Raw genomic sequence first — 112,833 nt, 5'->3', positions numbered from 1 at the left:
AGCTGGTCGGCGGCCAAATCGTCCGCGTCGCGACCTCGCCCGTATCGGTCTTCGACCGGGTCGCCTGGTACAAGTCCGCATCCTGGCTCTTGCCCGCTTTCTATGCCAGCCTTGCCATATTCCTGCTCGCGATCCTGCTCTGGCCCCTCCGTGCCTTGGTTCGCCGACATTATGGGGCAAGCCTGACGTTGGACCGGAAGGCGCTGATCGCCCATCGCCTCACCGGAATCGCGGCAATCCTGTATCTTGCCGTAGTCGGGTCCTGGGCCTCGATCATCGGCCTCAAACTCTACGACCTGAACGAAAGCCTGGATGCGCGGCTTCTATTCACCCAAGTCCTCACCATCATCGTCCTGTTCGGTGGATTCGCTGTCATGACGTGGAATCTCTGGCTCGTCTGGCGCGGCGATCGCAAATGGACGGCAAAGCTGTGGAGCGTGGCGCTGCTCCTGGCCGGGCTGGTCATGTTGTGGATCGGTATCGTTTTCCACCTGCTGGAGGTGGGCACCAGTTTCTGATCGCCGGTGCTGGCCGGCAGGCAGCAGGATTCAAACAAATCGTGAGCGGAGTTGCATGACCATATCGAATAACAGTTTCGACTTCATCGTCATCGGCGGCGGGATTGCGGGCCTTTCAATTGCCTCGGCCCTGGCCGCGACCCACCGGGTTGCCCTGGTGGATCAGGAAGACCAGCCGGGTTTCCATGCGACGGGCCGATCCGCCGCCTTGTTCCTTCCCTTTTATGGGGATTTCACCGTCCGCGCGCTGACGCGGCTCAGCAAGTCCTTTTTCGACCGGCCGCCGGAGGGATTTTCGGCAACTCCTCTACTGTCACCGCGTCAGGTCCTTCTCGTCGCTTCCGAGGCCCAAAAGGAGATGCTGGAGGCTTTCTGGTCGGATCCCGAGACGCGGCTTCATGCCCGACGCCTGTCCGGCGAGGATGCGCGTGCACTCGTTCCGATCCTGCGCCCGGAATATTCGGCCGATGCGGTTCTCGACACCACCACTTCGGATATCGACGTCCATGCACTGCAGGAAGGTTTCATGCGGCGTCTGCGCGCCGCCGAAGCCACGCTGCTGTTCGGCGCCCCGGTGACCGCGCTGGACCGGACCGGACAGGGCTGGCGGGTAACGGCTGGCCAGGCCGTCCTGTCGGGCTCCGTGCTCGTCAATGCCGCCGGCGCCTGGGCCGATGAGATCGCCGCAATGGCCGGTCTCAGCCGGCTCGGGCTCGTTCCCTGCCGCCGCACCGCCATTCTGGTGCCAGCACCGGAGGGCCATAGAATCGGGGGGTGGCCGCTCGTCGGCGATGTCAGCGAAACATTCTATTTCAAGCCCGATGCGGGCGCCCTGATGGTGTCTCCCTCGGACGAGAGTGCGTGCCAGCCTTACGACGCCCAAGCGGAAGAGATCGATGTCGCGATGGCCGTCCACAAATTCGAGCTCGCGACGACAGCGAAAATCGGCCGGGTGACGCATCGCTGGGCCGGCCTCCGCAGCTTCTTTCCCGATCGCCTGCCGACGATCGGCTATGACACCAGTGACACCGGCTTCTTCTGGCTGGCGGGACAAGGCGGCTTCGGCATCCAGACAGCGCCCGCCATGGGTGAATGGGCGGCCTCTCTGGCCAGGGGCGACGGAACGCCGTCCGCTTTCTCGGACGTCGGCCTGACGGCCGATGCCGTCTCGCCGGTCCGGCTGGACGGCATCCCCGCGCATCCGGTTTCCAGCAACCTGGTGCCCGGCATGACCAAGCTCGTCGAAGAAGAGCTTGCGTAAGACGCAGATCCGCAGCTCCCGATCGACCGGCGGGATGGCAGGGCTGGATGTAGCCCCTGATCATTTCTGAGGTGGAAGCGCTTGGCGCTTCCACCTCTGACGTGACTCAGGCCTATCCAAATATTGAGACCATGAGTCAGCGGGCCGGATCGACGAACTGCCCCCGGATCGGCTCTCCGGGCTTGGCGTCGCGCCCGTCCACCTGGATATCGCGGAACAGGGGCGGAATCCCGACGGCATCTCCTCCGAACGTACCCGTCGTCTGCAGGTGGAAATGGACATGAGGTTCGGAGGATCGGCCGCTATTACCGCAGGATCCGACTCTCTGGCCAGCCTTCACCTCGTCGCCCTTTTGCACCAGCACGGACCCGGACTGGAGATGGGCAATGAGGGAATGGACCGATCGCGCATGCTGTATCACGACGTGATTCCCGGCGGCTACCGAAACCGGTTCGATCTTGCCGGGGACATTGTCCTGAATTCCGCTGACGACGGAGGTAACGACGCCGTCGGCCGGCGCGAGCGCAGGCTCGTCCCAGCAATAATAAGACGAATTCCGGTCGGCCGGCCCATCATAAGATCTGCCGTCCTTCACGACGACGAAATCGTAGGCGTAGGTCTGGTCTTTCGCGACGATGTGATAATTGCGGGCTTCGTTGGGTCCGCCCCAAAAGGTGAACCATTGCCCGCGGTTCGGGGTTGAGAAGGGAAGACCGACCTCGAAGCGCTCGCCGGGCGTCGGCGATGGGGCGGCGGCGCGCACGGTCGCGGCCTGGACGATACCTTGACTATCCCACACGAGCGACGTGAGGCCCGCCGGAACCTTGGCGAAATTCGACAGCCGCTGATAGAAAACCAGACCGTTCAGGGTTATGGAAAACTCGTCCAGCACCTTGGTCTCCATACCGAAATGGTCCGTGAGAGCCGGACCCATAGCGGCTGCTCCGCCCCCTTTTTCCATCACCTCCCGCAATTGAGGCGCAGCCGCATCGATCAGCGACTTCATGCTCTGGACGGAAGACCAGGTAGAAAGCGACCGGCCCTTTTCGATCATGGATTGTGAGGAATCCGACGCGGCCGTCGCAATCATGGCGGTGGCGTAAAGTGCCGTTGAAAACATTCGATACTCCTTTCATGGGTTATGGAGACTGCACGCCTCGCCTGATCCGGCAGCGCCCGAGTTGACCGCTTCCGCTCTGTTTTTATCCTTGGGAGCCATCGAGCAGGTCGATTTCGGCCTGCAGCCGCGCTGCTGCCTTGCGATTGAGACGGGCAATGGCCTGGAAGATCACGCCGATGATGACGAGAACTCCGATGGTCGTCGGCACGCCGACCGGCGCGGGTAACCCTTCTCCAATACCGACCGTGAAGACGATCAGACCGGGCACCAGCGGTCCAAGATACCAGGACCATATGCTTCTGAGCGCGTCTCGCTGCCGAACGAGCATGGCGCGATGGAAATCGATCCAGCGGTCAGCGACATGTTCATATTCCTCACGGGAGGCGGAGCGCGCTTGCCGGTGCAATTGCCACATCACCACAAACCCACCCAGCGCACACATGATGGCGCCAAGCCGGACGATAGGGCTTTCGGAAAGAAAACCGATGGCGACATAGGCCGCGGCTGCCGCCCCGCCGGCAATATATTCGATGCGATTGCGCCGCGCGACACGGGCGTCGATACGATTGGCACGATCACGTATTTCAGCGAGCGTCATCCTTTCCTCCTCGTTACCGGAAGGGGCCAGCCACATTGCCTGGAGCTCGTCAGGGGCGTTGGACATCGGCAGGTTCCTGAAACTTCTGGGTGAGTGCGGCCTTGAAGCGGTGGATACGCGTGGCGACGGCGCCGCTTTGAAGATTCACCTCCTCGGCAATGAGGCGTGCATCGGCACCTTCGAGATACATCAGCATGATCTGGCGATCAGGCGGCTCGAGTTGTCGAACGATCTCATAGAGCCGTTCCAACCCGTCACTGACTTCGATCGCCGCCGCTACAGATGCCGCAGGCAAATTCTCGTCCAATGCGATACCCGGCTGGATACGGCGCTCGCGCGCGGCATGGGACGCCGCGACATTGTATCCGACGCGATAGACCCAGGTGGAAAGCGCGCATCGATGGTCGAAGCGCGCCAGGCTTCTCCAGAGAGCGACATGCATATCCTGCAGAAGATCGCGCCTAAGATCGGGATTTGCTTCGAAAACACGCGCAAGCCGAGCCAGGATCGCACCATGATCCTTGGTGGCTTCGAGATAATGATCGTCCTGTTCGACCGTCATATACGGTTAGTGTGCGGCGGGCGAGATTTCTTACAGGCCGGATCCGGCCAGGCCTTCAAAACCCTCATGATTTTCGGCCGCAGCCCGTTCGGCTTGGCCCGCCACCGTCCAAATCTGTCTCAAGTCTTCGCTTCTCTCTAACCGATATCCACTTCGGTTCCGAGGTCCAGAGCCCGTGCGCGCTCCACGGCGAAGGCGGCGATGGCCAAATCCTGAACGCCGATGCCCGAACTGTCGAAAATCGTGATCTGGTCGGCGCTGGTGCGGCCGGTCTGGCTGCCGTTGAGGACGGCGCCGATCGGCGTCACCGCATCCTGGCCGATCAGACCAAGGGCGGCGGCATGCTGGAATTCTCCAAGGACGACGGATTGTTCGGGGAGCTCAGCGAAAAGCGCTGCGCCCAGCGCCAATTGCGGGTCCAGTTCCTGCTTGCCGCGCGCATCAGCGCCCATGGCTGAGATATGCGTTCCCGGCGAGACCCATTCCTTCTGTACGAGCGGCTCCTGCGATGCGGTTGCCGTCACGATAATATCGGCCCCACGAACGGCCTGTTCCAGATCGACGGCCTGGGCATCGAATCCTTGGTCCGACGCGCGCCTTGCGAAAGCAGCTGCCTTGTCCGGCGAGCGGTTCCATACCGAAACGCGCTTCACGTCGCGCACCTCGGCAATCGCCTTGAGATCGTACCAGGCCTGATGGCCGGCACCGATGATCGCCACATGTGAGGCATCCGGCCGCGCAAGCGCGCGTACGCCCACCGCATCCGCGCCTGCCGTGCGCAGGCCATTGATGTGACCCGCCGAAACCAAGGCGACGGGAAAGCCCGTTTCGTCGTCGAGCAGTATGGTGGTCGATCCATGGGCTTCAATTCCGCGCATACTGTTGTCCGGCCAATAGGATCCTATCTTGAGACCCGGCAGCGCTGCCTTCCTGTTGAGTGCCGCTTTGACGCCGAAGCGCGTATTTGACTGGGTACCGTGACACATCAGCACGGGGAAGGCGACGGCATCACCTTCGACCACGGCGCGGAACGCTTCGTCCATCAGAGAAATGGCGTCGGCCAGGGTGACGCTCCGGCGCGCGACGGTTTCGCTGACGATGTACATAAGCTTTCCTTCTTGGATCGATCGCGTGGGCGAAGGGCATCGGGTCGCCCGCTCGTCCACCGCTTATGTCATCGGCGAGTTCGGCCTCAAGAGCTAATCATGGGTGGCGACATTCGAACCGAGCCGGAAGTTGGACCGATAGAATGGCATGGACCCGTGGAAATGGCTAAGGCGTCCGCCCGACGAGGCATTCTTCGGGGCTATATGACGAAGTATCGGGAAGTTGAGCTCAAGCTCGAAGTCGGTGATGCCGGCGCCCTGAAGACCCACCCTTTGCTCCGTGATCGAACCTGCAAGGTGCAAGCCCAAAGCACGATTTATTATGATACGGGCAAAGGCGCACTCGGGAGGGCGGGCTTCTCCCTCCGCGTGCGTTCGTCGGAGGGCAAGTTCATCCAGACGATCAAATATTCCAGGGGAAATGCCGCCGGCATCTTCGACCGTCCGGAATGGGAGACGAAGATAGCGGGCCCCGACGTGGATTTCGACGCCATCGCCCAGACACCGCTCTCCGGGGTCCTGACCAAACGAATTCGAGGCGATCTGCGCCCGCTGGTTACGTGCGATGTCGAACGAACGATCTGGATCCTTTCGGTCGACGGCAGCGAAATCGAAGCCAGTCTCGACGAAGGCAAGGTTCGTGGCGGAGACAAAGAGCAGAGGCTGTGCGAGCTCGAGCTCGAATTGCGGACGGGAGAAGCCGGCGCCCTGATGCAAATCGCACGGCAGCTGGGGCAGGATGTGCCGCTGAAGATCGGAGTCATGACGAAGGCGGAACGCGGCTTCGCTCTGGCCGACGGCACGATCGATTCAGTCCGAAAGGGTGGCACGATCCGGATTGCCCCCGCCATGGACGTGGCCGAGAGCTTCGTCGTGATCGCTCACGCGTGCCTGAAGCATTTCCGGATGAACGAATCCTTGGTTGCCGAGCGTCGGGACGCGGCAGCCCTCCACCAGGCACGGGTCGCCATGCGCCGTCTCAGGTCGGCATTCTCCTTGTTCGGGCCTGTCGTGCAGGACGATGAATCGGTCCGCATTCGCGAAGAGCTTCGATGGTTCACCGGCCAATTGGGCGCTGCGAGGAATCTGGACGTCCTTCTGAAGCGCTGCGAAGGCGGCGGCAAAGCGGAATTGGAGCGGCGTCTGCGCGCGGCGCGGGAAGACGCATATGACTCGGTGCTGGCAACGCTGAAGTCGCAGCGCTTTCGGAACCTGATGCTCGATCTCCTCGGCTGGCTTGAGTTCGGCCGCTGGCGAAGCGATGAAGATGCTGGGGCGCCGATAGAGGAATTTGCCCGCAAGCGGCTCGATCGCCGGTGGCGCAAGATCAGGAAGGCAGGTCGCGACCTTGCCGCGCTTGGGGAGGAACGGCGCCACCGCACACGGATCAACATCAAGAAGTTGCGTTATGCGGTGGAATTCCTTGACGGCCTCTACGAGAAGAGAAAAAGAAAAGTGGACGCCTTTCTGGACGCTCTGGCACAGATGCAGGAGGAGCTCGGCTTCTTGAATGACATTGCCACGGCGCGCGTCTTGTTGGCGGACATCGCCGGTACCGACCAGGATCTGATACCGGCCCCCGAGCCGGAAGAAATAAGTCGCCACCTGGCGGCGGCCCAGAAGGCCTATGCCGAACTCGACAAATCAGGCCCCGTCTGGCGGCAATGAGCAGCGAGCCCGGCTCGTATCGCTGCTTCTTGGTATCGGCCGCCTTAATCCCTATATCTATGGGATCACCTGATCCTCCCGCAAGCATCCTGTGACAGAGAGACACGTCCGTGCTCCCGCTTGCCTGACAGGAGATCGCCATGAGCAATCGAGACGCGTCCGTTCAAATTCGCGTGTCCCCGGCCGCCGTCCCATCCTCCGGCCATCTCGCCACGCCCCGGCGAAAGCAGTCGCAGGATACGGTCGCAGGATGCGAAGAACGGGCAGCCGCCAATCTTGCCGAAGCTGCGACCAACCTCACGGCAAACGGGCGCCGGCGCCTGGAGATGAGCGCCGCGGCATGGACGGAGCGCGCAAGTCTCCTGCAGAGAATCCACAACAGCTTCGAAAAGCGTAAGGCGCTGGACGCCGCGGAATGGGAACGCGCGGACGCCGACGAGATCCGAGCCGAAAATGGGCGAACGGAGTTTCACGATGTCCTGGCATAAGGCGGCCGCAACGGATCGCAACGCCGGGTCGGAAGGATTGGCAGGGTGAGCCTGCACGAATGGTTCGGGCGACATCAACCCAATTTGAAGACCAGCCATTGGGACAGGGGCTATTTCGTGAGCCGCTGCACGATATGTGACGACGAAATGATCAAGCTACCCGGGCTTCCCTGGCGACTCCTTCGGCGCGAATTGCCGCCGGCCGCGCCGGGAGCAGGAGGCTGATCCCGGTCGCTTCTTCGCTATCGAAACCGAACCAGTTGTCGCCCATCACGGCACAAGGACGCGCAAGTGCAACTCTACGCAATAATTCATGATGCCTCACTGAAGCCGCTCCGGTGCCAGACCGCGAAGGGCACATTGGCAATCGCAAGGGGATGGTCCATTCAGGGCAAGCGAAACATCCAGATCTCCGTGCAGGACGGTGAGACCCTTTCGCTTCTTGAATTTGAGGAACTGAGCGCCAGCGCCGGATCGGACGTCGCCACGTCAGTCTGATCGGCGTTTTGTCGGGCGGCGGCCGCCGCGCTGCGCTGTTCCCCACCGGCGGGGCAATTCCGAAATATCCGCACCGCGCATAATCTTGACCTCGCGGCGGCGCGACGTGACAAATTGCGCACTTCAAGCCGGAAGGGACAAGGAAGCGATATATGGCGATCGAGCATGAAGCCGTCCCCGACCAGGCCACCCTCTGGAACGGTCATGCCGGCCATGTCTGGGTGGAGGCACAGGAGATGATCGGCCGGCTCTTCAAGCCCATCGAGGAACCGCTCGTCGAGGCGATCATTGAAAACAGGGGCCGAGAGGTGCTCGATATCGGCTGCGGCACCGGCGGTACCACGCGTGCGATGGCGCGTCACTTGGGCAGTGACGGTCATTGCACGGGGGTCGATATCTCCGCCCCCATGATCGATGCAGCCCGGGCCCGGACCCGGGAACAAGGCCTTTCCGCGACCTTCCTGCTCGCCGACGCGCAAAGGCATGACTTCGGACGCGCGGTCTTCGATACCATCCTGTCGCGCTTCGGAGTGATGTTCTTCGACGATCCCGTTCAGGCATTTGCCAATCTCAGGCGCGCCGCAAAGGCTGGCGCCCTGCTCCGCTTCGTCGCATGGCGAGATCCGGCCGAAAATCCGTTCATGACGACCGCCGAGCGGGCTGCGGCACCTTTCCTTCCGGACATGCCGAAGCGCGCGCCCGACGCGCCGGGACAATTCGCTTTCGCGGATCGGGATCGTGTCCGCCGACTCATCAGTCAAAGTGGTTGGGAGCGGATCGAGATTCAGCCGGCGGATTTCAGCTGCAGCTTGCCCGAAAGCGAACTCGATCATTATTTCACCCGTTTCGGGCCGCTCGGCATCCTGCTGGGCGAGGCGGATGAGGCCACGCGCAATCGCATCGTCGCGGCCGTCCGGCCCGCTTTCAGTCCCTTCGTGCACGGTGACGAGGTCCGCTTCACGGCCGCTTGCTGGATGATCAGCGCCCGATCGCCATCGATCGCGGAGGATTGAGGATCGGTCCGAACGCTTTCAGAGAATGCGATCCAGTCGTTCCGTCAAGGCGACCGTGCGATTGAGAATGCCGAGGCCGCTTCGCAGGATGTCGTCGCGCCATTGCGGAGACGACGGGTAGAAGAGCTCCCGATATTGCGCCGATGTCCGACGCCCGAAATCGCTCGAAGGATTTCCATAGGTATGGATGAAGCTGTTGGCACGGAACAGCTGGAACGCCTCACCGACATCGGCCGTGCCGAATTCGAGCCCCACGAACAATATCTTCGGCCCCTCGCCGTCTTCCCAGATCTGGTACGGCGGCTTGGGGTGCGATGGAATGAGCGGATCGGAGCCCGGAATGAGCAGAATGTCGGGATAATGTTCCCGGATGAAATCGGCCTTCGGACCATGCTCGTCATAAGGCACGACCGATGCCTGTCCGGAGGCGCCATAGCCGGTATGGATATCCACCACGAGCGCCCGCTCGACACCGGCAAGATGGTCGCGCCCGATTTGCTGGACGACATTGCGGGACCAGGTCGCGCCCGCGCCGTGGTAGGTGACTCCGCGCGGATAGGAATGCTGCCCTTTGCGGATCACGCCGATCGCACCGTCCATGCCGCACTCGTCGATCAGTTCCTGAAAGATCCGATCCGACTTTTCGCGTTCCGGCCCGGTCCACTCCCGAGGGTTGATGCCTTGTTCGTAGCGTTCGTAGAGCGCGTTCCGGACGAAGGGCTGCTTGTCGTAGACGAGGTTACGGAATACATCCGCATTATCCTCATTCTCGCGCCGGTTCCAGGCGCAGCCCCAGGGATTGACGAGGTGGACGAACAGGATTCCCAGCCCGGGTGCGAGCGGGTCGAAATCCCTGCCCGCCAGAGCGGCGATCTGGATCGCCGATCCCGCATAACCCTCGATCCCGTGCGTGCCCGAGACCACAACCAGCATGGTCTCGGGATCTTCCGGACCCAGAAGCGCTACCGAAGTGGACAGCGCCTCGCCATTGGGACCAGGCGACGGATGATCGTAGCGCGAGAGGACGGCGCCGGCTTGTCGCGCCGCCTGCGCGAATTTCTCGGTGGCGGATTCCACATCCTCTGCAAAAAACGCCTCGCTTGTCACGAATGTCTCCCACCCCGGCTCCCACGTTCTTTCCGTATGTGTGATCATAAATCAAGAAGGCTTTTTTCTTGATCCAACCGCGATTAAATGAGCCGGTCGGCACCCCCGAGGAAGAGATGGTTTTCGTGCTGGATCGGCATGGGCGAAGCGGGACTTCCGGCTGCGGCGGAAAGGGAGACGGATGAACAGGGAGGTCTTCCGACTGCAGCCGATCGATACCAGCACGCTGCACGAACGGGCATATCTTCAGCTCAGGAACGGGCTGATGGCCGGGCTCTTCCGGCCGGGCGAATCCGTGACGCTGAGAGGCGTGGCCGATGCCCTTGGGACGAGCGTGATGCCCATCCGCGAAGCGGTCCGGAGGCTGGTATCCGAAAGGGCTCTCGAAATGCCCAACAGCAGGAGCATCCGGGTGCCCTCGATGTCCCTGGCCCATTTCGACGAACTTTGCGCCTGCCGTCTCCTGCTGGAAGGTGAGGCCGCATTCCAGGCTGCGGCGCGTTGCAGCCCGGCATTGACTGCCCGGCTGGCGGACCTCGACCGACAATATGGCACCTTCGCCGCTGCTGGAGACACGGCCGCGATGCTGGCGGCCAACCAGGCCTTTCATTTCACCCTTTATCGAGCCGGCGGCAGCGAGTTGTTATTCTCGATGATCGAAACGCTCTGGCTGCAGAGCGGACCTTATCTCAACCTGTTCATCGCATCGGAAGACACGGCCCGCGAGTTGGGCGAAACGGTTGCTCCATCACCGCATAAGGACCTTCTCACCGCTCTACGCCGCAAGCGAGGAGAGGCGGCCCGCGCCGCCATCGTCGCCGACATCAGCGACGCCGCCATCATGTATCGGGCAAGGATCGAAGCCCTTTCGTGATCGGACCAGCGTTTGAAGATTGACCGCTTCTGCTTTCCCTCCTGCTGGTGTGGATCGAAAGACGAACGTCAACGACGTGCCGGCTGTGCCTTAGTGGAGTCGATGGCCTCCCCGGACATTCGCATGACCCGCTCGTAACGGCGATCGGCCAGAACGAGGCAGCAGAAGGCGACACCCAGCAACAGGGCCGACACCGAAGCTAGCGAAAGGTAGAGCTTGCCAGGGTCACGGAACACATGGTCCGTCGCCAAGGCGAAAACCGTCATCCCGAAGCCGCTGCCGACCAGGTTCGCGATCAGCAGATAGACGGCCGATACGCGGGCGCGCATCGACACCGGCGCGCTGTTCACGATCGCCGCAGGGGCAGCAACGGCAGCAAAGGAAGTCAGGGTCAGCGCGACGAAAATGCCGGCGAAGGCCAGGCCGCCGGCCGGCGCCAGCGGGCTGAGCGCGGCGAAGGGCAACATGCCGGCTACCGCCAGCACCAGCACAGTCACCGCCGCGTCGCGGTGACGCCTTTTGCCGATCACCCCCATCGCCCATGCGGCCAGCGGCGCGCCAGCCACGCCCGCCGCCAGCGAGGCGATGCCGATCGCGGAGCCGATCTGCGGCAGGCTCCAGCCATAGCTCCTCGAAAAGAGCGGGGCGAGCCAGCCGACATAGCCGTTCACGAAAAGATTGCAGAGCGTTACGGCCACGACCAATGGTACCAGGAAGGATGCCGCCTTGCCGACAAAGGCCAGGAAGGCGCGCGTGTCCGCGGCAGGTTCGGCCTTCTCGCCCTCGGCACGCGATCGGGCGCCATGCCGACGCGGCTCGGGCAATAGCAGCATGAGCGCGGCCACCGCGAAGCCGGCCGCACCGACGCAGACGAACACCGCGCGCCAGGGATCGAGACCGCCGATCCAGGCCGGTGCCGAGTCCCGGAAATAATCGTGCAATGCAGCGCCGCCCAGGAAAGCCGTGGCCGAGCCGATCGACATACCGAGGACGAAGATCATCAGCGCCCGCGGGCGGTCTTCGCGTGAGAACCGGTCGGAGATAAGCGAATAAGCGGCCGGCAACAGCACCGCCTCGCCGAGGCCTACACCCATGCGCGCCACGAACAAGGTCTCGAAATCGGGTGCGAAGCCACAAGCGATCGTCAGCGCGCTCCAGACGATGATCCCGATCATGATCAGCTTCGCCCTATCCCAGCGATCGGCGATCCAACTGAACGGAACCGCCAGGGTGGCGTGGCACAAGGCGAAGGCGAAGCCGGTCAGCAAGGCAAGCTGGACATCCGACGCATCCAGGCTTGCCTTCATGGGCTCGATCAGGATCGCCGGCAGGGTCCGATCCGTCCACGACAGGGCATATGCGACCATCAACAGAAAGGCCGCCGCCCAGGGCGGGCGCTTGCTGCCCTGTACCAGGCCCGCGCTCATGCGGCGCGCGCAATGCCGGTTGTGGCGCGGAAGCGGCCGGCGCGGGACTCCGCCGGCCCGTTCCGGTCAGGCAAAACCGCCCGTCCGGGTCCGAGGCCAAAAGTTGCGGGATATGTCGGAGGCATCAGCGCGGGAGGCCGGAGGCATCCAGCGCACCGACCGGAGAATCGGGCCGCCGGACCATCTTCCCCTCCATCGGCCCCTCGACGCCGCCCAGGCTTCCGGTGCAGCGGAAGCCGAGCATGATCCTGACTTTGTCGTCCAACGTCTCGAACACCTCCGGCAGGATCGACAAAGCATAATTTTCCTGCGTCCGCATATAGGACCGGACGAAGAAGCTGGCGAGGACATGCCTTGGATTGTCGGTGACATTGTTCCCCACCGAGTGCCAGACGCGGCTGTCCAGCAGCAAGGCGGTTCCGGCTTTTCCCTCGGCCGCGATCGTTCCTTCGGTTGCGAAGGGATCGTCCGGCGCCATATCGGCACGATGGCTGCCGGGTACGATCCGCGTTCCGCCATTCGCTTCACTGACTTCGTCGAGAAACCAGAGGATGTTCAGGCCCATCGGAAACGGGACCTTCGGCTGCACGCAGATCTGGTCATAATGCAGGATGCTGGGAACATTGCCCGGCAATGCGATTTGCGCGACATATCCATAGAGAAGCGCGTGGCTGCCCAGGCGCTCGGGGACGACGGCATCGATCAGCGGATTGAGCAGCAGATCGTGGAAGGCCCGCCCCTTGTTGATCAGGTTCCAGATCCGTTGGGACGATTCCCCGATCGAAGCCTTCCCCGCGGCGCGCTCGCCCGCCGCCTGCTCGAGCACCCGTGTTCGGAGCCTTGAAAGCTCCTCCTGCGACAGCGCACCGTCGATCAGGGCATAGCCGAATTCATCCAAATCCCAGCCGGCCCGATCCCGATCGCGCGTCGCGACCGGCAATGTCCCGACCACTTTCACGGCTTGGACAAGCGGCTTGCCGGTCAGAAAATCGCCAAAGCGCATCGCCATGGAAACGGAACCCCGCCGGACGCTCAGCCCGCCAAAGACGAGCGCTTGCCTGGGATCCAATTCTCCCTTGATCATCAGCCTCAGGCTTTCCTCCCGGACGAGAATTTCGCTGTCCACCCCCGGACCGAGCGGCCCGGTTCGCCTCGCAGATCCATCGGCGATGAAGCCGAGATCGTCGTCGAGCAGCACGCCGATCCGGCCTTCGAATCCGCTTCGCTTTCCAAAGAGGGCATCAATCAGGTTCCTGAAGTCATCGACGACCTCCGGCGTCACATCCTTCGGCTTCTCCTCGAGCCGATCGAGCGTCGATCGCGTCGCTCTGGATTTGCCGCTTTCCATGCTTTCGCCTCTCATGGTTCGACCTTGGCTTCCATGTCCTGAACAGACGGATCATCTGACGGTCCAGGACGTATCACCTTCTCCACCCGCAAGGGAAAAATGGCGGACGACAAGGTCCGGCGGTCTTCGCATATCGGCGCGAACTTCGCCATCTGCGCCCGCGAGCATTCTGGGCCTTCGTCTTCGCCATCCTCCTTTTCGCCCCAATCGCTGGAGCCCTATCCGCCCGCAAGAACGAGGCGGTGCGACCATCTTCTGAACCGTGCTGGACTGAATCCGCACGGCTTGCTCTAATGGGTCGGACAGCTATCGCGGCAGCCGCGAACCGGAGGATATGAATCGATGACGATCCAGGTGATCCTGTCAGCGGTCGGAAGCGACCGACCCGGCCTGACCCAGTCGCTGGCGGACGCCGTCCTGTCTGCGGGCGGCAATTGGCTCGGCAGCCACCTCAGCCGGTTGGGCGGCAAATATGTCGGGTCGGTCCTCGTCGAGCTCGACGAATCCGATCTTTCGCGCCTGCAGCGCGCCATCGAGAATGTGGATGCCGGCGGACTCCACGTTTCGATCGTCCCTGCCGGCGAAGAGCCTGCCGCCCCCGGGACGGCCCTTGCCATCGAACTTGTCGGCCAGGATCGTCCCGGCATCGTTCGTGAGGTCGCCGCCGTGCTGGCCGGACTCGGCGTCAACATCGAGGATTTCGCCTCGCGGGCCGAAAACAGCGCCTGGTCTGGCGAACGTCTGTTCCGGGCCGTCGCGCGCCTGAGCATTCCGGCCGGAACCTCCTTCGATCAGGTCCAGTCCGCGCTGGAATCGATTTCCGGCGAGATCATGGTCGATCTTACCATCGCGCGCACCGAGGCGAAGAGCTGATCGGCGGGGCCCCTGACGGCGCTACTGGCACCCCAGGCCGATTTCCCATAGCCTCCCCATCCTGACACTCTTTCGGGGAACAAGAATGAAGACCAAGTTGCTTTCGTGCCTCCTCGCTTCGGCGCTGCTATCCTCTCCGCTGCAGGCGGCGGACATGGACAAGGTGAGGCAGGCGATCGCCGATCCCAAGGGCATGGCGGCACCCGGGTGCGTCGCCGGCGCCTTCCGCAACGGCACGACATTGTTCGTGACGTCGAGCGGCGCCGCCGACATCGCAGCTGGCAAACCCCTGGACGGAGATACCCTCTTCTACGCCGCCTCGGTCTCCAAACAGTTCACCGCCTTGGCGGTCGCCATCCTGGCCACCCGGAACAAGATCGACCTGGACGCCGACGTCCGCAAATATCTGCCGGATCTGCCTGCCTATGAAGTCCCCGTCACGGTCCGGATGCTGCTGAACATGACAAGCGGGATCCGCGATTCCCTGGAAGTGCTTCGGCTGGCGGGCGTGACCGACTGGTCGGGAACCAAGAAGGACACGGCCGTAAAGCTGCTCTACCGGCAGAAGGAAACCAACTTCCGGCCGGGCACGGACTATAGATATTCCAATGGCGCCTATCTGCTGCTTGCCGAGCTTGTGGAGCGTGTCAGCGGCATGCCCTTCGCGGACTTTGCCAAACTATCGATCCTGAAACCGCTCGGCATGGAGCGCAGCCATTTCCTCAACGATCACCGGCCGAGCGTAGCCAATGTGGCGCACGGCTATGTGCTGAAGGACGACATTTACGAGATACGCGACACCTATCCGAGCTTCAGCGGCTCCGGCGGGCTGATGCTGTCGGTGAACGACCTTGCCCGTTTCGATCATGACATAGCCGTCGGACATAAGGTCTGGACACCCGCGGTGCGCAAGATCCTGCTGGAACCCGGCAAGTTCGCCGATGGCAAACCGGTTATGATAGGCGACTCCGGCCTCGCTTATGCGGCCGGCCTGATGGTCGGCCAGCGCCGCGGCCAATATTATGTCGGCCATGGCGGCGGCGCCGAGGCCTTTCGCCATATGTATGCGCGGCTGCCCGAACGCGGGCTCGGCGTCGCGGTCTTCTGCAACCGCGCCGACAAGGATCCGCAGCAGCAGTCCGATGCCGTGATGAACGCCGTCGAAGCGAACATCCTCGCCGCCCCGGAAGCAGCCGGGCCCACGTCCGCAAAGCCCGACGGCCGCTACGCATCCGAAGAATTGATGGCCACCTACGATATCGTGACGGCCGGCGATCAGCTCACCGCCAACGTCTCCTCGCCCTTCGTCACCGAGGCCACTAAATTCGAGTTCACCCGCAAGGGCGACAAATGGGAGGGCGCCTATGGCTCCGCCCTCGCTTTCGATTCGGATGGCCAGGGCTTCACCATTTCCAGCGAACGCGCCAAGGCCATCCGCTTTCGGCGGATGGACTGATCGGGACCATGGATGATATCCACTTTGGCAGGCGATTGAAGACCGTTCTCGCCTGCGCCTTTCTCGTCGCGGCGATAGGCGCCGCACCAGCCGCGAACGGGCAGGAAAGCAGCGACGTCGTCATTCGCGGTGGCGCCATCTTCGACGGCACTTCCACGGCGCCCGTGGTGGGCGACGTTGCGATTGCGGGCGACAAGATCGTCTATGTCGGGCCCACTGCCGCCAATCCCTACCGGGCGAAGCGGATCATCGATGCCCGCGGCAAGATCGTCGCGCCTGGTTTCATCGATCCCCACACCCATGCCGAGGAATTTCTTACCGGCACCGACACTGCGAAACGCCTGAATCTTCCATGGCTGATGCAAGGCGTGACGACTGTGTTCGCAGGCGTGGACGGCTACGGCCAGCCTGACGGCAGGAACGAAGTGGGCGCCTTCCTGGACGCCGTCGACCGCAACCCGGTCGGCACCAACGTGGCGGCTTATGTCGGCTTCGGCGCAGTTCGCCAGAGCGTGCTCGGCGAGAGCGACCAGGCTCCCGCGCCGGCGCAACTCGAACGGATGAAGGCGATGGTGGCCAACGGCATGTGCGAAGGCGCCCTCGGTCTGTCGGCCGGGCTTTTCTACGCGCCGCAGAGTTTCGCGAATAGGGAGGAGGTCATTGCCCTCGCCCGGGAGGCGGGCCGGCGCGGCGGCGTCTACGACACGCACCAGCGCGACGAATCCTCCTACGGGATCGGCCTGATGGGATCGATCGCCGAAGCGATCGAGATCGGCCGGGCGGCGGGGATCCCGGTCCATTTCGCCCATCTCAAGGCCCTCGGCGTAGACGTTCATGGCATGGCGCCGCAGATCGTCGCCGCGATCGATGCCGCGCGGAAAGCCGGGCTCGACGTGACCGCCGATCAATATCCCTGGGAGGCTTCGGGCAGCGCGCTCGAGCCGGCCTTGTTGCCCCGCTGGGCGCTGGCCGATGGACGCGAAGCCATGCTGGCACGGTTCGACGATGCGGCGGCGCTGGCAAGAATAAAGACGGAGATGCGCGAAAATCTCCGCCGCCGGGGTGGCGCGCAGTCGGTCCTGCTGACCGAGCCGGGCCAGCCCTGGACGGCCAGGCGCCTCGCCGAAATGGCGGAGGCATGGCAGACGGATGCCATCGATGCCGCGCTGCGGATCATCCGGCAAAGCGCGAATGGCAGCCCCGTCGTGTCCTTCAACATGGTGGAGGCCGATATCGAGCTGCTGATGAAGCAACCCTGGGTGATGACCGGATCCGATGGATCGGACGGTCATCCGCGCATGTATGCCACCTACCCCCAGAAATATGCCAAATATGTCCTGGACCGGAAGACGATCGACCTCGCCACCTTCATCAACGGCAGCACCAGCCGGGCGGCGGACAGTTTCGGGCTGGACCGGCGCGGCCGGCTCCGGGCGGGCCATTTCGCCGATATTCTGGTCTTCGATCCGGACAGCTACCGGCCGCGCGCCGATTATGTTCATCCGGCGGTGTTGAGCGAGGGCGTCGATACGCTGCTCGTGAACGGCGCCGTCACGGTCAGCGACGGCAAGCCGACCGGCATCGCCGCCGGACGGGGGCTGAAGCAGGTGCCTCCCGCCGGCACCTGCGCTTCGTGACGAGCGCCGCGCGCTACACCGGCACCGCCAGGCCGGTCTTGACGCGGTCCATCGTGATGAAGGTCTTGAAACGGCGGACATTGTCGTCGGCGAAGAACAAGCGGCGCGTCAGGGCCTCATATTCGCCCATCGACGACACCGTCACGACCAGCACGAAGTCGGCGTCCCCGGTCACATAATAACATTGCTGGACCTCCGGCGCATCAGCGAAGCGGCGCTTCATCCCGTCGATCCGATCGGTCCGTTCGCTTTCCACCTCCACCTCGACGAAGATGGTCAGCGGCCGCCCGACCAGATCCGGATTCACGACCGCCATGTTCGCGACGATGAAACCGGACGCTTCCATGCGCCTGATCCGGCGCTGGACGGCCGGAGCGGACAAGCCGATCGCCTCCCCTATCCTTCTTTGGGTGGTCATATTGTCCTGCTGCAGGATGGCGAGAATGTCCCGATCGAAACGATCCAGATCATGAGAAGCGGGAGGGCTGGTCATCGGCTATCCTGACGAAACAAACTTGCATCTTCATGGGCAAATCAGAGCATATTTATCGGAAAAGAAGAACTAGAATTGCTGCAAAGGGAGGAATCATGTTTCTCGTCAACAGCCACCGCAGCCATCGCCAGCCGCTCGATCCCCGCGACGCGTCGATATTCGAAAATGCCGACGATCATGTCGCCGCCTATCTGTCCTGCCGGCCCGACCACCGGCCGACAGCGCTCCTTTCGCTCGAAGCCCTGGCACGCGAAGCGGGCGTCGCGTCCGTCCATATGAAGGATGAGGGCACGCGCTTCGGCCTCGGCAGCTTCAAGGCGCTCGGCGGGGCTTATGCCGTCGCCACCCTCCTGCTGGAACAGGCAAGCCGCACGCTGGGCCGCAGGATCGGCTTCGACGAAATGACCTCCGCGCCGGTGCGAGAGGTGGCCGAGGGGCTGACCATGGCCTGCGCGACCGACGGCAATCATGGCCGGTCGGTGGCGCAGGGGGCGCAAATGCTCGGCGCCCGCTGCGCGATCTTCGTCCATTCCGGCGTGAGCGCCGAACGCATCGCTGCCATCGCGCGCTTCGGCGCGGAGATGATCCGGGTCGAGGGGACCTATGATGATTCCGTCGCGGAGGCGACGCGGGTCAGCCGTGAAAGAGGATGGATGATCGTCTCCGACACGTCCTGGCCCGGCTATGAGGAAATTCCCGGCCTCGTCATGCAAGGCTATACGGCGCTGATTCGCGAAGCGATGCATGCGCTGTCCGATCGGCCCACCCATGTGTTCGTCCAGGCCGGCGTGGGCGGGCTCGCCGCGGCGGTGGCCGGCTATCTGGAGCATCTCCATGGCGGCGACCGGCCGGCCGTGGTCGTGGTCGAACCCGGTCGGGCGGCCTGCCTTTTCGAAACGGCCCGGGCCGGGCAAGTCGTCAAGATCCCCCACGGCGAAGCGACCGTGATGGCGATGCTCGAATGCTACGAAGCCTCACCGACCGCGTGGCGCATTCTCTCACGCACCGCCGATGCCTTCATGACCGTCGATGAGGAGGATGCCGTCGCGATCATGAACCGCCTCGCCCGCCCGCGCGGCGGCGACCCCGCGATCGTTTCCGGGGAAAGCGGCGGCGTCGGTCTCGCCGGCTTCGTCCGCGCCGTTGCCGACGCGCATATTCGGGAGGCGTTGCGGCTTGGGCCGGATTCCCGCATCTTCGTGATCAACACCGAGGGTGCGACCGATCCCGTGCGTTACCGCGAATTGGTCGGGATCGCGCCCGAGCAGGTCGGCGAAGCGGCGGTTCCGGCATGAGCGCCCGCTCGATCGATGCCGAACGCCTGCTGGCCCGGCTCGTCCGGCTGGGCGAGGTCGGCCGCGACGATGATGGCCGGCTCATTCGCCTCGCCGCCAGCGATGCAGACAAGATGGCGCGCGACCTGGTCTCGTCGTGGATGGAGGAAGCGGGGCTGGACATCATCGTCGATCGGATCGGCAACGTCTTCGGAAAATGGTCTGTCGGAGATGCCGACGCGGCACCAATCATGCTCGGTTCCCATATCGACACGGTCGTCAATGCGGGCATTTACGATGGCCCCTATGGAATCCTCGCCGCTTTGGAGGTGGTCACCGCGCTCCGGCCGGTCCGGCACGACCTCAAGCGGCCGATCATCGTTGGGGCCTTCACCAACGAGGAAGGCGCCCGCTACGCGCCCGACATGATGGGCTCGCTCGTCTATGCGGGCGGCCTGGACCTCGACCGGGCGCTGGCGACGATCGGCACGGACGGGACCGTCCTCGGCGAGGAGCTTGCGCGGATCGGCTATGCCGGCACCGCCGCCCCGGGCTTCGTCACACCACATGCCTATATCGAGCTTCATATCGAGCAGGGGCCGGTCCTGGAGAGCGAGGGAATTGCGATCGGATCGGTCGAGAACCTCCAGGGCATTTCCTGGCAGAAGGTGAAGATAGAAGGCACCGCCAACCATGCCGGCACCACCCCCATCGCGCTGCGCCGCGATGCCGGCCATGCGGCCGCGCGGGTTATCACCTTCCTGCGCGACCTGATGGACTCGAACTCACCGGGCGGCGTCGCGACGGTCGGCTCGATCGCCTTCGAACCCGACATCATCAACGTCGTACCGGGCCGTGCGACCTTCACGGTGGACTTGCGGGACCCGGTCGAAAGCCGGCTGCGGGACCATGAAAGGGCCCTTGCCGCCTTTCTGGACGATCTCGCGAGCCAGGGCTTCGCCGTCACCGTCGAAACGCTGACCCGGTTCGAGCCCGTCATCTTCGACCAGGGACTTTGCGCACTGATCGACGAAGCCGCGCGGGAGCGCGGGCTTTCGGTCCGCCGCATGACCTCGGGCGCCGGCCACGACGCCCAGATGATGGCGCGCATCTGCCCGTCGGCGATGATCTTCATTCCCAGCCGCGACGGCATCAGCCACAATCCGCGCGAACATAGCGATCCCGACCAGATCGCCGCAGGCGCCGACGTGCTTCTCGACGTGGTGGCGAAGCTGGCGACGCAGTAGCAGGCCACAAGCCTTGATCGGACGGGCCCGCCACGCCATTTAGAGGCCGGATGCTGCTTCTTCTCCTTTCCTATCTGGGCGGCGTGCTGACGATCATCAGTCCGTGCATCCTTCCCGTTCTGCCTTTCGTCTTCGCCCGCGCCGGCCAGCCCTTCCTGCGCAGCGGCCTGCCGATGCTTGCCGGCATGGCTTTGATGTTCATGGCGGTCGCGACCCTCGCCGCAGTGGGCGGTGGCTGGGCGGTCCAGGCCAATCAATATGGCCGCTGGGCGGCGATCCTTTTGCTCGGTTTCTTCGGCCTGGCCTTGCTCTTCCCGGCGCTCGCCGACCGCGCGATGCGGCCGCTGGTCGCCTGGGGATCCCGCCTCTCGCAATCGGCCGACAAAGGCGGACCCGGCGACCGGCCGAGCATCGGTTCCTCCTTCCTGCTCGGCATCGCCACCGGGTTGCTCTGGGCGCCCTGCGCCGGCCCGATCCTCGGGCTGATCCTGACCGGCGCCGCGCTCCAGGGCGCGAGCATCGGCACGTCGCTCCTGCTGCTCGCTTATGCGCTCGGCGCGGCCACCTCGCTTGCGCTCGCCTTGCTGATCGGCGGACCGCTGTTCAAGTCCATGAAGCACTCGCTCGGAGCCGGCGAATGGATTCGCCGCGGGCTTGGCGCGCTGGTGCTGATCGGCGTCGCCGCCATCGCGCTCGGTCTCGATACCAACTATCTCGCCAAGATCTCGACCGCACAGACCAACGCCATCGAGCAAAGTCTGGCCCGCACGCTGGGGATGAAGGACGAGATGGACACCACTGCGGTCAAGGAGAAAGGCGGCAAGCTCGATCTCCCTGTCGAAGGCGTCCTGCCGCCGCTGGACGGCATCACGCATTGGATCAATTCGCCGCCGCTCACCCGCGAGCAGTTGCGCGGCAAGGTGGTGCTGATCGACTTCTGGACCTATTCCTGCATCAATTGCCTGCGCAGCCTGCCTTATGTCCGGGCCTGGGCGGAACGGTACAAGGATGACGGCCTGGTCGTGATCGGCGTCCACGCCCCCGAATTCGCATTCGAGAAGGATCTCGACAATGTCGCCACGGCGGTCCGCGACCTGGACGTGACCTATCCGGTCGCCGTCGACAATGATTATGCGGTCTGGCGCGCCTTCAAGAACCGCTACTGGCCCGCCCATTATTTCATCGATGCCCAGGGACGTGTCCGCTACCATCATTTCGGCGAGGGCAATTACGCCCGGTCGGAACAGGTGATCCGGCAATTGCTCGCCGAGGCGGGCCGCGATCCCGGCACGGCCGCCGCCCGCGTCGCCCTGGAAGGCGTCGCAGCGGCCGCCGCCATCCGCTCGCTGCGCTCGCCCGAAACCTATATCGGCTATGCCAGGGCGGCCAATTTCATGTCGCCGGGCGGTATCGTTCGAGACCGGATCAAAACCTATGCCCCTGCCCCGCTCACGCTCAACCAATGGGCGCTGGACGGCCGCTGGACGGTGGAACGGCAGCAGGCCCGGCTGGAACGCGCCGGCGGCGGCATCACCTACCGCTTCCACGCCCGCGATCTCCATCTCGTGCTCGGCAACGCCCCCGGCAAGCCCGTCCGCTTCAGGATCCGGATCGACGGCAAGCCTCCCGGCGACGACCATGGCGTAGACGTCGACGCGGCCGGCAACGGCACGATCGACGGCCAGCGCCTCTACCAGCTCGTCCGCCAGAAGGGCCCAGTCACGGAGCGATTGTTCGAAATCGAGTTCCTCGACCCGGGCGTCGAAGCCTTCGCCTTCACCTTCGGCTGAACCCGCCTCCTACCAGATTCGCCCGCGTCGATCGGGTGCCAGATAGAGAACCTGCCCCTGCTCTTCGTCATAGGCGCCCGGGCCGCTTTGGGCGCAAGTCATTGCCGCAAAACCGGTTCTCGCAGCTTTTCCTCGGCGCGTGCACGGCGGGCGGGGTTCGGACCTAGATGCCGCTCACCGGCTTCGCCTCCGGAAAGAGAATGTCCGGGTCGCCCGCCCGCCAGGGTTGAAGCCGTAGCCGCCAGGCCGCTTCGAACAAGGCCGAATCCCGATGCCTTGCCAGCCACGCTTGCAGGAACGGCAGGGGCTGCGCGTCGAACCAGTCGCGATCCGTGTCCGCGAACTGCCGCACGAACGGCATGATCGCCACGTCGGCGAGGGATCGGGAACCGCCGCAAAGCTCCCACGACCGGCCGAGCCGCGCCTCGAGCTCCGCCAGGATCGCCAGCGCCGCGATACGATGCGCCTCTTTGTCGCTGCCGTGGCGGCTATGATATTTGTAGCGGTCGAGATGGAATTTGAACGGACCGTCATTGGCGGCGATCAGCGGCGCGGCCTCATCCTCATGGTCCAGCCAATGTTCCGGATCGTTCCGCCCGAGCGCCCAGCGCATGATCCCCAGACTTTCGTCGATTACGTCGCCCTGCTCGGTCACCAGCACCGGCACCGTTGCCTTGGGCGAGGCCGCGACCATCTCCGGCGGCTTGGCCGACAAGGCGACCTCGCGGAGCACGCAGACCGTGCTGCTGGCCGCGATCGCCATCCGCGCCCGCAACGCATAAGGGCAGCGCCGAAAGGAATAGAGGATCGGCCGTTCAGTCATCGGAGGACGGACCGTCCTCTCCGCCGCCGCGCCAGGCCGCGCCGACATGCTTTACGCCGCGCCTTTCGGCCAATCCGGTCTGGAAATGCCGCTCGGCATAGCGCGCGCGTTGCGCGTCGTCCCTCTCGTCATGGCAGGCCGGACAGCGCACCCCCTCCTGGTACAAGGCGGATGCGCGGTCCGCCTCGCTCACCGGTCGCCGGCAGGCCCGGCACAATCGGTGCGTCCCCGGTGCCAGGCCGTGACCGACCGCGACCCTTTCGTCGAACACGAAACACTCCCCCTGCCAGAGGCTCTCCGCGGCCGGCACCGTCTCGAGATATTTGAGGATCCCGCCCTCGAGATGATAGACCGCGTCCACCCCTTCGGCCTTCAGGAATGCCGTCGCCTTTTCGCAGCGTATGCCGCCGGTGCAGAACATCGCAACCCGCGGCGGCGCCGCGCCCTCGCTTCCCTGCCCGTTGCCGCCATCGAGCAGCGCGGCCCGCTTTGCCCGGAACCAGGCCGGAAAATCCCGAAAGCTCTTCGTCTTGGGATCGATCGCCCCGGCAAAGGAGCCGATCGCCACCTCATAATCGTTGCGCGTGTCGATCAGGATCGTCCCCGGCGCCGATACGAAATCGTTCCAATCCGCTGGCGCCACATAATGGCCGGCCCCGGCCAGGGGATCGATGTCCGGCTCGCCCATCGTCACGATCTCGCGCTTCACCCGCACCTTCATCCGGTGGAACGGCATTTCGGCGGCGCGACTGAGCTTCGCGGACAGATCGGCGCAGCCCGGCAGCGAGCGGATCAGGTCGAGCACGGCCTCCACGCTCGCGGGGGTGCCGGCGATCGTCCCGTTAATCCCTTCCGGCGCGACCAGCAGCGTTCCATGAAGATGGAAGTCGGCGCAGGCCCGCTCCAGCCTGGCTTTCAGCGCCGCGCAATCGGCGACCGCAGTGAAGCGATAAAGGGCGGCGACCTGGATCGGCAATTCCTGCCCGGTCGTCATGACGCAATCAACATCGTGGCGGCGTTACGGCGGGGGGCGTTCCAGCGCCAGCTTACAATATGCACGCAATCTTCCGTCGGTTTCGTCCGGCGCGCGTACGTGCGGCCGGCGCTCGGGCACGCCATAGCCGCGCTACGGCCGCAATCCTATCGCGCGTCAGTCCTCGTTCGATATCGTGCGCGGCTTCAGCAGCTTGTCGGGGCCCTGGGAGTTGATCGAGAAGACGACCGCCTCGCCCTCCCCGGCATTGATATATCCATGCCCCTGCTGGCTATCGAGATAGACGCCTTCGCCGGCCTCCAGGATTTCGGGTTCGTAAAATTCCGTATGCAGTTCGATCCGGCCCTGGACCACGACGATGAACTCTTCGCCTTCATGGCGCAGAAGCGGGCCGAGTTCCTCCAGGGTGCGCGCGCGCGAATAGGTCCTGATCGGCACCATCTGCTTGTGGCGCAGATTGTTGCACACATAATAGGATTCATAGCCGGGCGTATCGACCCGTTCCCCGGATCCGGCGCGGGCGAAGCTCATCCGCGCCAGCCCCTGGCTGCTATTGTTGGACGCATCGCTCGGGATCGCCAGGAATTCCGACAGGCTGAGCCCGAAGCCCTGCGCGACCATCAGCAGGCGATCGTATGTGAGGGAAAGGGTTCCGTTCTCGACCTTCGAAAGCGTCGATGCGGCAATGCCGCATTTGCCGCCCAACGTGCTCAGGCTCCAGCCGCGTTCGCGGCGCAGGTGGCGCACATGCTTGCCCAGGTTAGTCGGCGCATCACAGCGCAAGTTCCGCTTCGGAGACACAGGCGCCGCCGCCTTCGCCGTCCGGCGGGACGGATGCGCCGCGGCAGGCTTCGACTTCTTCACTGCATTCGTAGCCATATCCACTCCAACAGGCCGTCTCTACTCCAAGGACCACCCCAACTCCGATAGGCCGTCCCTGCTCCAATAGGCCATCTCTACTCCGATAAGATTGCCTCTATATCTAGTTGGAAACAATCGGGCCATATGGAAACGAACGTTATTCGAAATCCCTATCCGGTTCAAACCCCGGCCGGAAATGCCCGCTCTTAACCAGGCAGGCCCCTTCCCCCGCTTTCGGGTCTGCGGCCGGCGGCCTAACGATCATGCATCCTCGCCACTCTCCTCCTGCGTCACGCGCTCGACCACGGTGCTCGCCGAGAGGCCGTGGATCACGGTCGACGTCGCGACGGTGAAAGCGATGGTGGCCCACAGCTGGCCCTCGTTCACGAATTCGAGATGGCTGGTGGCATAAGCGAGATAGTAGATCGAGCCGATGCCGCGGACGCCGTAGGCGCCGACGACGAAGCGTTCCCGCGGCCTGAGCGGGGTGCCGCGCAAGCCCCACCAGCCGGCCAGCGGGCGGATGACGAGGATCAGCGCCAGCCCGATCGCGATGTGCCGCCAATCCAGTTCCGGCCACAGCACGGGAAGCACGCCGCCGATCATGATCAGCAGGATCGCCGTCAGCGCATGTTCGATCGCTTCGTTGAAGCCGTGCAGCGTCCCGTGGAATTCGTGACCCGCCTCGGCCCTGCGAAGAGCCAGGCCGGCGACGAACGCGGCGATGAAGCCATAGCCCTCGATCAGTTCGGTCGCTCCATAGCAAAGGAGGACCCCGGCCAGCGCCAGCACGCCCGATCCCGTATCGGCCAGGACGTTCCGCGCCGGGATCGCGAAGAGGATCCGGCCAAGCAGCCAGCCGATCGCGGCGCCCGAGGCCGCGCCGATTCCGATGCGGTAGACGACGTCGCGCGCCAGCCATTCGATGGCCCAGGAGCCGGGTGCGAAGCCCTCCGCGGCGACGATCAGCCCGAGATAGACGAACGGGAAGGCCAGCCCGTCATTGAGGCCGGCCTCGGTGGTGAGCGAAAAGCGTACCGGATGCTCGCCGCCTTCCGTCGGAGGCCCGACCTGGACGTCGCCGGCCAGCACCGGATCCGTCGGCGCCAGCACCGCGCCCAGCAGGAGCGCGCCGGCCAGCGTCATCCCCGCCAGGGCCCAGCCGAGCAGGGCAACGGCCAGGATCGTCAGCGGCATCACCACCGCCAGCAGGCGCACCGTCGGTTGCCAGCGCCGGTAATTCCGCAGATTGTCGATGCGAAGGCCCGTGCCGAACAGAGCGACGATGACGGCGAGTTCGCTGGTATATTCCCAGATCTTCGGCGCCGTCCGCGGATCGAGGGCGGCAGGCATGCCGGGCAGGAACGAGAAGGCGATGAGGCCGAAGAGGATGAGCAAGGCGGACGCCGCCGGCTCGCGCCCCGACACGAAGCGCGGGATCCAGAAGGACAGGATGATGCCCGCGCCGATGGCGGTTATCGCGACATGATAGCTTGCCAGTCCGAAAAAATGGCTATCGGCCAAAGCAGGTCTTCAATGTGAAAGGCTCCCCGTCATTCGCAGGGTAGCGCCCCAGCGACGCATGGGTTCCGCCCCTCTCCCCTCCAGATGCCAATGCCGGCGGATTCTTTCCTGCCTGCAGCCCGTTCGGTTACTCTTGAGACGCTCACATCCGGACGGCGCGATCGCCGAAATGCGGGTTCGGCGATCGGCTGGGGCGGACGGCCCACCATGGGGATATGCGCCCGCCCCGGCCGCGGCGCCGCGATGCACGGCAGCCAGAAATTGCAACAATGAGAAAGAGCCCTGCCGAGGGAAAGGTTCAGAAGGTTCGGCTTCCCAAGGGACGAAAAAAACCATTCTGCAATCGCCAGGCAAACCCATGCCTCGATGCGCGGACCGCTGATCCGCCCAAAGCCATGCCGACGCGCGAAAATCCTGGATTGACTGCACAGGATCGCATAGCAGACAAATTGGAACATTACAAGAACATGGCGCGGTCGCGAGCGCCGGAATATTGCGGTGCCAGTCACTTTTCTTAGATTTCGGCCACCGCTTCTGCGGCGTCAGCGTGCGACCGGTCCGCCCCTCGAGATCGGCGATCCAGCTGGAGCTGCCGAGTGGGCGTCCGCTCTAAATTGTCGCATCTGTAGAAGCTCACGTTGCACAAGTGCGACGATCTTCGAGCTGTCACCAAATGCTCAAAGTGACCCCTGTAACGATTTGTTCGGAACGTTGCTGTCGTCCTGGAGTTGGGCCGTGTCATGAGCGACGACCCACTGGATCACATGCGGGAGCGGATCGAGCGATGCCGCCGCCTCGCGCAATACATCAATGACCCTCGCACCACCGCGGCGCTTCTGGAGATGGCCGAAGACGGCGAAAAGGATCTTCAGCGGCTAAAGGCGGAAAGAGCCCAACGGTCCGAGAAAAGCTGACAGAGCAGGGGCGATTGCCCGCGGGTCTCCGCCAAGCAACTTACATGAACATTTTGGATGCGGGGCCATCGCAACCTTTTTGTTGCGCCATAGACTGGGACGGGAATGGGGTGGCTTGCGAGCCGTGGGGCTACTGATCGTCGCCTTCCCCCGCTAAGGGTGGAAAGGGGTCATTGCCGGTTGGGGTGCATACCCCAACCCAGGCCTTTAGATTCTTAGGGGGGGACTTCTGCCTCGATACAAATTTTTCGGGGTACATGCGGACAATCCCGTGACCTAGAGTTCCTGGATAATGAACATACCGGTGCAGGAAAATTGTTGGACGCTCACCGAGAAGGAGAAGCAGACCCTTCGCTTGATCGTCCGCGGTCATGACGCAAAGTCGATTGCGCGCCGCCTCGGCCTTTCGGTCCACACGATCAACGAACGGCTTCGCGACGCCCGACGCAAAATGGCGGTATCGAGCAGCCGCGAGGCGGCACGCCTTCTGTTGGAAGTCGAAAGCGTCAGTTCGCGTTCACTGGACCCCCATTTCCTTGGGGACGCAGAAATCGGGGGAGACGCAGGTCCCACCTGGATGAATGACGCATCGGTGCCGGCCAGCGGCGTGAAGCGCCTGCACCGCCATCCTTGGATCATTATCGGAGTTCTCATCATGACGCTTGCTCTCGGGCTATTGGCCCTCACCGCATTGCCCGACGTCGCTCCTACCGCTCAGCCGACGTCGATCGCCCCAAGCGAGGCGCCAAGTTCGGAGGTGGTGGATTCGGCCCGCCAATGGCTGACCCTGGTCGATCAGGGACGTTGGCAGGAAAGTTATCGGGCGACCGGTGCGGCCTTCCGAAAACTGAACACTGCTCCGGTCTGGGCCGAGGTGAACGAAAAGGGGCGAGTGCCTCTCGGCGCTGTAATCTCGCGCGTGTTCGCCAGCCAGCAGAGCTTGCCCGCGCCCCCTATGGGCTATCAGGTCGTGAAGTTCCGTACCCATTTTGCCAACAAACCCGAGGCGTTGGAGACGGTCACGTTGGAGCAGGAGAACGGCCGCTGGCATGTGGTCGGCGTGACGATCGAGTGAGAGGCGGATCGGAAGTGCAATCGAATAGTGACGGTGCCAATGTGCTGAATCACTATCTCGCCTCACCCCGATTTTTGTGCGTCACGTAGATATTCAACTCCGTTCATCAATCGCGCATCGTGCCCGTTCCAGGAGAGCCAGTCCCGGAGAGAAGAGCGCAAATGCCCTCACGGGAGCTTAGGGCGTTTGGCGACAATGGCTAGGGGCAGCCCTCGCTCCTCCTCGCCTTCGCTTCCGAAAGCACTGGTAAGATAATAAAATCCGCTCTCCCCTCCTCCCATCCGCTTGACAGCCTGGCGATGCGCCTGACATGAAAATCCCAACCTGAGATGAAACCGCACATAGGGGATGATGGATGAAGCGCGTGGCGACGATGATTGCCCTGGCGGCGATGGTGGCGAGCGTACCGGCGCGCGCGCAGGATTATTCCAAATATAGCGAGGAGGCTTTGGCCAGGGAGCTGGCGACGCTCGCCGATTCCGAAACCGCTTTGCTGGTGCCGATGCGCGACGGCGTCGGCCTTTCGACCAATATCTACCGGCCCAAGGGCAAGAAGGGCCCGTTCCCCACCATCCTGTGGAAGACCCCCTATAACGAGCATGTGCCCCAGGGCGGCACGCTCCAGTCGCTGCTGAAGGCCGTGAAGCGCGGCTATGTCTTCATCGTCCAGAACGAACGCGGCCGCTATTTCTCCGAGGGCAAGTTCCAGATCCTCGGCTATCCGCAGACCGACGGCTATGACGCCCTGACGTGGATTGCCAAGCAGCCATGGTCGAACGGCAAGGTCGGCACATTGGGCTGCTCCTCCTCCGCCGAATGGCAATTGGCTTTGGCCGCGCAGAACCATCCCGCCCATGCGGCGATGGTGCCGATGGCCGCCGGTGCCGGCATCGGCAAGGTCGGCCGGTTCCAGGAACAGGGCAATTGGTACAGGGGCGGCGTCCCGCGGACTTTGTTCTTCGCCTGGCTCTACGGCGTCGACAATCCGCTGCGGGCGCAGCTGCCGTCGGGGCTCGATCCGAAGACGCGGGCCTATATCACCCAATATAACGATCTCACCGCCAAGAAGCCGAAGGTGGAATGGAGCAAGCGGATCAAGTCGCTGCCCGTCGATCAGATGCTGTCGGGACTGGGCGAGCCGCGCCAGACCTTCGACGAGCTGATCGAGCGCACACCGGCCGATCCGGCCTGGCGTGAAGGCGGCCTCTATCATGACGATATGGGCTGGGGCGTCCCCGCTTTGTGGTTCAACAGCTGGTACGACGTGTCGATCGGGCCGAACATGGAATTGTTCAACCATGCCCGCGCCGCCGGCACCGACAAGGAAGCGAGCGCCAACCAATATGTCGTCGTCGCCCCTTCCACCCATTGCGGCTATAGCCGCCTCGGCCCCGACACGGTGATCGGCGAGCGTGAGATGGGCGATACCAGCTTCGACGTCGACGGCGCCATATTCGGCTGGTTCGACCGCTGGCTGAAGGGCGACGTCCGCGCCTTTCCGGATTCGACGCCCCATGTCCGCTATTTCACGATGGGCGAGAATGAATGGAACGCGGCCGCACAATGGCCGCCGCGCGACGCCAAGACGGTGCGCATGTACCTGCGCAGCTCCGGGCGCGCCAACAGCATCTATGGCGACGGCAAATTGTCGCTGCAGGCGCCGCCGGCCGGCGAGGCGGCGGACCGCTACATCTACGATCCTATGAACCCGGTGCAGACGATCGGCGGCGGCGATTGCTGCAATGGCGGCATGGTCATTCCCGGCGCCTATGATCAAAGGGTGATCGAGGCCCGGGACGACGTGCTCGTCTACACCAGCGATCCGCTGGAAAGCGACATGGAGGTGACCGGCTTCGTCGACGCGGTGCTGAAGGTGCAGTCCAGCGCCAGGGACACGGACTTTGCGGTCAAGCTGGTCGACGTGGCGCCCGACGGCACCGCCTATATCCTGGGCGACACGATCCTTCGCGCACGCTACCGCAACGGCTTCGATCGGCCGGAAATGATGCAGTCGGGCCAGGTCTATACGATCAAGCCGACGCCGATGACGACCAGCAACACGTTCAAGAAAGGCCATCGCATCCGCGTCGAGGTGACCTCGTCCAATTTTCCCAAATTCGTGCGCAACCTCAATACGGGCGGGGCCAACGAGACGGAAACGGTCGGCGTGGCGGCGAACAACGCCATTCTCCACGACGGCGACAATGCATCCTATATCGAGCTGCCGGTGGTGCGCTGAAGGGCGCCATAGTTGCTGAAGTGTCGGCGATCTAGGGTCCGGACCCTAATCGGACCGAAGCTCCACAGGCCCCATCCATGCAGCGGAGCCAAGGACTGTCTGGGAGACAGTCCAGACGCTGCGTCCTCCCCTGAAGAGGAGAGGCTAGATTCACGTCATCTGTGGAAGCGCAAAGCGCTCCCACCTCAAACGAACAGGCTATAGAGATTTGAATAAAGCCTGATTCACGTCATCGGCGGAAGCACGAAGCGCTTCCCCCTCAAACGATCAGGCTCTGGGGCCTCCTTATTTCCCGTCCAGTTTCTCTTCGAAGAAACGCTGCTGCTCCTGCCACAAGCGGCGATAGGTCTGGTTGCGGGCGAAGCCGTGGCCCTCGCCGGGGATCAGGACGGTGCGGACGTCGACATTGCGGGCCTTGAGCTTCTGGGCGAGGTCGACGGTTTCGCGGACGTCGACATTCATATCCTCGTCGCCGCTGAAGAGCAGGACCGGCGAGCGCCAGCCGTCGATCGCGCCGATCGGGGAGGATTTGCGCGCCAGCGCCCTGTCGTCCTCGCTCACGCCGAAGAAGACGCTCGGATTGAGATGGCCCGGCCGATCCGAAGGCCAGCTCCAGTCGAACACGCCATGGACGGCAACGCCGGCGCTGAACAGGTCGGAATCGCGGGCCAGCGCCTGGCCGGTCAGCAGGCCGCCATAGGAGCCGCCCCAGATGCCGATCCTCTTCCTGTCGACATCGTCGCGGGCGGCCAGCCAGCGGCCGGCGCCCAGCACGTCCTGATATTCCGAAGCGCCGCGCCAACCGCGCTTGGGCGCCTCGCGGAAGGCGCGGCCATAACCGATGCCGGACCGGTAATTGACGCTGAGCACGACATAGCCAAGCTCCGCCAGCCGCCGGTTCATCGCGTAATCGGCGGCATAATAATCGGAATAATGGAAGGCCGGATACATTTGCCGGGGCGGCCCGCCATGGACGTAGACGAGCGCCGGATGCGGCCCGGGCGTTGCGGGCAGGAAAAGCTGCCCCGGAACGGTGCCGCCGTCGGCTGCCTTGAACCGCACCGCCTTCGGCGCCAGGCCGGTATAGCTGTAGCGATAGCCGTAATCCGCCGCTTTCTCCGCCAGGGCCAGCTGGCCGGTGCGGGTGTCGAGCACGCGCAGCAAGGGCGCCTCTTCGGCATTGCCGCCGACGAAGGCGATATAGGGGCTGCCCGCGATCGCCATCGCGTTCGCCATGACTATGTCCTTGCTCGCCAGCGGCTTTTCCTGGCCGGTGCGAACGTTGACGAGCGACAGCTGCCGCGTGTCGATGTCGCGGCAATTATGCACGACCAGCAGCATGTCCGGCCCGGCCGGCTCGCTTTCCGCGGCTTCGCACCTGGCGGGCGTCAGCGCGCTGATCTCCCCGCCCGTCCGCGGCACGGCATAGAGCCGACCGAAGCCGTCATGTTCGGAATAGAAGACGATCCGGTCATTGCCGACCCAGCGCAGCGCATTGTCGCCATCTTCCAGGCCGGACAGGACCGCGCGCTCGCGCGTCTCCCACAAATTGCGCACAGTGCCGCTGGCCAGATCGACGGTGTCGACCGCGAACGGCTCGCTCTCCGTATAATCATAGGTGACGTCGTTCTGGCGCCCCGGAAAGCGCAGGAAGGCGATCGTCTTTTCGTCCGGCGACAGGACCGGGCTCGCCAGCCGGTCCGGGCCCGTCACCAGCCATTCGACCTGCGGCGCGCCCAGGCGGTAATGGCCGAGGAAGGCATAGCCGCCCCGATCCTGGACGAAGTAGAAACCCTTGCCGTCCCTGGTCCAGACCGCCCCACCGAAGGCGCCGGCGCCCTTGGCGAGCAGCTTCGGTTCACCGGGCGCGGCGCCGAGGTCGATCGCCCACAGATCGCGCTGCTGCCTGTAGAGCAGCTTCTTGCCGTCGGGAGAGAAAGTCGGGCTGCCGCTGATATCCAGCTGCGCCGGCTTTGCCCCGGCCCTCGTCTCCAGGATCCACCAAATGGGCTGCGGCGGTTCGACCAGGCCGGCGGGATTATAGGCCTTGCCGCCCGCATAAGGCAGAGCGGTCCGGAACAGGACGAAGCTGCCGTCGGGAGACAGCCGGACATCGGAAATCGGCTGGCCGTCGACATCGGTGCGGGTGAACAGCCTGACCGGCTTGAAGGCAGGGCCGCGTGCGAACATGATGATCCTGTCGTCGCCCTGCTGCACCAGCCAGGCGAAGGCGGGAACCTCGGCCGCGCTGACGTTCGTCGCCAGCGGGAATTTCAGGAAATCGGCATCCTGGGGCGAAGCGGCGAGGGCGGGCGAAAGCGCCAGAGCGGCGCCGGCGGCCGCGAGCAGGTAAGCGAAACGTGAAGCCACTTTTGAATATCCTCATCCCAGGCTGAACAAATGGCGGCGAGACCACCTTCGGGAAACATGTTGCCGAATTCGTCGGCCTTGCCAAGCGGCCCTGCCAAGTTTTCGTTGCGGCAGTTCCATCCGCTCCCACTTCCCCCACAGCCTTACTGACATTAGAGAAGGTCGCGAGACGAACCGTGCCATGAAGGGGACGGATCGGATGTCGGCACGCAGATGAGGCGGAGATGGATCGCTACGAAATGAATACGCCTTCCGTTGCCGGCGAGGTGATCGATGGCGAAGCGATCATCATGCATCTGGGAAGCGGCCATTATTTCAGCACCGACGGCAGCGGCGCACTGCTCTGGGCCGGCATCGAACAGAAGCAGGACATGGCCGCCCTGGCCGATGCTCTGGTCGCGGCCTATGCGATCGGCCGGGACGAGGCGGAAGCGGCGGCCGGCGCGTTCGTCACCGATCTCAAGGCGAACGACCTGATCCGCGAGGCGGCCGGCGCCGGCGGCGAATTTTCCCCGCCCGCGATCGGCGGCGCCTATGCCCCTCCCCGGCTCCAGCGTTACACGGACATGCAGGACCTGCTGTTGCTGGATCCCATCCACGACGTGGACGAAGTGGGCTGGCCGGTCCCGGCGCCGGTCGGCGCCTAGGCTGCCATGGCGCCCCGGCAGTCCGGATCGGCAAGGGTCAGCCTTGTCATACCCTGTTTCAACGGCGGACCGTATCTGTCGGAGGCGCTTGCCTCGGCACGCGGCCAGCTGCGCCCTGCCGACGAGATCGTGCTGGTCGACGACGGATCGACCGACGGCAGCGCCGCGGCGGCGGCGGCCGACGGCGGCATCCATTATCATCGCCAGAATCGCGAAGGCATGTCGGCCGCCCGCAACCGCGGCGTGGCGCTGGCCCGCGGCGACGTCATCGCCTTCCTCGACGCCGACGATCTGTGGACCGCCGGCAGCCTCGCGCTCCGCCTCGCCCTGCTGAACGACGTCGCGGAGCCCGATTACGTCTTCGGCGCGGTGGACCAGTTCTACAGTCCCGATCTGCCGGCGGCTAAGCGAGCCGCATTGTCGGCCTCTTCGCAGATCGCCGGCCGCCTGGCCGGTGCGATGCTGATCCGACGCGCCGCCTGGGAGCGGGTCGGGCCGCTGGACCCGAGCCTGAAGGCGGGCGAGATGGTCGATTGGGTGGCGCGGGCCGCCGCCCGCAAGCTGGTGTCGCGCGCCACCAACGAGATCGTCCTGCAAAGGCGGATCCACGCCGCCAACAGCGTGCACCAGCATGACGATTATCGTGCCGACCATCTGCGGGCGCTGCGCAATGCCGTCCGGCTGAAGCAGGCCAGCTCATGCTGAAGACCGGATCGCATGGCCGCCTGTGGCCCAACCGGGACCAGGAGCTTCTCCTCAAGGCCGCGATCGGAACAGGCGACGATGCCGTCGCCGCCTATCGGGCCTGGCGCGACCGGACGGACTTCGCCGGACATGTGGATGAAGGCACGTTCAACCTGATCCCGCTGCTCTATGCGAACATGGCCCGGCTGGGCGTGCAGGACCGGGTCATGCCGCGGCTGAAGGGCGTTTATCGCAACAGCTGGGTGCGATCGGCGCAGCGCGCATCGGTCGCCGCCGAATTGCTCGGCCTGCTCCACCAGGCCGGGATAAAGGTGATGGTCAGCAAGGGACTGCCGCTGGCACTGGCATTTTACGACGGCCCGGCAGCGCGTCCGATGAACGATTTCGACCTGGTCGTGCCCAAGAGCAAGGCGGCGGAGGCAAGCCGGCTGCTCCAGGGACGCGGCTTCCGCGCGGCCCGCCATGCGTGGAATCAGGAACTGGCGATCCGCCACGCCGTGTCCCACATCCACCCGTCGCGAGGCGAAGTGGACCTGCATTGGCACATTTTGTTCGAATGCCTGAGCGAGGAGGCGGATCGTCATTTCTGGGACCATGCGGTGCCGCTCGACGTCAGCGGGGTGCCGGTCCTCCGCCCCTCGGCCACCGACCTGCTGCTGCACGTGCTCATCCACGGCATGCGCTGGAACATGGCGCCGCCGATGCGCTGGGTCGCGGACGCGGCGATGATCCTGCGCGGCAGCGAAGCGGTGGACTGGGACAGGATGATCGCCTTCGCCGCCCGCTACCGCCTCACCCAGCGGCTCAGCCTCGCGCTCACCTATCTCAAGGAACGGTTCGAAATCCCCGTTCCCGATCCGGTCGTCGCCGCGATCGCCGGCGGATCGAGCCTGGTCGAGAAGTTCGAGATCTTCGCCATGCAGGGCGAGGACGAACGCAGCGGCTTCCGTCACTTGCGCCGCGCCGCGCACCTGCTTCGCCTGGCCACGTCCGAGGAACGGGCCGGGCTTTCCCGCGCGCTCGGTCACGAAATTCTGAAGCGTTACGGACCGACCGGTTTCGCCGCGCGACGTGCGCGCAACGCCCGTCTCGCCGTCACAGACTAAGCGCCGAAAACCCGACATGCCGCATGCAAGTCCTTCGGATCTGCCCGACAAGCCGGAGGCCGAACAGCGCGCATTCTTCGATGCCGTTCGCGGCCAGGCCATTCGGGCCGAGGCCGCGACCGGAGTGTGGGAACAGGATCTGGCGGTGGCGGGCGCCGTCGTCCGCCTGGTCTTTGCGGGCGCGCGACTGCGCGAGGCGCTCCTGCCCGCTCTGGCCCATCTTTGCGTTCCCCGGCACAACGCGCCCGACATCGTCTTTCGCATCTGGGAAAGCGAGGAAAGCGGGCTGGCGCTGCCGCCCTGCCCCTGCCCCACCATGTGCTTCACCGACCGGGCCGACATCTGGACGATGCTCAGCGCCCGCGTCAGGAGCGCCTTCAACTGGGGCGAACATTCGCTCAGCCTGTTCGATGTCGAGGGAAAGGAGGGCATCTTCTGGGTCCGGTCGGCCCGCCAGATGCCGTTCTGGACGATCGCCTCGCCCCTCCGCACCCTGTTCAGCTGGTGGATCGAGACGCGCGGGGGCCAGTTGCTCCACGCCGCGGCCATCGGCAACGAGGTTGGCGGCCTGCTCGTCACCGGCAAGGGCGGCGTCGGCAAATCCACCACCGCGCTCGCCGCGCTGAAGGCAGGCCTGCGCTATGTCGCCGACGATTATCTGATCGTCACGCTGGACCCGGAACCGACCGCGCACAACCTCTATTGCACGGCCAAAGTGGAGGCGGCCGATGCCGGACGCTTCGCGGATCTCGCCCCGCAATTCCTGCCGAGCCTGGCCGGGGTCGATCCCAAGGGCGTGATATTCCTCCACGACCGGATGCCCGAGGCGCTGGCGCCGGCGCTGCCCCTGGCCGCGATCCTGACGCCGGCGTTCGCGGCCAGCCAGGATACTTCCGTCGAACGGGCGCCCCCGCATCTGCTCAAGGATGCGGCCGCCTTCACCACCATGTGCCAATTGCCGCATGCGGGAGACTATACACTCCGCTTCGTCGATCGGCTGGTGGCGGCGCTTCCGGGCTATCGGCTGCTGCTCGGCAAGGATGTCGAACGGGTTCCGCTGACATTGCGCGCGCTGCTCCAGGCGCCGCATGCGCCGGCGCCGCCGGCGACCGCGGTCGAAACGCCCGACCATCCGCTCGTCAGCGTCGTCATTCCGGTCCACAACGGCGCCCACTTCGTTGCCGAGGCCGTCGGATCGATCCTGGCGCAGGGCCATCCGCAGCTGGAGATCATCATCGTCGACGACGGGTCGACGGACGCCATCGTCGAGGCCGTCGCCGCCCTTCCTATCCCTGTGGAGCTGATCCGGCAGCCGGCCAAGGGCCCCGCGGCGGCGCGGAACCGCGGCATCGCAGCCGCCTCGGGCGATTTCATCGCCTTCCTCGACGTCGACGATCTCTGGCCGGCCGACAAGATCGCCGCATCGCTCTACGCATTCCGCGCCGATCCCGCACTCGACGTGGTGACGGGCCATGGCCAGCTGCTGAGATTTTGCGCGGACCCGGATCGCTGGGAATATGTCGACAATCCGGAAAAGAATTTCCCTTATTATATCGGCGCCGCCATCTTCCGGCGCAGCGCCTTTGCGCGGATCGGCCTTTTCGACGACAAGCTGCGCTTCGCGGAGGATACGGACTGGTTCGCCCGGGCGTCGGAGGCCGGGATAGCGGTGAAGAAGCTCGACCGGGTGAGCCTGCTCGTCCGCCGGCATGGCGGCAACATGACCGCCGGCAGGCTCAGCACGGAAATGGTGCCGCTCCGTTTCGTCAAGAATATCCTCGACCGCCAGCGGGCTGCCGCGTCCGACGGAAGCGGGGAGGTCGCGATCAGCCGGATATTGCCGTGAAACCGCTTCCTAACGGCCAGAAATCCGTACTCAGCGGCGCTTCAGGCGCACCAATGCATCGTCCAGGGCGGAAAGGAAGCGGGAGCGATCGGTCCTGGAAAAGGGCGCCGGGCCGCCCACCCCTTCGCCGAGGCCGGCGCGCAGATCGGCCATGATCGCCCGCGTCGCTACCGCGCTTCCGATCGAGCTCGGCGTGAACGGCTTCCCGCTCGGGGCGATGACCGTCGCGCCGCGCTTGAGGCAGCGGTCGGCCAGCAGAATGTCGCCGGTCACCACCAGCGTCTCGGCGGCGGCGGCTTCGGCGATCCAATCGTCCGCAGCGTCGAAGCCGGCATCGACGATCACCCGCCGCACGAGAGGATGGTCCGGAATGCGAAACGGGCTGTTGCTGACGATCGTCACCGGCACCTCGTGGCGCCAGGCGACCTTGTAGATTTCCTCCTTGACCGGGCAGGCATCGGCATCGACCAGGATGCGGGGCGCGGCCAAGTCAGCGCGCCCGGTGCGGCTTCGGCTTGTAGGCAGGCTTGGCCTTGTGACGCGGCGGCGCGCCACCCGGCGGCCGCTTGTGCGGCTTCAGCACCTCCCGCGCATGGCCCTGGACGGGTTCGATGCGGACACCGCCCTCGCCCTCCGCATCTCCGCCTTCGGTCCGTTTGAGCGCGGCGGAGAATTTTCCGGCCACCGTGCGCGGCAGCTCGAACAAGGTTTCGCTGGCACCGATGCGGATCGCGCCAATGTCCCTCTTCGTCACATGGCCGCGGCGGCAGAGCAAAGGCAGGATCCAGCGCGGATCGGCATTGTCACGGCGGCCGATGTCCATCCGGAACCAGACGGTGTCCTCGAAGCCCGGCCTGGGGCCCTGGTCGTTGCCCGATCGTTCGGGCCCCCGTCCCTGACCGCTATCCTGCCCGCGATCCTGCCCGCGATCCTGCCCCTTGGCGGGTGACCGATCGTGGCGGTCGTTCTGGCCATGATCGACCATCTCCTCCGCCATCGGCAGCTTCGCCCGGTGCACGCGGACGAGCGCCGCGGCGAGATCCTCCGGCGAACGCTCCTGCAGCAGCTTCTGCGCGAGCGCGCGATCCTCGTCGTCGACCTCGATCGGTTCGAGCAAGGCCGCCAGCAGCCGCTCGCGATCCTTTTCGCGAATATCCTCCGGCGTCGGCACCTTGATCCATTCGAAGGCGATCCTGGCGCCGCGCATCATCATGTCGACGCGCTTGCGGCGTGGATAAGGCGTCACCAGGATGGCGATGCCTTTCTTGCCGGCGCGGCCGGTGCGGCCGGACCGATGCTGGAGCGTCTCCGCGTCGCGCGGCAGCTCGACATGAACCACCAGCGACAGGGTCGGCAGGTCGATGCCCCGGGCGGCGACGTCGGTGGCGACGCACACCCGCGCGCGCCGGTCGCGAAGCGCCTGCAAAGCGGCATTGCGCTCGTTCTGGCTATGCTCGCCGGACAAGGCGACCGCATCGAAGCCGCGTTCGACCAAGCTGGCATGGAGGTGACGGACATTGTCGCGGGTCGCGCAGAACAGCATCGCCGTCTCGGCATCGTGCAGGCGGAGAAGGTTGACGACCGCATGTTCGATATCGGCCGGCGCCACCGCCATCGCCTGATAGGCAATGTCGCCATGGCCGCGGTCGGCGCCCACCGTGGAGATGCGGAGCGCATCCTTCTGGTAACGCCTGGCGAGCGCGACGATCGGCTTCGGGATGGTGGCGGAGAAAAGCAGGGTCCGCCGCTCCTGCGGCGTCGCATCCAATATCTCCTCGAGATCCTCGCGGAAGCCCATGTCGAGCATCTCGTCCGCTTCGTCGAGCACCGCCACCTTGAGCTGACTGAGGTCGAGCGCGCCGCGTTCCAGATGGTCGCGCAGCCGGCCCGGCGTGCCGACGACGATATGCGCGCCCTGGCCGAGCGCCCGCCTTTCCTTGGATGCGTCCATGCCGCCGACGCAAGTCGCAACCCGCGCGCCCGCTTTGCCATAGAGCCAGACCAGCTCGCGGCTGACCTGGAGCGCCAGCTCGCGCGTCGGCGCGATCACCAGCGCCAGCGGCTCGCGGATAAACGGAAGCGCACCCTTCGCGTCCAGCAGCTGCGGCGCCATCGCCAGCCCGAACGCCACGGTCTTGCCGGATCCGGTCTGAGCGGAGACGACAAGGTCCCGCCCCTCCGCTTCGGGCTCGAGCACGGCCGCCTGGACCGGAGTAGGCTCGGCATAGCCGCGCGCGGCAAGCGCCTCGCCAAGGAGCGAGGGAAGTTTTTCGAATGTCATATATCTCTCAAATGGACACCGCTGGGCCGTGCGGCAAGGGGGAATAGGCCATTGGCCACGGATCAAAGCATCTGGCCGGCCGCCCAACCGCTGGCCCAGGCCCATTGGAAATTATAACCGCCGAGCCAACCGGTGACGTCGACCGCCTCGCCTATAGCATAAAGGCCGGGAACCGTCCTGGCCTCCATCGTTCGGGACGAAAGGCCATCGGTGGAGATCCCGCCGGCGGTCACCTCCGCTTTGGCAAAGCCTTCGGTGCCGTCCGGTCTGAACATCCAGTCGGCCAATTGCCGCTCCGCCTTTTCCAGCGTCCGATCCGGCATGTTGGCCAATTCGCCCCACAGGCCCAGCCGCTTGGTCAGGGCTTCGGCAAGCCGGCCGGGCAGCAATTCGCCAAGCAGGGTATGGAAATGCGTCTTCGGCCGGGCCCGCTTGGCGTCTCTCAGCCAATTTTCGGCGGCGGAGGGAAGGAAATCGATCCCGATCTCGCGTCCCGGCCGCCAGTAAGAGGATATTTGCAGGATGGCGGGGCCCGACAGGCCCTTGTGCGTGAACAGGGCCGCTTCGCGAAACGCGCTCTTCCCGCACCGCGCAACCACGTCCGCCGCCACGCCCGACAGCGACTGGAACAGACTATCCCCATCGCCCAGCGTCAACGGCACCAGGGCCGGCCGCGGCTCCACGATCTCCAGCCCGAATTTGCGCGCGAGATCGTAAGCGAAGCCGCTCGCTCCCATTTTCGGGATGGAGGGCCCGCCGGTGGCGATCACCAAAGCGGGCGCGACCATCTCTTCACCGCCGCAGCGCACCCGGAACTGCCCGTCCGCATGATCGACCTCGCCGATCGGCTTGCCGAGCGATATCCTGACCTGGCCCCGGGCGCATTCCTCCATCAGCATCGCCACGATCTGCCGCGCCGATCCGTCGCAGAAGAGCTGGCCCAAAGTCTTTTCGTGCCAGGCGATGCGGTGGCGATCGACCAGGGCGATGAAATCGTCCGGCGCGTAGCGGCCCAGCGCCGATTTCGCGAAATGCATATTGTTCGAAAGATAGCGGTCAGGCGCAGTGTGGATGTTGGTGAAATTGCAGCGGCCACCGCCCGAGATGAGGATCTTCTTTCCCGGCTGGTCGGCATGGTCGATCAGCAGCACCTTACGGCCGCGCTGGCCCGCCTGGGCGGCGCACATGAGCCCCGCGCCCCCGGCGCCGAGGACGATCGCGTCGAATGTCCGCCGCATGTCGGGCCCTGCCGTCAGGTTCAGGTCCGTTCCTTGGTCGCGGTGAAGCGGATGGCGGGATTGCGGCCTTCGTGGAAGTTCAGTTCCCAAAGATCCTTGGCAAGGAAGACCGGCGCGCCGTCGCGATCGGTGGCGATCGCGCCGCGATGCGTCTCGACGAAGGCCTTGAGATCGGCCGGATCGTCGGCGGCGATCCACCGCGCCGTATCCCAGGGCGAAGGTTCGAAACGCGCATCGACCTTATATTCGACTTCCAGGCGGGAAATCAGAACCTCCAGCTGCAGCTGCCCGACCACGCCGACGATCCATTGCGCGCCGATCGAGGGATAGAAGACCTGCGTCACTCCTTCCTCGGCCATGTCGTCCAGCGCCTTGCGCAGTTGCTTGGTCTTGGTCGGATCGACCAGGGCGACCCGGCGCAGGATCTCCGGGGCGAAATTGGGAAGCCCGGTGAAACGGACATTTTCGTCCTCGGTCAGCGTATCGCCGACCCGCAGCGTGCCGTGATTGGGAATGCCGATAATATCGCCCGGAAAGGCCTCGTCCGCCAGTTCGCGGTTCTGCGCGAAGAACAGGATCGGGCTGTGAACGGCGATCGACTTGCCGGTCGACGGCTGCAGCAATTTCATGCCGCGCTTGAAGCGCCCCGAACAGAGCCGCATGAACGCCACCCTGTCGCGATGCTGCGGGTTCATATTGGCCTGCACCTTGAAGATGAATCCGGTCACCGCGTCATGATCCGGATCGACCGGCCCGGCCGTGGTCGGCTGGGGCAGCGGCGACGGCGCGTGCGCGCTCAGCGCAGCGATCAGTTCCGCCACCCCGAACTCCTTCAGCGCCGATCCGAAATAGACCGGCGTCAGATCCCCCGCGAGATAGGCCGCGCCGTCGAAGGCCGGATAAGCCGCGACCGCCAGCGACGCTTCCTCGGCCAGTCTTGCAAGGCCATCGGCGGACAGGCTTTCCGCGAGCCGGGGATCGTCCATGCCGTCAAATTGCAGCGTCTCCCCTTCGAAATGACCGCTGTCGTTCCTGGCCGGCAGATGCAGGCGATCGTGGACGAGATCGTAGATGCCCTCGAACGTGCCGCCCATGCCGACGGGCCAGCTCATCGGCGCGACGTCGAGCGCAAGCACGTCGGCGATTTCGTCCAGCAGGGCGAACGGCTCCTTCCCCTCGCGGTCCACCTTGTTGACGAAAGTGATGATCGGCACGTTGCGGAGCCGGCAAACCTCGAACAATTTGCGGGTCTGCGCTTCGATGCCGCGCGCGGCGTCGATCACCATGACGGCGGAATCGACCGCGGTCAGGGTGCGGTACGTATCTTCCGAAAAGTCCTCGTGGCCCGGCGTGTCGAGCAGGTTGAAGGTCACCCCGCCATGTTCGAACGTCATCACCGAACTGGTGACGGAGATGCCGCGCTGTTGCTCGATCTTCATCCAGTCCGATCGCGCACGGCGATTCTGCCCGCGCGCCTTGACCTCGCCGGCAAGGTGGATGGCGCCGCCGAACAGCAGCAGTTTCTCGGTCAGCGTGGTCTTGCCGGCATCCGGATGGGAAATGATGGCAAAGGTTCGCCGGTCCGGGCGGCCGGTGGGTCGGTTCAGCATGTCGGGGTCCGATGGAATCGCGTCGGCCGCGCCCATAACAGAGTCAGCCGCCGATTGCGACCGGCCGCTGTTTCTGCAAGACGGCACCCGCCCGGACGAAGCGGGCCACGGAAGGAGTCCTAATCTTGGCGAAATATGAGCTGACGTCCGGCATCGAGGTGGATGGCGACCTCAAATCATTCATCGAGCGGGACGTGCTCCCGGGCACCGGCATCGATGCGGCCGCCTTCTGGCCCGGCTTTTCCAAGCTGATGCGAGAGCTGACTCCGGAGAATAAGCGGCTGCTGCGCAAGCGCGAGGATCTCCAGGTCCTGATCGACGAGCGCAATGCCGAGCTTGCGGGACAGCCGCCTTCGCCGGCCGAGGAGGAGGCGTTCCTGCGCGAGATTTCCTATCTGGTCGACGCCCCCGCCCCGTTCACCATCGGCACCACCGACGTCGACCCGGAAATCGCCCTGATCGCCGGTCCGCAGCTGGTCGTGCCGGTGAACAATGCCCGCTATGCGCTGAACGCGCTCAATGCCCGCTGGGGTAGCCTGTACGACGCGCTCTACGGCACCGACATGCTCGGCGCACCGCCCGCCGCCGCCGGCTATGATCGCGATCGCGGCGCCCGGGTGATCGCCTGGGGCCGCGCCTTCCTCGACGAGATCGCACCGCTGGACGGCGGCAGCCACGCCAACGTCACCGCCTATCGCATCGAGGACGGCCGCCTCGTCACCGATCGCGGCGGCCTGGCCGATCCCGTCTTGCTGGCCGGCTGGCGCGGCGAATCGATCCTGCTCCGCCACAACGACCTTCATGTCGAGATCGTGATCGACCGCAACCATATGATCGGCCGCGACGACAAGGCCGGCGTCGCCGATATCCTCCTCGAAAGCGCGATCACCGCGATCATGGATTGCGAGGACAGCGTCGCCGCCGTCGATGCCGAGGAGAAGATCCAGGTCTATCGCAACTGGCTCGGCCTGATGAAGGGCGATCTTGCCGCCCGCTTCGACAAAGGCGGCCGCCCGGTCGAGCGGCGTGCCGAGCCGGATCGCAGCTTCGAATGTCCCGACGGCACGCTGACGCTCAAGGGACGGTCCCTGCTGTTCGTGCGCAATGTCGGCCATCTGATGACCAATCCGATGCTGCGGATCGATGGCGAGGAAGCCCATGAGGGCCTTGCCGATGCCGTCTTCACCTCGCTGATCGCGCTCCACGACATCAAGGGCGACCGCGCCAACAGCGCGACCGGCTCCATCTATATCGTCAAGCCCAAGATGCACGGCCCCGAGGAAGCGGCCTTTGCCGGACGCCTGTTCGACCGCACCGAGGATCTGCTCGGCCTTCCCCGGCACACGATCAAGATCGGCGTGATGGACGAGGAAAGGCGGACCAGCGTCAACCTCGCAGCGGTGATTGCCGAGGTCCGCGACCGCATCGTCTTCATCAACACCGGCTTCCTCGACCGCACCGGCGACGAAATTCACACGTCGATGAAACTGGGCCCGATGATCCGCAAGGGCGAGATGAAGAATGCGGCCTGGCTCAAGGCCTATGAGGACAACAATGTCGATGTCGGGCTCGCCTGCGGCTTTGCCGGCCGCGCCCAGATCGGCAAGGGCATGTGGGCGATGCCGGACCTGATGGCCGACATGGTCGAACAGAAGATCGTCCATCCCCGGTCCGGCGCCGACACGGCCTGGGTACCCTCGCCCACCGCCGCGACGCTCCACGCCATCCACTATCATCGGGTCGACGTGACGGCGCGCCAGCAGGCGCTGGCCGCGCGCGAGCCAGCGAGGCTGCACGACATATTGACCATCCCGGTCGCCGCCGGCCGCAACTGGAATGCCGACGAGGTGCGCCAGGAGCTCGAGAATAACGTCCAGTCGATCCTGGGCTATGTCGTCCGCTGGATCGATCAGGGCATCGGCTGTTCGAAAGTGCCCGATATCCACGATGTCGGCCTGATGGAGGATCGCGCCACCTGCCGCATTTCCAGCCAACATGTCGCCAATTGGCTGCTCCACGGGATCATCACGAAGGACGAGGTCGAGGCCGCGCTGAAGCGGATGGCCGCGATAGTCGACCGCCAGAACGAGGCCGATCCGGGCTACCGGGCGATGGGGGCGGATTTCGCGGGAAGCACCGCCTTCAAGGCGGCGTCGGCGCTGATCTTGGAAGGCGGGACGCAGCCGTCCGGCTATACCGAGCCCCTGCTCCACGCCCACCGCCTCGCCCTGAAAGCCGAGGCCTGAAGGGCGCCCGCGGGATCAGGCGACCTTCTGATCGCCCTCCGGCGCCCGCTCGTCTCGTTCACGGTTATATTGAACCGAAAACGAGCCTGATTTTTCTTTGTTTTCCGTTATTTCCGAGTCGTCAGATGATTCCATCTGCCTTGAAACAACTCTCGATCCAACCGCGGCCTTTGGCGACCTTGTCGGCCTCGCGCTTCGCCATCGCGCTGACGAACGGACTGCCGCGGGCCGCCGCCTGCTCGTAGACCGCCAGCCGCTGGTCGAGCGTCCCGGCCGCCGAAGCCTGTGCCTTGACCGCGGCGAAGCGGATGCGGTCGCTCGGATGACCCCTGGAGAAATTCTCGAGCAGATCCGCCCCTTCCTCACCGCCGAAATAAGCCGAAAGGGCGAGCAGAGGCTCGATCGGCGAGCGGGTCAGCATGCCGCTCACCTCCGATTTCTCGATATCGAAGCGATATTGGTCGCGCAGCTCCTGATTCTGCTCGGCGCCGAGGACGTTCAGCGAAATCGACATGGAATCCGCGGCGAGCTGAAGGTGGACGTCGCGGTGGGCGCGGTAGAGCATGACCTTGCCGGGATCGAGCTTCGCCTTTTCGACGAAGCGCAGGTCGACCTTCTCGCCGGTGAAGCCGATCACCTTGTCATAATCATATTCATAATATTCGCTCCAATAGCCGGGCCCGAGATAGCCGACGGTGAGGAACGAGAAATTATGGTCGTGCGCCATTCCATAGAAAAAGGGATCGGTGCCGCTGTTGCGGACGATGCTGTCGTTGAGCCCGGGCCAGAAATTGGCGCGGATCAGGAATTTGTCCGATCCGGTATGGAGCATGATCACCTGGGCGCCATATTGGTTCTGGGTGAGCTGGCCGGAACAGCGCTGCTTCAATTCGTCGATCGCGAAATCGGCCAGGAAGGCCCGGTTGTTGCCCAGCTTCCTGAGCGCCGGCCCCCAGGACGCGAAATTGTCCTCATCCGCCGGATCGAAGGGCCCCGTTTCCAGCATCTCGATCAGGTCGCCGAGCTCGATCCGTTCCTCGGCTTCGGTCTCGATTATGCGGGGCATGCGACTATTTCCTGATCCTCGTCCACGTCGTCGGGGAAGAAGCGCGCCAGCGTCTGCTGCGCCGCCTGGCGTATTTCCGGATGCGGATCCTCGCGCGCCATATCCCGCAGCACCGGCAGCGCCGCCTCGGCATCCAAAGCGAGGAATTCGCGCATGATCTGCCAGCGCGTGTAGAAATGCTGGTCCTTCAGCGCGTCCCGCACAACCGGCACCGCATCCTTGCGGTCCATCATTCGCAGCAAGGTGACCATCATATGGCTTCGGCAGGCCTGCTCGTCGGTACTGCTCGCGCCAGCGAATTCCAGCGATTTCCAGTCGTAGGACAGCGCCAGCGGCGCCGATTCCGCACCGATCAGGGCCTGGGCGCAGATGATGTCCGAAGTGGCATGTTCGATGACATAGCTTTGGGAGCGACCGTCGGTGACGAGGATCTCGCCATCCTCGATCGTCCGGCGCTCGACGAAACGACAGCTCCCGCCCTTTTCCGCCACGAAATCGCCGTCGATTGCAGGCGCTTCCCAGAAGGACAAGGTCGCCCCGCCGGCTTTCAGGAACTTGATGACGGTCCATTGGCCGGTGAAGCTGATCGCCGAGCCGCCGTCCTCGCTCAGCTTCTTGTGGGCCAGCGCGTCCAATCCGATCACGCCGAGGCTGATGGAGAGCGCCGGATCGTCGAACAGCAGCAATCCGCTGTGGATGTCGTTGGAAACGAGTCGGAAGGGCGCGCGGAAGAACGGGTCCGCCTTGGAATTGGCGATGATGTCGCGCAGCAGGGATTCGAACTCCGCTTCCTCGCCCATGAACCGACCGGCCGCGGCGACCAGCGCTGCGGCGGTCTTGACCGGAAGCGCGTCGATCTCCTGCTTCAGGCTTCGGACCAGCGGATGATCCTGCCACTTCCTGGCAAAGGCTATGACGGATTTTCCCGTCGCCAACTGCCGCGCGGGGTCGAAAAGCCAGGCAGCGAGCGTCTCGCTTGCGATCATCTCAACCTCGAATTCATGACCTGAAGGCTCGGCCCTCAGCAAACGGGCGGAGCGCTCAAGGAGCGCCCCGCCCTCACGATGCTATAATTCAACAGGTTCGGCAATCGCCGAACCCCGTCAAATCACTTCTTCATCATGAAGTAACCGACCACGATGCCGAAGCAAACCGGACCAGCAACGTCCTTCTGCTTGGCAGAGCCGTGGATGCCGACGCTGGTGGTCAGCTCCGGAATCTCTGCGATATCGACTTTTTTCATATTAGGGTTCCCTCACTCTGTTTAAGGCGGAGGGAACGTCTCCTGCGGCTCGGCCAAGCCGCTGTTCGAATACGCCTTCCAGGTGGCCGCCAGACACGCTTGCGCGCGGACGGACGCCAGGCCGGCGTGCCCGATCAGATCGGAGTCACTCCTTCCCCCGCTCGACCTAGTCGCCAGCCGGAGGGAAACATGTCGCAAAATTAACGAAAAATTTACTCCATTTCGGAGCAAAAAAGGCCCAAAACCGTGGGATCTATGGTTAACATCCTGTAAGCATAGATGAAATTCGGCGCGATCTGCGACTTACGAATTCGAAAAAAATTAGATGCGCACCGGAAAGAAACGACCGGGATCGGCCTCGACTGACAGGCGGCCGACACTTTCCTGGTCGAGGCCGACCGGCGCTCGATCGGCCGCGCTGATCCGTTCCGCTTCCTCGAGTTGCGCCAGCCGGTCCAGCAGTCGCCCTCGGACCTTTTCCTCGTCCTTTCCCCAAGCCGTCAGCGGAAGAGCAGGACCGGCAAGGCAATGCCTCGCAGGATGGCGGTAGTGGTGCTCCCCACGATCAATGTCCTGATCGGCGAGTGCCCGTAGGCACCCGTGATGACGAGATCCGCCCGACATTGCCCGGCAGCTGCGACCAGCACGCCGTCGGCATCGCCGGGCACGATCTCCGCCCGGACGCACCTCTCCCCCAGCACTTCCTGGGCCCAGCGAAGGGAATCACGGTTTCGATCGGTTTCGGCGCCGGCAATGGTCAGGTGCAGCTCGACCTTGTCCAGCAACGGCGAGGTCGCGGCAAAACCCACCGCTTTCTTCGAAGTCGGCCCACCATCGAAGGCGATCAGCGCCCGGTGAATATCCCGGAATGTGCGGGATGCGACGAGCACCGGCTTGGCGCTCTGTCGCACCACCCGTTCGATCTTGCTGCCGAGATGACCCTTGGCGAAATCGGCCGAGGCCCCGCGCTTGCCTATCACCACCAGGTCGGCATCGGCTTCCCGCTCGATCACCGTCTCCACGATCCCGCCATGGCGATGGCAAAGCTCCGATCGCACGCCCGCCTCGTTCAGTCGCTCGCCGGCGGCCCGAAGCAGGATATTGCCTTGCTCGCGCGCCAGTTTCGCATCGGCCTCGTCGATAAGGGTCAGCTCCTCCATCAGGCCGCTTTTCGCGCCCAGCCCGACCGCGCCGCTGAGATCATGACGGGCAGCGACCGCATCCTTTCGCTGGATGACGTGCAACACTTCCACGGTCGCATGGAGGCGGGCCGCGACCCAGGCGGCATGATCGACGACGCTGGTCGCATATTGCGAGGCATCGATGCAGGCGATGATCTTCATGTCCCTCTCCTCAATGCGCTTCGAGCAGCCGATCGGCGCCCGGCTTGCCGTGGACCCCAAAGCGATCGATCATCGTCGCGCTCGCTTCGTTTAGCCCTATGATTTCAACGCCGGTGCCCTCCCGTCGGAACTTCGACACGGCCTTGTCGAGCGCTGCAATCGCGGAGATGTCCCAGAAATGCGCCCGACTGACATCGATCCTCACGGTCTCGATCACCTCCCGAAAGTCGAAAGCGGCGAGAAACGGCTCGACCGACGCGAAGAATATCTCCCCTCTGAAAATATAGGTTCGGCTGGCGCCGTCTTCCGACAGGTCCGAGCGCACCGCGAGCAGCCGGCGCACCTTGCTCGCGAAGAATATTCCGCTCAGCAGGACTCCCGCCAGCACGCCCTGCGCCAGATCGTGGGTCCAGACCACGACCACGACCGTCGCCGCCATCACGACCGAGCTATGCCAGGGATGGGATTTCAGGTTCCGGATCGAAGTCCAGCTGAACGTTCCGATCGACACCATGATCATGACGGCGACGAGGGCAGGCATCGGGATCTGCGCGACCCACGGCCCCAGCACGACGATCAGGAACAGGAGGAAGAGGCCCGCCACCATCGTCGACAGCCGCGTGTGGCCGCCAGACTTTACGTTGATGACCGACTGGCCGATCATCGCGCATCCCCCCATGCCGCCGATGAAGCCAGTGACGATATTGGCGACGCCTTGGCCCTTCACCTCGCGCTCCTTGTCGCTGGGCGTGTCGGTCAGGTCATCGACGATCTGGGCCGTGAGCAGCGATTCGAGCAGGCCAACCGCGGCCATGGTAAGCGAATAAGGCAGGATGATGAGCAGCGTCTCCAGCGACAGCGGCACATCCGGAAGGAGGAAGTAGGGCAACGACGAAGGCAGCTCTCCCATGTCGCCCACTCTGTTGACCGGAAGCGCGAGCCATATTGAAAGCACCGACAGGATTATGATCGCGACCAGCGGCGACGGGATGGCCTTGGTGAGGTATGGGAACAGGTAGATTATCGCCAGGCCGCCGGCGACCATTGCATAGGTTTCCCAGCCGACGCCGGTAAGCTGCGGCAGTTGCGCGAGGAATATCAGGATGGCGAGCGCATTGACGAACCCGGTAATGACCGACCGCGAGACGAACTGCATCAGCAAGTCGACGCGCACGAAACCCGCAACGCCCTGAACGATCCCCATGAGGATTGTCGCCGCGAAAAGATATTCGACGCCGTGGTCGCGGACGAGCGGGACCACAAGGACCGCGATCGCTGCCGTCGCCGCGGAGATCATGCCCGGACGCCCGCCGATCAGAGCGATGATCACGGCGATCGAAAAGGACGCGTAGAGGCCGACGCGGGGATCGACTCCCGCAATCACCGAAAAGCCGATCGCCTCGGGAATGAGCGCCAGTGCGACGACGAGCCCGGCGAGAATGTCGCCGCGCGGATTCGAAAGCCACTCACGCCTCAGCGTTGTGGATGAAAACATGCAGATACCTGAAAACGAAGGAGCTCCGCGCCCGTACGGCCGACCGTTCGCGCCTGGCTGCTCGCTGGTTGTCCGGGGGATAGGCGCCCGGCTGAGCCACCCGGACAAGCCGGGTCCGACGAATGACCCCGCGATAGAGCGGCTTCACGCCGCCCGCAAGTTCACCTTTCCTGGTCTGCTTCGGAAAAATGCGGGCCGCTGCCGCGTCGGGGTCGGAGCGGATCGATCTCCGGATCCCGCACGCTCTTATGCCTGCGACACCTTCGGGACAGGGTCCATCAACGCCTTCAGCGATTGTTTCGCGCGCTGGCACCGGAGCATGGCGGCATTGGTGGAGATGCCGAGCACCTCCCCGACCTCGCCATAGCTGAACCCCTCGAAGCAAAGCACGATGGCTTCCCGCTGGGGATCCGGCAATTTCTTGATCGTTTCCGCCAGCTTTTCCTTGAAGTCGTTGCCGATCGCGACTTCGTCCGGAAGCTGGGCCGCCGAGATGAGATCGGGCGGCAGCTCGACCTGGCGGGGCTCGCGCGCGCGCCGGGCGACATGGGTCACGCACCGTTTCTGGGCGATGGAGGCGACGAACGTGCGCAGCGACGCATCGCCGCGAAACGAGGGTAAGGCGACCCAGACGGCCAGCAATATATCCTGGACGAGCTCGAGCCGAAGCGCGGGATCGGCTTCGTGGGACATGGCGATACGGGAAATGAGTCCGGTGCAGCCGGAAGTGACCTCGGCGAACAATTGATCCTTGTCGGGAGGACCTGGATCAGGAACCATCAAATGCGCCCCGGCCCCGGCATGCGCTTGCGCCGTGGCCCCGGAAGTGGCTTCTATGGTCCGCTCGCTTCAAATCATTTCGCCCCAGGAAAGATCATCAGGATGCATCAGGGTTCGGAGAATAGCGGCACGACAAGCGTACGGGAAGCGCATCGTTTCGACGTAGATCGGCTCGAACGGTGGATGCACGAGGAAGTCGAATCTTTCCAAGGACCTGTCCGGGTCGAACAATTCAAGGGCGGTCAGTCTAATCCGACCTACAAGCTGGTAACGCCGGGAAAAACCTATGTTTTGAGACGAAAGCCGCCGGGTAAGCTGCTGCCCGGCGCCCATGCCGTCGATCGTGAATATCGCGTCATCTCGGCCTTGGCCCGCCAGGATTTCCCTGTCGCAAAACCTTACGCCCTTTGCCTCGACGCGGATGTGATAGGCACACCCTTTTACGTGATGGACATGGTCGAAGGCCGCATCTTCTGGGATCCGGCCTTCGGCGAGGTCGGGCGCGGCGAGCGCCCCGCATTTTTCGACGCGATGAACGCAACGATCGCGAAATTGCACATCATCGATCCCGGCCGGGCAGGGCTGTCCGATTATGGCAGACCGGGCAATTATTTCGAACGACAGATCGGCCGCTGGTCGAAACAATATCTGGGCGATGCGGAGGCCGGGCGCGTGACGGCCATGGATCAGCTGGTGGAATGGCTGCCGCGGAACATTCCGATGGACGAGGGCGAAGCCCGCATCATCCATGGCGACTTCCGCTGCGATAATATGATCTTCCATCCCCGCGAGCCGAAAGTGATCGCGGTCCTCGACTGGGAATTGTCGACCCTCGGCCATCCCTTGGCCGACTTCGCCTACCATCTGATGATGTATCGCATGCCGGTCGGCCTCAGCGCCGGTCTGGCGGGCCTTGACCTGGCTGCGCTGAACATCCCCTCCGAAGCGGATTATGTCGCCGCCTATTGCCGCCGGACCGGTCGGGAGGGAATAGCCGATCTCGATTTCTACCTCGCCTTCAACCTGTTCAGGTTGGCGGCGATCGTCCATGGCATCAAGGGCCGGCTCGCCCGGGGAACGGCAGCCTCCGCCCATGCCGGCAAGATGGTGGCCGGGCTGGAACCGCTCGCCAATCTCGCCTGGCAACAGGCGCAACGCGCCGGCGACCGCTAGAATAGGGCTGTCGGCAGGATGCGCCAAAAAGCTGTTCTCCTGGCCGCCGACCCCTTATCCCGATGTCGGAGGGGCATTTCCATGGCTGACAGCGTTCAAGGCGCCGCGTGAGGGACAGGTTCGTTCGCTCCCTGAAAAAGGTCGGGCCGGGGCGCCTGGCCCTCACCATGTTGTTTCTGGTCCTGGGCCTGCTCGCCGCGCGTTACAGCTGGGGGGCGCCTTTCCAGGTCGACCAGCCACTGCCTTTCGGACTGCCCCATGTCCAATATGCCGGCGGCACCGGCTTCGTCGGCGATGCCGAACGCGCCCTCTACGACATAAGGGCGGGCAGCTCCACGCCCAGGGTAGATCAGGACCCGCGCATCACGCTGGTCGTCTATGACGATCAGACCCTGGAATTGCTCGGCAAGCGGACGCCCCTCGATCGCAAGATGCTCGCCGGAGCGCTACGCGCCATCGACGCGATGAATCCGAAGGCAATCGGCATAGATATATTGATCGATCAGGAGCAGCCCGAGGATCCGCTGCTGATCGACGCCCTCAAGGCGATGAAGGCGCCGGTCTATCTGGCCTTCACCACCAGCACGGCAAATCCCGACTATATGAATTATGAGCAGGAGCAGTTCCTTCGGGCTTTCCTGCCGAAAGTGGCATCCGGGCCGGTCCGTCCCGCCAGCATCCAATTGGTCTCCGACCAGGAGGACGGCGTCATGCGGCATTGGCCGGACCGGTCGGCGGAGCTGCCGCCGCTGCTCGCCAATGCGATGATGCCGGCACATACGGAATTCCGGAATTATTCCGGGGCCATCGCCTATCGCCAGCCCAGGGATCCGGATCCGAAGGCAAGCGTCTTCCCCAAATTGTCCATCCAGAATTTCCTCGAAGACTGGGCGGCCGAAGGCTTGAAGCCGATGGTCGAGGGCCGTTACGTCCTGATCGGCGGCGATATTAGCGACGTCGATGATTTCGAAACGCCGATGACGCGACGGACAGGCAGGCTCACCAAGGGGCTGGAGGTCCACGCCCATCTTCTCGCCCAGCAGATCGACGGACGTAAGCCGGCGCCCGTACCGAACGGCCTGTTATGGGGTATGGCCTTGCTCGTCGTCCTCGCCGGCGCGGTGACCGGCATGTTCGAGATGCGGCGGTGGAAGCTTGCCTTCGTCCTGCTGGGCCAGGCGGCCATGCTCATCTCCCTCCCCTTCCTGCTGCAGAGCTGGGATTTCGACACGTTGGGCGTCCCTGCTTTCGGATGGGGCCTGGGCTGGGCCTTGGCCTTCATTGCCGTCGGCACCGCAGCAAAGGGGCTGGGTTCCGAGCAGCGCCGTTTCGCCCAATCGACGCTCGGCAAATATCTGCCGGCCGACGTCGCCGCCGAAATTCTGGAGGATCCGGACAAGCTGACGTTGAGCGGCGAGAAGCGCGAGATCTTCGCCATGTTCACCGATCTCGAGGATTTCACCAAGCTCAGCCACGCGATCACGCCCGAGCAGCTTTCATTGCTCCTCAACCGCTATCTCGACATCCTGAGCGAGACGGTGCTGCGGCATGGCGGCACGATCGACAAGTTCGTCGGCGACGCCATCATCGCATTCTGGGGCGCACCGATCGCGCGAGACGGTGACGGCGATCGCGCGCTCAAGGCCGCCATGGCCATGTACCAGGTCGGCGAGGAATTCCGGCACCGCGCCGAGCCGGGCCTCCCCGCCATCGGCTGCACCCGGGTCGGGCTTCATTGGGGCGAGGCGGTGGTCGGCAATTTCGGCGGCAAGGGGCGCATCCAATATACGGCACTTGGCGACGGGATGAACACGGCGGCGCGGCTCGAATCCGCAAACAAGTCGCTCAAGACCACCATCCTGGTCAGCAAGGAGGCGATGGAGCGCTCCTCGCTCGACTGCTGCCGACCTATGGGACGGATCGTGTTGAGCGGCCGTGCCAAGCCGGTCGAGGTGTGGGAACCCGTTCCCTCCACTCCTGCCGAAGACCGGGAACGGCTGACGCGTCTGTGGCTTCGCTTCGACGGCGGCGACCTCTCGGCCTTGGAGGAATTGCGGGAATTGGCCGCGAACGGGGAAGATGCGGCGCTCGCCAATTTGGTGTATCGACTCGAAAAAGCAGGTCCGGGAGGCCATTTTGTCTTGGATTCGAAATAGCAAGCCGGCGCGCGCACTTATTGCCGCTTCCCTTCTTCTTGCGGCGGGCACCGCGGCCGCCGACGTGCTGATCGTCCGGTCGACCGGCCCGTCGGCGAAGACCTACCCGCCCGGCAAGAAATTGGCCGATCGGCAGGCGATCGCCCTGAAGGCAGGGGATCAATTGGTGGTCCTCGACGCGCGGGGAACACGAACACTTCGCGGACCCGGCAATGTCGTACCCGGTGCGAGCACAATGGCCTCCCGCGATCCGGCCGCCGGCGCCCGACCCCAGGGCCGCTCCAGGATTGCAGCGGTCCGCGGACCGGAAAAGCCGTCCATCTGGGACGTCGATGTGAACAAGGCATCCACCTATTGCGTGGTCCGGCCGGAAAGCATCAGATTGTGGCGCGAAGACATTTCGAGCAATGCGCCGCTCACCATCACCCGCGTGCAGGACAATAAGACGATCGAGGTGGATTGGGCCGCGGGAGGATCCAAATTGGATTGGCCGAGCCAATGGCCTGCTTCCGACGGGGGCGAGTTCCGGCTTTCCACCCCCGGCGCCAAACCGGTGGCGGTGCGCTTCAAGACATTGTCCGAAGAGCCGCGCGGCTGGGAGAATACGGCGTCGACATTCATCGACAACGGCTGCACGGCCCAATTGGACCTCCTGATCGGAACCATCGAACTCGCCGGCGAAAATCCGGCGGGCTGATCGACCCGAATCTGCCCCAAATCGAGCCGCGGCTCGCGAGGGGCGCTGCAATGCTTGATCTCGACCCTCGCCTCTGTACAACGACCGAGGGCGGGAGATAGCAGACGGGGCGATTCTCGTCCCAGTGCAGGAAGTCCATGGCCAAAGCCTCGTCAAAAATCCCCCTCGACGAGCAGCGCTTCCAGCTGCTGATCAACTCCGTCACCGATTATGCGATCTACATGCTGGATCTCGAAGGCCACGTGATCAGCTGGAACTCGGGCGCCAAGCGCTTCAAGGGCTATGAGGCCGAAGAGATTATCGGCCAGCATTACTCGCGCTTCTTCACCGAAGAGGATCGGTTGGGCGGCTTGGCCCAGCGCGCGCTGCAGACCGCGGCGCAGCAAGGCCGCTTCGAAGCCGAAGGCTGGCGCATCCGCAAGGACGGCAGCCGCTTCTGGGCGAATGCCATCATCGATCCGATCCGCGACGGGACGGGACAGCTGATCGGCTATGCGAAGATCACGCGCGACATCACCGAGAAGAAAGCCGCCGAACAACGGCTCTTCGAAAGCGAACAGAGGTTTCGCATGCTCGTTCAGGGGGTGCGGGATTATGCCCTCTACATGCTGGACCCCGGCGGCCTCATCACCAACTGGAATAATGGTGCGGAGGCGATCAAGGGCTATTCGGCCGCGGAGATTGTCGGCCAGCATTTCTCCCGTTTCTACACGCTGGAAGATCGCGAAAGCGGCTTGCCCGCACGCGCCCTCGCAACGGCCCTGCGCGAAGGCAGATATGAAGCGGAAGGCTGGCGGCTGCGCAAGGATGGCAGCCGCTTTTGTGCGCATGTCGTGATCGATCCGATCCGGGCCGACACGGGAGAGCATATCGGTTTCGCGAAGATCACGCGCGACATCACCGAGAACCGCCGCGCGCAACGGGAATTGGAGGATGCACGCGCCGCCTTGTTCCAGTCGCAAAAGCTGCAGGCGCTCGGCGAGCTGACCGGCGGCATCGCCCATGATTTCAACAATCTCATGACGGTGATCCGCGGTTCCGCTGATCTGCTCCGCCGGCCCGATCTCGGCCCGGAGAAGACCGAGCGCTATCTGTCCGCAATCATCGAGACGGCGGATCGCGCCGCCACGTTGACCAGCCACCTTCTCGCCTTCGGCCGCCGGCAGCCGCTAAAGCCGGAGGTCATCGATCTCAACATACGGCTGGACGCCCTGGCGGAGGTGCTGACGAGAACGCTCGGCGGGCGCGTCGAAGTCAAGCTGGATCTGGCGCCTTCCCTATGGCTGGTCGAGGCGGATTCCACGCAATTGGAAACGGCGCTCCTGAATGCGGCGATCAACGCCCGCGATGCCATGCCCGATGGGGGCGAGCTCACCATTGCCACGCGCAACGTGCCGGGGGAGCAAGGGGATCTGATCTGCATTGCCCTGCACGACACCGGCCATGGCATGCCGGCCGAAATCGCCGAGCGCGCCTTCGAGCCTTTCTTCACCACCAAGCCGGTCGGCAAGGGAACGGGCCTGGGCCTTTCACAGATCCACGGCTTTGCCGCGCAATCGGGTGGAAAAGCGGAGATAGATTCGAAAGCGGGGCGCGGCACGACGATCAGGATCTATCTCCCCCGCTCGTCCAAGGCGGAGACAAAGTCAGCCAAGCAGCAGGATCTCACCATCTGCGGGAACGGCAAGACCGTTCTTGTCGTCGAGGACAATGATCACGTCCGGGAATTTGCCCAGAATCTGCTGGCCGATCTGCAATATGAAGTCATCGGCGCAGGATCGGCGGAAGAAGCTCTGGAACTGCTGGACCGACGGCCGGTCGATGCCGTCTTTTCGGATATCGTCATGCCGGGTCTGGGCGGCCTGGAGCTGGCGCGTAATCTCCATGAGCGCATGCCTCATCTGCCCGTATTGCTCGCCACCGGATATAGCGAGGAAGTCACCAGCGGCGCCGCTGACGCGTTCCAAATGATTCACAAACCCTATGGGGCGGACTCTTTGGGTGCCGCCTTGGCCAATGTCATCAAGCGGGGCGAATTAGGGTCCGGACCCTAATTGGCGCTCGACTGCCGAAGAAGGATAGCATCGGAATTGCTGCCGACTTGACGTGACCATGATCGTTCCAGATTGAATCGGCCTGAAACATGAATGAAGGCCTAAACATTTGAATAGAGCCTGGGCGGCGCAAGCATCCGACCATCTTTGATTTCTTGTTACAATCTCTCGATTGACGCCCAGGCGGCGCCGAAATGCGGCTCTTGAACGCATAATCCATTCGTTTCGGCGCAGGATCGGAATCGTTCGGCGCAAATTTTCCCTTCAGGGCATGGCGTTGCCCGAATTTTTGAGCAAGCATCCGTTCAGTCGGGGTGACGGGGATTGAAGCAGATGTTGAATATTCTGATCGTCGAAGACGAACCCTTACTGGCGACGACGCTCAAACATCTTGTCGAACTCAATCCAATGTATAAGGTGACCGCCATCGCCGACGATCCCGACAGCGCGATGCAGGCGGTGGAAGAAAAGCGGCCCGATCTCGCGCTGGTGGATCTTCAACTCGCCAATGCCACCAGCGGCTACAGCGTCGCCGCCAAGCTGCACGAAATCGGCGTGCCCTGCCTATTCACCACAGGCAAGGCCCCAGCCTTCCCGGTACCCGATCTTGCCATCGGCTGCCTGCACAAGCCGTTCCAGGAGGAAGACCTGGTGCGTGCGCTGCGTGCCGCCGAAGATATCGTGCGCGGCCGCGAGACGATGATCCTCAGGCCGAAACTGCCTGAACAGCTCCAGCTTTATTCGACCGAGCCAGCCGAGCCGGAGAGCCATGAGGAGAGCTGGGTACCGGCCTTGAACCGTGAACGAGGTTCACTCCGGACGAGACTGTCGCACTGGTTCGCCGTCCACTGAGGTCCTTTTCGCGTTTCCATTCAGGAACTGCGTCCGGGCCCATTCCTTTCCCTTGCCAGCATCTTGAGGAATGGCTGCATCTCCGGGCCGAAGCGCGCCAGCACCGGCAGTTCGCGGGCGATGTCGAAGTGCGAGAACAGGCTTCGCCCATCCCATGCGTGAAGCGCAAAATAAGGGCCGTCATCGACGATCATCGGCCGCTCGTCGGGCCGATCGAGATCGATGGGGCCGAGATCGAGCGCCACCAGGGGCGCCGTCGCCGGGCAGATGACAAGCATCGTCCCGGCCCAGCGCGTTACCACCGGTCGATGAAGATGGCCGCATAAAAGGCCGGCGATATTGTCACGCGGTTCGACCACGGAACGGAGCAAGGCGATCCAATCGGCCCCTGGATCCTCCTTCATCCAGCTCAGTCCGGTCCCGACCGGCGGATGGTGGAAGGCGATCAAAGTCGGGCGTTCGGGCTGCGCGTCGAGTTGGCTCCGGAGCCAGGCGGCACGCCTCTCGCAATAGGCGCCGGCATGCCGCCCCTCTTCCACCGTATCCAGGATCAGGATGCGGAGATCATAATCCTCGATCGCATATTGGACGAAGCCGTTCTCCGCGGCCAGATCCGGGAAATGCTCGAGAAAGCCGGAACGCTGATCATGGTTGCCGATCAGGGGGTGAACCGGGAAAGGAAGGTCGGCCACAGCCTCGCGGAACGCGCCATAAAGGCCGGCATCGCCCTTGGAATCGAGAATGTCGCCCGTCACCAGCAGCAGGTCGGGACGCGCCTGCATGCATCGGAGCGCCTCGATTGCCTTGTCGAAGCGTCGGCGGTTCGGTTCCTCGCACCCACCGGGCCGGAAGCCCAAATGAATGTCGGTGATCTGAGCAATCAGCACAGGCTGTGCCCGCCCATCGTCACCATCGCTTTTTCCGACACGCCCCCTCCCCCGTACGCACCGCATCGCCGTCCGGCCGCTGTCCGAAGCAATGTAGCATCGATGCATCGTCGCGCCACCCCCGCGCCCCGATCAGGGCATGCGAGCATGCGTCAGGCCTTCATGCGCTTGAGCCGGTCGATCAGCCGGTCGCGGGCGGCCAACACGTCCGATTGCCTTTCGATTAATATGTCGCGGGACAGGAAATGGCCCGTGATGCGCAGGCCGGCATGAACGTCCTGCCAGCTGCCATTGCCGCCAGCCGTGAGGAACGGCGGCAAAGGGAATAATTTGTCACGATAATCACCCGCGGCCTCGCGGCTGACGGCGCGCCCGCTTCTTGGACTTACATAAGCAAGATCCTCCGTCCGGCCCGTGGCTGCGCACTCGCCGAGGTCGAGACCGAAGCCGAGTTCGTTCAGCACCAGAAGCTCGTAGCGGACCAGTGCCGATGCCCATCCGCTGGCGCTGGGCGCCGCTTCCACCGCGGACAGAAGTCCGTCCAGGGCTTCATAGAGGCGCGGATAGGCCTGGCCTTCCGGAAGGGTCGTGGCGGCTAGGGCGGTGGCCCAATCGATCGCCGCGGCCGCGAGCGGCTCCGCAAGCAGGGGGCCGCGGCTGGCGATGAGCTCGACGCTGAGCTGCGCCAGCTGCTCCTCCGTGCGCGCGCGATAATCGGCCTGAACGATGTTGCCGGGCAGCAGGATCGGTCGCAGGCGCCGGGAGCGGCCGCCGCGAACGTAACCGGGCTGTACGCCGTCGGCGGGAGTCAGCAGCCGCGCGATCGCGCCATGCTCGCCATGGGTCCGCACGGCGAGGACGATGGCCTGCGTCTCGATCCTCATCCTTCTCCCTGCTGCCGATCACATGGTAACAGATTGGCTACGTCTTTCCCGTACAGACCTTATCCTCTTGGGGACATTCTGGACGCGACGCTATGAACTTCTTCGCACCCGACGACATGGATCGGTTTGCGGCTCTCTACCCGAATGTGCCGGGCAAGCTGTCGCATCGACTGCTGGATCACGAACTGCTCGCCCTGGAGGCCCTCGTCGGACTCGCCGGGCGGCTCGACCCCGGCAATGTCGAATATAATGCAGGAGACCTTCCGATCGGGGTCGACCCGCAGGACGTCCCGCATACCGGGCTTTCACCCCAGGAAACCATTCGCCGGATCGAGGAGTGCGGCAGCTGGATGGTCCTCAAGAACGTGAACGAGGATCCCGCCTACGGCGCATTGCTGGAGCAAATCCTCGCCGAACTTGCGGCGGCGGTGGAACCCGTTTCGGGGAAGATGCTCACCAAATTGGGCTTCATCTTCATCTCCTCGCCTGGCGCCGTGACGCCCTTTCATATGGATCCCGAGCATAATGTGCTGCTGCAGATCCGGGGTTCCAAGAAAATGACCATCTTCCCAGGCGATGAGACGATCGTCCCCGCAGAAAAACATGAAGCCTATCATGTCGGCGGCCATCGAAATCTGGACTGGCGCGACGAATTCATGGGCCATGGCGAAATATTCGACCTCCAGCCCGGGGATGCGGTGCACGTCCCGGTCAAACGCCCCCATTGGGTCAAGAATGGCGACGCGCCGTCAATCAGCTTCTCGATCACATGGCGCTCGCAGTGGAGCTATGAAGAAGCGGATGCGCGGGGATTGAACCATCTTCTGCGCAGCGCCGGCCTGGAGCCGGCCTCGCCCGCTCAATTCCCGGAGAGAAATGTCGGCAAGTCGCTCGCCTTCCGCGCCATCCGTCGCGCGAGGGCTTTAGGCAAATAAGGGCGTCTCTATTCCAATGTCAGGCCTCGCCCGCCGAACGTCATCCGCGCGGGTGGAAATGGTCGTGGATGCTCCGCGCCATCGCCTTGGAGATGCCGGGGGCTTTTTCCAGGTCTTCCAATGCCGCGCCCCGAACGGCCCGTGCGGTTCCGAAATGCATGAGCAGGGCGCGTTTTCGGCTGGGACCAATACCCGGAATATCATCCAGCGGATTGGCCGCGAAGCTCTTCGCCCTTTTCTGCCGGTGGGCGCCGATCGCGAAGCGGTGGGCTTCGTCCCGCAAACGCTGCAGATAGAATAAGAGCGGCGAATTTGGCGGCAGCATGATCTCATTTCCACCCGGCAGATGGAAGACTTCACGCCCGGCATTGCGGTCCGGCCCCTTCGAGATTGCGACCACCGGCACGTCGTGAATCCCGGCATTCTCCAGCGTCTCGCACACGGCGCTCAATTGCCCCTTGCCCCCATCGATCAGCAGCAGATCGGGCCAGTCTCCCTGGGTCCGATCCGGATCCTCCTTCTCGAGCCGGGCGAAGCGGCGGCTCAGCACTTCACGCATCATTGCGAAATCGTCGCCCGGCACTGTTTCGGCACGCTTGATGTTGAACTTGCGGTAGCTGTTCTTGCGCAAGCCCTCGGGACCGGCGACGATCATCGCGCCTATGGCGTTGGTGCCCATGATGTGACTGTTGTCATAGACTTCGATCCGGCTGGGCGGCCCTTCGAGTCCGAACGTCTCCGCCAGATCCCGGAGATTGCGATTCTGGGTGCTGGTTTCGGCCAGGTGCCTGTCGAGCGCTTCTTCGGCATTGCGCTGGGCCTGCCGGATCATCTTCGCCTGGTCGCCCCGCTGCGGGACCTTCAACGCCACCTTGCGGCCCGCGCGCGCGCCCAAAGCCTCGCAAAGCAAATCGGCTTCGGGCAGCACCCGATCCAGAAGGATCAGACGCGGCGGCGGCACCTCTTCGTAAAATTGAACGAGAAAGCTCGATAAAACCTCATCTTCCGGCACGTCGCTCGTATGGGCCGGGAAGAAACTGCGGTGACCCCAATTGTTGCCGCCGCGGATGAAGAAGGCCTGGATGCACATGATGCCGCCTTTGCAGGCGAGCGCGAAGATGTCGGCATCGCCCAGGCCCTCGGCGTGGATCGTCTGCGTCCCCTGAATGAAGGTCAGCGCGCGCAGGCGGTCGCGATAAACGGCCGCCAGCTCGAAATCCATCGCCTCGGCCGCCTGGCTCATGAGCTTGCCGAGCTTGGCCTGGACCTGGGTCGATTTGCCGCCCAGGAAGGCCTTCGCATCGCCCACCAACTCGCCATAGCCCGCCTCGTCGATCCGACCGACACATGGCGCCGAGCATCGGCGGATCTGGTAGAGCAGGCAGGGCCGCGACCGATTGGCGAAAAAGCTGTCCGAGCAGCTCCTCAGCAGGAACAGTTTCTGGAGCGCATTCAACGTCCGCGTCACCGATCCGGCACTGGCGAACGGCCCATAATATTGGCCCTTGGCGCGCCGGGCGCCGCGATGCTTCTGCACCCTGGGAAAGGCATGATCCTCGCGGAGCAGGATGAAGGGGAAGCTTTTGTCGTCGCGCAGCAGCACATTGTAAGGCGGGCGGTAGCGCTTGATCAGCTGCGCTTCGAGCAACAGAGCCTCGGCCTCTGTATTGGTGGTAACGATCGTCATCGCCCTCGTCTGGGCGACCATGCGCTGCAACCGTTTGGTCAGCCGCGGAACCTGGGTATAGTTGGTGACCCGGTTCCTGAGCGCCCGAGCCTTGCCGACATAGAGAACCTCGCCACGCGCATCGAGCATCCTGTAGACGCCCGGTCGCGCCGGCAGCGTCTTCACCACGTTGCGGATCGCGGCAATCCCCGCCTCGATATCGGGTTTGTCTGTACCCCGAACGGTATAAGCGGATTTTTCTTCGCTGAAGCGATCGGTCGGCGGCTGGGTCACGCCGTTGATCTAGAGCCTGACCGTTTGAAGTGGAAGCGCTTCGCGCTTTCGCTCATGACGTGAATCAGGCTCTATTCAAATGTTTAGAGCACGATCCACGTTCAGATCGATTCAATCTGAAACGATCAAGGTCTGGGAAGTGAATCGCAACGCCACCACCCCGAGCGTCTCGCCGGGATGGTGGCTGGCAAGATCAGTGGGCGCGGCCCAGACCGGAAATGGTCTGGTCGACCATCTTGCGGTCGGCAGCACCGCCCAGATCCTCGGCGATGATCCGAGCGGCCGCGGCGACGGCGGCATCGGCCGCCTTGGCGCGTACCTCGTCGACCGCCGCGCGTTCCGCGGCGGCAATCTTGTCCTCGGCGATCCGGGTCCGGCGCTCGATCAGACCGGCGGTGTCGGTGCGCGCCTGCTCGACGATTGCCTGGGCTTCGTTCCGCGCCCGCTCGATCATGACGGCCGCTTCCGCGTCGGCGGCGGCCGCCTTGGCCAGATATTCTGCCTTCAGCGCCTCGGCCTCGGTCCGAAGCTGCTCGGCTTCCGCGAGCTGGTCGCGGATCCCGGCGATCTTCTTGTCGAGCGCAGCGCCGATGGCGCCGGGCACCTTTTTCCAGATCAGGATCAGGAACACCGCGACCATCGCTGCCGAGACGAACCAGGCCGGGCCGAGTCCCAGGAATTCAGGTTCGGGAGCGTGGCCGGCGCCATGCACCTCGGTCCCCGCGACGGTCTCTCCGTGGACCGGACTGGCGGTCACTGGATGTTCAGCCATGCATCGCTGCCTTTACTGCCTTGGAGGCTCGGTCCTTGGTGACCTCGATACCGCCCAGCTTCGCCACAAGATCCTGCGCGAGCTCGGCGGCGACTGCCTCGATTTCCTTCATCGCGGCGCCGCTCGCCTCATGGATGCGTCTCTCGGCAGCAGCGGTCTTCTCCGCAATCTCCAAGTCCACCTCCTTCACGCGCCCCTCGGTTTCCCGTACGGCGCCCTCCTTGGATGCCTGGGTCACACGCAGCGCCTCGGCCCGGCTCGCCTCGAGGCGAGCGCGATAGGCCTCCTCGGCCTCATCGGCCTGGGCGCGGGCTCGCTCCGCAGCCGCGAGATCTTCGGTGAGCTTGGCGTCACGGGCATCGACAACCGCCTCGATTTTCGGAAGCATTCCGCGACCGATAGCGAAGAAGAGAATGCCGAAGACCACGGCCAGCCAGAAAAACTGCGACCAGAAGAATTCGGGAAGTTGGGCAAGCTGAGGCATGGTTCATCCTGTCCGGCGGGGACGCGCCCGAAGACGCGCCCGCCGGCATGGCTTAGAGGACGAAGAGGAGAAGCAGCGCGACGGTGAACGCCATCAGGCCGAGCAACTCGGTGAGGGCGAAGCCCAGGAACAGCCGACCCTGCTGACCGTCAGCCGCCGCCGGGTTGCGCAACGCGCCCGACAGGAATTGGCCGAACAGCGAGCCCACGCCGATGGCGGCAACGCCGGTACCGATCGCAGCAAGGCCCGCGCCGATCACTTTTGCAGATTCGAAATCCATGCTTAAACTCCTTTGATAATTCCGGTGTCAGTGAAGATTGATCGCATCGTTCAGATAGAGCGAGGTCAATAGGGCGAAAACATAGGCCTGAAGGGCGCAGACCAGGATCTCGAGCGCGCCGATGCCGACGATGAACACGAAGCTGAGCAAGCTGACCCCAAAGCCGATCGCGCTGCTCGAACCTAGACCGTTCACGATGAAGCTCGAAAAGACCTCCATCAAGATGTGGCCGGAAATCATCGCCACGAACAACCGCAGCAGCAGGCTGAACGGGCGCACCAGGAAGGAAATGATTTCGATCGGAATGATCACCGGAACCATGAAGGCCGGCGTCCCTTTCGGAAGGAACAGGGCAAAGAAGTGAAAACCGTGCCGCCAGAAGCCGACGACCAGCACGATCGCGAAGCTCATCAGCGCAAGCAGGCCGGTGATGCTGAAATGGCTGGTAGTGGTGAAAGCGTGGAAACCGGGAACGATCGCCAGCGGCAGCATGCCGAGAAGGTTCGAGATCAGGATGAAGGTGAACAGGGAAAAGAGATAGGGCGTATACCGCCGCCCTTCGGGACCGATATTGGTGTCGATCATATTGCGAATGAAGCCGGTCACGCCCTCCACCGCCATTTGCCAGCGGCCCGGCACCAATTCACGCTTCATGCCGCCAAGCATGAACAGCCAGATCACCACAAGCGCAAGGACCATCCACAGCGCACTGTTGGTGAAGCTGATATTATAACCGGCTATCTCCAGTTTCGGACCGATCTGATTGATCGTGAACTGGTGCATCGGATTGATCTTGCCTTCGGCAGCCACGCGCGAACTTTCTCCGTCTAGCTTGCGCCCGGGCCACTGCCCGGGGGCGTCTTGGAAATCCGAATCACATTCCTGATGCCGATGCCGAACCCGAAAACGAGCAGCACCAGCAGCAGCCAATGCTCCGTCCCCAGCCAGCGGTCGAGCACCAGGCCGATGACCGCGCCGCCGAACGGAGCCCCCAACAACTCGCCCAGGACCCGCATGCCCTGCCGGTAATTGGCATCGGGCTTCGCGATTATGGTCCGCTTCGCTTCCGCCAGCCTAGCATCTCTCAGCCGCTCATCGAGCGAAGAAAGCCGCGCATCCTGGGAAAGCTCAGGGTCCTGTCGAGGCTCATTTTCCGTCATGCCAGTCTTCCATGTGCGACCGTGCCAGGGCGCGGTGCATTGAGGGCGTGGGACATGCCGGCGAAACGAACCCGCCAAGGCGCCGCCCCTTTAGGAAGGGGGGGCGATCAAGTCAACATGTCGCTGCACTGCGGCAAAACCTGCCGGGCGACTGCCCGGGCAGGACCGATCAGGACGGGCAGTTGCTCGGCAGCTGGACCGGGCCATTGCCCTGGCGCTGATGCCAGCTGCCGTCCGGGAGACGATAATATTGGCCCGGGCCGACCCGGCTGGAAAGAAGCTCGCATCCGGCCGAAACGGCCATCGCTTCGATCGTCGCCTGCCGAGCCGCGGCCCGTTCCGTATAGACGGCCCGGCGCCGAATATTGATGGCGTCCACCCGAGCGCGCAATTCGGCCGAGGCGGAACCGACGATACCGAGATAACCGTCCCACTGCTCGCCGACCTGGCCGGTGGCACGCAACTGCGAGGCTTCGTCGCCGCCTTGAACGAACGCATAAGCGGCGCCGCCTGTGACCGCGGCAAGGCCGATGCCCAATGCGAGGATCAGTTTCATGCGTCGGCTCATCAGAATATGTCCTCATTTTGTTCAATCAGCTCTTTCGCGTCCTGTTGGAGACGCAGGAGAACCTCTTGCCTGATATTGATGTTGAGGTTGATCTCGATCGGCTTGTCCGGCGCGGCAACCTGCACGCATCCGGCCAGAGCCGCGAGCATCGGCGCGGCAAGCAGGCACCTGGCCTTTTCCATCGCACCTTGCCTCGCACCGCGAGACCATCTCGTCAATATCGCCACCTTCATCTCACAGTCTCGCTTTCCTTAGGCTGAACGGTCAAGGCCCCTATTCTCTTCTCCAGCTCTTCCGGAAGGAGCAGGAGGATGAGGTTGCTGGGATCCTCGAAGGAACGGGCGGTTGCAAACAGGCTCCGGAACGGGCCCTTTATGGTGATGTTGAACTCGAACGGGATCTTGGCGAGCTGGCCGAGCGCGCGGCCTACGACCATCCCCTTGATGCCGCCCCCCTTCGTCACCAGGGATGGATTGCGGGCGACGCCGTCCAGTTCCACGGTGGTGATAAACTCGCCGTCGAGTGAGCCCGACAAGCCCATGTTGAGCTTGTTGTAGCGCAACGACTTCAGGGCGTCGAAGGCAAGCTTGCCATAAGCCCCGAGATCGCGGTCGCTGAGTTCGCCGACATAGGATAACGTGCCGCCTTCGGTCCGCGCATCGAGACGGCCGTCGACGATCCGCCCGCCATCCTTGTCGAAGATCATCGGCACCACCCCGTCGAACGTTCCGGTTGCGTTGATGTTGCTGAATTCCATCATCTGGACGAAGGAAGCGGCATCGAGGCCGACGACGCGGAAGGTGAGCTTCTTGACCTGGTCCGGCGCGCTGAAATCGAGGATTGTTTCCTCCAGCAGCAATTCCCCGCCGGAAAAGGGCCATCGCCCGCCCTCGACGCGCACGCGCAGACCGGGCAGCAACTGATAGCGGATCAGGCCGTCGGGCACGTCCAATCCGGTCCGGACGAGATCGACCTTCGCTTCCTGTCCCGGCGCGCTGACCAAGCCCAGCAAATCGGTGAAATGGATTTGGGTCGCCAGCCCCTCGACCGGTCCGAATGCGGCTGCGAGATCCATATCGTCAGTTCCGAAGGTGCCGCTGCTGCTGCTCCCTTTCTCGTCCCAGGCGATTTCGCCGCGGCCCTTGAGGACCCCTTTGACCAGCGAGATGACGCCAAGGGTGAGCGGCGTCAGATCTTCGGGCTGATAGCTGGGGTTGAAGGCAATGCCAGGCACGTCGATCAGCGCCTTGCCGCGGCCGGTCCCCAATGAATGGCGGATGTCGGCGATGGCGATCCGGGTTCCCGTCTTGGGATCCTGGAGCCCGGCGGTGGCCACGATCTGATCGTCGATCAAGGTCAGCCGGAAATCACTGGTCGCCAGCGGGTGGAAGCGCACCGGTTGCTGCTCGTCGGCAATTCGGAATCCGCCGCCGACCAGAAGCTTGCTCTTTCGAAGCTGCCAATCCCCTTTACCCTGGCTGATCAGCAGCGGAACATTGGCGAGTTTTCCGGCGGCGCCCGCAAAATCTCCGGTCACGCCGTCGCGGCCGAACCGCCCGGACAATGTTCCGAGATCGAGACGGCTCACGGCATCGGCGCTTCCCAAGCGGACGGCGATATCGGCACCCGTGAAAGCCGAATCGGCGAGACCGAAGCGAAACCGATCGGCGGTGAGGCTGAGCGGCGAGTCGCCGAGCCGGCCGGCGAGGCGCGGTGAACGGATCAAGGCCCCACCCTGAACCTCTCCCCCGGCCCTTTTCCATAGGATCGCGCGTCCGCTGGGGCAGACCGGAAGCCGGGTGGCCCCGAGACGAAGGCCGCTCAGTTCAAGGCGACGGAATGCGATCGTCATACAATCTTCACCGAACGCGAAGCCGCCGCTTTCGCCGAACCGGGCGCGCACGGGAACCACCAAGCCCGTGATACGCCCATCGCCGATCGGGCCGTCCATGCTTGCCACGGTCCGAAGGAGCGTTGCCCCACCGGACGAGGCGGTGAACCTGATTTCACCCAAGGCAAGACGCGCACCGCGCGCTGTAAACGGCGAAACACGGCCGACGCCGCTGATGGCGCCCCCCCCGCGCGCCTGGTTCAGGTCGAATCTGGCGCTCGGCAGGCCGCCACCGGACAAGGCGACACCGCCGTCGACCTGGATCAGGCCTTTCGGCCAGTAGAAGCTGATCCCTTCCCCGCCTGAAACGGCGAGCCGGACGCCGCTCCGGCTCCGCGCCTCCACCTCTTCCAGGCGGACGGCGCCGCCCGCGGGACGATGGACGACGCGAAGCGAACCACCAATGTCGAAACGGCGAAAGGCCTTGGTGACCGACCCGGCCAGCGCGTCCGCGATCGGCCCGACGGGAGTGCCACTGACCGAGGACAGGGCCGCGACCAGAGGCCCGACCACGCTTCGGCCTCCGGACATTCCCCGCCCGCGCGCGTCGGCGAGGAGGGATAGCGATCCTTGTGCAGGGGAAGCGGCATATCGCCCGTCGATCATTATCCTGGCCGCATCGAAGTCACCGAGACGCCCTTCGGACGAAGCCATTTCGACCGTTCCCAGCGTCCTCTTCATATTGCCGTCGAAGGACAGGCTGCCACCGACCCGCGCGAGGTTGTTGGTGCCGAACCTTAATGTTTCCAGCGTGACAAAGGCCTTGCCACGCCAGGCATCGAGCGCTTCGGCCAAGGTGGCGTCCACCCTGATTTGCGGTCGCTCGAGAGCGAGATCGTCCCCGCAGGCCAGACTGGCCGCCTGGGCGGGGCCCTGTAAATGCGGCCGGAGATCGGAAATGGCGATGTTCCAGGACACTGCCGGCCGGCTCAGCAGGCATGTGTCCAGTGCAAGCCTGCGCGACGCCGCCGCCATCTCGCCCCTGAATCCGTTCGCGAGATTGCCCTTGCCCTCGATGGCGACGCCGATCCTGCCTGCCGGCACGTCGAGGCTGAGCGTAGCATCGGCAATGTCGACATTCTGATCCGGGAGGCGGAAGGGCAGCCCGCTGGGCGGCGGCAGCAGCCGGTCGATCTGCCCGAAACTCAGCTTTCCCTTCGCCATGCGGCCCATCAGCCGGACGCCGCGCGCGCGGATCAGGCCCACCTTGGGCGCGCGAAGACCCCAGCTCAGTTCGACTTCGACCCAACGGGCGGTGAGATCCGGCCGCTTGGGATCGCCGATCACGAGATTTTCCAGCCGTTGCGTTCGGAAGCCTATCCGCTTCAGCTCGTAGCTCGCCTGGACCCCGCGTCTTGCCAGCTCGCGGTCGATGAAATCGGTGGCGATCGGCCGGCGAAGCGTCCACACGACCGAGAAGAGGATGAGGAACAGGACGCCGAAGCCGAACGCGATCAGGCGCTTCACCGGCCTCCGCCTCCGTTCGATCGTCTCTTCTTCCACCGCGCCTGAAACTCCACCGGGCCGTCAACGTTCCGCAGCCGTCACTTTCCCTTGCTACGGTTTGCCTAAGCGCATGGGCAAGATTAATCCCCCTTTATGGCAGACCAGCTTCCCGACGGCACCGGCCACCGCGCACGCCTCCGCAAACGGCTCTTAGAAAGCGGGCCGGATGCGCTGCTCGATCACGAACTGGTCGAATATCTCCTTGCCTTGGCGATCCCGCGGCGGGACACAAAGCCGCTGGCCAAGAGATTGCTCCACGAATTCGGCAGCTATGGCGCCCTGCTCGCCGCCGACGCCCGCACGATCGCCAAGGTCGGCGGCGTCTCGGAAGGCGCGGTGGCGGCGCTCAAGATCGCCCAGGCCTCGGCATTGCGTCTCCTCAAATCCGAAGTTGCGGCACGGCCATTGCTCGGCAGCTGGCAGGCCCTGCTCGACTATCTCCATGCCGACATGGCGCATAACCCGGTCGAGCGGGTCCGCATCCTCTACCTCAATTCGAAGAACGTGCTGCTGCGCGACGAGCAGATGTCCGAAGGCTCGGTCGACGAGGCGGCCGTCTATGTCCGCGAGATCATCCGCCGCGCGCTCGACCTCCACGCCACCGCCATCATCATCGTCCACAACCATCCTACTAGACCTAAAAAGATCACGTTCGATCACGCCTACGCACATTGAAACAAAATGCTTTTTTAGCTTGAATAGCTGCCGCAAGCTGGGGCAAACTGAGGGCGGTAATTGGGGGATCAGAGGACATTCCGACCTCAATTACCGACTGACTACCGCCCTCAGTTTCGGGAGACGTGGCATGGGCAGCCTCACCGACGGTGCGATCCGCCGCAGCATCAAGGAAGTCGAACTGACCGGGAAGCAGAAGTCCCTCGCCGATGGAGAGGGTCGTGGCGTCGGCCGCCTCGTCCTGGTTCTGCGGCCGATGCCGAAGCGAGTGCTATCGGAGTGGATGGCCCAGCAATGGCGGGACGGTAAACGCATCAAGGCGAAGCTCGGCGACTATCCCTCAATGTCGCTGGCGGTCGCGCGGGAGGTCTTCAAGCGCGACTATGCCGACGCGATCCAGAAGGGTCGGAGCATCAAGATCGCGACGGACACGCGCCCCGGGACCGTCGCTGACCTTTTCGAAGCGTACGTCGCTTCCTTGAAGGAGGCGGGCAAACCGTCCTGGAAAGAGACTGGGAAAGGTTTGAACAAGGTCGCTGACACTTTGGGTCGCAACCGTCTGGCCCGCGAGATCGAGCCCGAAGAGGTGACGGAGGTCCTCCGGCCGATCTTCGACCGGGGTGCTCGCGCCATGGCGGATCACGTCCGCTGCTACATCCGAGCGGCCTATAGCTGGGGCATGAAGTCGGAGTTCGATTACCGCAACGCATCCCCGCGCCGCTTCCGGCTCGTCTATAATCCAGCGGCAGGCATCCCGACGGAGCCGAAGGTCGTCGGCTCCCGTTGGCTCGACGAGGATGAGTTTGTCCGCCTCTGGCGGTGGCTCGACTGCCCCGATGCTCCTGTGCACCCTCCCTATCTCCGGGCGGTGCAGATACTTATGCTCACGGGGCAGCGCGTCGAGGAGATCGCCCGGCTGCACAAGGATCAATGGGACTCGGCCGAGCGCATCCTGGACTGGTCGAAGACCAAGAACAGCAAGCCGCACGCTGTCCCCGTGCCCTCATTGGCTGCCGAGCTCCTCGACTCCATCAAACCCAACGAGCACGGGTGGTTCTTCCCGTCGGCGAAGGACCCATCGAAGCCGGTCACGCACAGTACTCTTTACGCGTTCATGTGGCGCCATCGCGATCGAGGCGTCATCCCCGTCGTGACCAATCGCGATCTACGCCGGACGTGGAAGACGCTGTCGGGCAAGGCTGGGGTCCCGAAGGAGATCCGGGACCGTATTCAGAATCACGCCCTGCAGGACGTCAGCTCCAAGAGCTACGACCGCTGGAACTATATGCCTGAAAAGCGAGCTGGAATGGCGCGTTGGGACAGGTTCGCTCGCGCCATGCTGGCTAAAAAGCCGAGCCGCAGGCCGATGAAGCAGGCGGCGTGAGCCATCGCGGAGCGCTCATCGGCGCCGCGCTACTCGCTGGGGTTGGGCTGGCGAGCCCAGCGGCCGCCGACCCTTGCACAGCCCCGCTGCCGACGCGCGAAGGCCACACCTTCTCTGGTTTCGTGCGCTACGTTGGGGATGGAGACAGCCTCTGCATCGGCGCGTCCGCCGATCCACGAACTTGGATCGAGGTCCGGCTGGCGGACTTCGATGCCCCCGAGCTGCATGCCGCTCTAGGGGCCAGAGCGAAAGCTGCGCTCAAGGCCGTCGCCCTGCGCCGCCCGGCAATGTGCACGGCGGTGCGGGGCCGCAGCGGGCGGGTACGGGTCTATGACCGGGTGGTCGCCCTTTGCTCGATAGAAGGGCGGTCGATCGGAACATTGTTGCGACAGGCCGGAGCGCCGGAGGGCGATCGTTAGACCACGGATCGTGAAGCTTTTCTCGTTTCACCCTGCTAGGCTCGGCGGATGACCGCGCCCGTTTCCCTCCCGGACGGCGACGGCTACGCCTCTCTGCTGGCCGAGCTCAAGGAACGGATCCGAACGGCTCGGTTGAAGGCCGCCGTCGCCGTCAATCAAGAGCTCATCCTCCTCTACTGGAGCATCGGCCGAGACATTCTCGCGCGCCAGAACGCCGAGGGATGGGGCGCGCGTATCGTCGATCGCCTCGCTTCGGACCTCCGGCGCGACTTTCCGGAGATGACCGGGCTCTCACCCCGGAACCTGAAATATATGAGGGCTTTCGCCGAGGCCTTCCCCGATCAGGAAATTGTGCAACAGGTTGCTGCACGATTGCCCTGGGGTCACAACATCAAGCTGATCGAGGCGGTCAAGAGCACCGACGAGCGCCTCTGGTACGCCCGGCAGGCAGTCGAACACGGCTGGAGTCGCAATGTCTTGGCGCACCAGATCGAGAGCGGGCTCTACGGCCGCCAAGGCAAGGCGCTGACGAACTTCGCCCGCACTCTCCCGGCGCCGCAGTCGGACCTCGCGCAAGCCCTCATTAAGGACCCCTACAGCTTCGATTTCCTCTCCTTCGGCCCGGATATCTCGGAGCGCGAGCTCGAGCGTGGCCTTTTGGAGCATCTGCGTGCGCTGATCCTTGAGCTTGGCAAAGGGTTCGCGTTCGTCGGAAGCCAGTACCACCTCGAGGTCGCCGGCCAGGACTACTATCTCGACCTCCTCTTCTATCACCTCCGTCTGCGCTGCTTTGTGATCGTCGAACTCAAGATCGAGGACTTCAAGCCCGAGTTCGCGGGCAAGATGAACTTCTACCTGTCGGCGGTTGACGAACAGCTCCGCCACGAGAACGACGCGCCAAGCATCGGGATCATCCTGTGCAAGGGCAAGAACGAGGTCATCGTCGAATACGCCCTGCGAGACTCGGCCAAGCCTATGGGCATTGCCGAATACCGGCTGTCGACGGCTCTCCCTGAGCCACTCCAGGCGGAGCTGCCGACCTTGGCGGAGTTCTCTAGAGAGTTCCCGCTGATGTCGCTCGTCAGACTCCGGATCGACATCGAACGCGAACTGCGTTCGATACTTGATGATCAGATGACGGCGGAAAGGCCGCTCACCATGAGCGCGAGCCTCCGCGAATTGGCCAGCCTTGGCTTGGCGCCGCCAAGCACCCGACGCTTTCACGCTGCCTTGCGCACACTTCATCGGGCCGCTCACGGAATCGATGTGTCTGAGGAAGCCGCGGCCGAGGCGACCGAAGCGGGCACACTCTTCTTGACCGAGCTGCACACCCTTCGATCGGGAGGCCCGACTTGAGCCTCCATTCCCCACCCGAGTCCACCGGCGCCGACGCAGATGCGCGGCGTCTCGCGCTCGAAGCGATCGCCACCCTCGTCTACATCAAGAAGACCGCCGCTGATCAGGTGCTCAGGCGCGCTGGCGTGCCGGAAGATCTGATCCGACGGTTCCTGACCGAGCGCGATCCCGCGACGGGGGAGAAGCGCTCCAAGCGGGACGCCGGCGCGCTTATGCTGGAGGAGCTGGCGGCCACTGGCGCGGACCACGCGGTCATCCGAAACATCGTCGGCATCGCGGCCGACTGGTCTGCCTTCCACCTCGCCCAGAACGAATACCAGGCCCGCGCGGTCGTTCAGAAAGCGCGGGAAGTGCGCGGCGTTCTCGCGGAGGCGGACGCCCGCGAGCGGGCGGAGGCGGACGCTCGTAGCGAGGCCGCCGCTCGGCAACATCGGCGGGAGCAACGTGAGACCCTAGCACGTCAAAGCGCGCTTCTCCTGGCCCAATTCGACCAAGCCGCCTCGTCTCCTGACCACCAACAGCGCGGCTATCTGCTCGAAGATCTTCTGAACCGAACCTTCGACCTGCATGGCATCCCGGTGCTTCGCGCATTTCGCCGTAACGGCGGCGCAGAACAAATCGACGCAGCGTTCGAGCTCGACGGCTGGCACTATCTCGTCGAGTGCAGATGGCGAGCACGCCTGGCGGACATTCGTCAGCTCGACGGGCTCGCCGGCCAAGTCGCGCGCTCGGGACGGCAGACCATGGGCCTGTTTCTCTCTATCGAGGGCTGGTCGGAGAACGTCGTGCCGCTCCTGAAGCAGAACCCAGCTAAGGCGATCTTGCTCATGGAAGGCTTTGATCTGCGGTCCGTCCTCGATCAGCGCGTCGACCTTAGAGAACTGCTCAAGGCCAAGATCTCGGCTCTCAACCTTGAGGCCGAACCGTATCTGTCCGTGGCGAAGTTGCTGACGTGACCCACGGTGTTAGCGAAGGCGGCGGCCCCGTTTCGGGCGCAGCCGATCTGGCCACTCGCCTTGCGCGGCTCGACGCGTTCGAGGCGGAGCTCGTGCGGAAAGCCGCGCCGCTGCTCGGGTCGGTTGGCGATCTTAGTCATGCTGACTTCTTCGTCGTGGGCGCCACCCGGCGCACGCTCGCCCAGGCGCGCGGCTTCAAGCAGCTGATTGAGGCGCGAAACTTCCCATGCGCGGCCGCGATCCTGCGATTGCAGATCGACACGGCAATGCGCATCAACGCCCTCTTCCTGGTGGAGGACATGGGCGCTGCGTGCCGCTCGGTTCTCGATGGCGCACGCTTCAACACGCTTCGTGACCGCGACGGCATCAAGCTGGCCGACGCTCACCTCCGCGCCAGGCTTGCCGAGGAACACCCCTGGATCAGCCCAGTCTACGAACGGGCTTCAGACTTCGTGCACTTGTCCGGGCGTCACTTCTATACGTCGATCGCCAAGACCGACGACACCTCGAGGATCGCCACATTCACCATTAGCGGCGAGGATCCTCCGCGGCCCGAAGAGGCCTATTTCGAGGTAGTCGATGCCTTCCTGCGAGCGTCCACCTTGGTCGGGACGATGATCCTGGCCTATCTTAGCATCCGGACGGGCGTTCATCGTAGCGAAGAAGCAATAGGCGAAGCCTCGGAGGCAACCGGAGGGCAGCCGCCGGCATGATCCACGACCTGTTCCTCCGCCGCTATCCGAACCAGATCTACTGGGGCGATCGACCGACGCCCGCAATGCAACGCTTGTTCATCCAGGTCGCGCACATCGTCTTCACCGATGTCGCTCCAGCGATGAGGCTCGACCAAGGCTTCTTCAAAGCGGTCCACGACGCGCTCGCTCGCGAGCTCGGCCAAGGTCGTCTATTCGACGCGCCGACCTATGACGCAGTCTGCGGCGAGTTCCTGACCGAGACCTACGATCTCTGGAAGGACCGGCACGGCACCGCCGACACGTTCCTGAAGGCGCGCCTCAGTCTTATCGAGCTCCTGTTCCGGGGGATCCAGGATCGTGTGTCGAAGCGCCCGTCGGCTTCGGCTCAATCCGGAGGAGTGCCCCTGCTCTCCCGGTCGCCAAGTCCCGCTCCCGAGTCCAACGAGAACGAAGCTGCAGTGGCGGAGGCGGTTCGTGAGCTCAACAACCGCTTCCGTCAGGCCGCAATGGGCCTGCATTACCATAATGGGCTGATCCAGTTCGCTCAGGATGAACTCACCGATGAGCGCACCGCCGAACCCTGCTGGACGATCCTGCGCGATCCCAAGTGGGCCAATGTCGATCGCGAGCTGAAGGAAGCGATCGATCGCGCGGACGGCGCGCGGGCGGACGCGGCCTTCCATGCCGCCAAGGCGCTGGAGAGCACGATCAAGATAATCAGCGACGATCAGCGGTGGACGACCGGCAGGGAGCGTGGTGCGGCCAACTACATCGACAACCTGGTCAGCCAGAAGAACGGCCGGTTCATGGAGACATGGGAAGGCGAGATGCTGAGGGCCTTCTTCGTCCATGTCCGCAATCCGCACGGGCATGGCGCGGGAAGCCAACCTCCGCCCACGCTCACGGATCATCAGACGGCCTGGGCCATCGAGACCGCGATGAGCTGGATCAAGAGCCTAATTCGCCGGCTCTGACGGGTTCGAGCCGTGCCGTGGGAACGTACCGCCGCTCACCGCTTAGGAACTCGTGCAGCTGTGTCGGCGGCATGGCGTTCCATCGATGGCCTAGCGCCACCGCGAATGCAGCGGGTCCGGCCATGAACAGCCTGATTTCCTTCGGCCGCAGCCGGGCGACTACCGCGTCGACCGCCCGCTTGACGGCGGATGCGCTCGCCTGAGCCGCGCGACCCGACACGACCGGCTCCGGCAGATAGGCGCTCAACACGCAATCGGCGGCCACCCCTGCGGTTTCGAGCAGATCGGCGGCCGGGTCGCGGAGTACGCCGATGCTGACCACGAGATAGTCGCCGTCGAGCGCGGCGGGCTCGGTGATGCGCCAGGGGAGAGCCGAGTCTTCGGACCCCGGCCGATCATCAGTCAGCCAGGGTCCGTCGCGGGTCGGGATTTCGAGCTCGTACCCGCTGGCGGCCCGCAGCGACCAGCCAACCACCATGGCGGTGGACAGGCGGTATGAGCCTCCGAGAGCCACCCGCGAAACCCCGCCCGCGCGCAACCAGCGAGCAGTCCGATCAAGCGGCCCAATCAGGTCTTCGGCCCATCGCTCTGACGCTGGGAACGATGCCGCCCCTCCGGAGAACAAGCTCGCATCGATTTCGAGCGCCGTCTCGTCGGCCTCATTGCGGTCGGAGCGGATGTGCAAGGGGAAGCTTGCCGGAAGAGGCAGCGGTTGGCCGAGCCCCCCTTCCGCCGTCCGCCGGAGTTCCGCCCGAGAAATCGGCGTTCCGACGCTGCGGCCGGCAAGCGCGCTGAGCCCCTCGAAGGCGTCCCTCGACCGTCGCGGGCTGACCTCCAGTGCCGGAAATGCCCGCTCAAGTTCAAGCCCGAAAGCCTGGACGGCGCTGTCGCGGTCCGGGAGATTGCGCTCGCTGATCTCGACCGACTCCGACACGAAGGGTCCGAGCGGCTCGCCATAGGTGTCAACCAGACGAGCTCTCAAAGTGGCGTCGCTTGCGGCTGCAACGTCGGCGAAAGGCGCGTAGAACGGCCGTGCGCGCCGGACGCGCGCGGGGTCCCGCCCGAGCCAGCTCACCGTGGGCGGCAGCCGCGGCGTGACAAGCGTCTGCACCCGCGCCGCCCGAGGATAGGCCGCCTCGAAGTTTTGAAAGGACTCGAGGACCTCGCGCACGCCAGCCGGGGCCAAGTCGCCGCCCTTAGCTTGGAAACGCTCCAACAACCGGCCTCGCGGCGACTGAGGCGCGAAGAACCGCGCCTCCAGGTCCTCCAAGCCCTCGAAGATCAGCTCCTCAAACGCAGGGTTGGCGAGCCAGCGAGGCAATCGGACCAGCCCGTCCCAAAGCTGGTAATTGAAGCCGTCCTGGGCGATCACGCCGCCCATGCCTTTGGCATCCGTCAAGGCAGGCGGCTTCGGATCAGCGCTCAACATCGATCTCCAACTTAATGCCGCGCTCTGCCCCTTGGGGATCAAACAGCCAAGCGCCTCCGCTGAGGGCGTCCCCGTCCAGTCGAACGATGACCAAGACGGCGAACAGACCCTTGAACTCAGGGTCCCTCACCAGCGACCGCATCGTTCCAATGTCCGGCCCACTCGGATGGACCGCGAAGCTGGGGTGGCTGTGCCACTCCCCAATGTAGTTATACTGCGTGTAGCGATGCTCCGTCCGGTCAAAGAACCGGACCGCCTCGCGGGCAGCCTGCACGAGATCAACGACAAAGCGCGCGACGGTTCCGGGCCGTGCCTGAACGGCGAGCTCGGTCACGAGAAAATGCGAGGGCGCAAGCTGCTCGCCAAAGAGCTGCCCGCCAATCTCTCGCTTTCCGGCGCGCTTCAGCGCGGCGACCAGCTTCGGCGTCTGATCAGCTGCCAGCCTTACCAGCACCGAGATACTCTTTGACGAGATCCATCACGAACGCCTTCGCCTCGGGATCCTCCGGAGTGGGGCCTGCCGCCGCCCGCTCTCCGACGCTCAGCCTGATCGTGTGTCCGTGACCATCGAAGAGCCACCCTTGCCGGTACCCCAACAACAGCCACGCCGAGCTGATTGGCGGCGGGTTCCCGTCCAGAATGTCGAGGACGACCCGGGCCGCGTGCCCCGCAGTCATCGTCACGGCCGCATCGTCGGCCACCAGCGGCGACCCATCCTCGGCCAAGGCCTCGTAGCGACGGGGCCCGGGCTCCGGCGGCTTGACGCCCTGCTCATCACACCAGCCCAGGAACGCCGCACGGCCGAGAGTAAACGGTGGGTCGCGCCCGGGAAGGCAGGCCGCGATCAATCCTCCGATCCCGCCCTCGAACACCTCGACGGAGATGAACGCTCGGTGGTTCGCATCGGCCACGGCGCCGAGGAACAGGGCCGTCGCGGGATCCCCGGTCGCGTCCACGATCACATCGCAGCCGGCCACCGACGCGATCTGCCACGCGTGCGTGCGGGCGGAGCGCTGCCAATTGAGGTTGACGTCCACCACCTCCACCTCGGCTCCAGGCGCGATGCCGAGCAGCCGGCGCTTCAGGCCATGCACCTTGCGAAAGCCCACGTCCCGCCACTCCAGAACGTGCCGCTCCAGATTTCCCGGCAGCAGCACGTCGCCGTCGACAAGGTTGAAGCGCGACACTCCCGAGCGCACGAGGCTTTCGGCGATTTTGGATCCAACGGACCCGGCGCCGACGATGGCCACCCGTTTTGCTTCCGCTTCAGGAGCTCGCCCGGATCGCGCACCTGATTGCTCAGGCAGCACGAATACGCTGCGACGGTGCGCGGCGCCGTCCGCTAGGAGGTGAGAGGCAACCAGCTCGTCCTCGCCCGCGAACAATAACAAGCCGGCGGAAGAGGCTTCAACCGCTCCGGCGACCTCGGGAGCGAAGCCGCCGGCTTCGACGAGAGCTGCCCGATCGGCTGATCCCGTCGGCCCGGTGCGGGACGACACGAATACGGTCACTTCGAACCGCCAGCTGTTCAGATCAGGACCGGGCGGGCGTAGCGGGCCTGAGCGATCCTCGGCGTCATGGACTAGGATCGGCCAAACATCGTCGGCCGCCATCCAACGAAGCGCTCTCAGGTCAGCGGCTTCCCCGCGTCGGATCCGGTCCCGGCAGCCGGCGCCGATCAGAACCGGGTTTGCGCCCCAACCATAAGCCTGAAGCTCGCCGATATGGTGAGCGGACGGAGCGCGTTCACTGCCCTCGCCGAGCGGGTTTTCGATGATCAGGAGATTGTGGGCGCTGCGGAGCACATCGGCGCCCGTCGCCGTGACGACCCAATTATCCGGCCGGAGCTCAAGGCAAAGGGTGCCGGCTCCGTACTGATGTGTCGTCCAGCGCGTCTCGTCTTGTGGCTCGACCCAGGCCGGAACATCCGGAAACTGGTCAGGGTAGACGAGGCGAACCGGGTAGGCCTGTCCGTGGGCCGAAATCACGCCCTCCGCGCAGAGCTTTCCCTCGTGAAACCGCCAACGGTCGAGCTGAAACCAACCTTCGGCTTGGGCCAGCGTCTCGACCGCTGCCTGCTCAGATCCCAGCCGAACGGTGTCGGTCAGCCACCAGAACTTCAAGCGAAGCCGCGCGGCTTGTTGGGCGGCGCCGCCATCGCGTCCGGAAAGGTGTATCCCCCCGCTGGCGCAGCTGCTGCGGCGAAGCCGCCATAGGTGGCCGCCTTCGCTACGTTCGCCGTCGGCTTGAACCGATCGCCGAACACGCGCCGCCACTGGCGCGTCGCCTCCTCCATGTCCTCGGCGTCCTGAGCCCGCCGCGCAATGTCGGCGTAGACACGAACCTTCTCGATGAAGTCCTTCCATTGCGCGACGGTCACCTTCGCAAGGATGTCGTTCGACGGAACAGCCGGATCAGCAATGAACGGCTTTTGGTTGATCGAGGCGAGATAGCCGTACGCCGAATGGATGTTGGCCAGGAGCTGAGCGAAAGCTTCGCCGTAATGCGTCTCGGCCGTAGGCCCGTGCAGGCCGACCAGCACCTCGAGTATGAAGCCCTTCGGGCGCCTACCGCTTGGATTGATCCGGCGCCACCACTTGAATAGCTTCACCAGGGGCTTGAAACGGCACCCGAACCGCTCGTTCTGCTGGGAGCTCCAGTCCGTATGCACGGGCGGGTTGGTGAACTTCCAGGTGCCGGAGTCTCGGTCAGCGATCTGATAGCCGTTCCAGGTCTCGATGACCGGCACGATATCCATATCCGCTTGCCAGTTTTCCACCCTCACGGAGCGCTTGTTGATGCGCTCGACGTCGTACCCCTCGCCTCCGTCCTCCAAGGCGCGGCAGACCTCCTTCAGGACCGTGTCGGGATGGTCACTTGTCGTGTAGTTGGTCACGACGATGATGTCGACGTCAGGCCTTTCCTGCCCGCTTACCGATGTCCGCGGCCGGATCGAAGTGTCGCGCGCATAGCTTCCCGAGAGGAAGCTCCTCACATAGCGGTCCTTGAACTTGGCCTGCGTTCGCAAGTGATTGCGAATTCCGGTATGGCCGCCGGACGCGTTCGTCTTCGTCGTCGAGCTCGGCTCGATGTCCTGCAGCAACTCGAAAAAGCGGGCGTTCGGAACCGGCATTTAGGCCCCCAATGTTCTTCGTTCGTTTCTATATTGGAGCGGGGGCGCTTCGCTGCAACCCTTGTTGGTCGTGGTTCACAAAACGAACAATAATCCCCTCGGAGGGGAAAGCCTTCCCCCTATTCGAGCCTGCGTGTCAGCGAACCCCTTCTGCGAAGCCGCGCCCCGCAACGCCCTGCGAGAGTGAGAGGCTGGCGGCTGTCGCCGTGACGGGTTGAGGGTCGAGAGAGAGGCTCCCGGCCGCCCGTCGCGGAGACGAGCTATGACCAATTTGGAGGTTCTGGACGCCCGCCGTGATCCCAGCGGCGGCTACAACGTGGATGTCAGTCGCGGGCAGCGGATTGGGCGGGTGTCATCGGAGTGGTTCTCCCGGCCGGCCGACGAGCGTTACCTGTCCCTGTCGGAGCTGTTCGAGTCGGTGAAGCGCCGCGCGGAGCGCAGCCGGACCCGCACGGTTGAGAGCGCTGCGGTGCGGGTCGAGGCAAGCCGCGACAATGCGGAGGCGCTGGCGCTCGTGCTGCCCGGCTCGGGCGAGCCGATCGCGCCAACGCATTGGAGCTTCGGCCAGCTTGCCGGCTTGGTCGGCGCGCCTGCCGCTTACCTGCGTCAGCTTCCGGCCGCTCTGGCCGGGATCAACCTGCAGTACGGCCTCACCTCGCACAGGGCCGAGCAGGTCAAGACTCTCGAGACGGACGAGGGCCGGATCGAACTTCGCGCCGTCACAGGCCCCGACTATGGCCGCATCTACGATCACGAGCTGGTCGCGGCCGTGCAGCGCATCGCCGGCAACGGCATCGGCGATACACGCTGGAAAGTGCCTGGCGTGCTCGACTGGTCAACCGGCATCTACAATCCGCGGGTAGACGTCACCAAGGATACGACCACACTCTACGCGAGCGATCGCGACGTGTTCCTGTTCCTGGTTGACGACCTGAACCCGATCGAGGCCGGACGGCTCCCCAACGGTTCACCGGACCTCTACTTCCGCGGCTTCTACTGCTGGAACTCGGAGGTGGGCGCCAAGACGCTCGGCATGGCAAGCTTCTATCTCCGCGCCGTCTGTCAGAACCGCAATCTGTGGGGCGTCGAGGATTTCGAGGAGATCAGTATCCGACACTCGAAATATGCCGCCTCCCGCTTCGCGCACGAGGCTGCGCCGGCGCTGACCCGCTTCGCCGACTCCTCTTCGATGCCGTTCGTGAACGGGATCAAGGCGGCGCGCGCGCAGATCGTCGCGCGCACCGACGAAGAACGGGCCGACTTCCTGCGCAAGCGCGGGTTCGGCAAGGCCGAGACCGCCAAGATCATCGAGACGGTGCTCGCCGAGGAGGGCCGCAAGCCCGAGAGCGTCTTCGACTTCGTCCAGGGCATCACCGCGTTCGCGCGCGACAAGACGCACCAGGATGCGCGGCTCGATCTCGAAGGCCGCGCCAAGAAGCTGCTCGATCGGGCGGCGTGACGCCACTTCAGATGCAAGGAGGACGACATGGCAGACCGCGTATCTGCGTCCATCACCCTCGGCGGGATAATCAGTCCCACCCTCTTCGCTGAACTGGCGGAGCTCGTTGCCGCCGAAGGCCTCTCGATCGAGTGGGACGGCGAACCTTTCGAGCCGGCGCACCGAATTCCCGGCGAGCCGCTCCGGCTCTACGCGCATGAAGTGCCGTGGGGCCGGTTCGATCGACTCGAGAACTGGTGCGTGGCGAATGGAATAGCGTTCGCCCGCTGGGCTGGGGGCTATCCCGGTGAGTGGACGGCCGAACGCGTCGTGTTCGCCGGGACAGGCGCACCGCACTCGTTCACGGCGGATGAGGACGACCGGATCTACATCGACCGCAGCACGGTCGAACATCTCGGATCGGTCGAGGCAATCCTCGCGCACTTCGACGCAGCCGACGCGACTGTGCCGCCACTCATCCTCGAAGGCGAGCCTTTTCAGGACCCGTAGAGCCGGCACTGCGCCCCTCCGCCTCCAAGATTCGCGGCGTCGCCCTTCCAGAGTGAGAGGGCGGCGCTGCGCTTCGTGACGGGTTGGAGGTCGAGAGAGAGGCTCCCGGCCGCCCGTCATGGAGTGAAGACCATGGCCACAACGGCTAAGCAGAAGATCATCCTCGCGCCGTCGCGCGACATTCCCTTCAACAAGCTCGTCCTGTCCCAGGCGAACGTCCGGCGCGTGAAGGCCGGCGTCTCGATCGAGGAGCTCGCCGAGGACATCGCCCGGCGCGGTCTCCTGCAGGGCCTCAGCGTCCGAGCGATCACCGGTGAGGACGGCGCCGAGACCGGCATGTTCGAGATCCCGGCCGGCGGTCGCCGGTTCCGGGCGCTGGAACTGCTGGTGAAGCAGAAGCGGCTCGCCAAGACCGCGCCCGTGCCCTGCGTAGTGCGTAATGCGGGAATTCCGGAGGAGGACTCGCTGGCCGAGAACGTCCAGCGCGCGCCGCTCCACCCCCTCGACCAGTTCCGCGCCTTTCAGGCGCTGCGCGAGAAGGGCGAGTCCGAGGAGGAGATCGCTGCCGCCTTCTTCGTGCCGGTATCGGTCGTGAAGCAGCGGCTGAAGCTCGCCTCCGTGAGCCCGCGACTGCTCGACGTCTACGCCGAGGACGGCATGACGCTCGATCAGCTAATAGCGTTCACCGTTTCGGACGATCACGAGCGCCAGGAGCAGGTGTTCGAGCGCCTGAGCCAGTCCTACGACAAGCAGCCCTACGTCATCCGGAGGATGCTAACGGAGAATGCCGTCCGCGCCTCGGACAAGCGGGCGCAGTTCGTCGGCGTGGATGCTTATGTGGAAGCAGGCGGCGCCGTCATGCGTGACCTGTTCCAGTCCGACGACGGCGGCTGCCTGCAGGACATGGCCTTGCTTGACCTCATGGTCACCGAGAAGCTGCGTGAAGCGGCTATGGCCGTGCAGGCTGAGGGCTGGAAGTGGATCGATGTCGCGACCTCGTTCCCCTACGGGCATACGTTCGGGCTGCGCCAGCTCCGTGGCGACCAGGTCCCGCTCACGGAGGAAGAGGAAGCCGCGCGCGCGGCGCTCCAAGCCGAGCTCGACAAGCTCGAGGAGGAATATGCCGACGCTCCCGAGCTTCCCGAGGAGATCGACGCTCGGCTGGGCGAGATCGAGACCGCTTTGGAGGCGTTCGACGATCGTCCGGTGCGCTTCGAGCCCGAGGAGGTCGCCCGCGCCGGCGCGTTCGTCAGTATCGACTCCGACGGCGGGCTTCGCATCGAGCGCGGTTTCGTGCGGCCCGAGGACGAGTTGCCCATCGAACCGGATGTGGATGACTCCGACAACAGCGACGAGGCGCAAGTCATCGCGGCCGCCGCGAACTACGGCGACTCCGCGGCTGGTGAAGATGACATGGAGCCTGTGCCCGAGCGGGAGGAGGACGAGGGCCTGAAGCCCTTGTCCGATCGGCTGGTGGCGGAACTGACCGCGCATCGGACGGTGGCGCTGCGCTTCGCGCTCGGCGAGAACCCGGAGGTGGCGTTCCTGGCGGCGCTGCACGCGGTCGCGCTTCGTACCTTCTACCACTACCCGCTCGACACCTGCCTGGAGCTGGAGCCGAAGAGCGCCTACCTGTCGTCGCAAGCGCCGGGGCTTGCCGACACGCCCTCGGCTCGCCTCCTCGATGGCCGGCACCAGGCGTTCGCGGCCGCCTTGCCGAAGGAGCCGGAGGAGCTGTGGGATGCGCTCGTCGGCTTCGACAGCGAAAGCCGTCAGGCGCTGTTCGCGCACTGCGTCGCGCGCACCGTCAACGCGGTAATCGACCCCTACAATCGGCGCCCGCGCGCCATCGCGCACGCGGACCGGCTTGCCCAGGCGGTCGATCTCGACATGGCGGCTGCGGGGTGGACCCCCACGGTGGACGGCTACCTCGGCCGAGTGACGAAGGCCCGTATCCTCCAGGCCGTCAGCGAGGCGAAGGGTCAGCGGTCGGCGGACCGCATCGAACACCTGAAGAAGGGCGAGATGGCCACCGAGGCGGAGATCCTGCTCTCGGGCAGCGGTTGGGTCCCCGAGCCGCTCCGCACGCCGGGGCGGCCGATCGCGTCCAGTTCGGGCTCGCCCGAGCCGAACCAGCCGCCGCTCGAAACTGCGGCGGAGGCTTCCGAACCCGCCGTCGAAGGAACGGCGGGAGACGGCGGCGAAACGGCCATGGCGGAAGCTGAGCCGATCGCCGAGGATGAAGAGGCCGCGGAGCAAGCCCCCGAAGCTCTCGCGGCCGAGTAGAGGCTCAGCCCCCTGGTCTCTGCTGAGGGCCCGCCGGCGCAACGGCGGGCCCTCTTTGTTCGGAGCACGCTTATGACTCAAGCCTCAGATTTGGCGCACCGCCTCGCGCGTGAGGCCGAAGCGGTATGCCGTTACTATCTCTTCAACGGCCGCCGCGAGGGGCGCTACTGGCTCGTTGGCGATGTCGAGAACACGCCGGGTCGGTCCTTGTTCGTCCGGCTGACCGGCCCCGAGTCCGGCAAGGGCGCGGCGGGCAGATGGACTGACGCTGCCACCGGCGAACATGGCGATCTCCTCGACCTCATCGCCGCCAACCGCAAGCTCGACAGCCTCAGCGACACTCTCGATGAGGCCCGCGCCTTCCTTCGAATGCCTCGGCCCGAGCCATCGCCGCACAAGCCGATGGAGCCGGCGCCGCAGGGGTCGCCCGAGGCGGCACGACGGCTCTGGGCTATCTCGCAGCCGATCCCCGGCACGCTCGCTGAGACCTATCTCAGGAGCCGAGGCATCACCGACCTCAAGAACTGCGGTTCGCTCCGCTTCCACCCGCGCTGCTGGTATCGCGGCGATCCTGATGATCCACTTGACCGGGCGCGCGACGCATGGCCAGCACTGATTGCTTCCGTTCGTGACGACCAGGGCACGCTCACCGGCGTCCACCGTACTTGGCTCGACTGCTCCGGCACCGACAAAGCTCCAGTCTCGACATCGCGGCGAGCAATGGGTCACCTGCTTGGGCACGGCGTCCGGTTCGGCATCGCCGATGACGTGCTCGCGGCCGGTGAAGGCATCGAGACGATGCTGTCGCTCCGGCAGGTCATGCCCCGCTTACCGGCGATAGCCGCACTCTCAGCCAATCACCTTGCCGCCCTGGAACTGCCACCGACGCTTCGCCGGCTCTACCTTGCTCGCGATGGTGATCCCGCTGGCCATACCGCGGTGGAGGCGCTGGCCCAGAAAGCGAAAGAGGCCGGAATCGAGGCGCTGACGCTCGACGCTGTGCTCGGCGACCTCAACGAGGATCTCCGCAAGCTCGGGCGCAATGCTCTCGCAGCGGGAGTTCGGGTGCAACTCGCCCCGGAGGACGTATGCCGCTTTATGCCGCTGGCGGCGTGAGGCCGAAACTGAGACGGGACCGGCAGGTTCGCGTGAGCACCGCCGTGGCAGGTCGGGTCCGGCGAGAGAGCCGCGCCTTCGGCCTTCCGAGAGGGGCGATCGGACCGGAGCCGGGCCGGGCCGGCAACGGCTTTGGGCAGCTTTTTTCCGCCGCCTCCTTTCGTCGGCTTTGCAGCGCGAAGCAAAATAGCCGCCCGCCGCCGTCCTCCGCTAACGCTCCGGCCGCGGCGCTCAGCGCCGCGGTGCCGGCCCCGTCCGCCCCCGCTCTTCGTCGCCCAGGAAGGCCGCGAGAGGCGCGGCTCGAACCGGAGGCGACCCGCCATGACGAACGACGACGAAACCGAAGGCCAATCCCCAACCGCCGCCATCATCCACGAGCTCCAGCTCTACGGCTATCGCCCCTTCCAGGACCAGCCCGATCCGAGGCCTCTGCCGGAGGATCACCAAGTCACCGGCGCGCTCGCGGACATCTTCGACGCGCTCAGCTTCATGCTCCAGGACACGCGTCTGGAACCCGATCTCGAAGACCTGCTCTGGGGCCAAGTGAATCTGTTCCACCGAGCCGCCGAGCGGATCGAACGCGAGCTCGACGATAATGAGCAGGCGCAGAAGCGGCTGCAGCGCGAGCAGGACGGCTCGGAGATACGCTCGGTCGAGCTCGAAACGGCGATTGCCGAGGGCAAGACGCTTCTGGAGCGACGCGACGCCTTCGAGCTGATGCGCGACACCGCCGCCGAACTCTACGAACGGCAAGCCCGCTCAGCCTGGAGGCCACGCTCGGGCTCGATGGTGAGCCGCAAGACGCTAACCGCGGCAATGATCGACAGCCGCGACTTCCTCGCCGCCCGCAAGCGGGCAGAGACCGAGGTGATGCTGCCCGCCGGAGCCAAGGTGGCGTTCACTGGAGGATCCGACTTCAACGATCACCGGGCGATCTGGACCGCGCTCGACCGTGTGCACGCGAAGCACCAGGACATGGTGCTCCTTCACGGCGGATCCCCAAGAGGCGCCGAGCGCATCGCCGCCTGCTGGGCCGACAATCGCAAGGTGACGCAAATCACCTTCAGGCCCGACTGGAACCGGCACGCCAAGGCGGCTCCGTTCAAGCGTAACGATCAGCTCCTCGAGATCCTTCCGATCGGGGTGATCGTGTTCCCCGGCACCGGCATCCAGGACAACCTCGCCGACAAGGCGAAGAAGCTCGGCATCCCGCTGTTCGACTTCCGGAAGCAGGGTGGCGCGTGAGCGCCATCCTCTCTCCCTTCGCGCAGCGGAACGAAGTGCTTGCCGGAGCGGGCGTCCTTCTCGCAATCTGCCCTTCATTATCCACTGGCGTTCAGGAGTCGCCGGCATGGCCAAGTACGATCCGCTTCGTGCCTACTTGCGTCGAAAGGGCAATGCTGAATTGGTCTTGAGCTTCTCGGACATTGAACGCGTGATCGGCGCCATGCTGCCAAAGAGCGCGTCACTCCCGCAATGGTGGGCCAATGAAACGGAGCCGGATTCCCGACACGTTCAGTGTCACGCGTGGCGCGGCGCTGGCTACGAGGCTTCCTTGATGCCGGACCGCGACAGAGTTCGGTTCAGCCGGAGAACATGACCGCCCTAAGTTTTCGCCTTCTCGGCCGGCCTCCTGCCTCAAAAGCTGTGCCACCCACACGCGCTAAGAGGGAGAGGAGGGCGGGCTGTCGGCGTGACGAGGCTGGGGTCGAGAGAGAGGCTCCCAGCCGCTTCGTCTCGGAGCTCCCCTTGGGGAACGCCTAGCCAACCCTCGCCACGGGCTGAGGGCGGCCGCCGGAATTAGTAAAAAGCGGCCGCAGGGACTGCTCAAAGGGATATGCAAGCACTCCCCACTATCCGCCGCGATCGAGCCCGGCCAACACGCCTAGCTGAGGTGCCTCACTGAACAGTCGGCCATCACCCCATCCGGAGGGGCGGCGACGCTTCACAGGAGATCGGCAACAATGGTGCAACGGCCGGAACGGATCGCCGCCCGGTTTCCCGCCGCCCCCAACCCCTGGTGAGGGACGTACATAAACGGAGGCTCTCGCCTCTTCCGGGTCCGCTGTACGCCTACAGCCGACAAGCGCGGAGCAATACCTCGAGTCAGGACGGTTCCCACTCAGGGGCTGATTCCTGGTCCTGCGTGCGAAAAAGCCGGCCTTCGCTTCCCAATGCGCCGCCAGCCGAAGCACATCGCGCGCGCGTTTTATCCGGCTTGCACTGCCAATCTCATACCCAGTTGCTCTGCTTCAATTTCATGGCCCCGAGGAGCCGTCACCTCCCTGCTCTCTAGGCACGGTCCTTGGTCCCAGCACCGGGCCTGACGCCATCAACCCGCAAGGGGTCCGCTAAGCAGAGCTTGCGGCCGCTGAAGGCTCCGTCTCACGCGGTGATTGCGGCCCCGCGCCGGACACTTCGGGCGCCTGTCGAGCGGGGATGGTCCCCGCTCCCGAACAGGAGCCAAGACAATGCCGCTCAACACCGCGCAATCCTTCGCCTGGAACCTCGCCACCACCCTGATGGTCGCAGTCATTCTGTTCCAGACCGCCGAAGGTTACGGCGTCCTGCCGGCCTCGGAATACGACGGCGATCCCGAGCAGATCATCACCGATTATGACCCGTTCGGGCTCTGAACGCTCACCACTTCTCGCGGCGGCGCGGATCCATTTCGGATTCAGCCGCCGGCCGGCCTGTGCTATGCACCGGATGCGCTGCGGTGGAGGTGGAAGCGCGTCCGATCATCACTGGAGGACGCTATGGCGATCGTCACCCTCTTCGGCTTCTTCGCTTTCATGTGCTGGGCCGTCTTCAATCTGACCGTATATGCGGTGCCAGCCTTCGTCGGCTTCTCCGCCGGCTTGTTCGCTTATCAGACGGGCGCCGGCATCGTCGGCGCGGTCCTTGTCGGCCTTGCCGCCGCGGCCGTGACGCTGGGAGCCTCCCAGCGCCTTTTCGCAATCGCCCGCTCCCGGCGCGCCCGCCTTCTGCTGGCCCTCGCGTTCGCAACTCCGGCCGCATTCGCAGGCTATCATGCTGGCCTCGGCATCGCCGGCACGAGCATCGACAGTGCGGTGTGGCGGCAGCTTGTCGCGCTCTTGGGATCCGCGCTTGTGGGCGCAACGGCCGCCTCTCGCCTCGCTGGCGGCACCGGCCTCGGCTCGTCCTCAGCCCGCGCGTAGACCAACCCGCCCGGAAGGTCCGGGCGGCGACTGGTCCGACATCGGTTGGAGTCGCCACAGGTGGGTGCGCCACAAATGCCTGCGACCGCCCTGCCCTCATTTGTCGATCGATGACTTCGAATCAGGAGCCGCGTGGATCGAGCGCTCCCGACGATTCCGCACCCAGTCTCGAGCTCCCGGCGCGCCCTGAGTCTCTCGCCGGCTCGTCATACTAAAGGGGACGGTGCCCCTCGCGGCGGTCATTGGAAGATCGGCACCCGCCTGTTTGTACTTCGCAGCCTGTCTTTCTGCGCATCGAAGCTCGGGCTTCTGGTGAAAGCGCGGGCGGTGCGCCAGGTCCTTCCTCAGGCGCTGTCCGCTCCGGCCCAGCACGGCCTCTCTTGGCTTGATCTAACCGGGGTCGGCAGAGCCTCGATCGCCTAAGCCGCAACGGCAGGCCACAACTTTCTTCCCCTGGCGGCGAAGCCGCCATTCCTCGCGAGGCAAGAAAGCCCTGTCCTGCCGTCCTTCGCTACGCTGCGGGCCTACGGCTGCGGCGTCGATCGCCCCCGGCCTGACGATCGCCATCGAGACCGCGATGGGCGCGGAGCTCGAAACAGCGAAAGGAAGACTGAAATGGCGACCATCGGCACCTTCAAAAAGTCCGGCAACGAGTTCACCGGCGAGATCGTCACCCTCTCCGTCCAAGCCAAGAACGTCCGCATCGTCCCCGAAGGCAACCGAGCCAACGAGAACGCTCCCTCCCATCGGGTTTTCGTCGGCCGCGCGGAAATCGGGGCCGCCTGGGAGAAGCGCTCGAACGAGGGCCGCGACTATCTCGGGCTGAAGCTCGACGAGCCCAGCTTCACCTCCCCCATCTACGCGAACCTTTTCGAGGACGAGGACGGCAAGAGCCACAGCCTCATCTGGTCGCGTCCCAACGGCCGCCGCGGCGATTGAGCCAAACCGACGCCCCGCCCGGAACCTCCGGGCGGGGCGCTCGCCTGTTCAGCGGGATTGTCAGAGATTGATCTGCGGAGGCAGCTTCGTTCGACAAGCACCGGCTTGAACCGCCGCGGCTAAATAGGCCGTTTCAGCAGGTCCGCCGCTTCAACTCCCAACTCACGCGCCAGCTGATCGACAACATCGATCCCAGCTGCATATTGGCAGCGCTCGAGCGAGCTGATGTAGGTTCGATCGATGTCGGCGCGGTGGGCCAGTTCCTCCTGGCTCAGGCCCGCAGCCTTGCGGTAGCGCTTCAGGTTGCTCGCCAGAACCTCTCTTATGTCCATGGCCACGATGGGCCACGCTTGTCGAGTATTCCACCACGGAGTATTCTCTACAGCGCCATCGAGGAGTCACCCAAAGCATGTGCCGCACCGCCCCAGCGCAGCATCGTTTCAGCGCGGCTCGAGACCTTCGTTCTTGCGCTTCGGCTGCGGCTGCGGCAGTTCTGCGCGCCATTAACACCATTTTGGACCGAGTGTCGGCCGTAACAGGGAGGCCGTCTGCATGAGTCGTGTTGCTCCGGCTCCGACCGTTGCTGAAACAGCTCCGACTTCACCGGTGCTGACAGGGTACGATGAGGCGCACGCGATAACTTATCTCCGGTTGCTCGATGCCGAAGAGGCAGGCGCGGACTGGAAAGAGGTCGCCCGAAATGTTCTCCGCCTCGATCCTTGTCGTGACGAGCATGGAGCCCGCCGCACCTATGAGTCGCACTTGGCTCGCGCCAGGTGGATGACGACAAGCGGATATCGCCACCTCTTGCGCGGCGGGCCGCCACACTGATCTTGGGCCGAAGCTAAGCTTTGCCTTTGCGGCAATTACTGTTGCCGACATCTCCACTAGCAACGGGCGCGATCCTGTTGAATCCTAAGGTAAACGCTCGATCACTTTGACCGAGCTCGCTGATGAGGGTGCCGATCATGCGTGGTCCAGATTGGCGACGGGAGGCTGATTACGAGCCGCTGAAGGCGCTCGACACGCCCGAGCTTGCCGGTGAGTTCCTCCGCCGCAATCCCGATTATCAGCTCGATCATGAGCGCCTCTCTCGGCTGGCCGCTGCCGGGCATCTCACCTCTGCTGAGTTGGAGGCATTCGCGGCTAGATGGGGGGTGCGATTTCGGGCCGTAGCCCGGCCCTTTCGAATGGACGCCGCAAAGCTTGCCCAGCGTCGTGGCTGTTGCTTCTGTCCCTTCAGCCATCGCGGGAACCGAACCTAGACTTGACGCGGCGCGGGTTGATCCCGCTGCCGGCATTCGTGTCGAGCCGATCGGACATGGGCACTGCGACTCTGTCATATTGCCGCTCGACGCATTCTTTCCTCTTCGCCTCGCCTCCGCACAGCGCCTCTGGCGCGTTCTCAACGGTCGCCCACCCGGTCCCGACCCGCAGCGCCTGACACGGCAGCGCCGCCGACGGCTCTTACTAGCCCTGCGGGGGCTCGACGCACGCCTTGCCGGCGCCAGCTACCGAGAAATAGCCGAAGCTCTCTTTGGGCCGGTGCCCCTGACTGGCGATGCTGACTGGAACAGCCACGACCTACGTGACCGAACCATCCGGCTTGCGCGGCTTGGGGTTAAGCTGATGCGCGGGGACTACCGTCGCCTGCTCCTCTATCCTTACCGGCGAAAACGCTGAATCACCGCATCGTCCGGCCTGGCGATGTCGTGGGGTCGTGACATCGCCATAGGGCTAGCCGCCTTCCCTTCGCCAACGTGCCTCCTGACCAGCCGTCCGCATTCCGCGGGCGCCGCGACAATCCGGAGGCGCTATCCCGTGACCACTCAGCCGCAACTGCCGCCGCGCTACCTGCGCACGCCCGAAGCCGCTCGCTTCTTGGGTCTGTCTGGCCGCACATTGGAAAAGCATCGGACCTACGGCACCGGCCCCAAATATTCGAAGATCGGCGGCCGGGTCGTCTACCGGCTTGAAGACCTGCAGGCATGGGTTGCGCGTGGCGACCGCAGCTCGACGAGCGACGATACGGGTAACGTGGTGCTGCCGGCGAAGCGCCACAGCGCCGTCTCGCCGGCTTATGCCGGCAAGATCGTGCGCTGATCGGCCGCGCCGTGACCGAACTCACTCACGTCGAACTGACGCATGTCGAGGGCGTCGTCGAGCGGTGGATCCGCTTCGGTCTTCACGCGGCCGAGCGGATCATCGACCGTCGCTCGCGCGAGCTGTCCTTCCCGCCCGGTGCGGTTTTCGCCTTCGTCCGCTGGCGCGCCGGCGAGCACGGCACAGCCGAATCCCGCATCGATATCTTGCGCGCTGTTAGCCCGGGCGAGCCCTTCTCGACTGTCCCGTTCGTGACGCCGGGAGGTGAGAGCCTGCTGCGCTTGTCCGGCTGGCCGAAGGTCGCCCGAGTGCTGGAGGCAATTGATGCGGTCGAGCGGCTCGGTCTCGATCCAGCCGACGCCGCGCCTGACCATTGGCGACACGTCCACAACCAACTCGCCACCGGCCGCGAGCCACGGGCCTACGCGCCCGAGCGGCATCGCGCGTGGCTCTTAAGAAAGCGAGTCTCCCCATGACCAAGCATTCTTCGCTGTCCAAGTGCGCGCTTTTCGCCGGCTCGATGACCTGCGCTGCCGTCGCGGTCAGCCTCGTCGCTCAGATGCCGACGCGGCTCATCTGGAACGTCTCGGCGAGCGTGCCGACGGGGCTTTACGCCCTCTCCTCTTCCGAACAGCTACGGCGCGGAGATCTTGTCGCCATAGCGCCCCCTGAGCCGCTCGCGAGCTGGCTAGTCCAGCGCGGCTACATCGGTCACAACGCACCGCTCCTCAAGCGCGTCGAAGCGCTGCCGGGCGCGCGGGTCTGCCGCAGCGGCGCGCGCGTCAGCGTGAACGATGTCACGCGTGCAATGGCACGCGAACGCGACCGTGTCGGTCGGCCGCTGCCGCAATGGAGCGGCTGCCGCATCGTCGCGAAAGACGAGCTCTTCCTGCTCAACGCCAACCGATGGGCCTCGCTCGACGGCCGCTATTTCGGGCCGCTGCCGCAGCGATCGGTGCTAGGGCGGGCGACGCCGGTCTGGACGCGCGAGGAGAAGTGAACGTGCGCCACACCTGCCTCCGCGTCGGCACTGATCGAGGCTTCGCGCTGCGGCCGCTCCGCCGTCCGTCGTTCTTCGACGGGACAGTAGCATGCACTATCGCGGCATCGCTCGCTTTCGCATCGCCCGCCGCTGGCCAAGCGCTCGGCTCGCGCTTGGCGTCGGTGCCGGGCGCATTCTCGGCTACCGATCCCTACGCCACGTACATCGAAGAAGCATCACGCCGTTTCGGCATTCCGCAAGCATGGATCCGGGCTGTCATGCGCGTCGAGAGCGCCGGCAATCCGTCCGCCACCTCGCGTGCCGGAGCAATGGGGCTGATGCAGGTGATGCCCGGCACCTTCGCCGAGCTTCGCGCCCGCTATGGTCTCGGTGCTAACCCTTATAGTCCGCGCGACAGCATTTTGGCGGGCACGGCATACCTGCGCGAGATGCACGACCGTTACGGCTCGGCGGGTTTTCTCGCCGCCTACAATGCTGGACCTGGCCGGTGGGAAGATCACGTCTATCGCAGACGCCCGCTGCCCGCCGAGACTGTCGTCTACATGGCGCGCCTTGCGCCGCTCGTCGGCGGCTCGGCTGCGCCAAATGCCGCCGCGATTGCGCGTGCTGATCTACATGGCGTCACCCGAGCCACGGCCACGAGTTGGACGCAATCCGCGCTCTTCGTGCGCATGGGCGAAAGCAAGGCGGCTGCACGCCCTGATGCCGCTGACATGCAATCAAGCAGCGGCGCGGTCGCAGCTACCGTAGACGCCAGTGCCTCTACTTCTCCGCGCCCAGGCTGGGTCGCTTCGTCACCCACGCACTCCATTCTCGCCGTCACGCGCCCCCAATGAGAAGTTTCGCGACCACGGTGGCTCTAGCGTACTCCGCCATAGGTTCGGCGGAGTTGCGAGGGTCTGCCTATGAAATCAATAGAGGAGGGCAGGATACAAGCCGCAAGGTGCGGCCGGTCGGTTGGGCGAGAAAGGTGAGCAAATACAGGGCTCCCGCGCACCTTGCCGAGCGCACGCGTAAGTTGCCGATTCCGCAAACGGCGCGGATTTCCTTGGCTTTTTACACCTTGTGGCATTCGCGATGAGCAGCGACGACGACTTTCGGATCCGGCCGGGACGCATCCGCTCGACGCCGGCGCCTCGAAAGCCGTCGTTCCTGAAACAGGCGCTCCGCGCCGCTCACAAAGCCGGCGGACTCAGACCGAACGGCGGCAGCCGGCGCTCGACTTGGGGTCGCGGCCGCTCGGCGAGCGTCGGAGCCAATCGCTTGCTCATGTCGAGCGCGCGCGGTGCCGTTATTAAGGCGCGGGTGGTGCGGCGCACCATGCCCTCAGGAGCGCTTGCTGCCCATGTCAGCTACCTCCAGCGCGACGGCGTCACCAAGGACGGTGAACCCGGCCGGCTGTTCGACAGCGCGGACAACGCCGCAGACGGCGGTGCCTTCGTCAGCCGGTGCGAGGGCGACCGACATCACTTTCGCTTCATCGTCTCTCCCGATGACGCGCACGAGCTTGCCGATCTTCGGGACTTCACCCGCGAGCTGATGGCTCAGGCCGAGTCTGACCTCGGCACCCAGCTCGACTGGGTGGCGGTCGATCACTGGAACACCGAGCACCCGCACGTCCATGTGCTGGTCCGCGGGCACGACGACGATGGCCGCGACCTCGTCATCAGCCGCGACTATATCAGCCACGGCATGCGCGACCGCGCCGCCGCGCTCGTGACCCAGGAGCTCGGCCCGCGGAGCGAATTGGAAGTGCGGCGCGACCTCGCGCGCCAAGTCGAGGCCGAGCGTTGGACGAAGCTGGACCGGGTGCTCGTGCGTGAGGCGGCGGCCCGGGAGGGGGTGCTCGACCTCCGGCGCGATCTCCTCGCGCGGCCTGATCCGCTCCGGGAGGAGAAGATCGGACGGCTCCGGAAGCTGGAGCGGCTCGGCCTCGCCTCCGGCGACGGCCGCGGCCGATGGGTCCTCGCCGATGATGCTGAGCAGCAGCTCCGTGCGCTGGGCGAGCGCGGCGACATCATCAAGCGGCTGCACCGGACGATGGCAAGCCGCGGCCGGGAAGCGAATGCGAGCCTGTTCGTGCTCGAAGCCGAAACCGCAGGGCCGGTGCTGGGCCGGCTCGCCGCCCGCGGGCTGGATGACGAGCTCAAGGGCTCGGGTTACGCGATCGTCGAGGGTGTGGACGGCAGCACGCACCACCTGCGCCTCCCCACGCTCGACGCCGCCGCCGATGGCTCGACCGGCTCGGTGGTCGAGCTGCGCCGGTTTGCCGACGCCTCCGGCCGCGATCGGATCGCACTTGCCGTCCGTTCGGACCTCCCGATCGAGCGGCAGATCACCGCGACTGGGGCGACCTGGCTCGACCGGCAGCTAACTGCCCGCGAGCCGGAGCCGCTGGGCTCCGGCGGGTTTGCTGCCGATGTGCGGGATGCGCTGGAACATAGGACGGATCACCTCGTGAGCCAGGGGTTGGCTCGGCGACAATCCGGCCGGGTCCTGTTCGCACGCGACCTCCTCGACACGCTGCGCCGCCGAGAACTCGAGCAGGTCGCCTCAAAGGTCGCGGCCGAGACCGGCTTGCCTTACCGCCCCGCAGCCGAGGGCGAACGCGTGGGCGGCGTCTATCGTCAGCGACTCGACCTCGCCTCCGGCCGTTTTGCGATGCTGGACGATGGGCTGGGCTTTCAGCTCGTGCCTTGGTCGCCGTCACTGGAGCAACGTCTCGGCCGACAGGTCGGTGGCGTCGCTTTGCCCGGGGGCGGGATCGACTGGAGCTTCGGGCGAAAGCGCGGACTCAGTCTCTGACACGTCCAGCTCAGGCTGTCGGCGACCATCACGAACTGACGCCGGCAGTCTACGTCATTTCCATAAACCTCGAATCAAGCTTGACCTAGTTCGCCTCCTCTGTCAATTCGACGGAAGTGGAAACGAGGTGCCGCATGGATTCAGCGTCTGCGGTCACTGCCCTAGCAGCGCTAGCACAGGAGCATCGGCTCGCCCTGTTCCGCCTGCTCGTCCAGGCGGGAGAGATCGGCATGCCGGCGGGTGCAATCGCTGAAGCTCTCGGCGTTCCAAACTCATCCTTGTCGTTCCACCTGGCTCAGCTTCATCGAGCCGGCCTCGTAAATCAGGAGCGTCGGCATCGCTCCCTCATCTACTCGGCGAACTACGCATCGATGAACACACTGGTCGCGTATCTCATGGAGAACTGCTGCGCCGGGGCCGGATGCGGCGCCGATGCAATTTGCGGCCTCGAGGCTGCTCCCGCCAGCCAAGAAAGGAAATCCGCATGAAGCGCATGCACGTCCATGTGGGCGTCGAGGATCTCGACCGCTCGATCGGCTTCTATTCGACCCTATTCCGCGCCGAGCCGACCGTCGTGAAGCCGGACTACGCGAAGTGGATGCTCGACGATCCCCGCGTCAACTTCGCGATCTCCTCGGGGCTGCACGCCGCCAAGGGCATCGAGCATCTCGGTATCCAGGTCGAAAGCGGAGACGAACTGGCCGAGGTCTATGGAAGGCTGAAAGCTGCGGATCGCGCCCTTGTCGAAGAGGGCGCGACCACCTGCTGCTACGCCAAGTCTCAGAAGAGCTGGATCGCTGATCCCGATGGCGTTGTGTGGGAAGCATTCTTCACAAACGGCGAGGCAGCCGTTTACGGCGACAGCCCCGCCCTCTCCGCTCTTTCGGAGAACGCGGCGGAAACGACCTGCTGCGCTCCGGCGATGCCCGTAGCGGAGGATGCCGACTGCTGCGACGCGGCCACGCCTCAGGGCGTCTGCTGCGAGCCGAAACCAGATCGCCCCGCCGATGCCCCCTGCTGCGGATGACGGCTATGAGCGACCGCATCTACAACGTGCTGTTCTTGTGCACCGGCAACTCGGCCCGATCGATACTCGCGGATGCGCTGCTGAACAAGCAAGGCTCAGGCCGTTTTCGCGCCTTCTCGGCCGGCAGCTTTCCGAAGGGTGAGGTTCATCCGATGGCCATTGAGCTCCTGCGCAGCCTTCGCTTCGACACGGAGGGACTCCGGTCCAAGAGCTGGGATGAATTCGCAGCGCCCGATGCACCGGAGATCGACTTCATCTTCACTGTTTGCGACGATGCGGCGGGCGAGACCTGTCCGATATGGCCGGGGCACCCGATGACCGCACATTGGGGCATCGAGGATCCGGCCAAGGTCGAAGGCGCAGGCCAGCGAGAGGCGTTCCAGCAGGCTCTTAACTACCTGCACAACCGGATATCGCTGTTCCTCAACCTCCCGATCGACAGCATCGATCGCATGACGCTGCAGAACCGGCTGTGCGAGATCGGCGGTCAGAGCGGGGCTTCTCAGGCGGCGAAAGAGACGGCCTGACGTGGCAACTCTGACTGACACCGCCCCGGCGCGTCGGGAATGACGACGTTCGAGCGCTATCTGTCGATCTGGGTTGCTTTGTGCATTGTGGCGGGGATCGGCCTCGGCGCGGCGGCGCCGAGACTTTTCGAGGTGATCGCATCGGCCGAGGTCGCGCGCGTCAACCTGCCGGTTGCGCTGCTCGTGTGGCTGATGATCATTCCGATGCTGCTCAAAATCGACTTCGGCGCCTTGGGGCAGGTTCGGCATCATCTGCGCGGCGTGGGTGTCACCCTGTTCATCAATTGGGCGGTGAAGCCGTTCTCGATGGCGCTGCTCGGAACCGTCTTCATCGGCTGGCTATTCCGTCCGCTCCTGCCTGCAGATCAGATTGAAAGCTACATCGCGGGCCTGATTCTCCTCGCCGCCGCGCCGTGCACTGCGATGGTGTTCGTGTGGTCGAACCTCTGCGAGGGCGAGCCGCACTACACGCTCAGCCAGGTTGCCTTGAACGATCTGATCATGGTGTTCGCCTTCGCGCCGATTGTGGGGCTGCTGCTCGGCGTCGCTTCCATCACCGTCCCTTGGGACACTTTGCTCCTGTCCGTTGTCCTTTACATCGTCGTGCCGGTCGTCATTGCCCATCTCATGCGGCGGCAAGTTCTCCGCAGCGGCGGGCAGGAAGCTTTGGATGGCCTTCTGCGCCGGCTTGGCCCTGTGTCCTTGCTCGCCCTACTCTCGACTCTCGTGCTGCTGTTCGGCTTTCAAGGTGAAGCGATCCTCGACCAGCCGCTCGTAATCGTGCTGCTCGCGGTGCCGATCCTCATTCAGGTGTATTTCAACGCCGGGCTCGCCTACTGGCTCAGCCGGAAGCTCGGCGTTGCCTGGTGCGTCGCCGCACCTGCCGCGCTCATTGGCGCAAGCAATTTCTTCGAGCTTGCGGTCGCAGCCGCCATCAGTCTCTTCGGCCTTGAGTCAGGCGCGGCTATTGCCACGGTCGTTGGCGTGCTTGTCGAGGTGCCGGTGATGCTCTCCGTGGTAGCGATCGTGAAACGCTCGCGCGGCTGGTATGAAAGGTCTGCTGCTTAGGAGTGCCGAACGTCGACACGGCTTGCATAAGTGCAATGACGCCTGAGCAGAGGCGATGTTTCCGCCGCGCCTGACCGAACGGGAGGCGGCTTACCATTCGATCAACAGACCCGCCGATTTGCGCGCCGCCGCACGCCCCAGCGCGAGACGTAGCTGATCGAGCTTGAACGTTCGCGTGGGCGGGCGTTGGCCTGCGCGCCATGACCTCGACTAAGATCCTTTGGGGCCAACTGCTCCTCGTCAGCGCAATCGCGCTTCTGTTCGTCTGGGCCGCCACGCAATGGGTTGCTTGGCGGCTCGCATTCCAGCCTCAACTCGGCCCGCCGATGGGCGACCTCATGGGCTGGCCCATCTACCCGCCGCCCGCCTTCTTCATCTGGTGGTACTGGTATGACGCCTACGCGCCCCGCGTCTTCATGGAAGGGGCCTATATCGCCGCGGCGGGAGGGTTCGTCTGCATCGGCGTTGCGATCGCCATGTCGGTCTGGCGCGCGCGTGAGGCCAAAGATGTGTCGACATACGGCTCGGCCCGTTGGGCGACCCGGACGGAGATGGCCAAGGCCGGCCTGCTCGGACCGGACGGCGTGGTGCTAGGCAAGTATCTCAACGCCTATCTGCGTCACGATGGACCTGAGCATGTGCTCTGCTACGCCCCAACCCGCAGCGGCAAGGGCGTTGGTCTGGTCGTGCCGACGCTCCTCACCTGGCCTGGCTCCTGTGTTGTGCATGATATCAAGGGCGAGAACTGGCAGCTCACCGCCGGCTGGCGGGCGCGGTTCGGACGCGTGATCCTGTTCGACCCGACCAATGCCGCCAGTGCCGCCTACAACCCGCTGCTCGAAGTCCGGCGCGGTCCGAGCGAGGTGCGGGACGTCCAGAACATCGCCGACATTCTCGTCGATCCCGAGGGCGCGCTCGAGCGCCGGAGCCACTGGGAGAAGACCAGCCACTCCCTGCTCGTCGGCACCATCCTCCACGTCCTCTATGCCGAACCGGACAAGACGCTTGCCGGCGTCGCGGCCTTCCTGTCCGATCCCCGTCGCCCCATCGAGACCACCCTGCGCGCCATGATGACAACGCCGCACCTCGGCGAAACCGGCGCCCATCCGGTGGTTGCCAGCGCCGCGCGCGAATTGCTCAACAAGTCGGACAACGAGCGCTCGGGCGTGCTGAGCACGGCGATGTCGTTCCTCGGGCTCTACCGCGATCCGGTGGTGGCGCAGGTGACGAGCCGGTGCGACTGGCGCATCGCCGACCTGGTCGAACGCGGCCGGCCGGCAACGCTTTACCTCGTGGTGCCCCCATCAGACATCAGCCGCACCAAGCCGCTCGTTCGGCTTCTCCTCAATCAGATCGGACGGCGGCTGACAGAGGAGCTGCAGTCGGATCGCCGCCGCCACCGAACGCTCCTCATGCTCGACGAGTTTCCGGCGCTGGGGCGGCTCGACTTCTTCGAGAGCGCCCTCGCCTTCATGGCCGGCTACGGTATCCGCTCGTTCCTGATCGCCCAGAGCCTGAACCAGATCGAAAAGGCGTACGGGCAGAACAATGCCATTCTCGACAACTGCCATGTCCGGGTGGCGTTCGCGACCAACGACGAGCGCACAGCCAAAAGGGTGAGCGACAGCCTCGGAACGGCGACCGAGCTCCGCGCCATGAAGAATTATGCCGGGCATCGGCTCTCACCCTGGCTCGGCCACCTCATGGTGAGCCGTCAGGAGACGGCACGGCCGCTGCTCACGCCGGGTGAGATCATGCAGCTCTCCCCGACCGATGAGATCGTGCTCGTTTCCGGGGCGCCACCAATCCGGGCGAAGAAGGCCCGCTATTACGAGGATCCGCAGCTCAAGCGCCGGATCCTGCCGCCGCCGAACCCCGGCTATGATGGGATAGAGCTTGCGGGACCCGCTCTCCGCGACGAGTGGGAGGGTCCGCTTGTGCCGCCGGCCGAAGCATCGGAGGCCGAGGACGCAAATGCCGGCCTTCGCCGCGAACCGGAGCTTCCCGACCACGAAGAGGTGGTGCGGGAGCCGGCGCCGCCGCCCGCCAACGAATTCGATCTTGATCCAGCTGAGCCCGACGATGAAGCGCTTCGGCAACGGATGCTGGGTCAACAAATGCGCGCCGCAGCGCGTCAGGCCTCGCTGGACCCCAGCGATGGCATCGAGCTCTGAGCCATGGCCAAGAAGGAGCAATTCACCATCTATCTGCAGCCGGCCACGATGCGGGCGCTGGAGGCATTCGCGGCCGACCGGCGCAAGTCGAAGTCATTGGTCGCCGAGGCCGCGATTGCCTCCTTTCTGACGCCGGACGACAGTGATCGCCGCGAGGCGGCGATCACAAAGCGCCTGGACCGAATCGTTCGTGTGCTGGAACGGCTCGAGCGGAACGACACCGTGACATTGGAGACGATGGCGCTGTTCGTTCGCTTCTGGCTGACGTCGACTCCGGCGCTGCCCGAGCAGACCAGCGCCGCAGCACGTGCGAAGGGAGCGGAGCGGTACGATCGCTTTGTCGAAGCCCTTGGCCGCCGGCTCGCGAATGGACCGGGCCTGCTGAAAGAGGTCGCCCTCGACATCGGACCCAGCGACAAGCCATGAAGACCGCTAAAGACCAGTGATTTCCAGCGCCTCTCTAAACGGAATCACCAGCACCGGCCGCCGATCCTCATCTTCGACTTCAATGCGGCATGAAAGACATAGCCGTCCGGCAGCGACCTCCGCCGACATCAGTTGCCGCGCCTCGGCGATTGCTCTCTTTCTCACCGTCGCGATGTCGGGCAGTTCACGCCCTTCGGCATCGCTGATGATGTTACCGCACTCGTACAGCTGAAAATAGTAGCGAGGCATCGCGCAAGAATGCCTCAAGAGCCGCGCGTATCCGCGATCCAACATGAGATACGCAAAATTTGCGAGGGTACGATCAGTTACGGTTCGCCCGCCCTTCCGCGGCCGGACCACCACTAAGGTTGGCACGGGCTAGCTCTTCACCACTCCCGCTGCGCCAGAACCGCGAAGACGGCGGTTTGAAGCGCCGTCTGCGTAACTGGCTTTTCGACAATGACGGCACCCGGAACCCGCTCCAGGATCTCGGATGCGTATCCGGTTACGAAGACTACTGGGATGTCCCGCCGACCCGCACATATGGCCCCCACAGCTTTGATTCCGTCGCCGGGCAACAGGTGGGCATCAACTGTGATCAGATCGAAGTCTTCGCCGGTGGCGCCCGCAATCGCAGCATCCTCGGAGCGGGCGAAGCTGAAGGATGTGAACCCCAGCTCACCAAGCATGTCCTGAATCGATCTGCTGATTAGATAATCATCCTCGATGATGAACGCATGCACAGCGGAGACTTTCGACACGTCAGTCGACATACACCTCCCCAGCGTCGTGCTGCTGACCATAGAGGTGGAGGAGCCGCTCACCTAGCGGCTCTTCATCATGTTCAACGAAGGGGAAGATCGGCGGTTTCGGCGCCAATCCGAAACTCTGCGGGTGTGCCTTTTTGGCACCGACGAGCCAATCAGAAATGCGCGTTCATCTCACCTCGGCCGGATCGGACCGCTGCCCTGCCTTAACCGAGCACTCGATTCGAATGAATGGAAACTTGCTGCGCTCGTAGCCGCGCCTGGGCGCGCCGGAACTCTCGCTGGACACTCGAAGATGCTTCGCGCGCTCAAGGCGAATTACCTGCCACCCCTCCAACGTCGTGCCTGGTTTCTGCCACACGACAGCGACCGGCTCTTCATCGGCGGTATAGCCGACGGCATGAACTTCAACACAGCGCAGCAACCCGTTATAGGAGAGCTCGAGGCAGCGGCTTGTTTGGAGCGCCTCACACGCTTCTCGGATGCCCACCATCACCTCCATTCGAAGAAGAGTTTCACTTGCCGGTGGGCCTGTGCTGAGGCGCCAAAGAGGTCACTGCGCGGCGGGTACAGCATCCCGAGCAGCGGCCCCGCACTCGCCGGTAACCATCGTCTTGGGCAACATGGAGGCGCAGGCCGGCAACACGCGTTCGCGTGATCGCCAGATGGTCCGCAAGGCAGGAGTCGCACATTGCAGCTGGCGCGCGCCGATCGATCAGAACCCGAACCTGTTCGCGCAACGTCACCTTGACCCCCCAAAGCAGCGGCAGATTAGCTGCTTATCCGATTTAGTTCAAGTCTTTTCAATGACATAGTACCTTTGCCGATAGCATTCTTTCACGGCGCAGTACGGCAATTTCGGGATTTCGCGGGCGCTTTTTGAGGAAGCCCCCGCGGGCGCGTCGACCTGCTATGGCCTACAAGCATCTTTCGTCTCCAGCACCAGCTTCGGTTGGACAGGCGATTCGTGCTGCCGGGCCTTCGCTGTCGCAACGGCGGGATAGCTTGCTCAATGCGATCGCGCTTGGCCCTGCCTCTACAGCCCGGAGCACTACTACGCCCTCAGGCTTGTTGATCCGCAGCGGATAGCTGTCCTTTTACTCGACCCCGTCATTCACACGGGGCTCACGCAGTGACCGCAATTCAGTTCAGAACAGAGGCTCAAGCGCGCGGCGCGCGGATGCTGCGGACCGCGCTTGGACCGGACGTGGCAGCGTGGCTTGAAGACCCGGCTGTCATCGAGGTGATGCTGAACCCGGACGGGCGGCTGTGGGTGGACCGCCTCGCGGCCGGGCTGGCGGACACGGGCGAGCGGCTCTCGTCGGCGGACGGAGAGCGCATTGTCCGTCTCGTTGCCCATCACGTCGGTGCCGAGGTTCACGCCGATGCGCCTCGGGTGTCGGCGGAGCTGCCCGGGACAGGCGAGCGGTTCGAGGGGCTGCTTCCGCCCGTCGTGGCCGCTCCCTGTTTCGCGATCCGCAAGCCCGCCGTAGCGGTGTTTAGCCTCGCCGACTATGTCCGGGCCGGCATCATGGATGAGCCCGCAGCCGAGGCGCTCCGCTGCGCGGTGGCGTCCCGCGCCAATGTGCTGGTTGCCGGCGGCACCTCAACCGGCAAGACCACCCTTACCAACGCGCTCCTGGCGGAGGTCGCTAAGACCTCCGACCGCGTGGTGCTGATCGAGGACACACGTGAGCTCCAGTGCCTAACGCCGAACCTGGTCGCGCTTCGGACCAAGGACGGCGTTGCTTCACTTTCCGACTTAGTTCGTTCGTCGCTCCGCCTCCGCCCCGACCGCATCCCGATCGGTGAGGTGCGCGGCGCCGAGGCCTTGGACCTCCTCAAAGCATGGGGCACCGGCCACCCAGGTGGAATCGGCACGATCCACGCCGGCAGCGCCTTGGGCGCGCTCCGCCGCCTCGAGCAACTGATCCAGGAAGCTGTCGTCACCGTTCCGCGCGCCCTCGTCGCGGAGACGATCGACATCATCGCCGTTCTCGCCGGCCGCGGCTCCGACCGCCGGCTCGCCGAACTCGCCCGCGTCGAAGGGCTCGACGCATTCGGCGACTACCATCTCGCCCCCCTCACTTCGTCAGGAGAACCTAAGTGACTAACATCCGCCGCCGGCTCGCGGCCACGACCGTACTCGCCACCAGCTTCCTCTTCACCGCGCCCGCTCGGGCAGGCGGCTCCGGCATGCCGTGGGAGGCGCCGCTGCAGTCGATCCTGGAGTCCATCGAAGGCCCCGTGGCGAAAATCGTGGCCGTGATCATCATCATCGTGACCGGTCTGACGCTCGCCTTCGGCGACACGAGTGGCGGCTTCCGCAGGCTCGTGCAGATCGTCTTCGGCCTCTCGATCGCATTCGCCGCCAGTTCCTTCTTCCTCTCCTTCTTCAGCTTCGGCGGCGGGGCGCTCGTCTGATGACCGGCGCCGACGACCAGATGCCGGGCTTCACCGCACCCGTTCACCGCGCGCTTGCCGAGCCGATCCTGCTCGGCGGAGCGCCGCGGGCGGTGGCGATCGCCAACGGCACGCTCGCCGCCGCGATCGGGCTGGGGCTCCGGCTCTGGCTCGTGGGGCTCGCGGTCTGGCTCGTCGGCCATCTCCTCGCGGTCTGGGCGGCCAAGCGCGACGCGCAGTTCGTCGACGTCGTTCGCCGCCACCTTCGCTACCCGCCGCACCTCGGGGTCTGAGCGCGATGCTGAACCTCGCCGAATACCGCAAGAAGCCGCAGGGTCTCGCCGACTTTCTCCCATGGGCAGCCCTGATCGAAGAAGGCGTCGTTCTCAACAAGGACGGCTCGCTCCAGCGCAGCGCCCGCTTTCGCGGCCCTGATCTCGACAGCGCGACCGCTTCCGAGCTCGTCGGCGCGTCCGCACGCCTGAACAGCGCAATCCGGCGGCTCGGGTCCGGCTGGACCTTATTCGTGGAAGCCAGCCGCCAGCCCGCCGAGAGCTACCCCGACAGCCGCTTCCCCGATGCGGCGTCGGCCCTGGTCGACGCGGAGCGGCGCGCGCAGTTCGAAGCCGAGGGCGCACACTTCGAGAGCGCCTATGTGCTCACCTTCGTCTGGATGCCGCCGTCCGACGACGCCGCACGCGCGGAGGGCTGGCTCTACGAGGGCCGGCCGGAGCAAGCCGCGAACGCGCGCGACCACCTCGCCACGTTCGTGGATCGCACCGATCGGCTTCTGAACCTCATCGCGAGCTTCGTGCCCGAAGCGGCCTGGCTCTCCGACACGGAGACGCTGACCTACCTGCACTCCTGCGTCTCGACCAATCGTCACCGCGTGCGCGTGCCCGAGACGCCGATGCACCTCGACGCCCTCCTTGCTGACCAGCCGCTCGTCGGGGGACTCCAGCCGCGGCTCGGAAACGCGCATCTGCGCACGCTGTCCGTAGTCGGCTTTCCATCCTCGACCTTCCCCGGAATTCTCGACGAACTGAACAGGCTCGCCTTCCCCTATCGCTGGGTCACGCGCGCGATCTGCCTCGACAAGACCGAAGCCGCCAAGCTGCTGACTCGCATCCGGCGGCAATGGTTCGCGAAGCGCAAGTCGATCGCCGCGATCCTCAAGGAGGTGATGACCAACGAGGCATCGACGCTCCTCGATAGCGATGCTGCCAACAAAGCCGCGGACGCGGACGAGGCGCTGCAGGAGCTCGGCGCTGATCTGGTGGGTCACGCCTACGTCACCGCCACGGTAACGGTCTGGCACGAGGATGCGCGAGTTGCGGCCGACCGGCTGCGGCTCGTCGAAAAAGTCATCCAGGGCCGCGACTTCACCACGATCAGCGAAAGCGTGAACGCGGTCGAAGCGTGGCTCGGGAGCCTCCCCGGTCACCTCTACGCCAACGTCCGCCAGCCGCCGATCTCGACCATCAACCTCGCCCATATGATCCCGCTCTCGGCCGTCTGGGCAGGACCGGAGCGCAACGAGCATCTGAATGGCCCGCCGCTCTTCTACGCACGCACCGAAGGCTCGACGCCGTTCCGCTTCTCGCCCCATGTCGGCGACGTTGGCCATACGTTGGTGGTCGGGCCGACCGGTGCCGGCAAGAGCGTGCTGCTCGCGCTGATGGCGCTCCAGTTCCGACGCTATCCGGGCGCCCAGGTATTCGCCTTCGACTTCGGCGGCTCGATCCGCGCCGCCGCGCTCACCATGGGCGGCGACTGGCATGACCTTGGCGGCGCTCTCTCCGAGTCCGCAACCGAGCCAGTGGCGCTCCAGCCTCTGGCTGGCATCCATGCCGCCGCCGAGCGCGCCTGGGCTGTGGAGTGGCTCACCGGCGTCCTCGGCCGGGAAGGAGTGACGGTCACGCCCGAGGTGAAGGATCACCTTTGGTCGGCGCTGCTGAGCCTGTCGTCGGCGCCTGCCCAGGAGCGGACGCTCACCGGCCTCTCGGTGCTGCTCCAGTCCAACTCGCTTAAGCGCGCGCTCCAGCCCTATTGCCTCGACGGTCCCTGGGGGCGCCTCCTCGACGGCGATCATGAGAGTCTCGGCGCCGGCACGGTTGAGGCGTTCGAGACGGAAGGGCTGATCGGCACCGCCGCCGCGCCGGCCGTGCTCGCCTACCTCTTCCACCGGATCGAAGGGCGCCTCAAAGGCGCGCCGACCCTCGTCATTGTCGATGAAGGCTGGCTCGCGCTCGACGACCCGACCTTCGGCTCGCAGCTGCGCGAATGGCTGAAGACGCTCCGCAAGAAGAACGCCGCCGTCGTCTTCGCCACCCAAAGCCTCGCCGACATCGACGGCTCGGCCGTCGCTCCAGCGATCATCGAAAGCTGCCTCACCCGCATCTTCCTCGCCAATGAGCGCGCGCTCGAGCCGCAGATCGCCAGTATCTATCGCAAGTTCGGGCTCAACGACCGGCAGATCGAGATCGTCGCGCGATCGACGCCCAAGCGCGATTATTACGCGCAGAGCCGACGCGGCAATCGGCTGTTCGAGCTCGGGCTCGGACCCGTCGCTCTCGCCTTCACGGCGGCGAGCGGCAAGGCCGACCAGGCGCTGATCGCCGAGACGCTTACTGAGAGTGACGGGCGCGGCTTCGCCGCCGCCTGGCTCCGCCGTCGCGGCCTCACATGGGCCGCCGACCTCATCCCCACCCTGGACCTGGAGACAAGATCGTGACCAGACGTACCCTTCGTCATGCCCTGACGACCGGCGCCGCCGCGCTCGCTCTCGCGCTCGGCGCGACCGTGCCCGCGAATGCGCAGCTGATCGTTAAGGACCCGACCAACTATGCGCAGAACGTGCTGCAGGCAGCGCGTTCGCTCGACCAGATCAACAACCAGATCCGCAGCCTCACCAACGAGGCGCAGATGTTGGTCAATCAGGCGCGCAACCTCGCGTCGCTCCCTTACAGCTCGCTCCAGCAGCTCCAGCAGTCGGTGCGGCGAACGCAGGACCTGCTGGGCCAGGCCCAGCGCGTCGCCTATGACGTGCGTGACATCGATCGGGCGTTCACCACCACCTATGGCGCGGCCGGCGGCCAGACCAACGAGGCGATGGTCCGCAATGCGCAGCAGCGGTGGGCGACGTCCGTCGGCGCGCTACAGGACGCCCTGCGGGTCCAAGCGGGGGTCGTCGGCAACATCGAGACGAACCGGGCTGAGATGCAGGCGCTGATCGGTTCCAGTCAATCGGCGACGGGCGCGTTGCAGGCGGCGCAAGCGGGCAACCAGCTCCTCGCACTGCAGGCGCAGCAGCTGGCGGATCTGACCGCCGTCGTTGCGGCGCAGGGCCGCGCCCAAGCGCTCGAAGCGGCGCAGCGGGCGGCGGCGTCGGACCAAGCGCGCGAAAGGTTCCGCCGCTTCATCGCGCCCGGCCGGGGCTATCAGCCCACCGATGTCGAGATCTTCCGCCGGTGAAGATCGAGACGGACATGACCTTCTGGGTGCGCCTCGGCGCCGTCCTGTTCGCGGGCATGGCGGTGCTCGTCGCCGTGCTCGATGCGCAGCTCAGAAGGGAGGCGCCGCAGGTCGCCGTTGCGACCGCGGCGCCGGCTTCCGAGCCCGACCCGCTGGCGGCCGAGCTCGCGCGCTGCGCGAGCCTGACGGACCCGGCGTTAATCGATGCCGCCTGCCGCGCGGCCTGGGCGGAGCAGCGGCGCCGCTTCTTCAGCACAGATCGGACGGCACCATGAACGACGTCGGCGTTATCGATCGCTTTCTGCAGGTCTTCTCCCAATATATTGACAGCGGCTTCGGCCTCCTCGGCGGCGAGGTGGCGTTCATCGCGACCACTTTGATCGTCATCGACGTTACGCTCGCCGCTCTCTTCTGGACTTGGGCAGCCGATGACGACGTGCTTGCGCGGCTCGTCAAGAAGACGCTGTTCGTCGGCATCTTCGCCTACCTCATCTCCAACTGGAACGCGCTCGCGCGGATCGTCTTCGAGAGCTTCGCCGGCCTCGGGCTGCAAGCCGCAGGCGGCACGGTGAGCGCCGCGGATTTCGTCCGCCCGGGCCGCATCGCCGAGATCGGGATCGAAGCCGGGCGCCCGATCTTCGAGTCCATCTCCGAGCTGATGGGCTTCATCTCGTTCTTCGAAAACGCCGTTCAGATCTTCGTGATGCTGTTCGCCTGGGCGCTGGTGCTGCTGAGCTTCTTCATTCTCGCGATCCAGCTCTTCGTCACGCTCATAGAGTTCAAGCTGACGACTCTCGCGGGCTTCGTGCTCATCCCCTTCGGTCTGTTCGGCAAGACCGCCTTCTTGGCCGAGCGCGTGCTCGGAAACGTGATCTCGAGCGGCGTCAAGGTGCTCGTCCTGGCGGTGATCGTCGGCATCGGCTCCACCCTCTTCTCCGAGTTCACCGCCGGCTTTGCGGGCGACCAGCCGACGATGGAAGACGCGATGGCGATCGTGCTCGCCGCATTGTCATTGCTCGGTCTCGGCATCTTCGGCCCGGGCATTGCCAACGGCATCGTCTCGGGCGGACCGCAGCTCGGCGCGGGCGCGGCCGTCGGAACCGGTGCGGCGGCACTCGCGGTGGGCGCGGCTGGCTACGGCGTCGCCCGGCTCGGGATGGGCGCGGCCGCTGGCGCGGTGCGCGGCGGCGGGAGCACGGCCGCGGCCACTCAGGTTCCCGCCACCCGCGGCGGTGCTGGCACGACCGGGATGGGCGGCTTGCCTGGCGGCGGCTCCTCGCCAGGCGGCGGCTCGACAGGCGCCGCTGCGGCTGCTCCCTCCGGGGCCGCCCCGTCCATTCGCCCCGCGCCAAGCGGCAGCAGCTCTGGACCCGCTCCAGCGGCACCCGACGCCGAAGGCGCGGCTTCAGCCTCTTCAAACAGAAGCGACGGCGTCCCCGCCTGGGCGAAGCGAATGCAGCGCGAGCGGCTGGTGAAGGAGGGCGTCTCGACCGTCGCCCACACCGTTCGCGCCGGCGACCGCGGCGGCTCGGGCTCTTCCATCTCCGTCAGTGAGGACCGTTGATGTTCAAGCGACCCTCGGTGCGCTACGGGCGCACCCCCGAACCGGAAACACCGTATCAGCGCGCAGGCCAAGCCTGGGATGAGCGCATCGGCTCCGCCCGCGTCCAGGCGAGGAATTGGCGCCTGCTCGCTTTCGGTGAGCTGTTCCTGGTAGCCGGCCTATCGGCGGCGCTAGTCTGGCAGTCCGCCCGCGGCTCGATCGTGCCTTGGGTGGTTCAGGTCGACAGTCTGGGTCAGGCTCAGGCCGTCGAGCCGGCGGTCGCCGACTATCGCCCGACCGACCCACAGATCGCCTGGCACCTCGCCCGCTTCATCGAGCAGGTGCGCTCCGTGCCGGCGGATCCGATCGTGCTCCGGCAGAACTGGCTGCGCGCCTACGACTACACCACCGATCGCGGCGCGCTCGCGCTCAACGATTATGCTCGCGTCAACGACCCCTTTGCGCGTGTCGGGCAGGTCCAGATCTCCGTCGAGGTGTCGAGCGTCATCCGCGCCTCGGACGACAGCTTCCGTATCGCCTGGGTCGAACGTCGCTATGAGAACGGTCAGCTCGCCGCCACCGAACGCTGGAGCGCGATTCTGACGCTCGTGATCCAGCCGCCGCGCGATGCCGAGCGGCTCCGCAAGAACCCGCTCGGGATCTTCGTCCACGCAATCAACTGGTCTCGGGAGTCCGCCTGATGAAATACCCCTCAGTCCGCCAAGCCGCTTTGTCGGCTCTCCTGATCTCCGCATCGACGCTCGCCGCCTGCGCGCATCGTGACCGTCCGACAGAGATCACCCTGGACACCTCGCCAGCCACGGAAGCCGTGCCGGCCGTCGCTGCGCCGGAGCCGCCCGCACGAGTGGAGGTGGTCGCGATTCCTGAGCCGCTCCCGCTTCCCGGGCAGCTCAAGCCGCTGGAGCCCGCTCGCACCGGTCGCGACGCGCGCGCTCCGACGAGCCGTGTCACGGCCGCCAATGCGGCCGCGCGGATGGAGCCGGTGCGGGAGGGCTTCATCAACGCCGTCCAGCTCTACCCATTTTCTCCGGGAGCGCTCTACCAGGTCTATACCGCGCCGGGGCACGTCACCGACATCGCCCTGCAGGAAGGCGAGCGCCTGGTCGGCACGGGTCCGGTCGCAGCAGGCGACACCGCGCGGTGGATCATCGGGGACACATTGAGCGGCGCCGGAGCCTCGGCGCGTGTCCACATCCTCGTGAAGCCGACCCGGACGGACCTCCGGACGAACCTCATCATCAACACCGACCGGCGGACCTATCTGCTCGAGCTCCGCGCCACCCGAGCCACCTGGATGGCCTCCGTCTCTTGGTCCTACCCGGCCGATCAGTTGATCGCCATTTCCAAAGGCACAGCCGTCGCGGCTGACGCCGAGCCGATTGCCGGCGGCATCGCGCTCGACCAGCTCCAGTTCCGCTATCGAATCGAGGGCGATCGCCCGCCATGGCGGCCGCTCCGCGCCTTTGATGACGGGCGGCAGGTCTATATCGAGTTTCCGATGGGGATCGCCCAAGGCGAGATGCCGCCGCTTTTCATCGTTGGCCGGCGGAGGAATGCCGCCGAGCTCGTCAACTACCGAGTTCGCGGACGCCACATGATCGTGGACCGGCTGTTCGCAGCGGCCGAGCTCCGCCTCGGCGCCGGACGCCGCCAGCAGCGGGTGCGGATCGAACGCAGCGATGGGAGAGCGGCCCGTGACTGACGCGCGCACCCCTCAGCCGGACCTCGACGAAACGGACCTCAGCGAACGCGAGATCGCCGACGAACTCCGGCTTCGCCCCACGCTGCCTCCGGTGATGCGCTTGTCGCGAAAGGTGCTGATCGGCCTCGGCGCCGCCGCCAGCATCGGCATCGGAGGCGTGATGATGGTGGCGCTGCAGGGCCGCGAAGAGGCGACGGAGCAGTCGGATCTCTACAATACCGACCGTGTTGCGCAGGCGGATGGCCTGGGCGCGCTGCCACGGGACTATTCGGCGCTGCCCCGAGACGTCCCGCAGCTCGGGCCGCCTCTGCCTGGCGACATGGGCCGGCCGATGCTGAGCGCGCAGCAGCGCGGCGAGCAAGTGCCGCCGCATCCTGGCGCGCCCGGTGCGCCAGCCGCTCCACCCGTCGATCCGGCCGCGCAGCGCGCAAGCCAAGAGCGTGAGGCAGCCAGGACGAGCGCCCTGTTCAGCACGACCCAGACAGGCGGCGGTTCTGAAGCCGCGGGGCCGCCTTCGCCGCCGCCCCCTGCCCCAGCCGCTCCCGAGGCCTCTCAATTGGCAGGAGGCCGGGGTGAGGCATTTCTGAGTCGCGAAGCCGACCGGCGCACGATGAGCGCGGACAGGGTGCGCGCGCCCGTAAGCCGATATGTGCTGCAGGCCGGGTCGATCATTCCGGCGGCGCTCGTGACCGGGTTGCGCTCGGATCTTCCGGGCCAGGTGACGGCCCAGGTCACCAGCCCGGTTTACGACAGCCCGACTGGTCGGCACCTTCTCGTTCCACAAGGCTCACGCCTGATCGGGCAGTATGACGCAGAGGTGGGGCTCGGGCAGGAGCGCGTGCTGCTCGTCTGGAACCGCCTGATCTTCCCGGACGGGCGCTCGATCGTGCTGGAGCGCCAGCCGGGTGCCGACGCCGAGGGTTATGCCGGTCTTCAGGATCGGGTGAACCACCACTGGGGCCGTCTGCTCCGCGCCGGTCTGCTCTCGACGCTCCTCGGGGTCGGCGCCGAGCTCGGGTCGGGCAGCGACGGCGACATCGCCCGGGCGATTCGCGAAGGTGCGCAGGACACGTTTAACCAAGCGGGCCAGCAGGTCGTCGAGCGCGAACTGGGCGTGCGGCCGACCATCACGATCCGGCCCGGCTACCCAGTCCGGATCATCGTGACCCGCGATCTTGTGCTGGAGCCGTCGGGAGACGCCCGATGAGCAAGCTGAAACTTGGTCCGCTTCCCGATGACAAGCCGGTCAAGCTCACACTTGAGCTGCCGGCCGGCGTTCACCGGGACCTTGTCGCTTACGCTGACGTGCTCGGCCGGGAGACAGGTCAGGCGATCGACGCATCGAAGCTGATCGCGCCGATGCTAGCGCGCTTCATGGCCACGGACAGGGTCTTTGCAAAGGCGCGCAATTCACGCGCCGGGTGAAAACCCGGGCCTGGTCCGCATCTTTTTCGCAAGCTTGATGAATGCGTGGACGGCAGGATTGTTGCTCTCCGATCTCCAAAGCAATTCAACCCGTAGAGCGGCATTGGCCGAGTCGATCGGGATGAGCGCGATACCGTGGACGTCACACTCCCTCAGACTCTCCGGAACGATTGTCCAGCCGTGCCCTGCCGCCACGAACCCAAGGAGACCTTCTCGCGAGCAGTCCTGCGGAAAGAAGCGAAGGGTCGGCCCGCCGGTACTCTCTATAAAGGCGGTAAAGCCACGGAAGTCGTCCGCGTGGCGGCACAAGAGCTTCTGTTCGGCGAGATCTCCCCAGCTAACTGCAGCCTTGCCTTCACTCGCCGGCAGCGCCGCCAGCAGGCGCTCGTTCCAGAGAGTAAGCCTGGACACTTGGCCGATCGGACGGCTCGGCACATGCCCTTCGGGCTCTATGGCTGTAAGAACTACATCGAGTTTTCCGTCGTGTAGGCGCGCGATCAGCTGATCAGGTCCGTCCTCGACGAGTTGAACTTCGATCTCAGGCTGAACGCGGCGCATCTCTTCGAGTAGTCTTACGATTGGTCCGAAAGCGAATGACCACACGAAGCCAATCCGAAGCAGACCGCTTTTCCCGGCACCCACCGAACGGGCAGTTGCTTCGACGCGCTCAAGCAGATCGAGCGCCTCCCTCACACCGCCTAAGTAAATCACTCCGGCGGCACTCGTGGTGACCCCTCTGTGGCTGCGCTCGAAGATTGAAAGGCCGACGCGCTCTTCTAGCTCGCGGACACCGCGGCTGACCGCCGAAGTCTCCACGCCTAGAGCATGATCATCTTAGACTGAACCATAA

Annotated in this window: 110 protein-coding genes and 1 other annotated feature (1 of these 111 only partly in view); of the genes, 67 read left to right on the top strand and 43 right to left on the bottom strand. The window is 64.7% G+C overall.

Annotation, left to right across the window (positions count from 1 at the left end; genetic code table 11):
- Window positions 1-518 carry the 3' portion of a serine hydrolase domain-containing protein gene (locus RQX22_RS16195; RefSeq protein ID WP_315727730.1) on the top strand. The gene continues 1,297 nt to the left of window position 1, outside the view, so only the last 518 of its 1,815 coding nucleotides appear in the window; the start codon falls outside the window, past its left edge; the stop codon is at window positions 516-518.
- A gap of 55 nt (window positions 519-573) precedes the next feature.
- Entirely contained in the window at window positions 574-1,779 is a 1,206-nt protein-coding gene (locus RQX22_RS16190) for an NAD(P)/FAD-dependent oxidoreductase (protein WP_315727728.1), read from the top strand.
- A 136-nt stretch (window positions 1,780-1,915) separates the two neighbouring features.
- Here RQX22_RS16190 and RQX22_RS16185 read toward each other — a convergent pair whose 3' ends face one another.
- The 4 genes from RQX22_RS16185 to RQX22_RS16170 form a co-directional block, all read right to left on the bottom strand.
- On the bottom strand, window positions 1,916-2,899 hold the full coding sequence (locus tag RQX22_RS16185) for a M23 family metallopeptidase (RefSeq protein ID WP_315727726.1): 984 nt from the start codon (window positions 2,897-2,899) through the stop codon (window positions 1,916-1,918).
- A gap of 82 nt (window positions 2,900-2,981) precedes the next feature.
- Window positions 2,982-3,563 (bottom strand): hypothetical protein, encoded by a 582-nt coding sequence (locus tag RQX22_RS16180; protein ID WP_315727724.1) that lies wholly within the window; start codon window positions 3,561-3,563, stop codon window positions 2,982-2,984.
- Window positions 3,547-4,059 (bottom strand): RNA polymerase sigma factor, encoded by a 513-nt coding sequence (locus RQX22_RS16175; RefSeq protein WP_315727723.1) that lies wholly within the window; start codon window positions 4,057-4,059, stop codon window positions 3,547-3,549. Before RQX22_RS16175 ends, RQX22_RS16180 begins: the two co-directional genes overlap by 17 nt.
- A 137-nt stretch (window positions 4,060-4,196) precedes the next feature.
- Window positions 4,197-5,165, bottom strand: coding sequence for an ornithine cyclodeaminase family protein (locus RQX22_RS16170; RefSeq protein ID WP_315727721.1), 969 nt, complete (start codon window positions 5,163-5,165; stop codon window positions 4,197-4,199).
- Between the two features lie 204 nt (window positions 5,166-5,369).
- Here RQX22_RS16170 and RQX22_RS16165 point away from each other — a divergent pair, with 204 nt between their 5' ends.
- The 3 genes from RQX22_RS16165 to RQX22_RS16155 all read left to right on the top strand — a co-directional run bounded on the left by RQX22_RS16165 (window position 5,370) and on the right by RQX22_RS16155 (window position 8,832).
- The gene (locus RQX22_RS16165) at window positions 5,370-6,833 is read left to right on the top strand and encodes a CYTH and CHAD domain-containing protein (RefSeq protein WP_315727719.1); all 1,464 of its coding nucleotides are present in this window, start codon (window positions 5,370-5,372) and stop codon (window positions 6,831-6,833) included.
- A gap of 140 nt (window positions 6,834-6,973) precedes the next feature.
- Window positions 6,974-7,321 (top strand): hypothetical protein, encoded by a 348-nt coding sequence (locus RQX22_RS16160; protein WP_315727717.1) that lies wholly within the window; start codon window positions 6,974-6,976, stop codon window positions 7,319-7,321.
- A 650-nt stretch (window positions 7,322-7,971) separates the two neighbouring features.
- Window positions 7,972-8,832, top strand: coding sequence for a class I SAM-dependent methyltransferase (locus RQX22_RS16155; protein WP_315727715.1), 861 nt, complete (start codon window positions 7,972-7,974; stop codon window positions 8,830-8,832).
- An 18-nt stretch (window positions 8,833-8,850) separates the two neighbouring features.
- Here RQX22_RS16155 and RQX22_RS16150 read toward each other — a convergent pair whose 3' ends face one another.
- Window positions 8,851-9,939 (bottom strand): DUF2817 domain-containing protein, encoded by a 1,089-nt coding sequence (locus tag RQX22_RS16150; protein WP_315727713.1) that lies wholly within the window; start codon window positions 9,937-9,939, stop codon window positions 8,851-8,853.
- 181 nt (window positions 9,940-10,120) lie between these two features.
- On the opposite strand from RQX22_RS16150, the gene RQX22_RS16145 reads away from it, so the two are divergent.
- A complete protein-coding gene (locus tag RQX22_RS16145) occupies window positions 10,121-10,813 on the top strand; it encodes a GntR family transcriptional regulator (protein ID WP_315727711.1) in 693 nt (230 codons plus the stop codon).
- Window positions 10,814-10,881: 68 nt separating this feature from the next.
- Here the strand turns inward: RQX22_RS16145 and RQX22_RS16140 are convergent, their stop codons facing one another.
- Both RQX22_RS16140 and RQX22_RS16135 read right to left on the bottom strand, forming a co-directional pair.
- Window positions 10,882-12,240, bottom strand: a complete 1,359-nt coding sequence (locus tag RQX22_RS16140; RefSeq protein ID WP_315727709.1) for an MFS transporter — start codon at window positions 12,238-12,240, stop codon at window positions 10,882-10,884.
- 124 nt (window positions 12,241-12,364) lie between these two features.
- Window positions 12,365-13,588, bottom strand: coding sequence for a phytanoyl-CoA dioxygenase family protein (locus RQX22_RS16135; protein WP_315727707.1), 1,224 nt, complete (start codon window positions 13,586-13,588; stop codon window positions 12,365-12,367).
- 342 nt (window positions 13,589-13,930) lie between these two features.
- Here RQX22_RS16135 and RQX22_RS16130 point away from each other — a divergent pair, with 342 nt between their 5' ends.
- The 3 genes from RQX22_RS16130 (at window position 13,931) to RQX22_RS16120 (ending at window position 17,554) form a co-directional block, all read left to right on the top strand.
- Window positions 13,931-14,461 carry a glycine cleavage system transcriptional repressor gene (locus RQX22_RS16130; RefSeq protein WP_315727705.1) on the top strand — a complete coding sequence of 177 codons (531 nt, stop codon included), beginning with the start codon at window positions 13,931-13,933 and terminating at the stop codon, window positions 14,459-14,461.
- An 85-nt stretch (window positions 14,462-14,546) separates the two neighbouring features.
- A complete protein-coding gene (locus RQX22_RS16125; RefSeq protein WP_315727703.1) occupies window positions 14,547-15,917 on the top strand; it encodes a serine hydrolase domain-containing protein in 1,371 nt (456 codons plus the stop codon).
- Between the two features lie 8 nt (window positions 15,918-15,925).
- Window positions 15,926-17,554 carry an N-acyl-D-amino-acid deacylase family protein gene (locus RQX22_RS16120; RefSeq protein WP_315727701.1) on the top strand — a complete coding sequence of 543 codons (1,629 nt, stop codon included), beginning with the start codon at window positions 15,926-15,928 and terminating at the stop codon, window positions 17,552-17,554.
- A gap of 13 nt (window positions 17,555-17,567) precedes the next feature.
- Here RQX22_RS16120 and RQX22_RS16115 read toward each other — a convergent pair whose 3' ends face one another.
- Complete coding sequence (locus RQX22_RS16115; RefSeq protein ID WP_315727699.1) at window positions 17,568-18,047, bottom strand: Lrp/AsnC family transcriptional regulator; 480 nt, start codon at window positions 18,045-18,047, stop codon at window positions 17,568-17,570.
- Between the two features lie 95 nt (window positions 18,048-18,142).
- Between RQX22_RS16115 and RQX22_RS16110 the strand changes: the two genes are divergently transcribed.
- Genes RQX22_RS16110 through RQX22_RS16100 form a run of 3 tightly spaced genes read left to right on the top strand, consistent with a single transcriptional unit; the run spans window position 18,143 to window position 22,358 of the window.
- Window positions 18,143-19,342 carry a diaminopropionate ammonia-lyase gene (locus RQX22_RS16110; RefSeq protein ID WP_315727697.1) on the top strand — a complete coding sequence of 400 codons (1,200 nt, stop codon included), beginning with the start codon at window positions 18,143-18,145 and terminating at the stop codon, window positions 19,340-19,342.
- Complete coding sequence (locus tag RQX22_RS16105; protein WP_315727696.1) at window positions 19,339-20,568, top strand: Zn-dependent hydrolase; 1,230 nt, start codon at window positions 19,339-19,341, stop codon at window positions 20,566-20,568. The genes RQX22_RS16110 and RQX22_RS16105 overlap by 4 nt, the downstream gene beginning before the upstream one ends.
- 50 nt (window positions 20,569-20,618) lie before the next feature.
- Window positions 20,619-22,358 (top strand): cytochrome c biogenesis protein DipZ, encoded by a 1,740-nt coding sequence (locus RQX22_RS16100; protein WP_315727694.1) that lies wholly within the window; start codon window positions 20,619-20,621, stop codon window positions 22,356-22,358.
- Between the two features lie 163 nt (window positions 22,359-22,521).
- Here the strand turns inward: RQX22_RS16100 and RQX22_RS16095 are convergent, their stop codons facing one another.
- From RQX22_RS16095 to RQX22_RS16080, 4 genes are all read right to left on the bottom strand, one after another.
- The gene (locus RQX22_RS16095; protein ID WP_315727693.1) at window positions 22,522-23,181 is read right to left on the bottom strand and encodes a glutathione S-transferase; all 660 of its coding nucleotides are present in this window, start codon (window positions 23,179-23,181) and stop codon (window positions 22,522-22,524) included.
- Window positions 23,174-24,175 (bottom strand): oxygen-dependent tRNA uridine(34) hydroxylase TrhO, encoded by a 1,002-nt coding sequence (trhO, locus tag RQX22_RS16090; protein WP_315727691.1) that lies wholly within the window; start codon window positions 24,173-24,175, stop codon window positions 23,174-23,176. Before trhO ends, RQX22_RS16095 begins: the two co-directional genes overlap by 8 nt.
- Before the next feature lie 156 nt (window positions 24,176-24,331).
- Entirely contained in the window at window positions 24,332-25,054 is a 723-nt protein-coding gene (locus RQX22_RS16085; protein WP_315727689.1) for a helix-turn-helix domain-containing protein, read from the bottom strand.
- A gap of 243 nt (window positions 25,055-25,297) precedes the next feature.
- A complete protein-coding gene (locus RQX22_RS16080; RefSeq protein WP_315727687.1) occupies window positions 25,298-26,560 on the bottom strand; it encodes a cation:proton antiporter in 1,263 nt (420 codons plus the stop codon).
- A gap of 740 nt (window positions 26,561-27,300) precedes the next feature.
- Between RQX22_RS16080 and RQX22_RS16075 the strand changes: the two genes are divergently transcribed.
- The 3 genes from RQX22_RS16075 (at window position 27,301) to RQX22_RS16065 (ending at window position 30,788) form a co-directional block, all read left to right on the top strand.
- Window positions 27,301-27,474 carry a hypothetical protein gene (locus RQX22_RS16075; protein ID WP_315727686.1) on the top strand — a complete coding sequence of 58 codons (174 nt, stop codon included), beginning with the start codon at window positions 27,301-27,303 and terminating at the stop codon, window positions 27,472-27,474.
- Between the two features lie 292 nt (window positions 27,475-27,766).
- A complete protein-coding gene (locus RQX22_RS16070) occupies window positions 27,767-28,549 on the top strand; it encodes a DUF4019 domain-containing protein (protein ID WP_315727684.1) in 783 nt (260 codons plus the stop codon).
- A gap of 355 nt (window positions 28,550-28,904) precedes the next feature.
- Window positions 28,905-30,788, top strand: coding sequence for a CocE/NonD family hydrolase (locus tag RQX22_RS16065; protein WP_315727682.1), 1,884 nt, complete (start codon window positions 28,905-28,907; stop codon window positions 30,786-30,788).
- 285 nt (window positions 30,789-31,073) lie between these two features.
- On the opposite strand, the gene RQX22_RS16060 is transcribed toward RQX22_RS16065, so the two are convergent.
- Window positions 31,074-33,158, bottom strand: coding sequence for a S9 family peptidase (locus RQX22_RS16060; RefSeq protein WP_315727681.1), 2,085 nt, complete (start codon window positions 33,156-33,158; stop codon window positions 31,074-31,076).
- Window positions 33,159-33,382: 224 nt separating this feature from the next.
- Between RQX22_RS16060 and RQX22_RS16055 the strand changes: the two genes are divergently transcribed.
- From RQX22_RS16055 to RQX22_RS16040, 4 genes are read left to right on the top strand one after another with little or no spacing between them, the layout of a single operon-like run.
- Window positions 33,383-33,805 carry a PqqD family protein gene (locus RQX22_RS16055; protein WP_315727678.1) on the top strand — a complete coding sequence of 141 codons (423 nt, stop codon included), beginning with the start codon at window positions 33,383-33,385 and terminating at the stop codon, window positions 33,803-33,805.
- Window positions 33,806-33,811: 6 nt separating this feature from the next.
- Window positions 33,812-34,510 carry a glycosyltransferase family 2 protein gene (locus RQX22_RS16050; protein ID WP_315727676.1) on the top strand — a complete coding sequence of 233 codons (699 nt, stop codon included), beginning with the start codon at window positions 33,812-33,814 and terminating at the stop codon, window positions 34,508-34,510.
- Complete coding sequence (locus RQX22_RS16045) at window positions 34,504-35,616, top strand: nucleotidyltransferase domain-containing protein (RefSeq protein ID WP_315727675.1); 1,113 nt, start codon at window positions 34,504-34,506, stop codon at window positions 35,614-35,616. The genes RQX22_RS16050 and RQX22_RS16045 overlap by 7 nt, the downstream gene beginning before the upstream one ends.
- A 16-nt stretch (window positions 35,617-35,632) precedes the next feature.
- The gene (locus tag RQX22_RS16040; RefSeq protein WP_315727673.1) at window positions 35,633-37,462 is read left to right on the top strand and encodes a glycosyltransferase; all 1,830 of its coding nucleotides are present in this window, start codon (window positions 35,633-35,635) and stop codon (window positions 37,460-37,462) included.
- Window positions 37,463-37,492: 30 nt separating this feature from the next.
- Here the strand turns inward: RQX22_RS16040 and RQX22_RS16035 are convergent, their stop codons facing one another.
- The 4 genes from RQX22_RS16035 to RQX22_RS16020 form a co-directional block, all read right to left on the bottom strand.
- Window positions 37,493-37,951, bottom strand: a complete 459-nt coding sequence (locus tag RQX22_RS16035; protein ID WP_315727671.1) for a YaiI/YqxD family protein — start codon at window positions 37,949-37,951, stop codon at window positions 37,493-37,495.
- Window position 37,952: 1 nt separating this feature from the next.
- Window positions 37,953-39,743 carry a DEAD/DEAH box helicase gene (locus tag RQX22_RS16030; protein ID WP_315727669.1) on the bottom strand — a complete coding sequence of 597 codons (1,791 nt, stop codon included), beginning with the start codon at window positions 39,741-39,743 and terminating at the stop codon, window positions 37,953-37,955.
- Window positions 39,744-39,805: 62 nt separating this feature from the next.
- Window positions 39,806-40,981 carry a BaiN/RdsA family NAD(P)/FAD-dependent oxidoreductase gene (locus RQX22_RS16025; protein WP_315727667.1) on the bottom strand — a complete coding sequence of 392 codons (1,176 nt, stop codon included), beginning with the start codon at window positions 40,979-40,981 and terminating at the stop codon, window positions 39,806-39,808.
- Window positions 40,982-41,001: 20 nt separating this feature from the next.
- Window positions 41,002-42,591 carry a peptide chain release factor 3 gene (locus RQX22_RS16020; RefSeq protein ID WP_315727665.1) on the bottom strand — a complete coding sequence of 530 codons (1,590 nt, stop codon included), beginning with the start codon at window positions 42,589-42,591 and terminating at the stop codon, window positions 41,002-41,004.
- 125 nt (window positions 42,592-42,716) lie between these two features.
- Here RQX22_RS16020 and RQX22_RS16015 point away from each other — a divergent pair, with 125 nt between their 5' ends.
- Window positions 42,717-44,837: a malate synthase G gene (locus RQX22_RS16015; RefSeq protein ID WP_315727664.1), complete on the top strand. Its 2,121-nt coding sequence runs from the start codon at window positions 42,717-42,719 to the stop codon at window positions 44,835-44,837.
- Between the two features lie 121 nt (window positions 44,838-44,958).
- Here RQX22_RS16015 and RQX22_RS16010 read toward each other — a convergent pair whose 3' ends face one another.
- The 6 genes from RQX22_RS16010 to RQX22_RS15985 all read right to left on the bottom strand — a co-directional run bounded on the left by RQX22_RS16010 (window position 44,959) and on the right by RQX22_RS15985 (window position 50,764).
- A complete protein-coding gene (locus tag RQX22_RS16010; RefSeq protein ID WP_315727662.1) occupies window positions 44,959-45,903 on the bottom strand; it encodes a transposase in 945 nt (314 codons plus the stop codon).
- Complete coding sequence (locus RQX22_RS16005) at window positions 45,891-46,889, bottom strand: HEAT repeat domain-containing protein (protein WP_315727661.1); 999 nt, start codon at window positions 46,887-46,889, stop codon at window positions 45,891-45,893. Before RQX22_RS16005 ends, RQX22_RS16010 begins: the two co-directional genes overlap by 13 nt.
- 122 nt (window positions 46,890-47,011) lie before the next feature.
- Window positions 47,012-47,146, bottom strand: coding sequence for a hypothetical protein (locus RQX22_RS16000; RefSeq protein ID WP_315727659.1), 135 nt, complete (start codon window positions 47,144-47,146; stop codon window positions 47,012-47,014).
- 500 nt (window positions 47,147-47,646) lie between these two features.
- Entirely contained in the window at window positions 47,647-48,489 is an 843-nt protein-coding gene (locus tag RQX22_RS15995) for a universal stress protein (protein ID WP_315727657.1), read from the bottom strand.
- 10 nt (window positions 48,490-48,499) lie between these two features.
- Window positions 48,500-49,984, bottom strand: coding sequence for a SulP family inorganic anion transporter (locus RQX22_RS15990; protein WP_315727655.1), 1,485 nt, complete (start codon window positions 49,982-49,984; stop codon window positions 48,500-48,502).
- 66 nt (window positions 49,985-50,050) lie between these two features.
- Window positions 50,051-50,104 (bottom strand) — a sequence feature (sul1 is cis-regulatory element that is thought to sense ions involved in sulfur or methionine metabolism; They are found in Alphaproteobacteria).
- Between the two features lie 126 nt (window positions 50,105-50,230).
- Window positions 50,231-50,764, bottom strand: a complete 534-nt coding sequence (locus RQX22_RS15985; protein WP_315727653.1) for an RNA polymerase sigma factor — start codon at window positions 50,762-50,764, stop codon at window positions 50,231-50,233.
- Window positions 50,765-50,866: 102 nt separating this feature from the next.
- Here RQX22_RS15985 and RQX22_RS15980 point away from each other — a divergent pair, with 102 nt between their 5' ends.
- From RQX22_RS15980 to RQX22_RS15960, 5 genes are all read left to right on the top strand, one after another.
- Complete coding sequence (locus RQX22_RS15980) at window positions 50,867-51,937, top strand: phosphotransferase (RefSeq protein WP_315727651.1); 1,071 nt, start codon at window positions 50,867-50,869, stop codon at window positions 51,935-51,937.
- A gap of 107 nt (window positions 51,938-52,044) precedes the next feature.
- Entirely contained in the window at window positions 52,045-54,093 is a 2,049-nt protein-coding gene (locus tag RQX22_RS15975; RefSeq protein ID WP_315727649.1) for a CHASE2 domain-containing protein, read from the top strand.
- A gap of 64 nt (window positions 54,094-54,157) precedes the next feature.
- Entirely contained in the window at window positions 54,158-54,790 is a 633-nt protein-coding gene (locus RQX22_RS15970; protein ID WP_315727647.1) for a hypothetical protein, read from the top strand.
- A 137-nt stretch (window positions 54,791-54,927) separates the two neighbouring features.
- Window positions 54,928-56,844 (top strand): hybrid sensor histidine kinase/response regulator, encoded by a 1,917-nt coding sequence (locus tag RQX22_RS15965; RefSeq protein ID WP_315727645.1) that lies wholly within the window; start codon window positions 54,928-54,930, stop codon window positions 56,842-56,844.
- A gap of 333 nt (window positions 56,845-57,177) precedes the next feature.
- Window positions 57,178-57,696 carry a LytR/AlgR family response regulator transcription factor gene (locus RQX22_RS15960; protein ID WP_315727643.1) on the top strand — a complete coding sequence of 173 codons (519 nt, stop codon included), beginning with the start codon at window positions 57,178-57,180 and terminating at the stop codon, window positions 57,694-57,696.
- Window positions 57,697-57,716: 20 nt separating this feature from the next.
- On the opposite strand, the gene RQX22_RS15955 is transcribed toward RQX22_RS15960, so the two are convergent.
- Window positions 57,717-58,583 carry a phosphodiesterase gene (locus tag RQX22_RS15955; protein WP_315727642.1) on the bottom strand — a complete coding sequence of 289 codons (867 nt, stop codon included), beginning with the start codon at window positions 58,581-58,583 and terminating at the stop codon, window positions 57,717-57,719.
- A gap of 152 nt (window positions 58,584-58,735) precedes the next feature.
- Complete coding sequence (gene recO, locus RQX22_RS15950) at window positions 58,736-59,467, bottom strand: DNA repair protein RecO (RefSeq protein WP_315727640.1); 732 nt, start codon at window positions 59,465-59,467, stop codon at window positions 58,736-58,738.
- A 92-nt stretch (window positions 59,468-59,559) separates the two neighbouring features.
- On the opposite strand from recO, the gene RQX22_RS15945 reads away from it, so the two are divergent.
- Window positions 59,560-60,402: a transcriptional regulator gene (locus tag RQX22_RS15945; protein WP_315727639.1), complete on the top strand. Its 843-nt coding sequence runs from the start codon at window positions 59,560-59,562 to the stop codon at window positions 60,400-60,402.
- A 40-nt stretch (window positions 60,403-60,442) separates the two neighbouring features.
- Here the strand turns inward: RQX22_RS15945 and uvrC are convergent, their stop codons facing one another.
- From uvrC to RQX22_RS15900, 9 genes are all read right to left on the bottom strand, one after another.
- Window positions 60,443-62,362 carry an excinuclease ABC subunit UvrC gene (gene uvrC, locus RQX22_RS15940; protein WP_315727637.1) on the bottom strand — a complete coding sequence of 640 codons (1,920 nt, stop codon included), beginning with the start codon at window positions 62,360-62,362 and terminating at the stop codon, window positions 60,443-60,445.
- Between the two features lie 193 nt (window positions 62,363-62,555).
- Complete coding sequence (locus RQX22_RS15935; protein WP_315727635.1) at window positions 62,556-63,134, bottom strand: F0F1 ATP synthase subunit B family protein; 579 nt, start codon at window positions 63,132-63,134, stop codon at window positions 62,556-62,558.
- Entirely contained in the window at window positions 63,127-63,618 is a 492-nt protein-coding gene (locus RQX22_RS15930; protein WP_315727634.1) for a F0F1 ATP synthase subunit B family protein, read from the bottom strand. Before RQX22_RS15930 ends, RQX22_RS15935 begins: the two co-directional genes overlap by 8 nt.
- Before the next feature lie 52 nt (window positions 63,619-63,670).
- A complete protein-coding gene (locus RQX22_RS15925; RefSeq protein WP_315727632.1) occupies window positions 63,671-63,898 on the bottom strand; it encodes a F0F1 ATP synthase subunit C in 228 nt (75 codons plus the stop codon).
- 27 nt (window positions 63,899-63,925) lie between these two features.
- The gene (locus tag RQX22_RS15920; protein ID WP_315727630.1) at window positions 63,926-64,708 is read right to left on the bottom strand and encodes a F0F1 ATP synthase subunit A; all 783 of its coding nucleotides are present in this window, start codon (window positions 64,706-64,708) and stop codon (window positions 63,926-63,928) included.
- Between the two features lie 17 nt (window positions 64,709-64,725).
- Window positions 64,726-65,058 (bottom strand): AtpZ/AtpI family protein, encoded by a 333-nt coding sequence (locus RQX22_RS15915; protein WP_315727628.1) that lies wholly within the window; start codon window positions 65,056-65,058, stop codon window positions 64,726-64,728.
- 169 nt (window positions 65,059-65,227) lie between these two features.
- Entirely contained in the window at window positions 65,228-65,626 is a 399-nt protein-coding gene (locus RQX22_RS15910) for a YdbL family probable chaperone protein (protein ID WP_315727626.1), read from the bottom strand.
- Window positions 65,626-65,808, bottom strand: coding sequence for a YnbE family lipoprotein (locus tag RQX22_RS15905; RefSeq protein WP_315727624.1), 183 nt, complete (start codon window positions 65,806-65,808; stop codon window positions 65,626-65,628). The genes RQX22_RS15910 and RQX22_RS15905 overlap by 1 nt, the downstream gene beginning before the upstream one ends.
- A gap of 47 nt (window positions 65,809-65,855) precedes the next feature.
- Entirely contained in the window at window positions 65,856-68,984 is a 3,129-nt protein-coding gene (locus RQX22_RS15900) for an intermembrane phospholipid transport protein YdbH family protein (protein ID WP_315727622.1), read from the bottom strand.
- Between the two features lie 132 nt (window positions 68,985-69,116).
- Between RQX22_RS15900 and RQX22_RS15895 the strand changes: the two genes are divergently transcribed.
- The 7 genes from RQX22_RS15895 to RQX22_RS15865 all read left to right on the top strand — a co-directional run bounded on the left by RQX22_RS15895 (window position 69,117) and on the right by RQX22_RS15865 (window position 75,482).
- Window positions 69,117-69,698 carry a JAB domain-containing protein gene (locus RQX22_RS15895; protein ID WP_315727620.1) on the top strand — a complete coding sequence of 194 codons (582 nt, stop codon included), beginning with the start codon at window positions 69,117-69,119 and terminating at the stop codon, window positions 69,696-69,698.
- Between the two features lie 130 nt (window positions 69,699-69,828).
- Window positions 69,829-71,082, top strand: coding sequence for a tyrosine-type recombinase/integrase (locus RQX22_RS15890; RefSeq protein WP_315727618.1), 1,254 nt, complete (start codon window positions 69,829-69,831; stop codon window positions 71,080-71,082).
- Window positions 71,079-71,501, top strand: coding sequence for a nuclease (locus RQX22_RS15885; RefSeq protein ID WP_315727616.1), 423 nt, complete (start codon window positions 71,079-71,081; stop codon window positions 71,499-71,501). Before RQX22_RS15890 ends, RQX22_RS15885 begins: the two co-directional genes overlap by 4 nt.
- 48 nt (window positions 71,502-71,549) lie before the next feature.
- Window positions 71,550-72,857, top strand: a complete 1,308-nt coding sequence (locus RQX22_RS15880) for a PDDEXK nuclease domain-containing protein (protein ID WP_315727614.1) — start codon at window positions 71,550-71,552, stop codon at window positions 72,855-72,857.
- Window positions 72,854-73,813, top strand: a complete 960-nt coding sequence (locus RQX22_RS15875) for a hypothetical protein (RefSeq protein WP_315727612.1) — start codon at window positions 72,854-72,856, stop codon at window positions 73,811-73,813. Before RQX22_RS15880 ends, RQX22_RS15875 begins: the two co-directional genes overlap by 4 nt.
- Window positions 73,810-74,526 carry a hypothetical protein gene (locus tag RQX22_RS15870; RefSeq protein WP_315727610.1) on the top strand — a complete coding sequence of 239 codons (717 nt, stop codon included), beginning with the start codon at window positions 73,810-73,812 and terminating at the stop codon, window positions 74,524-74,526. Before RQX22_RS15875 ends, RQX22_RS15870 begins: the two co-directional genes overlap by 4 nt.
- On the top strand, window positions 74,523-75,482 hold the full coding sequence (locus RQX22_RS15865) for an AbiJ-NTD4 domain-containing protein (RefSeq protein WP_315727609.1): 960 nt from the start codon (window positions 74,523-74,525) through the stop codon (window positions 75,480-75,482). Before RQX22_RS15870 ends, RQX22_RS15865 begins: the two co-directional genes overlap by 4 nt.
- On the opposite strand, the gene RQX22_RS15860 is transcribed toward RQX22_RS15865, so the two are convergent.
- Genes RQX22_RS15860 through RQX22_RS15845 form a run of 4 tightly spaced genes read right to left on the bottom strand, consistent with a single transcriptional unit; the run spans window position 75,457 to window position 80,044 of the window.
- Window positions 75,457-76,911 carry an SAVED domain-containing protein gene (locus tag RQX22_RS15860; RefSeq protein WP_315727608.1) on the bottom strand — a complete coding sequence of 485 codons (1,455 nt, stop codon included), beginning with the start codon at window positions 76,909-76,911 and terminating at the stop codon, window positions 75,457-75,459. The two genes, RQX22_RS15865 and RQX22_RS15860, sit on opposite strands and share 26 nt — an antisense overlap.
- Window positions 76,898-77,365 (bottom strand): Mov34/MPN/PAD-1 family protein, encoded by a 468-nt coding sequence (locus RQX22_RS15855; protein WP_315727606.1) that lies wholly within the window; start codon window positions 77,363-77,365, stop codon window positions 76,898-76,900. Before RQX22_RS15855 ends, RQX22_RS15860 begins: the two co-directional genes overlap by 14 nt.
- Window positions 77,343-79,034: a ThiF family adenylyltransferase gene (locus RQX22_RS15850; RefSeq protein WP_315727604.1), complete on the bottom strand. Its 1,692-nt coding sequence runs from the start codon at window positions 79,032-79,034 to the stop codon at window positions 77,343-77,345. The genes RQX22_RS15855 and RQX22_RS15850 overlap by 23 nt, the downstream gene beginning before the upstream one ends.
- On the bottom strand, window positions 79,031-80,044 hold the full coding sequence (locus RQX22_RS15845) for an SMODS domain-containing nucleotidyltransferase (RefSeq protein WP_315727602.1): 1,014 nt from the start codon (window positions 80,042-80,044) through the stop codon (window positions 79,031-79,033). Before RQX22_RS15845 ends, RQX22_RS15850 begins: the two co-directional genes overlap by 4 nt.
- A gap of 262 nt (window positions 80,045-80,306) precedes the next feature.
- On the opposite strand from RQX22_RS15845, the gene RQX22_RS15840 reads away from it, so the two are divergent.
- From RQX22_RS15840 to RQX22_RS15800, 9 genes are all read left to right on the top strand, one after another.
- Entirely contained in the window at window positions 80,307-81,503 is a 1,197-nt protein-coding gene (locus RQX22_RS15840) for a DUF932 domain-containing protein (RefSeq protein WP_315727600.1), read from the top strand.
- 27 nt (window positions 81,504-81,530) lie between these two features.
- Window positions 81,531-81,992, top strand: a complete 462-nt coding sequence (locus RQX22_RS15835) for a hypothetical protein (RefSeq protein WP_315727598.1) — start codon at window positions 81,531-81,533, stop codon at window positions 81,990-81,992.
- A gap of 132 nt (window positions 81,993-82,124) precedes the next feature.
- Window positions 82,125-84,278 (top strand): ParB/RepB/Spo0J family partition protein, encoded by a 2,154-nt coding sequence (locus RQX22_RS15830; protein WP_315727596.1) that lies wholly within the window; start codon window positions 82,125-82,127, stop codon window positions 84,276-84,278.
- A 72-nt stretch (window positions 84,279-84,350) separates the two neighbouring features.
- Window positions 84,351-85,394 carry a DUF7146 domain-containing protein gene (locus tag RQX22_RS15825; RefSeq protein ID WP_315727594.1) on the top strand — a complete coding sequence of 348 codons (1,044 nt, stop codon included), beginning with the start codon at window positions 84,351-84,353 and terminating at the stop codon, window positions 85,392-85,394.
- A 321-nt stretch (window positions 85,395-85,715) separates the two neighbouring features.
- Window positions 85,716-86,639, top strand: coding sequence for a DUF2493 domain-containing protein (locus tag RQX22_RS15820; protein ID WP_315727592.1), 924 nt, complete (start codon window positions 85,716-85,718; stop codon window positions 86,637-86,639).
- A gap of 106 nt (window positions 86,640-86,745) precedes the next feature.
- Complete coding sequence (locus tag RQX22_RS15815) at window positions 86,746-86,994, top strand: DUF7662 domain-containing protein (protein WP_315727590.1); 249 nt, start codon at window positions 86,746-86,748, stop codon at window positions 86,992-86,994.
- Between the two features lie 871 nt (window positions 86,995-87,865).
- A complete protein-coding gene (locus RQX22_RS15810) occupies window positions 87,866-88,030 on the top strand; it encodes a hypothetical protein (protein ID WP_315727588.1) in 165 nt (54 codons plus the stop codon).
- Window positions 88,031-88,153: 123 nt separating this feature from the next.
- Window positions 88,154-88,576 (top strand): hypothetical protein, encoded by a 423-nt coding sequence (locus RQX22_RS15805; RefSeq protein WP_315727586.1) that lies wholly within the window; start codon window positions 88,154-88,156, stop codon window positions 88,574-88,576.
- A 615-nt stretch (window positions 88,577-89,191) separates the two neighbouring features.
- The gene (locus RQX22_RS15800) at window positions 89,192-89,515 is read left to right on the top strand and encodes a DUF736 domain-containing protein (RefSeq protein ID WP_315727584.1); all 324 of its coding nucleotides are present in this window, start codon (window positions 89,192-89,194) and stop codon (window positions 89,513-89,515) included.
- 119 nt (window positions 89,516-89,634) lie between these two features.
- Here the strand turns inward: RQX22_RS15800 and RQX22_RS15795 are convergent, their stop codons facing one another.
- On the bottom strand, window positions 89,635-89,847 hold the full coding sequence (locus RQX22_RS15795; protein ID WP_315727853.1) for a helix-turn-helix domain-containing protein: 213 nt from the start codon (window positions 89,845-89,847) through the stop codon (window positions 89,635-89,637).
- Between the two features lie 220 nt (window positions 89,848-90,067).
- Here RQX22_RS15795 and RQX22_RS15790 point away from each other — a divergent pair, with 220 nt between their 5' ends.
- From RQX22_RS15790 to RQX22_RS15730, 14 genes are all read left to right on the top strand, one after another.
- Window positions 90,068-90,346, top strand: a complete 279-nt coding sequence (locus tag RQX22_RS15790) for a DNA -binding domain-containing protein (RefSeq protein WP_315727582.1) — start codon at window positions 90,068-90,070, stop codon at window positions 90,344-90,346.
- A 137-nt stretch (window positions 90,347-90,483) separates the two neighbouring features.
- Window positions 90,484-90,780 (top strand): transcriptional regulator domain-containing protein, encoded by a 297-nt coding sequence (locus RQX22_RS15785; RefSeq protein WP_315727580.1) that lies wholly within the window; start codon window positions 90,484-90,486, stop codon window positions 90,778-90,780.
- Window positions 90,734-91,198, top strand: coding sequence for a DUF2285 domain-containing protein (locus tag RQX22_RS19365; RefSeq protein ID WP_410001655.1), 465 nt, complete (start codon window positions 90,734-90,736; stop codon window positions 91,196-91,198). Before RQX22_RS15785 ends, RQX22_RS19365 begins: the two co-directional genes overlap by 47 nt.
- 138 nt (window positions 91,199-91,336) lie before the next feature.
- Window positions 91,337-91,618, top strand: coding sequence for a helix-turn-helix transcriptional regulator (locus RQX22_RS15780; protein ID WP_315727579.1), 282 nt, complete (start codon window positions 91,337-91,339; stop codon window positions 91,616-91,618).
- Window positions 91,615-92,094 (top strand): DUF2840 domain-containing protein, encoded by a 480-nt coding sequence (locus RQX22_RS15775; protein ID WP_315727851.1) that lies wholly within the window; start codon window positions 91,615-91,617, stop codon window positions 92,092-92,094. Before RQX22_RS15780 ends, RQX22_RS15775 begins: the two co-directional genes overlap by 4 nt.
- Window positions 92,091-92,618: a conjugative transfer signal peptidase TraF gene (gene traF / locus RQX22_RS15770; RefSeq protein ID WP_315727577.1), complete on the top strand. Its 528-nt coding sequence runs from the start codon at window positions 92,091-92,093 to the stop codon at window positions 92,616-92,618. The genes RQX22_RS15775 and traF overlap by 4 nt, the downstream gene beginning before the upstream one ends.
- Complete coding sequence (locus RQX22_RS15765; RefSeq protein ID WP_410001654.1) at window positions 92,615-93,457, top strand: lytic transglycosylase domain-containing protein; 843 nt, start codon at window positions 92,615-92,617, stop codon at window positions 93,455-93,457. The genes traF and RQX22_RS15765 overlap by 4 nt, the downstream gene beginning before the upstream one ends.
- A gap of 241 nt (window positions 93,458-93,698) precedes the next feature.
- On the top strand, window positions 93,699-95,426 hold the full coding sequence (locus RQX22_RS15760) for a relaxase/mobilization nuclease domain-containing protein (protein ID WP_315727575.1): 1,728 nt from the start codon (window positions 93,699-93,701) through the stop codon (window positions 95,424-95,426).
- A gap of 134 nt (window positions 95,427-95,560) precedes the next feature.
- Window positions 95,561-95,914, top strand: a complete 354-nt coding sequence (locus RQX22_RS15755) for an ArsR/SmtB family transcription factor (protein WP_315727847.1) — start codon at window positions 95,561-95,563, stop codon at window positions 95,912-95,914.
- Window positions 95,911-96,453: an ArsI/CadI family heavy metal resistance metalloenzyme gene (locus RQX22_RS15750; RefSeq protein WP_315727573.1), complete on the top strand. Its 543-nt coding sequence runs from the start codon at window positions 95,911-95,913 to the stop codon at window positions 96,451-96,453. Before RQX22_RS15755 ends, RQX22_RS15750 begins: the two co-directional genes overlap by 4 nt.
- A gap of 5 nt (window positions 96,454-96,458) precedes the next feature.
- The gene (locus RQX22_RS15745) at window positions 96,459-96,980 is read left to right on the top strand and encodes an arsenate reductase ArsC (protein WP_315727571.1); all 522 of its coding nucleotides are present in this window, start codon (window positions 96,459-96,461) and stop codon (window positions 96,978-96,980) included.
- A 39-nt stretch (window positions 96,981-97,019) separates the two neighbouring features.
- Complete coding sequence (arsB, locus tag RQX22_RS15740; protein ID WP_315727569.1) at window positions 97,020-98,048, top strand: ACR3 family arsenite efflux transporter; 1,029 nt, start codon at window positions 97,020-97,022, stop codon at window positions 98,046-98,048.
- 200 nt (window positions 98,049-98,248) lie between these two features.
- Window positions 98,249-100,222 carry a conjugal transfer protein TraG gene (locus RQX22_RS15735; protein WP_315727567.1) on the top strand — a complete coding sequence of 658 codons (1,974 nt, stop codon included), beginning with the start codon at window positions 98,249-98,251 and terminating at the stop codon, window positions 100,220-100,222.
- Between the two features lie 3 nt (window positions 100,223-100,225).
- Window positions 100,226-100,648: a CopG family transcriptional regulator gene (locus RQX22_RS15730; protein ID WP_315727565.1), complete on the top strand. Its 423-nt coding sequence runs from the start codon at window positions 100,226-100,228 to the stop codon at window positions 100,646-100,648.
- A gap of 6 nt (window positions 100,649-100,654) precedes the next feature.
- On the opposite strand, the gene RQX22_RS15725 is transcribed toward RQX22_RS15730, so the two are convergent.
- From RQX22_RS15725 to RQX22_RS15715, 3 genes are all read right to left on the bottom strand, one after another.
- Window positions 100,655-100,897 carry a DUF6894 family protein gene (locus RQX22_RS15725; protein ID WP_315727563.1) on the bottom strand — a complete coding sequence of 81 codons (243 nt, stop codon included), beginning with the start codon at window positions 100,895-100,897 and terminating at the stop codon, window positions 100,655-100,657.
- Between the two features lie 137 nt (window positions 100,898-101,034).
- Window positions 101,035-101,421, bottom strand: a complete 387-nt coding sequence (locus RQX22_RS15720) for a response regulator (protein WP_315727561.1) — start codon at window positions 101,419-101,421, stop codon at window positions 101,035-101,037.
- A gap of 163 nt (window positions 101,422-101,584) precedes the next feature.
- Window positions 101,585-101,917, bottom strand: a complete 333-nt coding sequence (locus tag RQX22_RS15715; protein WP_315727559.1) for a hypothetical protein — start codon at window positions 101,915-101,917, stop codon at window positions 101,585-101,587.
- A gap of 678 nt (window positions 101,918-102,595) precedes the next feature.
- Here RQX22_RS15715 and trbB point away from each other — a divergent pair.
- The 11 genes from trbB to RQX22_RS15660 are packed head-to-tail and all read left to right on the top strand — an operon-like array spanning window position 102,596 to window position 111,983.
- Window positions 102,596-103,525, top strand: coding sequence for a P-type conjugative transfer ATPase TrbB (trbB, locus tag RQX22_RS15710; protein WP_315727557.1), 930 nt, complete (start codon window positions 102,596-102,598; stop codon window positions 103,523-103,525).
- Window positions 103,522-103,839, top strand: a complete 318-nt coding sequence (locus tag RQX22_RS15705; RefSeq protein ID WP_410001653.1) for a TrbC/VirB2 family type IV secretion system protein — start codon at window positions 103,522-103,524, stop codon at window positions 103,837-103,839. Before trbB ends, RQX22_RS15705 begins: the two co-directional genes overlap by 4 nt.
- Window positions 103,839-104,111 carry a VirB3 family type IV secretion system protein gene (locus tag RQX22_RS15700; protein WP_315727555.1) on the top strand — a complete coding sequence of 91 codons (273 nt, stop codon included), beginning with the start codon at window positions 103,839-103,841 and terminating at the stop codon, window positions 104,109-104,111. The genes RQX22_RS15705 and RQX22_RS15700 overlap by 1 nt, the downstream gene beginning before the upstream one ends.
- A 5-nt stretch (window positions 104,112-104,116) precedes the next feature.
- Window positions 104,117-106,552, top strand: a complete 2,436-nt coding sequence (trbE, locus tag RQX22_RS15695) for a conjugal transfer protein TrbE (RefSeq protein ID WP_315727553.1) — start codon at window positions 104,117-104,119, stop codon at window positions 106,550-106,552.
- Complete coding sequence (gene trbJ / locus RQX22_RS15690) at window positions 106,504-107,292, top strand: P-type conjugative transfer protein TrbJ (protein ID WP_458309543.1); 789 nt, start codon at window positions 106,504-106,506, stop codon at window positions 107,290-107,292. The genes trbE and trbJ overlap by 49 nt, the downstream gene beginning before the upstream one ends.
- Complete coding sequence (trbK-alt, locus tag RQX22_RS15685; RefSeq protein ID WP_315727549.1) at window positions 107,289-107,567, top strand: putative entry exclusion protein TrbK-alt; 279 nt, start codon at window positions 107,289-107,291, stop codon at window positions 107,565-107,567. Before trbJ ends, trbK-alt begins: the two co-directional genes overlap by 4 nt.
- Complete coding sequence (gene trbL, locus RQX22_RS15680) at window positions 107,564-108,856, top strand: P-type conjugative transfer protein TrbL (RefSeq protein ID WP_315727547.1); 1,293 nt, start codon at window positions 107,564-107,566, stop codon at window positions 108,854-108,856. The genes trbK-alt and trbL overlap by 4 nt, the downstream gene beginning before the upstream one ends.
- Window positions 108,856-109,536: a conjugal transfer protein TrbF gene (gene trbF / locus RQX22_RS15675; protein WP_315727545.1), complete on the top strand. Its 681-nt coding sequence runs from the start codon at window positions 108,856-108,858 to the stop codon at window positions 109,534-109,536. The genes trbL and trbF overlap by 1 nt, the downstream gene beginning before the upstream one ends.
- Window positions 109,536-110,558, top strand: a complete 1,023-nt coding sequence (gene trbG, locus RQX22_RS15670) for a P-type conjugative transfer protein TrbG (protein WP_315727544.1) — start codon at window positions 109,536-109,538, stop codon at window positions 110,556-110,558. Before trbF ends, trbG begins: the two co-directional genes overlap by 1 nt.
- Window positions 110,551-111,765, top strand: coding sequence for a TraB/TrbI/VirB10 family type IV secretion system protein (locus RQX22_RS15665; protein WP_315727542.1), 1,215 nt, complete (start codon window positions 110,551-110,553; stop codon window positions 111,763-111,765). Before trbG ends, RQX22_RS15665 begins: the two co-directional genes overlap by 8 nt.
- Window positions 111,762-111,983: a DUF2274 domain-containing protein gene (locus RQX22_RS15660; RefSeq protein ID WP_315727541.1), complete on the top strand. Its 222-nt coding sequence runs from the start codon at window positions 111,762-111,764 to the stop codon at window positions 111,981-111,983. The genes RQX22_RS15665 and RQX22_RS15660 overlap by 4 nt, the downstream gene beginning before the upstream one ends.
- Here RQX22_RS15660 and RQX22_RS15655 read toward each other — a convergent pair.
- Window positions 111,969-112,799, bottom strand: a complete 831-nt coding sequence (locus RQX22_RS15655) for a LysR family transcriptional regulator (RefSeq protein ID WP_315727539.1) — start codon at window positions 112,797-112,799, stop codon at window positions 111,969-111,971. The two genes, RQX22_RS15660 and RQX22_RS15655, sit on opposite strands and share 15 nt — an antisense overlap.
- Window positions 112,800-112,833: the final 34 nt, after the last annotated feature.

The sequence above is a fragment of the Sphingosinicella rhizophila genome, from assembly GCF_032378825.1.
In the GTDB taxonomy this organism is placed as follows: domain Bacteria; phylum Pseudomonadota; class Alphaproteobacteria; order Sphingomonadales; family Sphingomonadaceae; genus Allosphingosinicella; species Allosphingosinicella rhizophila.
Note: the sequence above shows the minus strand (reverse complement) of the source record. Positions and strands in the feature narration are given on the sequence as shown.

Excerpts from the sequence above, each read along its gene's own strand:
- trbG (WP_315727544.1), top strand. The coding sequence starts at position 109,536 with ATGAAATACCCCTCAGTCCGCCAAGCCGCTTTGTCGGCTCTCCTGATC.
- RQX22_RS15760 (WP_315727575.1), top strand. The coding sequence starts at position 93,699 with ATGAGCAGCGACGACGACTTTCGGATCCGGCCGGGACGCATCCGCTCG.
- RQX22_RS15895 (WP_315727620.1), top strand. The coding sequence starts at position 69,117 with ATGGCAGACCAGCTTCCCGACGGCACCGGCCACCGCGCACGCCTCCGC.
- RQX22_RS16075 (WP_315727686.1), top strand. The coding sequence starts at position 27,301 with ATGAGCGACGACCCACTGGATCACATGCGGGAGCGGATCGAGCGATGC.
- RQX22_RS16135 (WP_315727707.1), bottom strand. The coding sequence starts at position 13,588 with ATGGAAAGCGGCAAATCCAGAGCGACGCGATCGACGCTCGATCGGCTC.
- RQX22_RS15865 (WP_315727609.1), top strand. The coding sequence starts at position 74,523 with ATGATCCACGACCTGTTCCTCCGCCGCTATCCGAACCAGATCTACTGG.
- RQX22_RS15995 (WP_315727657.1), bottom strand. The coding sequence starts at position 48,489 with ATGAAGATCATCGCCTGCATCGATGCCTCGCAATATGCGACCAGCGTC.
- RQX22_RS16010 (WP_315727662.1), bottom strand. The coding sequence starts at position 45,903 with ATGCCCCGCATAATCGAGACCGAAGCCGAGGAACGGATCGAGCTCGGC.
- RQX22_RS16165 (WP_315727719.1), top strand. The coding sequence starts at position 5,370 with ATGACGAAGTATCGGGAAGTTGAGCTCAAGCTCGAAGTCGGTGATGCC.
- RQX22_RS15910 (WP_315727626.1), bottom strand. The coding sequence starts at position 65,626 with ATGAGCCGACGCATGAAACTGATCCTCGCATTGGGCATCGGCCTTGCC.
- RQX22_RS16130 (WP_315727705.1), top strand. The coding sequence starts at position 13,931 with ATGACGATCCAGGTGATCCTGTCAGCGGTCGGAAGCGACCGACCCGGC.
- RQX22_RS15790 (WP_315727582.1), top strand. The coding sequence starts at position 90,068 with ATGAGTCGTGTTGCTCCGGCTCCGACCGTTGCTGAAACAGCTCCGACT.
- RQX22_RS15750 (WP_315727573.1), top strand. The coding sequence starts at position 95,911 with ATGAAGCGCATGCACGTCCATGTGGGCGTCGAGGATCTCGACCGCTCG.
- RQX22_RS16000 (WP_315727659.1), bottom strand. The coding sequence starts at position 47,146 with ATGAAAAAAGTCGATATCGCAGAGATTCCGGAGCTGACCACCAGCGTC.
- RQX22_RS15960 (WP_315727643.1), top strand. The coding sequence starts at position 57,178 with ATGTTGAATATTCTGATCGTCGAAGACGAACCCTTACTGGCGACGACG.
- RQX22_RS15700 (WP_315727555.1), top strand. The coding sequence starts at position 103,839 with ATGACCGGCGCCGACGACCAGATGCCGGGCTTCACCGCACCCGTTCAC.
- RQX22_RS16040 (WP_315727673.1), top strand. The coding sequence starts at position 35,633 with ATGCCGCATGCAAGTCCTTCGGATCTGCCCGACAAGCCGGAGGCCGAA.
- RQX22_RS15825 (WP_315727594.1), top strand. The coding sequence starts at position 84,351 with ATGACTCAAGCCTCAGATTTGGCGCACCGCCTCGCGCGTGAGGCCGAA.
- RQX22_RS16030 (WP_315727669.1), bottom strand. The coding sequence starts at position 39,743 with ATGACATTCGAAAAACTTCCCTCGCTCCTTGGCGAGGCGCTTGCCGCG.
- RQX22_RS16085 (WP_315727689.1), bottom strand. The coding sequence starts at position 25,054 with ATGGCTACGAATGCAGTGAAGAAGTCGAAGCCTGCCGCGGCGCATCCG.
- RQX22_RS15810 (WP_315727588.1), top strand. The coding sequence starts at position 87,866 with ATGCCGCTCAACACCGCGCAATCCTTCGCCTGGAACCTCGCCACCACC.
- RQX22_RS16140 (WP_315727709.1), bottom strand. The coding sequence starts at position 12,240 with ATGAGCGCGGGCCTGGTACAGGGCAGCAAGCGCCCGCCCTGGGCGGCG.
- arsB (WP_315727569.1), top strand. The coding sequence starts at position 97,020 with ATGACGACGTTCGAGCGCTATCTGTCGATCTGGGTTGCTTTGTGCATT.
- trhO (WP_315727691.1), bottom strand. The coding sequence starts at position 24,175 with ATGACGACCGGGCAGGAATTGCCGATCCAGGTCGCCGCCCTTTATCGC.
- RQX22_RS16050 (WP_315727676.1), top strand. The coding sequence starts at position 33,812 with ATGGCGCCCCGGCAGTCCGGATCGGCAAGGGTCAGCCTTGTCATACCC.
- RQX22_RS15890 (WP_315727618.1), top strand. The coding sequence starts at position 69,829 with ATGGGCAGCCTCACCGACGGTGCGATCCGCCGCAGCATCAAGGAAGTC.
- RQX22_RS16180 (WP_315727724.1), bottom strand. The coding sequence starts at position 3,563 with ATGTCCAACGCCCCTGACGAGCTCCAGGCAATGTGGCTGGCCCCTTCC.
- RQX22_RS16110 (WP_315727697.1), top strand. The coding sequence starts at position 18,143 with ATGTTTCTCGTCAACAGCCACCGCAGCCATCGCCAGCCGCTCGATCCC.
- RQX22_RS16185 (WP_315727726.1), bottom strand. The coding sequence starts at position 2,899 with ATGTTTTCAACGGCACTTTACGCCACCGCCATGATTGCGACGGCCGCG.
- RQX22_RS16105 (WP_315727696.1), top strand. The coding sequence starts at position 19,339 with ATGAGCGCCCGCTCGATCGATGCCGAACGCCTGCTGGCCCGGCTCGTC.
- RQX22_RS15820 (WP_315727592.1), top strand. The coding sequence starts at position 85,716 with ATGACGAACGACGACGAAACCGAAGGCCAATCCCCAACCGCCGCCATC.
- RQX22_RS15880 (WP_315727614.1), top strand. The coding sequence starts at position 71,550 with ATGACCGCGCCCGTTTCCCTCCCGGACGGCGACGGCTACGCCTCTCTG.
- RQX22_RS16100 (WP_315727694.1), top strand. The coding sequence starts at position 20,619 with ATGCTGCTTCTTCTCCTTTCCTATCTGGGCGGCGTGCTGACGATCATC.
- recO (WP_315727640.1), bottom strand. The coding sequence starts at position 59,467 with ATGAGGATCGAGACGCAGGCCATCGTCCTCGCCGTGCGGACCCATGGC.
- RQX22_RS15925 (WP_315727632.1), bottom strand. The coding sequence starts at position 63,898 with ATGGATTTCGAATCTGCAAAAGTGATCGGCGCGGGCCTTGCTGCGATC.
- trbB (WP_315727557.1), top strand. The coding sequence starts at position 102,596 with ATGCTGCGGACCGCGCTTGGACCGGACGTGGCAGCGTGGCTTGAAGAC.
- RQX22_RS16175 (WP_315727723.1), bottom strand. The coding sequence starts at position 4,059 with ATGACGGTCGAACAGGACGATCATTATCTCGAAGCCACCAAGGATCAT.
- RQX22_RS15915 (WP_315727628.1), bottom strand. The coding sequence starts at position 65,058 with ATGACGGAAAATGAGCCTCGACAGGACCCTGAGCTTTCCCAGGATGCG.
- RQX22_RS15980 (WP_315727651.1), top strand. The coding sequence starts at position 50,867 with ATGCATCAGGGTTCGGAGAATAGCGGCACGACAAGCGTACGGGAAGCG.
- RQX22_RS15800 (WP_315727584.1), top strand. The coding sequence starts at position 89,192 with ATGGCGACCATCGGCACCTTCAAAAAGTCCGGCAACGAGTTCACCGGC.
- RQX22_RS15735 (WP_315727567.1), top strand. The coding sequence starts at position 98,249 with ATGACCTCGACTAAGATCCTTTGGGGCCAACTGCTCCTCGTCAGCGCA.
- RQX22_RS15815 (WP_315727590.1), top strand. The coding sequence starts at position 86,746 with ATGGCCAAGTACGATCCGCTTCGTGCCTACTTGCGTCGAAAGGGCAAT.
- RQX22_RS15745 (WP_315727571.1), top strand. The coding sequence starts at position 96,459 with ATGAGCGACCGCATCTACAACGTGCTGTTCTTGTGCACCGGCAACTCG.
- RQX22_RS15785 (WP_315727580.1), top strand. The coding sequence starts at position 90,484 with ATGCGTGGTCCAGATTGGCGACGGGAGGCTGATTACGAGCCGCTGAAG.
- RQX22_RS15805 (WP_315727586.1), top strand. The coding sequence starts at position 88,154 with ATGGCGATCGTCACCCTCTTCGGCTTCTTCGCTTTCATGTGCTGGGCC.
- trbJ (WP_458309543.1), top strand. The coding sequence starts at position 106,504 with ATGGGCCGCCGACCTCATCCCCACCCTGGACCTGGAGACAAGATCGTG.
- RQX22_RS16095 (WP_315727693.1), bottom strand. The coding sequence starts at position 23,181 with ATGACTGAACGGCCGATCCTCTATTCCTTTCGGCGCTGCCCTTATGCG.
- RQX22_RS16055 (WP_315727678.1), top strand. The coding sequence starts at position 33,383 with ATGGATCGCTACGAAATGAATACGCCTTCCGTTGCCGGCGAGGTGATC.
- RQX22_RS15945 (WP_315727639.1), top strand. The coding sequence starts at position 59,560 with ATGAACTTCTTCGCACCCGACGACATGGATCGGTTTGCGGCTCTCTAC.
- RQX22_RS15840 (WP_315727600.1), top strand. The coding sequence starts at position 80,307 with ATGACCAATTTGGAGGTTCTGGACGCCCGCCGTGATCCCAGCGGCGGC.
- RQX22_RS15730 (WP_315727565.1), top strand. The coding sequence starts at position 100,226 with ATGGCCAAGAAGGAGCAATTCACCATCTATCTGCAGCCGGCCACGATG.
- RQX22_RS15905 (WP_315727624.1), bottom strand. The coding sequence starts at position 65,808 with ATGGAAAAGGCCAGGTGCCTGCTTGCCGCGCCGATGCTCGCGGCTCTG.
- RQX22_RS16170 (WP_315727721.1), bottom strand. The coding sequence starts at position 5,165 with ATGTACATCGTCAGCGAAACCGTCGCGCGCCGGAGCGTCACCCTGGCC.
- RQX22_RS16045 (WP_315727675.1), top strand. The coding sequence starts at position 34,504 with ATGCTGAAGACCGGATCGCATGGCCGCCTGTGGCCCAACCGGGACCAG.
- trbF (WP_315727545.1), top strand. The coding sequence starts at position 108,856 with ATGTTCAAGCGACCCTCGGTGCGCTACGGGCGCACCCCCGAACCGGAA.
- RQX22_RS16070 (WP_315727684.1), top strand. The coding sequence starts at position 27,767 with ATGAACATACCGGTGCAGGAAAATTGTTGGACGCTCACCGAGAAGGAG.
- RQX22_RS15720 (WP_315727561.1), bottom strand. The coding sequence starts at position 101,421 with ATGTCGACTGACGTGTCGAAAGTCTCCGCTGTGCATGCGTTCATCATC.
- RQX22_RS16190 (WP_315727728.1), top strand. The coding sequence starts at position 574 with ATGACCATATCGAATAACAGTTTCGACTTCATCGTCATCGGCGGCGGG.
- trbL (WP_315727547.1), top strand. The coding sequence starts at position 107,564 with ATGAACGACGTCGGCGTTATCGATCGCTTTCTGCAGGTCTTCTCCCAA.
- RQX22_RS15930 (WP_315727634.1), bottom strand. The coding sequence starts at position 63,618 with ATGCCTCAGCTTGCCCAACTTCCCGAATTCTTCTGGTCGCAGTTTTTC.
- RQX22_RS16115 (WP_315727699.1), bottom strand. The coding sequence starts at position 18,047 with ATGACCAGCCCTCCCGCTTCTCATGATCTGGATCGTTTCGATCGGGAC.
- trbE (WP_315727553.1), top strand. The coding sequence starts at position 104,117 with ATGCTGAACCTCGCCGAATACCGCAAGAAGCCGCAGGGTCTCGCCGAC.
- RQX22_RS15830 (WP_315727596.1), top strand. The coding sequence starts at position 82,125 with ATGGCCACAACGGCTAAGCAGAAGATCATCCTCGCGCCGTCGCGCGAC.
- RQX22_RS16120 (WP_315727701.1), top strand. The coding sequence starts at position 15,926 with ATGGATGATATCCACTTTGGCAGGCGATTGAAGACCGTTCTCGCCTGC.
- RQX22_RS16125 (WP_315727703.1), top strand. The coding sequence starts at position 14,547 with ATGAAGACCAAGTTGCTTTCGTGCCTCCTCGCTTCGGCGCTGCTATCC.
- RQX22_RS16005 (WP_315727661.1), bottom strand. The coding sequence starts at position 46,889 with ATGATCGCAAGCGAGACGCTCGCTGCCTGGCTTTTCGACCCCGCGCGG.
- RQX22_RS15755 (WP_315727847.1), top strand. The coding sequence starts at position 95,561 with ATGGATTCAGCGTCTGCGGTCACTGCCCTAGCAGCGCTAGCACAGGAG.
- RQX22_RS16155 (WP_315727715.1), top strand. The coding sequence starts at position 7,972 with ATGGCGATCGAGCATGAAGCCGTCCCCGACCAGGCCACCCTCTGGAAC.
- RQX22_RS15965 (WP_315727645.1), top strand. The coding sequence starts at position 54,928 with ATGGCCAAAGCCTCGTCAAAAATCCCCCTCGACGAGCAGCGCTTCCAG.
- RQX22_RS15795 (WP_315727853.1), bottom strand. The coding sequence starts at position 89,847 with ATGGACATAAGAGAGGTTCTGGCGAGCAACCTGAAGCGCTACCGCAAG.
- RQX22_RS16065 (WP_315727682.1), top strand. The coding sequence starts at position 28,905 with ATGAAGCGCGTGGCGACGATGATTGCCCTGGCGGCGATGGTGGCGAGC.
- RQX22_RS15845 (WP_315727602.1), bottom strand. The coding sequence starts at position 80,044 with ATGCCGGTTCCGAACGCCCGCTTTTTCGAGTTGCTGCAGGACATCGAG.
- RQX22_RS16020 (WP_315727665.1), bottom strand. The coding sequence starts at position 42,591 with ATGCTGAACCGACCCACCGGCCGCCCGGACCGGCGAACCTTTGCCATC.
- traF (WP_315727577.1), top strand. The coding sequence starts at position 92,091 with ATGACCAAGCATTCTTCGCTGTCCAAGTGCGCGCTTTTCGCCGGCTCG.
- RQX22_RS15835 (WP_315727598.1), top strand. The coding sequence starts at position 81,531 with ATGGCAGACCGCGTATCTGCGTCCATCACCCTCGGCGGGATAATCAGT.
- RQX22_RS15860 (WP_315727608.1), bottom strand. The coding sequence starts at position 76,911 with ATGTTGAGCGCTGATCCGAAGCCGCCTGCCTTGACGGATGCCAAAGGC.
- RQX22_RS16025 (WP_315727667.1), bottom strand. The coding sequence starts at position 40,981 with ATGCGGCGGACATTCGACGCGATCGTCCTCGGCGCCGGGGGCGCGGGG.
- RQX22_RS15725 (WP_315727563.1), bottom strand. The coding sequence starts at position 100,897 with ATGCCTCGCTACTATTTTCAGCTGTACGAGTGCGGTAACATCATCAGC.
- RQX22_RS15660 (WP_315727541.1), top strand. The coding sequence starts at position 111,762 with ATGAGCAAGCTGAAACTTGGTCCGCTTCCCGATGACAAGCCGGTCAAG.
- RQX22_RS16145 (WP_315727711.1), top strand. The coding sequence starts at position 10,121 with ATGAACAGGGAGGTCTTCCGACTGCAGCCGATCGATACCAGCACGCTG.
- RQX22_RS15715 (WP_315727559.1), bottom strand. The coding sequence starts at position 101,917 with ATGGAGGTGATGGTGGGCATCCGAGAAGCGTGTGAGGCGCTCCAAACA.
- RQX22_RS15935 (WP_315727635.1), bottom strand. The coding sequence starts at position 63,134 with ATGGCTGAACATCCAGTGACCGCCAGTCCGGTCCACGGAGAGACCGTC.
- RQX22_RS15985 (WP_315727653.1), bottom strand. The coding sequence starts at position 50,764 with ATGGTTCCTGATCCAGGTCCTCCCGACAAGGATCAATTGTTCGCCGAG.
- RQX22_RS15990 (WP_315727655.1), bottom strand. The coding sequence starts at position 49,984 with ATGTTTTCATCCACAACGCTGAGGCGTGAGTGGCTTTCGAATCCGCGC.
- RQX22_RS16160 (WP_315727717.1), top strand. The coding sequence starts at position 6,974 with ATGAGCAATCGAGACGCGTCCGTTCAAATTCGCGTGTCCCCGGCCGCC.